This window comes from Yoonia sp. R2-816 (assembly GCF_046762905.1).
In the GTDB taxonomy this organism is placed as follows: domain Bacteria; phylum Pseudomonadota; class Alphaproteobacteria; order Rhodobacterales; family Rhodobacteraceae; genus Yoonia.
Genome location: NZ_JBKQXN010000182.1, coordinates 1 through 110,889, shown reverse-complemented (window position 1 = coordinate 110,889; position 110,889 = coordinate 1). Strand labels below are relative to the sequence as shown.

The 110,889-nt window shown below is 59.2% G+C and carries 118 protein-coding genes and 1 pseudogene (1 of these 119 only partly in view); 74 read left to right on the top strand and 45 right to left on the bottom strand.

The window, feature by feature from the left end; translation table 11 throughout:
- The 12 genes from ACFWW2_RS08595 to ACFWW2_RS08540 all read left to right on the top strand — a co-directional run.
- Positions 1–175: the 3' end of a hypothetical protein gene (locus ACFWW2_RS08595; protein WP_393927562.1), read on the top strand. It extends 404 nt beyond the left edge of the window; 175 of the gene's 579 nt are visible here — the last part of the coding sequence; its start codon lies off the left edge, out of view; its stop codon occupies positions 173–175.
- A 156-nt stretch (positions 176–331) separates the two neighbouring features.
- Positions 332–1,687: a xanthine dehydrogenase small subunit gene (gene xdhA / locus ACFWW2_RS08590; protein WP_393927561.1), complete on the top strand. Its 1,356-nt coding sequence runs from the start codon at positions 332–334 to the stop codon at positions 1,685–1,687.
- Entirely contained in the window at positions 1,684–4,113 is a 2,430-nt protein-coding gene (gene xdhB / locus ACFWW2_RS08585; protein ID WP_393927560.1) for a xanthine dehydrogenase molybdopterin binding subunit, read from the top strand. Before xdhA ends, xdhB begins: the two co-directional genes overlap by 4 nt.
- The gene (gene xdhC, locus ACFWW2_RS08580; RefSeq protein WP_393927559.1) at positions 4,110–4,850 is read left to right on the top strand and encodes a xanthine dehydrogenase accessory protein XdhC; all 741 of its coding nucleotides are present in this window, start codon (positions 4,110–4,112) and stop codon (positions 4,848–4,850) included. Before xdhB ends, xdhC begins: the two co-directional genes overlap by 4 nt.
- Positions 4,847–6,370, top strand: coding sequence for an ABC transporter ATP-binding protein (locus ACFWW2_RS08575; protein ID WP_393927558.1), 1,524 nt, complete (start codon positions 4,847–4,849; stop codon positions 6,368–6,370). Before xdhC ends, ACFWW2_RS08575 begins: the two co-directional genes overlap by 4 nt.
- A gap of 111 nt (positions 6,371–6,481) precedes the next feature.
- Positions 6,482–7,564, top strand: a complete 1,083-nt coding sequence (locus tag ACFWW2_RS08570; protein ID WP_393927557.1) for an ABC transporter permease — start codon at positions 6,482–6,484, stop codon at positions 7,562–7,564.
- On the top strand, positions 7,561–7,935 hold the full coding sequence (locus ACFWW2_RS08565) for a hypothetical protein (protein WP_393927556.1): 375 nt from the start codon (positions 7,561–7,563) through the stop codon (positions 7,933–7,935). Before ACFWW2_RS08570 ends, ACFWW2_RS08565 begins: the two co-directional genes overlap by 4 nt.
- An 82-nt stretch (positions 7,936–8,017) precedes the next feature.
- Positions 8,018–8,326: a hypothetical protein gene (locus ACFWW2_RS08560; protein WP_393927555.1), complete on the top strand. Its 309-nt coding sequence runs from the start codon at positions 8,018–8,020 to the stop codon at positions 8,324–8,326.
- On the top strand, positions 8,327–9,241 hold the full coding sequence (locus tag ACFWW2_RS08555; protein WP_393927554.1) for an ABC transporter permease: 915 nt from the start codon (positions 8,327–8,329) through the stop codon (positions 9,239–9,241).
- Positions 9,242–9,274: 33 nt separating this feature from the next.
- Positions 9,275–10,354, top strand: coding sequence for a BMP family ABC transporter substrate-binding protein (locus tag ACFWW2_RS08550; protein WP_393927553.1), 1,080 nt, complete (start codon positions 9,275–9,277; stop codon positions 10,352–10,354).
- 569 nt (positions 10,355–10,923) lie between these two features.
- Positions 10,924–12,516 (top strand): substrate-binding domain-containing protein, encoded by a 1,593-nt coding sequence (locus ACFWW2_RS08545; protein ID WP_393927552.1) that lies wholly within the window; start codon positions 10,924–10,926, stop codon positions 12,514–12,516.
- 147 nt (positions 12,517–12,663) lie between these two features.
- Positions 12,664–13,626, top strand: a complete 963-nt coding sequence (locus ACFWW2_RS08540; protein WP_393927551.1) for a type IV pili methyl-accepting chemotaxis transducer N-terminal domain-containing protein — start codon at positions 12,664–12,666, stop codon at positions 13,624–13,626.
- Between the two features lie 116 nt (positions 13,627–13,742).
- On the opposite strand, the gene ACFWW2_RS08535 is transcribed toward ACFWW2_RS08540, so the two are convergent.
- Complete coding sequence (locus ACFWW2_RS08535) at positions 13,743–15,257, bottom strand: alanine/glycine:cation symporter family protein (RefSeq protein WP_393927756.1); 1,515 nt, start codon at positions 15,255–15,257, stop codon at positions 13,743–13,745.
- A gap of 38 nt (positions 15,258–15,295) precedes the next feature.
- The gene (locus tag ACFWW2_RS08530; protein ID WP_393927550.1) at positions 15,296–15,736 is read right to left on the bottom strand and encodes a universal stress protein; all 441 of its coding nucleotides are present in this window, start codon (positions 15,734–15,736) and stop codon (positions 15,296–15,298) included.
- A gap of 413 nt (positions 15,737–16,149) precedes the next feature.
- Here ACFWW2_RS08530 and ACFWW2_RS08525 point away from each other — a divergent pair, with 413 nt between their 5' ends.
- Complete coding sequence (locus tag ACFWW2_RS08525) at positions 16,150–18,036, top strand: putative bifunctional diguanylate cyclase/phosphodiesterase (RefSeq protein ID WP_393927549.1); 1,887 nt, start codon at positions 16,150–16,152, stop codon at positions 18,034–18,036.
- Positions 18,037–18,057: 21 nt separating this feature from the next.
- Positions 18,058–19,713 carry an energy-dependent translational throttle protein EttA gene (gene ettA / locus ACFWW2_RS08520; RefSeq protein ID WP_393927548.1) on the top strand — a complete coding sequence of 552 codons (1,656 nt, stop codon included), beginning with the start codon at positions 18,058–18,060 and terminating at the stop codon, positions 19,711–19,713.
- A 42-nt stretch (positions 19,714–19,755) separates the two neighbouring features.
- Here ettA and ACFWW2_RS08515 read toward each other — a convergent pair.
- A pseudogene (locus tag ACFWW2_RS08515) lies at positions 19,756–20,010 on the bottom strand (REP-associated tyrosine transposase); the annotation flags it as partial.
- Between the two features lie 225 nt (positions 20,011–20,235).
- On the opposite strand from ACFWW2_RS08515, the gene ACFWW2_RS08510 reads away from it, so the two are divergent.
- Positions 20,236–20,430: a hypothetical protein gene (locus ACFWW2_RS08510; RefSeq protein WP_393927547.1), complete on the top strand. Its 195-nt coding sequence runs from the start codon at positions 20,236–20,238 to the stop codon at positions 20,428–20,430.
- A 3-nt stretch (positions 20,431–20,433) separates the two neighbouring features.
- Here ACFWW2_RS08510 and ACFWW2_RS08505 read toward each other — a convergent pair whose 3' ends face one another.
- From ACFWW2_RS08505 to ACFWW2_RS08490, 4 genes are all read right to left on the bottom strand, one after another.
- Positions 20,434–20,829: a BrnA antitoxin family protein gene (locus ACFWW2_RS08505; protein WP_393927546.1), complete on the bottom strand. Its 396-nt coding sequence runs from the start codon at positions 20,827–20,829 to the stop codon at positions 20,434–20,436.
- A gap of 117 nt (positions 20,830–20,946) precedes the next feature.
- Entirely contained in the window at positions 20,947–21,624 is a 678-nt protein-coding gene (locus ACFWW2_RS08500) for a GntR family transcriptional regulator (protein WP_393927545.1), read from the bottom strand.
- Positions 21,605–22,657, bottom strand: a complete 1,053-nt coding sequence (locus ACFWW2_RS08495) for a Gfo/Idh/MocA family protein (RefSeq protein ID WP_393927544.1) — start codon at positions 22,655–22,657, stop codon at positions 21,605–21,607. The genes ACFWW2_RS08500 and ACFWW2_RS08495 overlap by 20 nt, the downstream gene beginning before the upstream one ends.
- The gene (locus ACFWW2_RS08490; protein ID WP_393927543.1) at positions 22,636–23,724 is read right to left on the bottom strand and encodes an isocitrate/isopropylmalate dehydrogenase family protein; all 1,089 of its coding nucleotides are present in this window, start codon (positions 23,722–23,724) and stop codon (positions 22,636–22,638) included. Before ACFWW2_RS08490 ends, ACFWW2_RS08495 begins: the two co-directional genes overlap by 22 nt.
- Positions 23,725–23,821: 97 nt before the next feature.
- Here ACFWW2_RS08490 and ACFWW2_RS08485 point away from each other — a divergent pair, with 97 nt between their 5' ends.
- From ACFWW2_RS08485 to ACFWW2_RS08385, 21 genes are all read left to right on the top strand, one after another.
- A complete protein-coding gene (locus ACFWW2_RS08485) occupies positions 23,822–24,820 on the top strand; it encodes a Bug family tripartite tricarboxylate transporter substrate binding protein (RefSeq protein WP_393927542.1) in 999 nt (332 codons plus the stop codon).
- Between the two features lie 65 nt (positions 24,821–24,885).
- Positions 24,886–25,632, top strand: coding sequence for a hypothetical protein (locus ACFWW2_RS08480; RefSeq protein ID WP_393927541.1), 747 nt, complete (start codon positions 24,886–24,888; stop codon positions 25,630–25,632).
- A complete protein-coding gene (locus tag ACFWW2_RS08475) occupies positions 25,632–27,137 on the top strand; it encodes a tripartite tricarboxylate transporter permease (RefSeq protein WP_393927540.1) in 1,506 nt (501 codons plus the stop codon). The genes ACFWW2_RS08480 and ACFWW2_RS08475 overlap by 1 nt, the downstream gene beginning before the upstream one ends.
- Entirely contained in the window at positions 27,137–27,427 is a 291-nt protein-coding gene (locus ACFWW2_RS08470; protein ID WP_393927539.1) for a putative quinol monooxygenase, read from the top strand. Before ACFWW2_RS08475 ends, ACFWW2_RS08470 begins: the two co-directional genes overlap by 1 nt.
- The gene (locus ACFWW2_RS08465; protein ID WP_393927538.1) at positions 27,424–28,215 is read left to right on the top strand and encodes an N-acyl homoserine lactonase family protein; all 792 of its coding nucleotides are present in this window, start codon (positions 27,424–27,426) and stop codon (positions 28,213–28,215) included. Before ACFWW2_RS08470 ends, ACFWW2_RS08465 begins: the two co-directional genes overlap by 4 nt.
- 241 nt (positions 28,216–28,456) lie before the next feature.
- The gene (locus tag ACFWW2_RS08460) at positions 28,457–30,193 is read left to right on the top strand and encodes an ABC transporter substrate-binding protein (RefSeq protein WP_393927537.1); all 1,737 of its coding nucleotides are present in this window, start codon (positions 28,457–28,459) and stop codon (positions 30,191–30,193) included.
- An 81-nt stretch (positions 30,194–30,274) separates the two neighbouring features.
- Positions 30,275–31,348: an ABC transporter ATP-binding protein gene (locus ACFWW2_RS08455; RefSeq protein ID WP_393927536.1), complete on the top strand. Its 1,074-nt coding sequence runs from the start codon at positions 30,275–30,277 to the stop codon at positions 31,346–31,348.
- Positions 31,348–32,421: an ABC transporter ATP-binding protein gene (locus ACFWW2_RS08450; protein WP_393927535.1), complete on the top strand. Its 1,074-nt coding sequence runs from the start codon at positions 31,348–31,350 to the stop codon at positions 32,419–32,421. Before ACFWW2_RS08455 ends, ACFWW2_RS08450 begins: the two co-directional genes overlap by 1 nt.
- 55 nt (positions 32,422–32,476) lie before the next feature.
- Positions 32,477–33,340 carry a carbohydrate ABC transporter permease gene (locus tag ACFWW2_RS08445; RefSeq protein WP_393927534.1) on the top strand — a complete coding sequence of 288 codons (864 nt, stop codon included), beginning with the start codon at positions 32,477–32,479 and terminating at the stop codon, positions 33,338–33,340.
- The gene (locus ACFWW2_RS08440) at positions 33,337–34,134 is read left to right on the top strand and encodes a carbohydrate ABC transporter permease (protein ID WP_393927533.1); all 798 of its coding nucleotides are present in this window, start codon (positions 33,337–33,339) and stop codon (positions 34,132–34,134) included. The genes ACFWW2_RS08445 and ACFWW2_RS08440 overlap by 4 nt, the downstream gene beginning before the upstream one ends.
- A gap of 1 nt (position 34,135) precedes the next feature.
- Positions 34,136–34,414: a DUF2160 domain-containing protein gene (locus ACFWW2_RS08435; RefSeq protein WP_393927532.1), complete on the top strand. Its 279-nt coding sequence runs from the start codon at positions 34,136–34,138 to the stop codon at positions 34,412–34,414.
- A gap of 79 nt (positions 34,415–34,493) precedes the next feature.
- Entirely contained in the window at positions 34,494–34,889 is a 396-nt protein-coding gene (locus ACFWW2_RS08430) for a BlaI/MecI/CopY family transcriptional regulator (protein WP_393927531.1), read from the top strand.
- Complete coding sequence (locus ACFWW2_RS08425) at positions 34,876–35,964, top strand: M56 family metallopeptidase (RefSeq protein ID WP_393927530.1); 1,089 nt, start codon at positions 34,876–34,878, stop codon at positions 35,962–35,964. The genes ACFWW2_RS08430 and ACFWW2_RS08425 overlap by 14 nt, the downstream gene beginning before the upstream one ends.
- An 81-nt stretch (positions 35,965–36,045) precedes the next feature.
- Positions 36,046–36,453, top strand: coding sequence for a rhodanese-like domain-containing protein (locus tag ACFWW2_RS08420; RefSeq protein WP_393927529.1), 408 nt, complete (start codon positions 36,046–36,048; stop codon positions 36,451–36,453).
- Positions 36,450–37,175: a 5-oxoprolinase subunit B family protein gene (locus ACFWW2_RS08415; RefSeq protein WP_393927528.1), complete on the top strand. Its 726-nt coding sequence runs from the start codon at positions 36,450–36,452 to the stop codon at positions 37,173–37,175. The genes ACFWW2_RS08420 and ACFWW2_RS08415 overlap by 4 nt, the downstream gene beginning before the upstream one ends.
- Positions 37,175–38,194: a biotin-dependent carboxyltransferase family protein gene (locus tag ACFWW2_RS08410; RefSeq protein ID WP_393927527.1), complete on the top strand. Its 1,020-nt coding sequence runs from the start codon at positions 37,175–37,177 to the stop codon at positions 38,192–38,194. The genes ACFWW2_RS08415 and ACFWW2_RS08410 overlap by 1 nt, the downstream gene beginning before the upstream one ends.
- A 1-nt stretch (position 38,195) precedes the next feature.
- The gene (locus tag ACFWW2_RS08405) at positions 38,196–38,954 is read left to right on the top strand and encodes a LamB/YcsF family protein (protein WP_393927526.1); all 759 of its coding nucleotides are present in this window, start codon (positions 38,196–38,198) and stop codon (positions 38,952–38,954) included.
- A 9-nt stretch (positions 38,955–38,963) separates the two neighbouring features.
- A complete protein-coding gene (locus ACFWW2_RS08400) occupies positions 38,964–39,632 on the top strand; it encodes a cupin domain-containing protein (RefSeq protein WP_393927754.1) in 669 nt (222 codons plus the stop codon).
- A 95-nt stretch (positions 39,633–39,727) separates the two neighbouring features.
- Positions 39,728–40,546 carry a bifunctional allantoicase/(S)-ureidoglycine aminohydrolase gene (locus ACFWW2_RS08395; protein ID WP_393927525.1) on the top strand — a complete coding sequence of 273 codons (819 nt, stop codon included), beginning with the start codon at positions 39,728–39,730 and terminating at the stop codon, positions 40,544–40,546.
- Between the two features lie 257 nt (positions 40,547–40,803).
- Positions 40,804–41,196 (top strand): hypothetical protein, encoded by a 393-nt coding sequence (locus ACFWW2_RS08390; RefSeq protein WP_393927524.1) that lies wholly within the window; start codon positions 40,804–40,806, stop codon positions 41,194–41,196.
- Positions 41,197–41,200: 4 nt separating this feature from the next.
- Complete coding sequence (locus ACFWW2_RS08385) at positions 41,201–41,857, top strand: hypothetical protein (protein WP_393927523.1); 657 nt, start codon at positions 41,201–41,203, stop codon at positions 41,855–41,857.
- Between the two features lie 494 nt (positions 41,858–42,351).
- Here the strand turns inward: ACFWW2_RS08385 and ACFWW2_RS08380 are convergent, their stop codons facing one another.
- Entirely contained in the window at positions 42,352–43,926 is a 1,575-nt protein-coding gene (locus ACFWW2_RS08380) for a gamma-glutamyltransferase family protein (protein ID WP_393927522.1), read from the bottom strand.
- Between the two features lie 246 nt (positions 43,927–44,172).
- On the opposite strand from ACFWW2_RS08380, the gene ACFWW2_RS08375 reads away from it, so the two are divergent.
- From ACFWW2_RS08375 to ACFWW2_RS08335, 9 genes are all read left to right on the top strand, one after another.
- The gene (locus ACFWW2_RS08375) at positions 44,173–45,330 is read left to right on the top strand and encodes an acetyl-CoA C-acyltransferase (protein WP_393927521.1); all 1,158 of its coding nucleotides are present in this window, start codon (positions 44,173–44,175) and stop codon (positions 45,328–45,330) included.
- A gap of 307 nt (positions 45,331–45,637) precedes the next feature.
- Positions 45,638–47,218, top strand: coding sequence for a hypothetical protein (locus ACFWW2_RS08370; protein WP_393927520.1), 1,581 nt, complete (start codon positions 45,638–45,640; stop codon positions 47,216–47,218).
- A 104-nt stretch (positions 47,219–47,322) separates the two neighbouring features.
- Complete coding sequence (locus tag ACFWW2_RS08365) at positions 47,323–47,808, top strand: GAF domain-containing protein (protein WP_393927519.1); 486 nt, start codon at positions 47,323–47,325, stop codon at positions 47,806–47,808.
- A gap of 70 nt (positions 47,809–47,878) precedes the next feature.
- Positions 47,879–48,445 carry a helix-turn-helix domain-containing protein gene (locus ACFWW2_RS08360; RefSeq protein WP_393927518.1) on the top strand — a complete coding sequence of 189 codons (567 nt, stop codon included), beginning with the start codon at positions 47,879–47,881 and terminating at the stop codon, positions 48,443–48,445.
- 10 nt (positions 48,446–48,455) lie between these two features.
- Positions 48,456–48,836, top strand: coding sequence for a GFA family protein (locus tag ACFWW2_RS08355; protein ID WP_393927517.1), 381 nt, complete (start codon positions 48,456–48,458; stop codon positions 48,834–48,836).
- 15 nt (positions 48,837–48,851) lie between these two features.
- Complete coding sequence (locus ACFWW2_RS08350; protein WP_393927516.1) at positions 48,852–51,317, top strand: FAD-dependent oxidoreductase; 2,466 nt, start codon at positions 48,852–48,854, stop codon at positions 51,315–51,317.
- Positions 51,317–51,772 carry a pyridoxamine 5'-phosphate oxidase family protein gene (locus ACFWW2_RS08345; RefSeq protein ID WP_393927515.1) on the top strand — a complete coding sequence of 152 codons (456 nt, stop codon included), beginning with the start codon at positions 51,317–51,319 and terminating at the stop codon, positions 51,770–51,772. The genes ACFWW2_RS08350 and ACFWW2_RS08345 overlap by 1 nt, the downstream gene beginning before the upstream one ends.
- Positions 51,769–52,653: a homocysteine S-methyltransferase family protein gene (locus ACFWW2_RS08340; RefSeq protein ID WP_393927514.1), complete on the top strand. Its 885-nt coding sequence runs from the start codon at positions 51,769–51,771 to the stop codon at positions 52,651–52,653. The genes ACFWW2_RS08345 and ACFWW2_RS08340 overlap by 4 nt, the downstream gene beginning before the upstream one ends.
- A 103-nt stretch (positions 52,654–52,756) precedes the next feature.
- Complete coding sequence (locus tag ACFWW2_RS08335; protein WP_393927513.1) at positions 52,757–55,207, top strand: FAD-dependent oxidoreductase; 2,451 nt, start codon at positions 52,757–52,759, stop codon at positions 55,205–55,207.
- Here ACFWW2_RS08335 and ACFWW2_RS08330 read toward each other — a convergent pair.
- The 7 genes from ACFWW2_RS08330 to ACFWW2_RS08300 form a co-directional block, all read right to left on the bottom strand.
- Entirely contained in the window at positions 55,174–55,587 is a 414-nt protein-coding gene (locus ACFWW2_RS08330; protein ID WP_393927512.1) for a response regulator, read from the bottom strand. The genes ACFWW2_RS08335 and ACFWW2_RS08330 overlap by 34 nt on opposite strands.
- 178 nt (positions 55,588–55,765) lie before the next feature.
- Positions 55,766–57,115, bottom strand: coding sequence for a S41 family peptidase (locus ACFWW2_RS08325; protein WP_393927511.1), 1,350 nt, complete (start codon positions 57,113–57,115; stop codon positions 55,766–55,768).
- A gap of 14 nt (positions 57,116–57,129) precedes the next feature.
- Positions 57,130–58,209 (bottom strand): murein hydrolase activator EnvC family protein, encoded by a 1,080-nt coding sequence (locus ACFWW2_RS08320; RefSeq protein ID WP_393927510.1) that lies wholly within the window; start codon positions 58,207–58,209, stop codon positions 57,130–57,132.
- Positions 58,206–59,717: a 2,3-bisphosphoglycerate-independent phosphoglycerate mutase gene (gene gpmI / locus ACFWW2_RS08315; RefSeq protein WP_393927509.1), complete on the bottom strand. Its 1,512-nt coding sequence runs from the start codon at positions 59,715–59,717 to the stop codon at positions 58,206–58,208. Before gpmI ends, ACFWW2_RS08320 begins: the two co-directional genes overlap by 4 nt.
- Positions 59,718–59,774: 57 nt before the next feature.
- Positions 59,775–60,245 carry a 23S rRNA (pseudouridine(1915)-N(3))-methyltransferase RlmH gene (gene rlmH / locus ACFWW2_RS08310; protein WP_393927508.1) on the bottom strand — a complete coding sequence of 157 codons (471 nt, stop codon included), beginning with the start codon at positions 60,243–60,245 and terminating at the stop codon, positions 59,775–59,777.
- Positions 60,245–60,700, bottom strand: a complete 456-nt coding sequence (rsfS, locus tag ACFWW2_RS08305) for a ribosome silencing factor (RefSeq protein WP_393927507.1) — start codon at positions 60,698–60,700, stop codon at positions 60,245–60,247. The genes rlmH and rsfS overlap by 1 nt, the downstream gene beginning before the upstream one ends.
- Positions 60,701–60,743: 43 nt before the next feature.
- Positions 60,744–61,259 (bottom strand): hypothetical protein, encoded by a 516-nt coding sequence (locus ACFWW2_RS08300; protein ID WP_393927506.1) that lies wholly within the window; start codon positions 61,257–61,259, stop codon positions 60,744–60,746.
- A 130-nt stretch (positions 61,260–61,389) separates the two neighbouring features.
- Between ACFWW2_RS08300 and ACFWW2_RS08295 the strand changes: the two genes are divergently transcribed.
- From ACFWW2_RS08295 to ACFWW2_RS08285, 3 genes are read left to right on the top strand one after another with little or no spacing between them, the layout of a single operon-like run.
- On the top strand, positions 61,390–61,863 hold the full coding sequence (locus ACFWW2_RS08295) for a DUF2975 domain-containing protein (RefSeq protein WP_393927505.1): 474 nt from the start codon (positions 61,390–61,392) through the stop codon (positions 61,861–61,863).
- Positions 61,860–62,081 (top strand): helix-turn-helix domain-containing protein, encoded by a 222-nt coding sequence (locus tag ACFWW2_RS08290; protein WP_393927504.1) that lies wholly within the window; start codon positions 61,860–61,862, stop codon positions 62,079–62,081. The genes ACFWW2_RS08295 and ACFWW2_RS08290 overlap by 4 nt, the downstream gene beginning before the upstream one ends.
- Positions 62,082–62,134: 53 nt before the next feature.
- Entirely contained in the window at positions 62,135–62,500 is a 366-nt protein-coding gene (locus tag ACFWW2_RS08285) for a VOC family protein (protein ID WP_393927503.1), read from the top strand.
- Between the two features lie 33 nt (positions 62,501–62,533).
- Here ACFWW2_RS08285 and ACFWW2_RS08280 read toward each other — a convergent pair whose 3' ends face one another.
- The 5 genes from ACFWW2_RS08280 to ACFWW2_RS08260 form a co-directional block, all read right to left on the bottom strand.
- Positions 62,534–63,541 (bottom strand): alcohol dehydrogenase catalytic domain-containing protein, encoded by a 1,008-nt coding sequence (locus tag ACFWW2_RS08280; RefSeq protein ID WP_393927502.1) that lies wholly within the window; start codon positions 63,539–63,541, stop codon positions 62,534–62,536.
- A gap of 14 nt (positions 63,542–63,555) precedes the next feature.
- On the bottom strand, positions 63,556–64,689 hold the full coding sequence (locus ACFWW2_RS08275; protein WP_393927501.1) for a hypothetical protein: 1,134 nt from the start codon (positions 64,687–64,689) through the stop codon (positions 63,556–63,558).
- A gap of 15 nt (positions 64,690–64,704) precedes the next feature.
- Entirely contained in the window at positions 64,705–65,493 is a 789-nt protein-coding gene (gene xth / locus ACFWW2_RS08270) for an exodeoxyribonuclease III (protein WP_393927500.1), read from the bottom strand.
- Positions 65,494–65,569: 76 nt separating this feature from the next.
- Positions 65,570–66,286, bottom strand: a complete 717-nt coding sequence (ubiG, locus tag ACFWW2_RS08265; protein ID WP_393927499.1) for a bifunctional 2-polyprenyl-6-hydroxyphenol methylase/3-demethylubiquinol 3-O-methyltransferase UbiG — start codon at positions 66,284–66,286, stop codon at positions 65,570–65,572.
- Positions 66,264–67,097, bottom strand: a complete 834-nt coding sequence (locus ACFWW2_RS08260) for a methyltransferase family protein (protein ID WP_393927498.1) — start codon at positions 67,095–67,097, stop codon at positions 66,264–66,266. The genes ubiG and ACFWW2_RS08260 overlap by 23 nt, the downstream gene beginning before the upstream one ends.
- A 123-nt stretch (positions 67,098–67,220) precedes the next feature.
- Between ACFWW2_RS08260 and ACFWW2_RS08255 the strand changes: the two genes are divergently transcribed.
- A complete protein-coding gene (locus ACFWW2_RS08255) occupies positions 67,221–67,361 on the top strand; it encodes a hypothetical protein (protein WP_393927497.1) in 141 nt (46 codons plus the stop codon).
- A gap of 54 nt (positions 67,362–67,415) precedes the next feature.
- Complete coding sequence (locus ACFWW2_RS08250; RefSeq protein ID WP_393927496.1) at positions 67,416–68,339, top strand: endonuclease/exonuclease/phosphatase family protein; 924 nt, start codon at positions 67,416–67,418, stop codon at positions 68,337–68,339.
- A gap of 2 nt (positions 68,340–68,341) precedes the next feature.
- Here ACFWW2_RS08250 and ACFWW2_RS08245 read toward each other — a convergent pair whose 3' ends face one another.
- The gene (locus tag ACFWW2_RS08245) at positions 68,342–69,331 is read right to left on the bottom strand and encodes an asparaginase (protein WP_393927495.1); all 990 of its coding nucleotides are present in this window, start codon (positions 69,329–69,331) and stop codon (positions 68,342–68,344) included.
- A 195-nt stretch (positions 69,332–69,526) separates the two neighbouring features.
- Here ACFWW2_RS08245 and ACFWW2_RS08240 point away from each other — a divergent pair, with 195 nt between their 5' ends.
- The 3 genes from ACFWW2_RS08240 to ACFWW2_RS08230 all read left to right on the top strand — a co-directional run bounded on the left by ACFWW2_RS08240 (position 69,527) and on the right by ACFWW2_RS08230 (position 71,772).
- The gene (locus tag ACFWW2_RS08240; RefSeq protein WP_393927494.1) at positions 69,527–70,057 is read left to right on the top strand and encodes an invasion associated locus B family protein; all 531 of its coding nucleotides are present in this window, start codon (positions 69,527–69,529) and stop codon (positions 70,055–70,057) included.
- A 95-nt stretch (positions 70,058–70,152) separates the two neighbouring features.
- Entirely contained in the window at positions 70,153–71,328 is a 1,176-nt protein-coding gene (gene rlmN / locus ACFWW2_RS08235) for a 23S rRNA (adenine(2503)-C(2))-methyltransferase RlmN (protein WP_393927493.1), read from the top strand.
- 39 nt (positions 71,329–71,367) lie between these two features.
- The gene (locus ACFWW2_RS08230) at positions 71,368–71,772 is read left to right on the top strand and encodes a ribbon-helix-helix protein, CopG family (RefSeq protein WP_393927492.1); all 405 of its coding nucleotides are present in this window, start codon (positions 71,368–71,370) and stop codon (positions 71,770–71,772) included.
- 110 nt (positions 71,773–71,882) lie between these two features.
- Here the strand turns inward: ACFWW2_RS08230 and ACFWW2_RS08225 are convergent, their stop codons facing one another.
- The 7 genes from ACFWW2_RS08225 to ACFWW2_RS08195 form a co-directional block, all read right to left on the bottom strand.
- On the bottom strand, positions 71,883–73,004 hold the full coding sequence (locus ACFWW2_RS08225) for a Gfo/Idh/MocA family protein (RefSeq protein WP_393927491.1): 1,122 nt from the start codon (positions 73,002–73,004) through the stop codon (positions 71,883–71,885).
- A gap of 9 nt (positions 73,005–73,013) precedes the next feature.
- Entirely contained in the window at positions 73,014–73,760 is a 747-nt protein-coding gene (locus ACFWW2_RS08220) for a sugar phosphate isomerase/epimerase family protein (RefSeq protein WP_393927490.1), read from the bottom strand.
- Positions 73,761–73,776: 16 nt separating this feature from the next.
- Positions 73,777–76,161, bottom strand: a complete 2,385-nt coding sequence (locus tag ACFWW2_RS08215) for a beta-mannosidase (protein WP_393927489.1) — start codon at positions 76,159–76,161, stop codon at positions 73,777–73,779.
- On the bottom strand, positions 76,158–77,234 hold the full coding sequence (locus ACFWW2_RS08210) for an ABC transporter ATP-binding protein (protein WP_393927488.1): 1,077 nt from the start codon (positions 77,232–77,234) through the stop codon (positions 76,158–76,160). Before ACFWW2_RS08210 ends, ACFWW2_RS08215 begins: the two co-directional genes overlap by 4 nt.
- Positions 77,231–78,220: a carbohydrate ABC transporter permease gene (locus ACFWW2_RS08205; protein ID WP_393927487.1), complete on the bottom strand. Its 990-nt coding sequence runs from the start codon at positions 78,218–78,220 to the stop codon at positions 77,231–77,233. Before ACFWW2_RS08205 ends, ACFWW2_RS08210 begins: the two co-directional genes overlap by 4 nt.
- The gene (locus ACFWW2_RS08200) at positions 78,213–79,136 is read right to left on the bottom strand and encodes a carbohydrate ABC transporter permease (RefSeq protein WP_393927486.1); all 924 of its coding nucleotides are present in this window, start codon (positions 79,134–79,136) and stop codon (positions 78,213–78,215) included. The genes ACFWW2_RS08205 and ACFWW2_RS08200 overlap by 8 nt, the downstream gene beginning before the upstream one ends.
- A gap of 74 nt (positions 79,137–79,210) precedes the next feature.
- Positions 79,211–80,440 (bottom strand): ABC transporter substrate-binding protein, encoded by a 1,230-nt coding sequence (locus ACFWW2_RS08195; RefSeq protein WP_393927485.1) that lies wholly within the window; start codon positions 80,438–80,440, stop codon positions 79,211–79,213.
- 178 nt (positions 80,441–80,618) lie between these two features.
- Here ACFWW2_RS08195 and ACFWW2_RS08190 point away from each other — a divergent pair, with 178 nt between their 5' ends.
- Positions 80,619–81,659: a LacI family transcriptional regulator gene (locus ACFWW2_RS08190; protein ID WP_393927484.1), complete on the top strand. Its 1,041-nt coding sequence runs from the start codon at positions 80,619–80,621 to the stop codon at positions 81,657–81,659.
- A 38-nt stretch (positions 81,660–81,697) separates the two neighbouring features.
- Here ACFWW2_RS08190 and ACFWW2_RS08185 read toward each other — a convergent pair whose 3' ends face one another.
- Positions 81,698–82,543 carry a TIGR00730 family Rossman fold protein gene (locus ACFWW2_RS08185; RefSeq protein ID WP_393927483.1) on the bottom strand — a complete coding sequence of 282 codons (846 nt, stop codon included), beginning with the start codon at positions 82,541–82,543 and terminating at the stop codon, positions 81,698–81,700.
- A gap of 61 nt (positions 82,544–82,604) precedes the next feature.
- Positions 82,605–84,800, bottom strand: coding sequence for a fused MFS/spermidine synthase (locus tag ACFWW2_RS08180; protein WP_393927482.1), 2,196 nt, complete (start codon positions 84,798–84,800; stop codon positions 82,605–82,607).
- 370 nt (positions 84,801–85,170) lie between these two features.
- On the opposite strand from ACFWW2_RS08180, the gene dapD reads away from it, so the two are divergent.
- Together dapD and ACFWW2_RS08170 are read left to right on the top strand one after the other, a co-directional pair.
- Positions 85,171–85,998 (top strand): 2,3,4,5-tetrahydropyridine-2,6-dicarboxylate N-succinyltransferase, encoded by an 828-nt coding sequence (gene dapD, locus ACFWW2_RS08175; protein ID WP_393927481.1) that lies wholly within the window; start codon positions 85,171–85,173, stop codon positions 85,996–85,998.
- Complete coding sequence (locus tag ACFWW2_RS08170) at positions 85,999–86,274, top strand: hypothetical protein (RefSeq protein ID WP_393927480.1); 276 nt, start codon at positions 85,999–86,001, stop codon at positions 86,272–86,274.
- 5 nt (positions 86,275–86,279) lie between these two features.
- Here the strand turns inward: ACFWW2_RS08170 and ACFWW2_RS08165 are convergent, their stop codons facing one another.
- Positions 86,280–86,765, bottom strand: coding sequence for a pyridoxamine 5'-phosphate oxidase family protein (locus ACFWW2_RS08165; RefSeq protein ID WP_393927479.1), 486 nt, complete (start codon positions 86,763–86,765; stop codon positions 86,280–86,282).
- A gap of 138 nt (positions 86,766–86,903) precedes the next feature.
- On the opposite strand from ACFWW2_RS08165, the gene ACFWW2_RS08160 reads away from it, so the two are divergent.
- The gene (locus ACFWW2_RS08160) at positions 86,904–87,242 is read left to right on the top strand and encodes a hypothetical protein (protein ID WP_393927752.1); all 339 of its coding nucleotides are present in this window, start codon (positions 86,904–86,906) and stop codon (positions 87,240–87,242) included.
- A 44-nt stretch (positions 87,243–87,286) separates the two neighbouring features.
- Here ACFWW2_RS08160 and ACFWW2_RS08155 read toward each other — a convergent pair whose 3' ends face one another.
- Genes ACFWW2_RS08155 through ACFWW2_RS08145 form a run of 3 tightly spaced genes read right to left on the bottom strand, consistent with a single transcriptional unit; the run spans position 87,287 to position 88,447 of the window.
- A complete protein-coding gene (locus tag ACFWW2_RS08155) occupies positions 87,287–87,532 on the bottom strand; it encodes a hypothetical protein (protein ID WP_393927478.1) in 246 nt (81 codons plus the stop codon).
- Entirely contained in the window at positions 87,529–88,074 is a 546-nt protein-coding gene (locus ACFWW2_RS08150) for a DUF2953 domain-containing protein (RefSeq protein WP_393927477.1), read from the bottom strand. Before ACFWW2_RS08150 ends, ACFWW2_RS08155 begins: the two co-directional genes overlap by 4 nt.
- 13 nt (positions 88,075–88,087) lie before the next feature.
- Positions 88,088–88,447, bottom strand: a complete 360-nt coding sequence (locus ACFWW2_RS08145) for a GerW family sporulation protein (RefSeq protein WP_393927476.1) — start codon at positions 88,445–88,447, stop codon at positions 88,088–88,090.
- A gap of 312 nt (positions 88,448–88,759) precedes the next feature.
- Here ACFWW2_RS08145 and ihfB point away from each other — a divergent pair, with 312 nt between their 5' ends.
- The 8 genes from ihfB to ACFWW2_RS08105 all read left to right on the top strand — a co-directional run bounded on the left by ihfB (position 88,760) and on the right by ACFWW2_RS08105 (position 93,378).
- A complete protein-coding gene (ihfB, locus tag ACFWW2_RS08140; RefSeq protein ID WP_393927475.1) occupies positions 88,760–89,041 on the top strand; it encodes an integration host factor subunit beta in 282 nt (93 codons plus the stop codon).
- A gap of 9 nt (positions 89,042–89,050) precedes the next feature.
- Positions 89,051–89,407: a LapA family protein gene (locus ACFWW2_RS08135; RefSeq protein WP_393927474.1), complete on the top strand. Its 357-nt coding sequence runs from the start codon at positions 89,051–89,053 to the stop codon at positions 89,405–89,407.
- Between the two features lie 2 nt (positions 89,408–89,409).
- Positions 89,410–90,051, top strand: coding sequence for a phosphoribosylanthranilate isomerase (locus ACFWW2_RS08130; RefSeq protein ID WP_393927473.1), 642 nt, complete (start codon positions 89,410–89,412; stop codon positions 90,049–90,051).
- Between the two features lie 13 nt (positions 90,052–90,064).
- Positions 90,065–90,316 (top strand): N-(5'-phosphoribosyl)anthranilate isomerase, encoded by a 252-nt coding sequence (locus tag ACFWW2_RS08125; RefSeq protein WP_393927472.1) that lies wholly within the window; start codon positions 90,065–90,067, stop codon positions 90,314–90,316.
- Positions 90,317–90,444: 128 nt separating this feature from the next.
- Positions 90,445–91,674 carry a tryptophan synthase subunit beta gene (trpB, locus tag ACFWW2_RS08120; protein ID WP_393927471.1) on the top strand — a complete coding sequence of 410 codons (1,230 nt, stop codon included), beginning with the start codon at positions 90,445–90,447 and terminating at the stop codon, positions 91,672–91,674.
- 162 nt (positions 91,675–91,836) lie between these two features.
- On the top strand, positions 91,837–92,316 hold the full coding sequence (locus ACFWW2_RS08115) for a PepSY domain-containing protein (protein ID WP_393927469.1): 480 nt from the start codon (positions 91,837–91,839) through the stop codon (positions 92,314–92,316).
- A 44-nt stretch (positions 92,317–92,360) separates the two neighbouring features.
- Complete coding sequence (locus ACFWW2_RS08110) at positions 92,361–92,840, top strand: hypothetical protein (RefSeq protein ID WP_393927468.1); 480 nt, start codon at positions 92,361–92,363, stop codon at positions 92,838–92,840.
- A gap of 34 nt (positions 92,841–92,874) precedes the next feature.
- On the top strand, positions 92,875–93,378 hold the full coding sequence (locus tag ACFWW2_RS08105; RefSeq protein ID WP_393927467.1) for a helix-turn-helix domain-containing protein: 504 nt from the start codon (positions 92,875–92,877) through the stop codon (positions 93,376–93,378).
- On the opposite strand, the gene ACFWW2_RS08100 is transcribed toward ACFWW2_RS08105, so the two are convergent.
- The 4 genes from ACFWW2_RS08100 to pth are packed head-to-tail and all read right to left on the bottom strand — an operon-like array spanning position 93,375 to position 96,685.
- The gene (locus ACFWW2_RS08100) at positions 93,375–93,758 is read right to left on the bottom strand and encodes a DUF2237 family protein (protein WP_393927750.1); all 384 of its coding nucleotides are present in this window, start codon (positions 93,756–93,758) and stop codon (positions 93,375–93,377) included. The genes ACFWW2_RS08105 and ACFWW2_RS08100 overlap by 4 nt on opposite strands.
- A gap of 1 nt (position 93,759) precedes the next feature.
- Positions 93,760–94,926: a serine hydrolase domain-containing protein gene (locus tag ACFWW2_RS08095; RefSeq protein WP_393927465.1), complete on the bottom strand. Its 1,167-nt coding sequence runs from the start codon at positions 94,924–94,926 to the stop codon at positions 93,760–93,762.
- Positions 94,927–94,985: 59 nt separating this feature from the next.
- Positions 94,986–96,017 (bottom strand): DUF2332 domain-containing protein, encoded by a 1,032-nt coding sequence (locus ACFWW2_RS08090; RefSeq protein ID WP_393927464.1) that lies wholly within the window; start codon positions 96,015–96,017, stop codon positions 94,986–94,988.
- Positions 96,014–96,685 carry an aminoacyl-tRNA hydrolase gene (gene pth, locus ACFWW2_RS08085; RefSeq protein ID WP_393927463.1) on the bottom strand — a complete coding sequence of 224 codons (672 nt, stop codon included), beginning with the start codon at positions 96,683–96,685 and terminating at the stop codon, positions 96,014–96,016. The genes ACFWW2_RS08090 and pth overlap by 4 nt, the downstream gene beginning before the upstream one ends.
- 295 nt (positions 96,686–96,980) lie before the next feature.
- Between pth and ACFWW2_RS08080 the strand changes: the two genes are divergently transcribed.
- The gene (locus tag ACFWW2_RS08080) at positions 96,981–97,655 is read left to right on the top strand and encodes a DNA alkylation repair protein (RefSeq protein WP_393927462.1); all 675 of its coding nucleotides are present in this window, start codon (positions 96,981–96,983) and stop codon (positions 97,653–97,655) included.
- 55 nt (positions 97,656–97,710) lie between these two features.
- The gene (gene dapE, locus ACFWW2_RS08075) at positions 97,711–98,856 is read left to right on the top strand and encodes a succinyl-diaminopimelate desuccinylase (protein ID WP_393927461.1); all 1,146 of its coding nucleotides are present in this window, start codon (positions 97,711–97,713) and stop codon (positions 98,854–98,856) included.
- 60 nt (positions 98,857–98,916) lie between these two features.
- On the opposite strand, the gene ACFWW2_RS08070 is transcribed toward dapE, so the two are convergent.
- Positions 98,917–99,273: a DUF1428 domain-containing protein gene (locus ACFWW2_RS08070; protein ID WP_393927460.1), complete on the bottom strand. Its 357-nt coding sequence runs from the start codon at positions 99,271–99,273 to the stop codon at positions 98,917–98,919.
- Between the two features lie 88 nt (positions 99,274–99,361).
- Here ACFWW2_RS08070 and rnr point away from each other — a divergent pair, with 88 nt between their 5' ends.
- Both rnr and ACFWW2_RS08060 read left to right on the top strand, forming a co-directional pair.
- Positions 99,362–101,617, top strand: coding sequence for a ribonuclease R (gene rnr / locus ACFWW2_RS08065; protein WP_393927459.1), 2,256 nt, complete (start codon positions 99,362–99,364; stop codon positions 101,615–101,617).
- Positions 101,618–101,755: 138 nt separating this feature from the next.
- Positions 101,756–102,034, top strand: coding sequence for a hypothetical protein (locus ACFWW2_RS08060; protein ID WP_393927457.1), 279 nt, complete (start codon positions 101,756–101,758; stop codon positions 102,032–102,034).
- Here the strand turns inward: ACFWW2_RS08060 and ACFWW2_RS08055 are convergent, their stop codons facing one another.
- Positions 102,035–102,439, bottom strand: a complete 405-nt coding sequence (locus ACFWW2_RS08055; RefSeq protein ID WP_393927455.1) for a DUF1801 domain-containing protein — start codon at positions 102,437–102,439, stop codon at positions 102,035–102,037. It lies immediately after the preceding gene.
- Positions 102,436–103,128 carry a glutathione S-transferase family protein gene (locus tag ACFWW2_RS08050; RefSeq protein ID WP_393927453.1) on the bottom strand — a complete coding sequence of 231 codons (693 nt, stop codon included), beginning with the start codon at positions 103,126–103,128 and terminating at the stop codon, positions 102,436–102,438. The genes ACFWW2_RS08055 and ACFWW2_RS08050 overlap by 4 nt, the downstream gene beginning before the upstream one ends.
- A 76-nt stretch (positions 103,129–103,204) precedes the next feature.
- Between ACFWW2_RS08050 and ACFWW2_RS08045 the strand changes: the two genes are divergently transcribed.
- Together ACFWW2_RS08045 and ACFWW2_RS08040 are read left to right on the top strand one after the other, a co-directional pair.
- Positions 103,205–103,939, top strand: a complete 735-nt coding sequence (locus ACFWW2_RS08045) for a helix-turn-helix transcriptional regulator (protein WP_393927452.1) — start codon at positions 103,205–103,207, stop codon at positions 103,937–103,939.
- 59 nt (positions 103,940–103,998) lie between these two features.
- Positions 103,999–105,177 carry a lytic murein transglycosylase gene (locus ACFWW2_RS08040; protein ID WP_393927451.1) on the top strand — a complete coding sequence of 393 codons (1,179 nt, stop codon included), beginning with the start codon at positions 103,999–104,001 and terminating at the stop codon, positions 105,175–105,177.
- Here ACFWW2_RS08040 and ACFWW2_RS08035 read toward each other — a convergent pair.
- The 3 genes from ACFWW2_RS08035 to ACFWW2_RS08025 form a co-directional block, all read right to left on the bottom strand.
- Positions 105,157–105,642 carry a hypothetical protein gene (locus ACFWW2_RS08035; protein WP_393927450.1) on the bottom strand — a complete coding sequence of 162 codons (486 nt, stop codon included), beginning with the start codon at positions 105,640–105,642 and terminating at the stop codon, positions 105,157–105,159. The genes ACFWW2_RS08040 and ACFWW2_RS08035 overlap by 21 nt on opposite strands.
- A 240-nt stretch (positions 105,643–105,882) precedes the next feature.
- On the bottom strand, positions 105,883–106,365 hold the full coding sequence (locus ACFWW2_RS08030; protein ID WP_393927448.1) for an RNA pyrophosphohydrolase: 483 nt from the start codon (positions 106,363–106,365) through the stop codon (positions 105,883–105,885).
- Positions 106,366–106,436: 71 nt separating this feature from the next.
- A complete protein-coding gene (locus tag ACFWW2_RS08025; RefSeq protein WP_393927447.1) occupies positions 106,437–106,931 on the bottom strand; it encodes a L,D-transpeptidase in 495 nt (164 codons plus the stop codon).
- 145 nt (positions 106,932–107,076) lie between these two features.
- On the opposite strand from ACFWW2_RS08025, the gene ACFWW2_RS08020 reads away from it, so the two are divergent.
- Both ACFWW2_RS08020 and ACFWW2_RS08015 read left to right on the top strand, forming a co-directional pair.
- The gene (locus ACFWW2_RS08020; RefSeq protein ID WP_393927446.1) at positions 107,077–107,628 is read left to right on the top strand and encodes a pyridoxamine 5'-phosphate oxidase family protein; all 552 of its coding nucleotides are present in this window, start codon (positions 107,077–107,079) and stop codon (positions 107,626–107,628) included.
- A gap of 53 nt (positions 107,629–107,681) precedes the next feature.
- A complete protein-coding gene (locus ACFWW2_RS08015; protein WP_393927444.1) occupies positions 107,682–108,641 on the top strand; it encodes an NAD(P)-dependent alcohol dehydrogenase in 960 nt (319 codons plus the stop codon).
- Here ACFWW2_RS08015 and ribA read toward each other — a convergent pair.
- Positions 108,638–109,714 carry a GTP cyclohydrolase II gene (gene ribA / locus ACFWW2_RS08010; RefSeq protein WP_393927443.1) on the bottom strand — a complete coding sequence of 359 codons (1,077 nt, stop codon included), beginning with the start codon at positions 109,712–109,714 and terminating at the stop codon, positions 108,638–108,640. The two genes, ACFWW2_RS08015 and ribA, sit on opposite strands and share 4 nt — an antisense overlap.
- Before the next feature lie 157 nt (positions 109,715–109,871).
- Between ribA and ACFWW2_RS08005 the strand changes: the two genes are divergently transcribed.
- Entirely contained in the window at positions 109,872–110,558 is a 687-nt protein-coding gene (locus ACFWW2_RS08005) for a response regulator transcription factor (protein ID WP_393927441.1), read from the top strand.
- The last annotated feature ends 331 nt before the right edge of the window (positions 110,559–110,889 follow it).

Here is a 110,889-nt window from a genome sequence, read left to right as displayed (position 1 = left end):
GATCAAGGCGTCATATTGCCGGGTCGGGCGCAGCGAACCCTGCGGCAGGTCGATCAATCGGCTGGCAAGGACGACCAGTTTCGTCACCATCTACAACAGCTTTGCCGACAACGCGGCATGGATGGATATCCTGCTGCACAAGGGCGATGTCGCCGCCACTGACGTCAACCGCTAGCCGCGCTGCGCGCATAAATCCGGCCTCGGGGCGGCAAAACACTTGCAAATCCGGCCCCGTCCCGCTTTTCTTGGGCGAACAGAGGGGCAGATGTCTACGCCGCATCGACATCGTGCCGCGCACCTCGGGCAATCGGTAAGGCGGCAGGTTTACATCATGAATGTGACGTTTCTTCTGAACGGGGAAACTGTGCAGGTCGATACCGCCCCGACGCGGGCCCTGCTTGACTGGCTGCGCGAGGATCAGGGGCTGTGCGGCACAAAGGAAGGCTGCAACGAAGGCGATTGCGGCGCCTGCACCGTCGTCGTGAGCGATGACGATGGGGTAAGGGCGCTGAACGCCTGCATCCTGTTTCTGCCGCAGCTGCATGGCAAGGCTGTGCGAACGGTTGAGGGGATCAGCGGCCCGGATGGCGCATTGCACCCCGTGCAGCAGGCCATGGTGGACCATCACGGATCGCAATGCGGGTTCTGCACACCGGGGTTTGTCGCCTCCATGGTCGCGGGGCATATGAATGGACGCACCGATCATGATGATGTGCTCGCAGGCAACCTGTGCCGCTGCACCGGCTACGCGCCCATCATTCGCGCGGCACAGGCCGCCGCAGACGCGTCCGTGCCCGACTGGATCAATGACACCGCACCCGATGCAGCACCACAACCCTACGCCCCCGAAACCCTTGATGATCTTGCTACATGGTACGCGGCTCACCCGGACGCGACCCTGATCGCCGGGGCCACCGATGTCGGGCTTTGGGTGACGAAACAACTGCGCGAGTTGCCCCATGTCGCGTTCTTGAACCGCTGCGCTGACTTGCAGCCGATCATCGTCAGCGATGATACGATCCATATCGGGGCCGGGGCGACCATGACGACCGTCATGGCAACCATGGGTGAATATCACCCATCCTACGCCGAACTGATCCGCCGCTACGGGTCCGAACAGGTGCGTAATGCCGCAACCATCGGCGGCAACATCGCCAACGGCTCGCCCATCGGGGACAATCCGCCAGCGCTGATCGCCCTTGGGGCCACGCTGCACCTGCGCCATGCGGACAAAACGCGCGACATGCCAATCGAGGATTTCTTTCTCGACTACGGCAAACAGGACCGGGCCCCGGGGGAACTCGTCACCGGTGTCACGATCCCGAAATCCGCGCCTGCCTTGCGCTGCTACAAGATCTCCAAAAGGTTCGATCAGGATATCTCTGCCCTTTGCGGCTGTTTCAACGTCACCGTTGTGGACGGGGTCGTGTCAAACGCGCGGATCGCATTCGGCGGCATGGCCGGCACGCCACACCGGGCACACAACACCGAGGCGGCACTGATCGGCCAGCCCTGGACGGCAGAGACCCTGGCAACCGCCGCCACCCGGCTGGGCGATGACTACACGCCCATGACTGACATGCGCGCCTCTGCGAACTACCGGCTGACCACCGCGCAAAACCTGCTACACCGCTATTTTGCCGATCTCTCCGGCGACACCATCAACGTGCTGGAGGTGACATCATGAGCGTCGCCAAACCCCTGCCCCATGATGCGGCCAGACTGCATGTGACTGGCACCGCGCGCTATGTCGATGACCTGCCGACACCCGCCAATACGCTGCATCTGGCCTTTGGCACGTCCGAGATCGCACGGGGCACGATCACGGCGATGGACCTTGCAAAGGTCGCGAAAGCACCCGGCGTCGTCGCGGTCCTGACCGCCGCCGATCTGCCTTTTACCAATGATGTCTCACCCTCTGTCCATGATGAACCGCTGCTGGCCAAAGGTGATGTTCATTACCTTGGCCAGCCGATTTTCATCGTTGTCGCTGATACCCATCTGAACGCGCGCAAGGCCGCCCGGCTGGCCGAAATTGACTATGCCGAAGACACCCCGATCCTGACCATCGAAGACGCGCTCACCGCCAACAGCCGGTTCGAGGACGGACCGCGCATCTGGACCAAGGGCGACGTGGATCAGGCCCTCGCAGAGGCCCCGCATCGGGTGCGGGGCACAATCAATATGGGCGGACAGGAACATTTCTACCTCGAAGGGCAAGCTGCCCTCGCCCTGCCGCAGGAAGGCGGCGATATGGTGGTCCACAGCTCCACCCAGCATCCCACCGAAATCCAGCACAAGGTGGCCGAGGCGCTGGGGATGCCGATGCACGCGGTCCGCTGCGAAATCCGGCGTATGGGCGGCGGTTTCGGCGGCAAGGAAAGCCAAGGGAATGCGCTGGCCGTCGCCTGTGCCGTGGCTGCACGCACAACCGGCCGCCCCTGCAAGATGCGCTATGACCGCGACGATGACATGATGATCACCGGCAAGCGGCATGATTTCCGGATCGATTACGATGCGGGGTTCGATGAGAAGGGCAAGCTGCTTGGCGTCGATTTCACCCAAGTTACCCGCTGCGGTTGGGCGCAGGATCTGTCGCTGCCCGTCGCCGACCGGGCCATGCTGCATGCCGATAACGCCTACCACCTGCCAGCCGCGCGGATCACGTCGCACCGGCTGAAAACCAACACCCAATCCGCCACCGCATTTCGCGGTTTCGGCGGGCCGCAGGGGGTGCTGGGGATCGAACGGGTGATGGATCATATCGCGGCAGAACTGGGGCTGGACCCTGTCGCGGTCCGCCAGCGGAATTACTATGCCACGATGGAGGGAGGGGGGCCGTCTGCCCCCCGCGCTGCGCGCCCCCCCGAGGATATTTCCACTCCAAAGAAGCAAGGGCCAAACCCAGCATCCCGCGGCGCCACATCCAGCGCGGCTGACGAAACAGCGCGGGATCGTAAGATGGGTCTTGACCCATCCCCGGTGCAGACAACCCCCTACAGGATGCCGGTTACCGATTTCATCTTGCATGACATGACCGACGATCTGCTGGCCCGCGCCGATTACCACCGCCGCCGTGCGGCCATCGCCGACTGGAACGCAGGCCAGAGGATCCTGAAGAAAGGGATCGCCTTCAGCCCGGTCAAATTCGGGATTTCCTTTACCCTCAGCCATCTCAATCAGGCAGGTGCGTTGGTGCATGTGTATCAGGACGGATCGGTCCATATGAACCATGGCGGCACCGAAATGGGGCAAGGGCTGTTCCAGAAGGTGGCCCAGGTTGCCGCCCACCGGTTCGGTATCGATGTGAGCCATGTCAAGATCACCGCCACCGACACCGGAAAGGTGCCCAACACATCGGCTACCGCCGCATCGTCCGGGTCTGACCTCAACGGCATGGCCGTCGCCAACGCCTGCGACATCATCCGCGACCGGATTGCCGCCTGCCTGGCCGAACTGCACCAGACCAGCACCGAAAACATCCGGTTCGAGGATGGTCATGTCCATATCGGCACCGAACAGATCAGCTTTGCCGAGGCCGTGCAGACCGCCTATCTCAACCGCGTCAGCCTGTCGGCCACAGGTTTCTACAAGACCCCGGGCCTCAGCTGGGACCGGATCAAGGGTGAGGGTACGCCGTTTTTCTACTTCGCCCAGGGTGCCGCCGTGACCGAGGTGGTGATCGACACCCTGACCGGCGAAAACCGTATCCTGCGCACTGACATCCTGCATGATGCGGGTGCCTCGCTGAACCCCGCGCTGGATATCGGCCAGATCGAGGGCGGTTATGTGCAGGGGGCGGGCTGGCTGACGACCGAAGAACTGGTCTGGGATGACAAAGGCCGCCTGCGCACCCACGCGCCATCCACCTACAAGATCCCCGCCTGTTCCGACCGCCCCCGCGTTTTCAACGTGGCCTTATGGGACGCGCCGAACCCCGCGCAAACCATCTACCGGTCCAAGGCGGTCGGCGAACCGCCCTTCATGCTGGGCATTTCCGCGTTCCTCGCCTTGTCCGATGCGGTCAGCGCCTGTGGCCCCAACTACCCCGACCTGCAGGCCCCCGCGACCGCAGAGGAAGTCCTCAACGCTGTGCAAAGGGCGCGCGGATGACCGATTGCATCCGCATCACCATCACCAGAACCGCAGGGTCCGTGCCGCGTGAGGCGGGCACGCAGATGCTGGTCCACGCAGACCATATCGAAGGCACCATCGGCGGCGGCACACTGGAATGGGAGGCGATGGCGGAGGCGCGCCAGATGCTGGCCGACGGGCGCGAGACGCTGACGCGCACGATCCCCCTTGGCCCCGCGCTGGGGCAATGCTGCGGCGGGTCGGTGACGCTGACATGGGACAAAACGGACGCGATCACCGCAACACCCAAACGTCCCCTCTGGATTTACGGCGCGGGCCATGTGGGCCGCGCCATCGTGCATGTCATGGACCCCCTGCCCGATTTCGAGATCACCTGGGTCGATACCCATACCGACCGTTTCCCCGAAACCGAGGTCACAACACTGGTCGCCAAGGACCCGGCCCAGATCGTCAAACATGCCCCCACAGACGCCGATCACCTGATCCTGACCTACAGCCATGACATCGACCTCGCGCTTTGCCACGCGGTGCTCCGGCATGAATTCCATTCCGCCGGTCTGATCGGATCGGCCACCAAATGGGCGCGGTTCAAGACGCGGCTCGCCGCATTGGGGCATACGCCTGCACAGATCTCGCGCATCGCGTGTCCGATCGGCGATCCGCGCCTTGGCAAACACCCGCAAGCCATTGCACTTGGCGTCGCAACCAGCATGATTGCCGGTCAGAACAGCCGGACCAGGGACCGTACTGCATGAGTGATCTGTTATTGCGCCTGTCCGGCCTGACCAAAGCCTATCCCGGTGTTGTCGCCAACAAGGACGTGTCGTTCGACATCGCCCGGGGCGAGGTGCATGCGCTGCTGGGTGAAAACGGGGCCGGAAAATCGACGCTTGTCAAAACCATCTATGGCCTCGTCAAACCCGACAGCGGGACCATGACGCTGCAAGGCCAGCCATTCCAGCCGCCCGAACCGCGTGCGGCCCGTGCCGCCGGTGTCGCCATGGTGTTCCAGCATTTTTCGCTGTTCGACGCAATGAACGTCGCCGAAAACATCGCCCTTGGCATGGAAAACCCGCCGCCCCAGCGCGAAATTGCAGCACAGGTGCGCAAGGTGTCTGATCAATATGGCTTGCCGCTCGACCCCGACAGGATCGTGGGCGAGCTGTCCGCGGGGGAACGGCAACGGGTCGAGATTATCCGCTGCCTGCTGCAAGACCCCAAACTGCTGATCATGGACGAGCCGACATCGGTCCTGACCCCGCAAGAGGTGGCGATCCTGTTCGAAACGCTGCGCAAGCTTAGCAGCGAGGGGACCGCGATCCTTTATATCTCGCACAAGCTGGAAGAAATCCGGACCCTTTGTGACAATGCCACCGTGTTGCGGCTGGGTGAGGTGGTGGGTGAATGCGACCCAAAAACCACGTCGGCCCGCGACATGGCCGAACTGATGGTCGGCAGCAAACTGCATGTGCCGGAAAAGGCAGATAAACCGGCGGGCGATACTGTCCTGACCTTGCAAGACCTCAGCGCCAAGGCCCCGCATCGGTTTGGCACGGCGCTGAAGGATATCACGCTTGAGGTCCGCAAGGGCGAGGTGCTGGGCATCGGTGGCGTTGCGGGCAACGGGCAGGATGAACTGGTTGCGGCCCTGTCAGGCGAAATACGCGTGGCTCCGGCGATGATCAGCTATCAGGGTCGCGCAATCGGTCAGATGCCACCCAATGCGCGGCGTAAACTGGGCCTGCTCGCCGCTCCTGAAGAACGGATGGGCCATGCCGCCGCCCCGGATATGTCGCTGACCGAAAACGCGGTCATGACCGCGATGACCCGGCAGAGGCTGACCAGCAGGGGCTTTGTGCATTGGGGCAAGGCGCGCAGCTTTGCCGAAGGGGTGATCAAGACCTTCGATGTGCGCACCCCTGGCCCCGCCAACGCGGCCCGGTCACTGTCCGGCGGGAACCTGCAGAAATTCGTCATCGGGCGCGAGATCATGCAGGACCCTGACGTGCTGGTGGTGAACCAACCCACATGGGGCGTCGATGCCTCTGCCGCCGCCGCGATCCGGCAGGCGCTGCTGGATCTGGCGGCCAAAGGGGCGGCGGTGATCGTGATCAGCCAGGACCTCGACGAACTGATGGAAATCTCTGACCGGTTCGCCGCGCTGAACGAAGGGCGGCTGTCGGCACCACGCCCGGCGAAAGGCCTCACGGTCGAGGAAATCGGTTTGATGCTGGGCGGTGCGCATGACATGGAGGTGGCGCATGTGGATGCGTAGAACGGAGGGCAGCCCCCGAGCCTGGGTGGGGGTGAAGCCCCCTCCCGTGGGGAGGGTCGGGGGCTGCCCGGCCTATCAGCCGGGCGGAACAGTATTGCGAGGTCCCGCCCCATGATCGCCCTCGAAAAACGCCCGCAGCCATCGCGCGTCTGGACCTTTGCGACCCCGCTCCTCGCCGTCATTCTGACGATGATTTGCGGCGGGCTGCTGTTTGCGGCCCTTGGCAAGAACCCGTTCGAGACGATCCGCACGATCTTTCTTGATCCGCTGTTTTCGGAATTCGCGTGGTTCTACCGCCCGCAACTGCTGATCAAGGGCGCACCCCTTGTGCTGATCGCCATCGGCCTGTCATTCGGCTTCCGGGCGGGCATCTGGAACATCGGGGCAGAGGGGCAGTATATCGTCGGTGCCATTTGCGGGGCGGCGGTGGGGTTGGCCTTTTACCCTACCGAGTCCTTAATGATCTTCCCCCTGATGATCGTCGCGGGCGCTTTGGGTGGCCTGCTCTGGGCCATGATCCCAGGGTTTTTGCGGGTAAAATTCGGGACCAACGAAATCCTCGTTTCGCTCATGCTGGTCTATGTGGCTGAACAATTGCTGGCCTCCATGGCGCTTGGCGCGCTGCGCAACCCCGACGGCATGGGCTTTCCGGGCAGCCGGAACTTGTCGCAATACCCTTCGGCTGCGAACCTTGAAATCATCCAGGGGTCGGGCATGCATTGGGGCGTTGTCGCGGCCCTGATCGCCGTCATCTTCGCCTATATCGCGCTATCGCGCCATGTCTTTGGCTTTCACGTGCGGCTGGCGGGCCAAAGCCCCCGCGCCGCCAAGTTCGCAGGCGTAAACCCTGCGGCGCTGATCCTGATCTGCATGGGTCTATCAGGTGCGCTGGCAGGGCTTGCGGGCCTGTTCGAGGTCGCGGGCCCCGCAGGCCAGATCAGCATTGATTTCAATGTGGGCTACGGGTTCACAGCCATCATCGTGGCCTTCCTCGGTCGGCTGCACCCTGTGGGCATATTGCTGGCGGGCGGCCTGATGGCGCTGACCTATATCGGCGGCGAAATCGCGCAGTCGAACCTCGGCCTGCCACTGGCCGCGATCCAGTTGATGCAGGGGATGCTCTTGTTCTTCCTGCTGGCGGTGGATGTGCTGACGAATTACCGGGTGCGGTTTGGGCGGAGGCAAGTGGCATGAGCTATGACCGGGCAAGTTTTGAAGACTGGATGAATGCGATCACCAAACCGGTCATTGGGCTGCTGCTGGGTCTCGTTCTGGGCGGTCTGATCAAGCTTGCTGTCGGTGGATCACTCTGGCTCGCGGTCATCATGGTCGTGGTGGGTGTCATCTTCTGGTTTGGGGTCCTCTTACTCGACAAACTGGACACGACGTTCACCAACTGGCTGTTCGGGGGGGCGGGCGTGCGGGCCGCCGTCAATCGGCAGACGTCGCCCGGCCGATCCTGGCCCGCACTGGTCGGACGCTACGGGCTGATCGCGGGGATCGCCTTGGGATGTCTGGCCGAGCTTCTGTTGCCGCAGTCGGTCCTGAACATGGTGTTCTCATGACCTTCTCCGCAAGCAAGCCAACCCAGTTTTTCGCCGCAGGCATGTTGCCCGGATGCGGTGCAACCAGCAAAGGGCAAAGCGCATGATGACGGCAACAAAGCCACTGGCAATGGGTGCCCTGATGGGGCTGATGATGCTCTGGATGCTGCACGGGCAGTTGACAGGGGACAGTTCCCTGTCCGGGACTGCCTTGGCCGCATTTATCGGCATGCATGCGGCACTGGCCGCGGCACTCATCGCAGGCGCGCTGTTCGCGACCCGCCTGTCACCGCGCGCGCGGACATGGCTCGACCATTTGCATCGCCCCTCATTGCGCCATCTCGGACTGATGCTGATGAGTGCAACCGTTTCTGCGGGCCTCGTTCACTTCTGGATACATGGGCTGATCTGAATGGACCTTTCCGCCATCAACCCCATCCTCTTGCTCGCCTCGTTGATGGTGGCGGCGACCCCGATCCTGCTTGCCGCCATCGGCGAACTGGTCGTGGAACGCGCCGGTGTCCTGAACCTCGGGGTTGAGGGAATGATGATCACCGGCGCGGTTTGCGGGTTTATCGTGGCGGTCGGCACCGGGTCACCCTGGCTTGGCTTTATTGGGGCGGCCATTGGCGGCGCGATCCTGTCGCTTGTCTTTGGCGTGTTGACCCAGTTTCTGCTGTCCAATCAGGTCGCCACAGGGCTGGCCCTGACCCTGTTCGGGCTTGGGCTGTCGGCGCTCATGGGCCAAGGCTATATCGGGATCAAGGCACCGGAATTCCCCGACTGGCACATCCCCCTGCTGGGTGACATCCCGGTGATCGGGCCGATCATCTTTCAACATGACCCGATGGTCTATGTCGGGCTGATCCTTGTCGCGGCGACATGGGCGTTCCTCAAATACGCCCGCGCCGGGCTGATCCTGCGGGCAGTCGGCGAAAACCACGAGGCCGCGCATTCGCTTGGCTATCACGTGATCCGGGTGCGGCTTTTGGCGATCATGTTCGGCGGGGCCTGCGCGGGGCTGGGGGGCGCTTACCTGTCGCTCGTCCGCGTGCCGCAATGGACCGAAGGGATGACGGCCGGTGCAGGCTGGATCGCCCTTGCTATCGTCGTCTTTGCCAGCTGGCGGCCCGGCCGCCTTCTGATCGGTGCCTATTTGTTCGGCGGTGTCACGGTGTTGCAGCTTAATCTGCAAGCCGCCGGTGTCGCCGTCCCGGTCGAATATCTTTCCATGACGCCCTATCTGGCCACCATCGCCGTTCTTGTTATTATGCGCGCAGGACGGGCGCCGGGGTCACTGGGCCAATCTTTCCATGCCTCACGCTAGGGGCGCTGCCAAACCACCAACAAGGGGATGAGTATGACAATCACGAGACTTCTGGCCGGGGCCACATTGGCACTTGGCCTTGCTTCCGGGGCCATGGCCGACGGGCACGAACCGACCACGGTCGGGTTCGTTTATGTCGGGCCAGTGGGCGACGGCGGCTGGACCTATGAACACGATCAGGGGCGGCTTGCGGTCGAAGAACATTTTGGCGATGCGGTTGAAACCGTCTTTGTCGAAAGCGTGCCAGAGGGGGCCGATGCGGAACGGGTCATGACCCAGATGGCGCTGCAGGGGGCCGACCTGATCTTTACCACCTCCTTTGGGTATATGGACCAGACGATCAACGTCGCCGAAAAATTTCCCGATGTGAAGTTTGAACACGCCACTGGCTACAAACGCGCCGATAACGTGTCCACGTATTCCGCCCGGTTCTATGAAGGGCGCGCCGTGCAGGGCCACATCGCCGGGCACATGACCGAAAGCAACATCATCGGCTATATCGCCTCCTTCCCCATCCCAGAGGTGATCCGGGGCATCAACGCGGCCTATATCCACGCGAAAGAAGTGAACCCTGACGTCGAATTCAAGATCGTCTGGGCCTACACATGGTTCGACCCCGCGAAAGAGGCTGAAGCCGCCACCGTGCTGATCGAACAGGGCGCAGACGTGATCCTGCAGCACACGGATTCGACCGCGCCGCAGGCGGCTGCACAGCAAGCCGGCAATGTTGTCACCTTCGGGCAAGCCTCTGACATGGCTGAATTCGGGCCCTTCCCGCGCGTGTCGTCCATCATCGACAACTGGGCGCCTTACTATATCGCCCGCACGCAGGCCGTGATTGATGGCACCTGGGAAAGCACGGACACATGGGATGGCATCGCCCCCGGCATGGTAGAAATCGGTGAAATCACCGATGCCGTCCCCGCCGAAGTGAAAGCCAGCGCCGAAGCCATGATCGAGGCGATGCGGTCGGGTGAATATCACCCGTTCACCGGCCCGCTGAACAAGCAGGACGGATCGGCCTGGCTGGCCGAAGGCGAGGTTGCCGATGACGGCACCTTGGCGGGCATGAGCTTCTACGTCGAAGGGCTGACTGGCGAAATCCCGCAGTAAAACATGACGAAAGCCAACGGACAGGTCCCCAATATGCGGGGCCTGTTTGTGTTTCAGCCCCGTGAATGTTCGATTCGACGCAATGCCAATAATCTAATGCGCCGCCGGTTGACCTATGTTCACTTGGATGCAATTTTGACACAATTAAACTGATGTAACTTTTACCAGACAGTCAGCCTGTCAATCCTAATTCAGCCCATCGCGCCGGTATTCGCAAAAACCCGCCGTCAACGAATTTGAGCTCCATATTTGCATTTATTTCATACACTTACACAACATGGCACTAGGTAATTTTTATCGGACCATCTGCCGTTAGGTCAATCTGATTGCGGAAAACAAGGAAGTGACCAACGCTCAATCGGAAAATCAAGCAATTAACGCATGCCTATTAAGCATGTCCTTTAGTAGATACAATTTTCTACCCCTGCGCCTCATTTTGTGCACAAATCAACGACAGATTGTGACGCAGCACGCACGGTATTGGCGCAGACAAAACCAAAAGTGCTTACAGTGACGAGTAGTTAAGTGTCTGGCCTGTATGCAGAACGAGTGAGTAAATGGAGAAAAGTATGACTTTTAAAGTCCCTGGAAAAACGCGCAATATGGTGTCGGGGTTCGCGCTCTGCGCGGCCATGATGGCCCCCGCAGCAGTGAACGCGGCAGAAGTAACGTTGAAATCCGCCGACGGCACGGTGAACCTTGTGGGCGAGTTCATCGAATTTACCGACAACAACTATGTCATCCGCACCGGCCTTGGTGATCTGCGGATCTCGGCATCTCGCGTCCGCTGCGAAGGCGACGCCTGCCCTGATTTCAGCGCCGTCGAAGCCGATGTGATCATTGCCGGTTCGGACACTGTGGGTTTGGGTGTGATGCCGCTTCTGATGTCCGGCTATGCCGCCTTTCTTGAGGCCGAAGCAACGGTCACATCAACCGGAACAGAGGGTGAAATCATTGCCGAGCTAGTCGGTGATGAGGGCTTTGGTGACCCTCTTGGATCCTATTTGGTGAACTCCACTGGCTCAAGTGATGCGTTCCGCAAACTGCTTGATCAGTCTGCACAGATTGGCATGGCATCCCGCCGCATCCGCCCTGATGAGGCACGCGCCCTGCGCGATGATGGCGCTGGCAATATGATCAGCCCTGCCAATGAGCATATCATCGCGGTCGACAGCCTCGTCGTTATCACCCATCCCGACAACCCGGTTGATACGCTGAGCACCGATCAACTGCGCGGCATCTATGCAGGTGAAATCACCAATTGGTCAGAGGTCGGGGGCAATGATGGACCGATTTTGCTGATTGGCCGTAGCGAAGGCTCTGGTACGCGCGGGGTGTTCGAAGATCGGCTGTTCGGCGATGATGTCCCATCGACGCCGGGAAACAAATCTATCGCGACTGACAACAACGATATGGCGGCACAGGTCAACGCCGATCCGAATGCCATCGGCTATGTCGGGTATGCGTTCCAGCGCGGCGCAAAGGCCATGACGCTGATCAACGAATGCGGCTTGACGATGGAACCCACGCCCTTCTCGGCACGGACGGAAGAATACGCGCTGCAGCGTTTCCTGTATCTCTATAATCGCGAGGACACCACGGATCAGGCGACAGCCGATTTTCTGGACTACGTGATTTCGGAGGAGGCTGATGAGGTCATCGCCAAGGCCGGCTTTATCGATCTGGGCATTGACCGTCAGGCACAGCCGCTGGATGGCCAGCGGGCCGCCCAGTTGCTTGATCCGAATGTCGACGATTATGAAGGCGGGATCATGCGCGGGATGCTGTCCGAGATGGTGAATTATGATCGCCTGACGTCCACTTTCCGTTTCCGCACCGGGTCGTCCAAGCTTGACCCACGTGGCCTGCTGAACCTCGAACGTCTGGCCGACTATCTGGAAGACGAGCCCGAGGGAACAAAGGTATTGTTCGTGGGCTTTACCGACAGTGTCGGTGCCTTCGACAGCAACCGCGAACTGTCCATTGGCCGGGCAAATCAGGTGCTTGAGGCGATGCAGGACTTCGCCGGTGATCGCCTGACAGGCATCGAGATGGCAGCCACAGGTTATGGTGAAATTGCACCATCCGCCTGCAACACCTCCGAAACCGGACAGCGTATCAACCGGCGGGTTGAGGTTTGGATCCAGTCCGCCAACGGCTGACCAGGCACCGGGTGCCGCGTGCGGCACCCGGACCTCATTGCAGAGGATGCGAACCGCATCCGGACTTTCCGCCCAGCAGTGTTTTGGTCAGCGACGGCACCAGCCGCATCGCACAGCCCTCGCATTGCAAGCACCAAGGACATTGAGATGAAACAACATCGAAACAGAAAAACACCCGCACGGGCAAGATCAGTTGGCCGCAAGGCCATGGCCGTTACGCTGGCCATCGGCGTCGCCGTGATCACCCCCGGCACCGCCCAGGAACTGACCGCAGAACAGCTCCAGCAGGCGCAATTCCTCGAAGATATCGGGGCCAGCCAACGTATCGATTTTTCGGGCAAACTGCGCATGCTCAGCCAGCGCATCCCGGCTGCCGCCTGCAACTACGCTGAAGGGATCACCCCCGACAGCAGCGGCGCCATGCTGGATACGGCCTCCGCCGAATTCCAGCAGATCGTGAACGCCCTTGAATTCGGCGACGAAAGCCTCGGGATCGTCGGCGCCGAAGAGCGGCGCAAGACGCTTATTGGCCTGCGCAAACTGCGCGAAAACTGGGACCCGATGTTTGCGACCGCTGATGCGATCCACAACGGCGAGAACTCGGCAGAGGCCGTGACGACCATCGCCGATCAAAGCGTGCCGGTGCTCGACATCGCCAAGCTTCTGGTCAGCACGATATCGGAGGAATACTCCAACCCCGTCGCCCTCTTGCAGGCCGACGCGCTTGTCATCGACATCGCCGGCCGACAACGGATGCTGTCACAGCGCATGTCCAAGAATGTCTGCCTCATTGCTGCTGGCGTGAACGTTGACACCGCCATGTCAGAGCTGGCCAGCACGGCACAGCTTTTCGAAAACGCGCTGATTGCCTTGCAAAACGGCATGCCTGATGCAGGCGTCAAGGCCCCGCCGAATGCAGAAATCCAGGAAGGGCTGGATGTGGTGATGGATGACTGGAACGGGTTGAAACCCATCGTCACCCGGGTGCTCGCCGGTGAAACGCTCGACGACGAAACACGCGGCATCATGTTCAACGGCGCCAACCACATGACAGCGGATATGAACAAGGTGGTCGGCATGTATTCAGAGGCGTCCAAGCTCGGCCTATAGGCCGTCAGCCTCTGAGAAAGCCGTGCGGGTTCTCCATTCCCGTGCGGCTTTTTATGCATAGGGATTGAAAAAGGCGCGCCGTATCCTGGGCGCGCCTTTCTTGTCAGACAGCTTGCCTAATGCTTGTGCTTGACGATCTCGCCCGACTTCAGGCGACCGAAATAGCTGTTCATTTCGCGCTTCACGATCGGCATCAGGAAGTAGAGCGCGGTAATGTTCACCACAGCCATCGCAAAGATCATCGCGTCAGAGAAGTCGATGACCGCGCCCAACTTGGCCGCCGCACCGATCACGATGAACACGCAGAAGATCAGCTTGAACACCAGCTCCTTCGTCTTTCCTTCGCCGAACAGATAGGTCCAGGCCTTCAGGCCGTAATAGGACCAACTGATCATGGTCGAGAAGGCAAACAGGATCACCGCAATTGCAAGAACATAGGGGAACCAGCTGAACCCGGTGGCAAAGGCCGCGGATGTCAACTGCACGCCGGACGAACCATCAGCCGTCTGGATGGATGTGCCCGCCTCGTTCAGCACATAGATGCCCGCTGCTTCGTCAAAGACCAGCACACCGGAAATCGTGATGACCAGCGCGGTCATCGTACAGATCACCACAGTATCGATGAAAGGCTCCAACAGGGAAACGACGCCTTCGGTGATCGGCTCTTTGGTGCGCACGGCAGAGTGTGCGATGGCCGCAGAACCCACGCCAGCCTCGTTCGAAAACGCCGCCCGCTTGAAGCCCTGGATCAATGCGCCGACAAAGCCGCCAGCAACACCCAGCCCAGTAAAGGCCCCGGCAAAGATCTGGCCGAACGCCCAGCCGATCTTGTCATAGTTCACCAACAGGATGATCAGCGCCACGATGACATACATAATGCCCATGAACGGCACGACTTTTTCGGTGACGCGGGCAATGGATTTGATCCCGCCCACAATCACCAGAAACACGATCACTGCAAAGACAAGGCCGGTGATCCATCCCGGATAATCACCCGTGATCCCTGAAATCTGCGCATGCGCCTGATTGGCCTGGAACATGTTGCCCCCGCCCAGCGCACCCAGGATACAGAAGATCGAAAACAGAATGGCTAGGATACCACCGCCCGGCAGGCCACGTTCCTTGAATCCCTTGGTCATATAGTACATCGGGCCACCCGAAACGGTGCCATCAGGGTATTCGTTGCGGTATTTCACGCCCAGCGTACATTCGGTGAATTTCGACGCCATACCCAGCAGACCCGCCAGGATCATCCAGAACGTCGCACCCGGCCCGCCGATCCCGACAGCCACGGCAACACCAGCGATATTCCCCAAACCGACCGTTCCCGACAGCGCCGTCGCCAGCGCCTGAAAGTGGCTGACCTCACCCGCATCGTTCGGGTCGGAATAGTCGCCTTTGACCAGCGATATGGCATGGCCAAAGGCACGCAACTGGATCAGGCCGAAATAGATGGTGAACACTGATGCACCAATCACCAGCCACATCACGATCCAGGGGAAATCGGTTCCCGGCAGGTTCATGAAGATCAGATTGACAAACCAGCCGGTCGAACCAGCGAACACCTCGTTGATGCGGTCATCGATCGATGCCTCCTGCGCGGCAGCCGCGACAGGTGACAAGGCGGCCATCAGGGCCGCAAGCGTGAATCTTTTCATTGTCTTTCCCCTCACGGAATGATTGTCACAGGGATCGACGCCGAAGCGACCAACCGGCCTGTCACACCACCAAAAACCCGTTCTTTCAGGCCACGTGCACCGACACGACCCACGATGATCTGTGCGGCGCCATGCTCCTTGGCCAGATTGTCCAGTATTTCAGCCACGTCACCATGCTTGACCACGCCGATCACGGTGAACCCTTCGTCGGTTGTGGTCTTTACAGCCGGGTCCAAAACCCTGTTATGGGCCATGCTGATTTCTTCTTCACGACGCTTGTGGCGTTGTTCGTTTTCCTCCGGGGTCTGGAAAGAGAAGGGCGACCATTCGATCACGTAACACAGCACGATCGTGCAGTCCCCTGCGGCTTTCGCCCGTTCCTTGGCAAAGGCCAGCGCCCTTTCGCCCGCATCAGAGCCGTCGAGCCCGACGACATAAGTTGTCTTTGACATTGTTTAGTCCCTGTTGCTGTTTCGGGTCGTGTGTCGGACAAAGCCGACCAAAGCACCGGTTTCTGCCGACCGGTCTGGGGTCATCATACGCCAATGCAACAGGTATGGCGAAAAAACTTTCCAAACGGCGGTATTCCAGTCCAAGTTACAAGGCATTTATGGTTTTGCAGATCAGAACGCCTGCATTTTCATCACAGGCAGTCGTTTGATCTTACACTCCCAGACCGGAAACAGCGCTGTTATTCACCACTTTTGCAACTTTTAGACATGTCTTATTGCATGAAAAACTATCTTAAGTTGTTGATCCAAGACTGATTAGCGCTTCTGTCGCGCGGCGAAAGAAGCCACGGCTTAACGCTTTTTACATGCCCCGGATGCTAGCCATTGACCGCCTGAACGACAGAAAACCCCGAATGATCACCTGGATGTCCATCATTGCAGCCATTGGTATGGCAACTGGCTTCGTCGGTCTGGCTTGGCTGATCGGGACACGGGTAAAACGGCCTGTCGTGACCCCGCCGGTGACTGACGGCGGCCCGACTGATCTGGAACGGTTTTATCCGGTCATCGCAATCGACCATGCCAGCGACGGCATCCTGATCATGAGCATGAACGGGATCATCCTGTGGATGAACCCTGCCTATTGCCGGATCATGGGATACCAGGCGCATGAGATGCTTGGGCGCAACCCTCTCAGCTTTGCACTGCCGCCCGAAGAAACCCCGGACGCCGAATTCGTGCGCAACTTTCGTTTCGTGCCTGAAGCATATGAAAAAAGCGGCCTGCAACTCTACCGGAACGTTCGCAAAAATGGGCAACTGTTCTGGAACCAGATCAGCGTGTCCTTTCACACGACAGATCAGAACCAGCAATATGCCGTTCTGGTCTGCAGGGATGTCACCACTAATATCGAAAAGGAACAGGCGCTTGAAGCGGCAAGCCGGGAACTGGCCTATATCGCGGCACACGATGATCTGACGGGCGCTGCCAACCGGGCGGAGCTGTCCCGGTTCGTCGAAGCCGCTCTCATGACCGCGCAGGACACCGATAGCAAGATCGGGTTGCTGCATATCGACCTCGATAAATTCAAGCAGATCAACGACACCTATGGCCATCCTGCGGGCGATGCGGTTCTTGTCGCAACGGCGGAGCGGCTGCGGGCGGAAGTCCGTGACACTGATCTGGTTGCGCGCATGGGCGGGGATGAATTTGTGGTGGTGTGCACCGGCCTGCAGACCCTGACAGACCTTAGAAATGTCGGTAAGGCCCTGATCAAGGCGGTGACCAAACCAATCCCGTGGCAGAACAGCACGCTGAACTTCGGTGCCAGCATCGGCGCGGCCCTGTCAAATGACACGATCAAATCCGCCAATGACATGCTGATCCAATCCGACTTTGCACTTTATGATGTCAAACGAACCGGGCGCGGGCGTGTGGCAACCTATAATGCCGACCTTCACCGCCGCTATACACAAGCCGCCGCGCGCGAGACGGCACTGGTTCAGGCGATCCGCGACAAGGCGCTGACATTCCACTTTCACCCCGTTGTGGCCCCGCAGCCGGGTGTTGTGCGCGGGCTTGAAACCCTTGTCCGATGGGAGCATCCGACCGAAGGCTTGATGTCGCCGGACATATTGCTGCCACTGGCGCAGTCGCTTGGCCTGATGGCCGATCTCGACTTTCTGGCCATGAACGCCGCCCTTGATATGAAAACGCGCCTGAATGCTGCCGGTCATGCCGACGTGCTGGTCAGCTTCAACACCTCGCCCGAGGTCCTGTCGCATCCCGACTTCTGCCAGAAACTGCTGTCCGGTCTCGCCTTTCGGGACCTGACCCCCGATGATGTCATCGTCGAAGTGCTTGAAACCGTCGTGTTCGAAAACCAAGGCGGTGCCACACCATTCACCCAGATCGTGGCGGATCTGAATGACGCCGGCATCTTCACCGTGCTGGATGATTTCGGCAGCGGCAATGCGGGGATTGCCCAACTCGCCAAACTTGCCATCAAGGGCGTCAAGTTCGACAAATCCATCGGGATGAGCATCCTGACGGACCAGACCATGGAAGTCGTATATAAAACGCTGGTCGGGCTGTGCAACGAACTGGACCTGCGCATGGTCACCGAAGGGGTCGAAACCGAAGCACAGGCAGAGCGCCTGCGCGAACTGGGCTGCACCAATATTCAGGGCTTTCTGGTCACCAAACCCCTGCCCGCCGACGCCATCCTGCAGTGGCTTGACCACTACACCGCTTCTGCGATTGCCCCTGACGACGCCCCCCGCTATCTAAAGGCCAATTGAACCACTCGCGGAGCGTCCCCAATGGCCAGCAATCAATTCGTCTATTTCATGGATGGCGTGTCCAAAACCTATCCCGGTGGCAAAAAGGTGTTCGAAAACATCCGCCTGAACTTTTTGCCCGGGGTCAAGATCGGGGTCGTGGGCGTCAACGGCACCGGTAAATCCACCCTGATGCGGATCATGGCGGGGCAGGACAAGGATTTCCAGGGCGAGGCTTGGGCCGCCGAAGGCGCGCGCGTCGGTTACCTGCCACAGGAACCCGAACTCGACCCGAACCTGACCGTCCGCGAAAACGTCATGCTGGGCGTGGCCGACAAAAAGGCGATCCTTGATCGCTATAACGAAGTGGCGATGAATTATTCCGAAGAAACCGCCGACGAAATGGCCCAGCTGCAGGATGAGATCGACAGCCAGAACCTCTGGGATCTCGACGCCCAGATCGACATCAGCATGGAGGCGCTGCGCTGCCCCCCCGACGACGCCGATGTGACCACCCTCTCCGGTGGTGAAAAACGCCGCGTCGCGCTTTGCAAACTGCTGCTCGATGCGCCCGACATGCTGCTCTTGGACGAACCGACCAACCACCTTGACGCCGAAACCATCGCCTGGCTGCAGCAACACCTGATCGACTACAAGGGCACGATCCTGATCGTCACCCACGACCGGTATTTCCTTGACGCGATCACCGGCTGGATCCTCGAACTCGACCGCGGGTCGGGCATCCCCCACGAAGGCAACTATTCAAGCTGGCTCGAAGCCAAGGCAAAGCGGCTGGAACGCGAAGCCAAGGATGACAAATCCAAACAGCGGACCCTGCAGCGCGAACTGGAATGGATGCGGCAGGGCGCCAAGGCGCGGCAGGCCAAATCCAAGGCCCGGATCGCGTCCTACAACGAACTCGCCAACCAGTCCGAGCGTGAAAAGATGGGCCGCGCCCAGATCATCATCCCCAATGGCCCCCGGCTGGGCTCCAAGGTGATCGAAGTCAACGGGATGAAGAAACACATGGGCGACAAGCTCCTGATCGAAGACCTGTCCTTCGACCTGCCCCCCGGCGGCATCGTCGGTGTGATCGGGCCAAACGGGGCAGGTAAATCCACGCTCTTTTCCATGCTCACAGGTCAGGCCGAACCTGATGAGGGCACCGTGGAATACGGCGATACCGTCAAATTGTCCTATGTGGATCAGTCGCGCGATGCGCTGAACCCGGACGCCACCGTGTGGGAAGAAATCACCGGTGGCGCGGAAATCATCCCGCTTGGCGACGCGCAGATGAACTCGCGCGCCTACTGCTCCGCCTTCAACTTCAAAGGCGGCGACCAGCAAAAAAAGGTCGGGCTGCTGTCGGGCGGTGAACGCAACCGGGTGCACATGGCAAAACTGCTGAAATCCGGCGGCAACGTCCTGCTCCTTGACGAACCGACGAACGATCTGGACGTCGAAACGCTGCGCGCACTCGAAGACGCGCTGGTCAGTTTTGCCGGCTGCGCCGTAGTGATCAGCCACGACCGGTTTTTCCTCGACCGGATTTGCACCCATATCCTCGCCTTCGAAGGGGATGCCCATGTGGAATGGTTCCAAGGGGCATTCACCGACTACGAGGAAGACAAGAAACGCAGGCTTGGGGCCGATGCGCTGGAACCCAAACGGATGAAGCACAAGAAATTCGTGCGGTAGATGCGAGGTGGGGTTCCACCCCACCTGCGCTTTCAACGACCGCGAAAACCGGGACTTTATCGCGCCCCACCGCATGCCATACGCACGATCTCCTGCCGGCAGCGTCCAGATCGCATGCATATGATCCGGCAAAACCACCCAGGCATCGACGGTCACGGGGTGGTCCTGCAGCGTCCGTTTAACCGACTGACGCAAACGGCCCACCTCATCCACCAAAAGCGTGCTGCCCCTTCGGGCAAGGGCGACGGTAAAAAAGACGGTGGCACCCGTCACCTTGGGTCTGCGATAACACGACATGGGGCCATTGCGTCGGAAAATGGTTAAGGCACCGTCAACCGTGCAACAAGGCATGCCTGCTATCGCAATTGTTCACCAGCACAGGACAATCCTGCGATTCGTGGCATGACCCTACGTCAGATGAACAGCCGTTCATCATATCTGCGCGAAATCTGCGCAAATTCCCCTCATTTTTGCCACCTTCTGGCAGCTAGATGAAATCAAGCGAAGATGAAGGACGGACAAATGGCTGTAGTTGCAATGATGTTGGGAAGTATCGCGGCGCTGATGACGACGCTGATCTTTCACCTGCTCATCGGCCTGAACCTGGGTCAGGCGGTCACCGTCTATTTCGGCACCGGCTTCATGACGATCGCGCTTGCCATTGCAGTAGCCCGTATCTCGTTCAGTGCAGCCAAGCCTGCGCGCATCGCCGACTGACGACTACGCCACCCCAGATCCGAACCCAATCGCTGGTTTGCCCTCCGCGCGCCGTGCATCATCCTTGTCATTGAGCATTTTCATTCGCGCATAGACCGCCTCTTCCACCCGCAAAGCCTCACCGATTTTCATATTGGCCCATAGCGCCAATATGCGACTGATCCGCGCCTGATATCCCGGCCCCATCGCGCGATAGAATTTCGCGACGCTGTCATCCAGCCGCAAAGTGATCTTTGTCTTGGGTTCTTCCACATCCAGATCATGTTCCAGCGTGTGCCAGGCCAATGGCACCTTGTCGCGCAGCTCCAGCGACAGATCGCTGTTTTCCAGTGTTTCCTGCTGCAGGAATCGGATCATCCCCTGACGGGCAATACGGTCGGCTTTGGACATACGGGGCATGGGCGTCTCCTTTTGACGCCACCCTGCATCCTGCGGGTTAAGGGGGTCCCAAGCAACCGTCCGTTGGGGTCCGACGTTTTGCCGACGCAAATCCGACGCAACGCCGACCGCGTTTTTTCACAGCATATGAAGCCGGTTCTGTTTCAGAAGATTGATCAGCACATCCTTGGCGCCGGCCCGGTGTGTGGCGTGAATTTCGCGCGCCCGCACCGCATCTCCTGCCCGGATCGCGTCGACCACATCGCGGTGATCCTTGTTTGATTGCAGCGGCAGGGGCCGCATATGCAGCGTGACCGATTTGGCCCGCCGGACCTGATCGGCCATGCGCGCGACAATCGCCATAACCCGCGAATTGCCGCCCAGCCGGACCAGTTCGGTATGGAACCGGTCATCCGCTTCGGCCCAGGCGTCGCGGTCTTCGGCGGCAAGGGCCGTTTCCATATCTTCAATCGTTTTTTCCATCGTTTTCAGGTCTTTGACGCTATAGCCCTGCCCGGCCGCATCGGCGGCGGCCATGCTTTCCAGCTCGGTCAGCACGTCATAGATTTCTTCCATATCGCGCACGGAAATCGGCAGGATGCGCACCCCCTTGCGCGCCCGCACCTCTAACAGTCCCTGCCCTTCCAGCGTCAGCGCTGCCTCCCGTACCGGTGTGCGCGACATCCCCAGTCGCGTGGCCAGTTCGCTTTCCAGATGGTCGGACCCGGCGGGCAACTCTCCCGAAAAGATCAGTTTTCGCAGTTCTTCGACGGCGATGGCAGAATTGCTTTTGGATTTAGTCGGGTTCGGGGCCATGATCGTCGAGCTCCACTTTCCTGTGTGTCATGTCTGACCGATAAATTGCCTCCTCGATCTTGATGACACTCAGATACTCGGACGCGGTATTCTCAAACTCTTGCCTGTCCAGAAGGCCTGAAATCACGTGTAATTGCAAGGCATGCGTACAATCTCCGCCAAATCCGTCATGTGTGTCGGGCGCCAGAAGTATCTGTTCCTCCTGCGTCCCAAACCGGCGCAAGCTGACCGCGCCGTCACCCCCAAGGGTCAATGTGCCCTTTGTCCCCTCAAACAAGCCTTCACCCATTGTGCGCCGTGTGTTGTCGGCCCTGTGATCCAGACAGCGGTTACCATCCAAGAGGGCCCTTGCGCCCGTGGAGAAATCGAAGATGACATAGCCTGCGTCCTCTCCGGCGATGGACGGATTGATCTGGCGCAGGTCGGCATAGACGTGGCTGGGTTCGCCCAACAGATAGCTGAACGTGTCAATGTAGTGGACGCCGGTTTCGTGGATCAGGAATCGCTGCATCTCACGAAAGGACGGCTGACGATCCAGATAGGCGTCAGCCCCCTGCCCATCGCCGGAGCGCAGGCGGAAGGTCACTTGCAACACATCGCCGATTGTCCCGACCTCCAAAGCCTGTCGGATACAACGAAACCATGGTTGAAACCGGAAATTTTCATGGACAATCAACGGAATACCAGCCTTTTGCGCAAGACCTGCCATTGTCCGCGCCTCGTCCAAATCGCGGCAAAAAGGTTTCTGGCAGATAATCGCCCGGACCCCGGCCGCAAGTCCCGCGCGGATCGTATCCGCATGGCCCTTTGGCGGCAGGATGATGTCCAAAATGTCCGGTCTAACCTTTGCCAGCATGGTTTGCAGATCATCAAAGGCCGGGGCGCCCGTCGCCGCGGCCTTGGCCAGATCATGATCGCAGACGCCGACCAAGGTCGCGCGCGGCATCCGTTTCCAACTGCCAATATGGAACCGGCTGAAATAGCCCGCCCCGACACAGGCAACCCGCAAGGTCATGTATCCAGCATCGCGCACACGGCATCTGCTGCATCGGCCGTGCTGGCGGCCCCGCCAAAGTCCGGTGTCAGGCTTTCGCCCTTTCGCATCACAGACTCAACCGCGTCGCGCAGCCTGACACCATCATGGGTGAGCGCGGCCACGTCATGCCGCTCGCCCAGCCATTCCAGCATCATCCCGGCAGACAGAATCATGGCCATCGGGTTGGCCATGCCCTGACCCGCGATATCCGGGGCAGAGCCGTGGCACGGCTGGAACACCGCGTGGTCCAACCCGATATCGGCAGAGGGTGCCATGCCCAGCCCACCCATCAGGCCTGCCCCGAGATCGGACAAGATATCCCCAAACATGTTTTCGGTGACGAGCACATCGAAATCCCAGGGTTTCTGCACCATCCAGAGGGCGGTCGCATCCACATAGGCGTGATCGGCAATGAGTTCCGGAAAGTCCTTTGCCTGTTCATCGAAGATACCGCGAAAAAAGGCAAAGGCACGGAACACATTGGCCTTGTCCACACAAGTGACTCGGCCCCGCCCGCGACCTTGTGTCTTGCGACCGTGGGCCAGTTCGAATGCAAATCGGAACAACTTTTCCGAGGTCGCGCGCGTAATCCGCAATGTCTCGCGCGCATCGTCCTCTGTCACCTCGCCGGTACCCTGTGAATAGAACAATCCTTCGGTGCTTTCGCGGATCAGAACAAAATCAATCTCGCGCCCTTCCGGCAATTTCAACGGCGTATGCTGACCAGGCATGACCCGAACCGGGCGGACCCCGGCAAAAAGATCAAAGGCCTTGCGCAGATCAATCTGCGGCGAAATCTCGGTGCCGTCTTCGTATCGCACATCCGGCAATCCCATGGCCGACAGCAGGATTGCATCAGCCGCGCGGGCAGCCTCAAGCGATTTGACAGGCAGGCTTTCACCGGTTTGCGCATAATGGGCGGCCCCGGCAGGTAGCGTTTCAAACAGGAGATCATAGTCAGGCGATGCGGCAGATAAATGCTGCAATATCCCAACTGTCGGCTTCGTGATCTCGGGCCCGATCCCGTCGCCATCAAATACTGCGATGCGAAATGTCTGCGTCATGATCCACCCTGCTGGTTACTCAAATATTGACAATGCATACATTAGTGAATACGCAGAGATATGCAACGAGTAAAGCCTATCCATTGGGAGGATAAAAATGAAAGCGATTATTGCAAGCGCCGCTGCGGCGTTGACGTTTCTGTCAGCGACAGCGCAAGCACAGGAATACCCTTTTCGGGACATCACGACCGCCGTGGTTTGGGGCGCTGGCGGGGGGACTGACAGCATCAACCGGATGATCATGGCCGAGATGGAAAAGCATCTACCTGTCAGCATCAATGTGATCAACCAAACCGGCGGCGTAGCCGGGTCCAATGGCATGGTTTACGTGCAAAATCAGCGCGATGACGGCTATACGCTTGTGGGATTGTCGGAATCCAATGTGACCGCCGCGATTCAGGGCGGCTGGGATCAGAAATTTGATTTCTGGTATCCGTTTATTGTCGGTGGTTCGCCCGACCTCATCTCGGTCCCAGCTGACAGCCCTTACAACACATTGGAAGAACTGGTTGATGCCGCCAAGGCCGCGCCGGGGACGATCCCGGCTGCGGCGTCCGGGGCAGGCTCAATCCACCATTTGAACCTGCTGGCGATCGAAAACGGGGCCGGTGCCGCGTTCAAGTTTATCCCCTACGAAGGCTCTGCTGCGGGCCAAGAGGCCGCGATGGCGGGCGAGGTTGCATTGGTGGTGACCTCCCTTGCCGAACAGGCCCCGCTGATCGAAGGTGGCAAGTTGAAGCCATTGGCGATGCTGACCCCCGATGCGGCTGAATTCAACGGCAGCGCCATTCCGTCAGCCTTCGACATCTATGGCGGCCTGGACCAATACCTGCCGCTGAAACAGGCGATTGGCTTTGCTGTGCATGATTCCGCCAGTGACGAGGTGAAGGCAGTGCTGACCGACGCCTTTGACAAGGCCATCTCATCTGACACCGTTGCCGCATGGGCCGCTGCCAACAATTACGATGTGGGCGGCCAATCCGGTGAAGAAGCGCAGGCCCTGTTCAGCAAACTGGAATCGACATTCGCCTATACCTTGCAGGAACTTGGCGCGACCTCGGTCGATCCGATGTCGCTTGGCATTGAAAAACCCTGAGGCCACTCAGCAAGACCAAAGGGGTGTCAGGCAGGCGCCCCTTCACCTGTCTGGGGGAGAGGCAGATGACCGACGACGAAAAAGCAATTCTGCGCGCACGCGACTTCTGGGGCGGGCTTTGCCTGCTGGTGACCTCCCTTTTCTTTTTGTGGAAAACCAGTGCGATCCCACTGTTTGGCGAAAACCGCGCCGGGGTCAGCGGGGCGGATTGGTATAACTCTGCCGCCATTGTGCCTTTGGGTATCTGGGCCGCCATGCTGGTGCTGTCGCTGGTTCTGCTGGGGGTTGCAGTCCGCGATGGCGGGGCGAGGCGGGCGATGACCGCTGCAGGCATCGGATGGGACCGGGCTGAGGCGATCCGCATCACGACCATCGCTGTCATTCTGGTGTTTTACATCTTTGCCATGGTCCCGCGTGTCGATTTCATCATCTGTAGCGGCTGCCTGATCACTGCGTTGATCTTTGGCTATCATGGTGGCCATGTTGACCGTATGCTGACGGCGGCCGGAGCATTTGTGATTGGCGGGCTTTATCCGCTGATCATGCATTTCCCCCAATCCCAATGGAACAGCCCGCATGATGATGATTGGGTCGTGCTGGGCATATGGGTCGCTTTGACGCTTTGGGCGTTGATCAAGGGCCGGGGCCGCGTTGCCAGCGCCATCCCCTGGATCGCCGTGATTGTGCCGCTTGTGCTGGTTTGCGCGATGGCCTTTGGGTTTCGTCAGAACGTACCCAATCGCGGCGGCCTGATCTTTTCCCAGATCGAATATCACTACTACGTCAATATCAGACCACTGTGGCGCAATTGATGGAGTTCGCGCTGACGCAACTGGCCGGTTTCGGCGGGGCATTTTGGGGCCTGATCACGGACCCGGTCGCCTATGTCTACATTGTGGTGTCCGTGTTTCTGGGCATCGTCTTTGGTGCCTTGCCTGGTCTGACGGCGACGCTCGCTGTTACCATCCTGACCGGCTTTTTCGGCAACAAGATCCCGCTGGATTATTCGCTGATCGCGCTTTTGGGGGCGTATGTCGGGGCGATTTATGGCGGGTCTTATCCGTCTATCCTGCTGAATATCCCGGGCACGGCAGCCAGCGCTGCAACCGCAATGGACGGGCATCCACTGGCCAAGGCTGGACGCGGCGCCGAAGCGTTGGGTCTGACCACCACCGCCAGCTTTATCGGGACGCTGATCGGGACGTTCGCCTTGCTGATCTTTGTCTGGCTTTTGCTGCTGATCAGCCAGTCCATCGCCAGCCCGGAAAAGGCGTTGCTGGCGCTGTTTGGTATTCTGCTGTCGGGTACGTTGATGAGCGAAGATATCGTCGTCAAAGGCTGGATCGCGGGGCTAGCGGGTTTGGCCATGGCGATGGTCGGTCTTGATCCGCTATTGTCAGAGCCGCGTTATACCTTTGGCTGGTCTTACCTTTTTTCGGGGTTTCAGGTGGTGCCCGTGCTGATGGGTGCCTTTGCTGTGCCCCAGATCATCGAAGGTCTGCGACATATGGATATGGGCCAGATCATCAGCCTGAAGGGCCGCATTCTGCCGAACCTGCCGGTGATACGCCGACATATGCCGACGATCGCACGTTCGGGCGTCATCGGCACTGGTGTCGGCGCCTTGCCCGGTGTTGGCGAGGATGTGGCAGGCTGGGTCAGTTACGGGGTCGGTAAATCGGTCAGTCCAGATGGCAAGAATTTTGGCAAGGGGTCGATGGAAGGATTGCTGAGTTCGGAAACTGCCAACAACGCCTGCATCGGCGGTGCGCTGATCCCGCTTTTGGTTCTTGGCATCCCCGGCTCACCCCCGGCAGCGGCGCTGATGGGGGCGTTTAAACTTAACAACATCATCCCGGGGCCGACGATTGACCCGGCCATCATTCTGCGGGTGGTGGCAATCATGGTTCTGGCTTCTTTCACGATGTTCCTGATGGGGTTGTTCACGGCCAAGATATTCATCCAGATCCTGCGCATCCCGCGAACCGTGTTCTTGCCTGTCGTCATGGTGCTGACAACAATCGGATCGTTCAGCGTGGGCGGCGGGATCAATGATCTTTATCTGATGCTGGGTGTTGGGGCCGTCGCCTATTTCATGAACCTGATGAAATATCCGATTGCGCCGCTGGTCATCGGCGTCATTCTTGGCGGTTTGTTTGATGAAACCCTCCGCCGGTCGTTGCTCTTGTCAGATGGCGATCTTTCGGTTTTTGTCAGCAGACCAGGTGCTGCGATCCTGCTGACGTTGAATATAGCTTTGATTTTGAGCCAAGTACCCGTTATCAAAAGAGGATTTGCAAAAATAAGGGGGACGTAATGTATGCTGTCTGTGTGATGCTGCGGCTGAAACCCGGCAAGCAAGAGGAGTTCATGCCCATGATGCTGAAGAATGCAAAGACCTCGCTGCGGACAGAGCCGGATTGTCACCGTTTCGATGTCGCCACCGACAGCGCCGATCCCGATGCTGTCTTTCTTTACGAGCTTTATACCGACCGGGCCGGGTTTGACGCCCATCTGGCCAGCGAACATTTCCTGATTTTCGACGCCGCCAGCGCGCCGCTGCTTGCAGATAAAGCTGTGGTGACTTTTGATACGGTGATGTCATGAGCGATTGGGAGGTCCACGCGGTCAAATATGCCGACCGAAATGCGCGAACCCGGGCCGACAGTTTTATCTTTGACGACAATCACGATGCCCCCCATCCGATGGATTATTTCATGTGGGTGCTTCGGCGCGACAAACAGGTGATCCTTGTTGATACCGGCTATGACCATGCCGAGGCTGCTGATCGTGACCGCCCTATTCGCATGGACCCGGGCGTGGCACTGGCACCGCTGGGCCTGACGCCAGACGATATCACAACCGTGATCGTGACCCATCTGCATTATGATCATGCGGGCGGATTGCATCTGTTTCCCAATGCAACCCTGCATCTGCAAGCAGCTGAAATGGCCTATGCCACCGGCCCCTGCATGTGCCACGACACGCTGCGGATGCCGTTCACCGCAGGCCATGTCTGCGAGGCCGTCAAACGGCTTTATTCAGGCAAACTGATTTTTCATGATGGCGAGGCCGAGGTGGCTGATGGCGTCACAGTGCACTGCATCGGCGGTCATTCACGCGGCCTGCAATGCGTACGGATCAGGACAGTCGCAGGCTGGCTGGTGCTGGCGTCTGACGCCGCGCATTACTATGAAAACTTTGTCGCGCGAAAACCGTTTCCGATTGTCGTGGATCTGCAGGACATGCTGGACGGGTTTGACACGTTGCACCGCCTCGCCTCTGCCCCGACCCTGATTGTTCCGGGGCATGACCCGCTGGTGCGGCGGTATTTTCCGTCAGACATCGCAGACCATATCACCCGGTTGGATCATGGGCCGAAACAGGCGACCTGAACCCATCCGTTTCGGGTGAGTCTTCTCACGAAACCGTGATTTGAAGGGGCGGCGATCCCTTGACAGTGGGTCGCCGGGACCATCAAAGCCAAGTTCGGTCACGCATTTTTAATAATATATTCAATGATTTAATTCTACCTTCATTAATACTAAGATTTTAGTTTGACAAACCCGCTCAATCGGACCCAAGGTAAGGCAGTCGGCAAAAACCGGCTCACATAATCTCAAGGGAGGAGACAAGATGCGTAAGTATCTGCTCTCCGCAGTCGCGGTCTCTGCCGTGTTTGCGGGGTCCAATTTCGCTGTGGCCGACGAAGCCGCAGCACAGCGTTGGATTGATCAGGAATTCCAGCCATCCACATTATCGAAAGATGAACAGCTGGCTGAAATGCAGTGGTTCATTCAGGCCGCCGAGCCCTATGCCGGTATAGAAATCAACGTTCTGTCGGAAGGCATTCCAACCCATTCCTACGAAAGCGAAGTGCTGACGCGCGCCTTCGAGGAAATCACGGGTATCAAGGTCAACCACCAGATCCTGGGCGAAGGCGAGGTCGTTCAGGCGGTCCAGACCCAGATGCAAACCAACCGGAACCTTTATGATGGTTACGTCAATGACAGTGATCTGATCGGCACGCATTCGCGGCTGCAGCAGGCCTATAACCTGACCGAGATGATGGGCGGCGACTGGGCCGACACCACATCACCAACACTGGACCTTGACGATTTCATGGGCATCCAGTTCACCACCGGTCCGGATGGCAACCTCTATCAGTTGCCGGATCAGCAATTCGCGAACCTTTACTGGTTCCGCAAGGACTGGTTCGATCGCGAAGACCTCAAGGAACAGTTCCAGGCAAAGTACGGCTATGAGCTGGGCGTGCCGGTCAACTGGTCCGCTTACGAGGACATCGCCGAGTTCTTCAGCAACGACGTGCAAGAAATCGACGGTGTGCGCATCTATGGCCACATGGATTACGGTAAGCGCGCGCCCGACCTTGGTTGGCGGATGACCGATGCGTGGCTGTCCATGGCTGGTGCTGGGTCCGTGGGCGAACCCAACGGTATCCCGATCGACGAATGGGGCATCCGGATGGAAGCCGGGACCTGCAACCCGGTCGGCGCATCCGTATCGCGTGGTGGTGCGGCCAATGGGCCGGCAGCGGTTTATGCAATCCGCAAATGGGACGAATGGTTGCGCAACTACGCACCACCCGCCGCGGCAAGCTATGACTTCTACCAGTCACTGCCTGCGCTGGCGCAAGGCAACGTGGCCCAGCAGATTTTCTGGTACACCGCCTTTACCGCCGACATGGTCGCCCCGCAGTCCGCGGGCAACAACACGGTGGACGCGGATGGCAATCCGCTGTGGCGCATGGCCCCCTCCCCGCACGGTCCGTACTGGGAAGAAGGTCAGAAGGTCGGGTATCAGGATGTGGGGTCCTGGACCTTCCTGACATCCACACCGGCTGACCGGGCGCAGGCCGCCTGGCTTTATGCCCAGTTCGTGACGTCCAAAACTGTTGATGTGAAGAAGTCCCATGTGGGTCTGACCTTTATCCGCGACAGTTCGGTCAATCATGAATCCTTCACCGAACGCGCACCGCAACTGGGTGGTCTGGTAGAATTCTACCGTTCACCTGATCGGGTTGCTTGGTCGCCGACGGGCATCAACGTGCCTGATTATCCGAAGCTGGCCCAAATCTGGTGGCAGCAGATCGGTGACGTGAACTCTGGTGCGTTCACACCGCAGGAAGCCATGGATCGTCTGGCCGAGGAGATGGACATCACCATGGCCCGGATGCAGCAGGCCGATGAGGCAGCGAATGTCTATGGCGGCTGTGGCCCGCGCCTGAATGAAGAGCGTGACGCGGAATACTGGTTCGCCAATGGCGGCGCCAAGCCACCGCTGGAGAACGAGAAGCCGCAGGGCGAGACCGTCAACTATGACGAACTCGTCGCCCGCTGGGCTTCTGAATAAGCTCCCTGTCGAGTGCCGCCTTCGGGTGGCGCCGACACCGGTCGGGGCGTCCGCGCCCCGGCCATTACCAAAGGGCATGTCATGACCATCACACTCAATAAAATCACCAAAGTGGTCGCCGGGCAGACCCATATCAAACCCACATCGCTGACGTTTCAGACCGGGCATTTCAACGTGCTTCTGGGCGAAACCGGCGCGGGCAAGACTTCCCTGATCAAGCTGATGGCAGGCTTGGACCCCATCGCCGCTGGCACAATTGAGATGGATGGTCAGGACGTCACCAAGCTGAGCACGCAGAAGCGGAATATCAGCCTGGTCCACCAGTTTTTTGTCAACTACCCCCATATGACGGTTTTCGACAACATTGCCTCCCCCCTGAGGGTTGCAGGCATGGCGAAATCCGAAATTCAGGGCCGCGTGGAAGAGGCCGCGGATATCCTGCAACTGCGCCCCATGCTGCACCGTCGCCCGCATGAATTGTCTGGCGGACAGCAGCAGCGCACTGCATTAGCCCGCGCGATTGCCAAGGAAAGCCGGGCGGTGTTTCTGGATGAGCCGCTGGCAAATCTTGATTATAAATTGCGCGAGGAATTGCGCGAACAGCTGCCGGAACTTTTCGCGGGGCGTGGGGCCGTGGTGGTTTATGCCACGTCGGAACCGGAAGAGGCGTTGCTGCTGGGCGGGTCCACCGCGCTGATGGATGACGGGAATGTCGCACAATTCGGCCCCACCGCCGAGATTTATCGCAAGCCGCAGACGCTGACAGCGGCCAAGGTGTTTTCCGATCCGCCGATCAACGTCGCCAAGGTCACCAAAATGGGTAGCACGCTGATCATGGGCGATAGCGCGCGCTGGGATTCCGCCAAGATGAAAGATGCGCCTGACGGCGACTATCAAATCGCGGTCCGGCCGCATCATGTGACGCCCAAACCCAGCCCCGCGAACACTGTCAAACTGAACGGTCGCGTGCTGGTCACAGAGCTTAGTGGGTCGGAAAGCAGCGCCCATTTCGCCATGCCGGATGCTGATTGGGTGTCCTTGTCTCATGGTGTGCATCCATATCAGGTAGGCGAGGATCACCCTTTCTACCTCGACCCATCGGCCTGCATGCTGTTCGCCGAAGACGGACAGGTCGTCGCCGGAGGTGCCATCTGATGGCCAAGATCACGCTCTCTGACCTCAAGCATAGCTATTACGACAACCCCAAAGGGCCGGATGATTACGCGCTCAAGGAAATTGATCTGGAATGGTCTGATGGCGGCGCCTACGCCCTGCTAGGCCCGTCCGGCTGCGGCAAATCCACACTGTTGAACATAATTTCGGGGCTGCTGACGCCGTCGAACGGCAAGATCCTGTTTGATGACAAGGATGTTACCCACCTGCCCCCCAACCAGCGCAACATCGCGCAGGTGTTCCAGTTTCCGGTGATCTACGACACGATGACCGTGTTCGATAACCTCGCCTTTCCCTTGCGCAATCGCGGGGTGGACGAGACGACAGTGAACACCCGCGTCATGGCGATTGCCGAGATGCTGGAAGTCACCGACATGATGGGCAAAAAGGCCGCTGGCCTGTCCCCCGACAACAAGCAAAAGATCAGCATGGGCCGTGGTCTGGTCCGTGACGATGTGAACGTCGTCATGTTCGACGAACCGCTCACCGTCATTGACCCGCATCTGAAGTGGAAGCTGCGGTCCAAGCTGAAAGAGCTCCACCAGAAGGTGCGCGCGACGATGATCTACGTCACGCATGACCAGACCGAGGCTCTGACATTCGCCGATCAGGTCGTCGTCATGCAGGACGGTGAGATCGTGCAGATTGGCACGCCGGTGGAGCTCTTTGAACGTCCGGCGCATACGTTTGTGGGCCATTTCATCGGCTCACCGGGCATGAATGTTCTGCCTTGCGAGGTTCGCGAGGGTGGGGCGTTTTTCGAAAATACGCTGATCACGCTGGAAGGTGAGATCGAGCAGGGAACGGGCACGGCGCAAATTGGCGTGCGGCCGGAGTTCGTCACACTGGGCGATCATAGTTTGCCGGCAGTTGTGCACAAGGTGTCCGATGTCGGCCGGCACGCGGTGGTCGAGGCCAAGGTTGGCCATGAAACTGTGAAAGCGATTATAGAGGGCGAAGCACCGCTACAGGGAGCCGCCACACATCTGTCATTCGATCCCAGCAAGACGCGGCTTTATCGCGATGGCTGGATCGCGACGAGGGCAGCGGAATGACCGGCACGGCGCAGGGCACATGGGTGCAAGCACCCATCCTACGGGAGACGACATCATGAAAACACAAAATCAAAAGGCGTGGTTTTTCGTCCTGCCGGTCCTCTTGCTGGTCGCCTTCAATGCGCTGATCCCGATGATGACGGTGGTCAATTATTCGGTGCAGGAAACCTTTGGCAATAACGTATTCTTCTGGCACGGCGTTGGTTGGTTCGAGGATCTTTTGAACTCCGAACGGTTCCATGCCGCGCTCGGCCGCCAGATCCTGTTTACCACCATCATCCTGCTGATCGAAATTCCGCTGGGCATCGTCATCGCGCTCGCCATGCCGCGCAAGGGCATCTGGGTGCCGGTCTGTCTGGTGCTGATGGCCCTGCCCATGCTGATCCCGTGGAACGTGGTGGGGGCGATGTGGAACATCTTTACCCTGCCCGATATCGGCCTGCTGGGCTATCTGATGAACACCACGTTGGGCATCGATTACGACATGACCCAGGACCCGTTCGCGGCATGGGTCACCATCGTCACGATGGATGTCTGGCACTGGACCTCACTTGTGGTGCTGCTGTGTTATGCCGGGCTCGTCTCGATCCCTGATGCTTACTATCAGGCGGCGAAGATCGACGGGGCATCCAGCTGGTCGGTGTTCCGCTATATCCAGTTGCCCAAGATGAAGCAGGTGCTGACCATCGCGATACTTTTGCGGTTCATGGACAGCTTCAACATCTACACCGAAGTGTTCGTGATGACCGGCGGTGGCCCCGGCAATTCCACGACCTTCCTGTCGATTGATCTGGTCAAGATCGCGCTGGGGCAGTTCGACCTTGGGCCTGCAGCGGCAATGTCGCTGATCTATTTCGCGATCACGCTGTTGGTATCGTGGCTGTTCTACACATTGATGACGAAGGATGACGGGAAATGAGAAAACGCAGTCTGATCCCCATTCTCTATATCCTGTTCCTGATGCTGCCGATCTATTGGCTGATCGCGATGAGCTTCAAAACCACGAACGAGATTCTGTCGGGCTTTTCGCTGTTTCCGCAGACATTCACCTGGGACAATTACATCACCATCTTTACTGATCCGTCCTGGTATTGGGCCTATGTCAATTCGATCATCTACGTGTCACTGAACACCGTAATTTCGATCTGTGTTGCCCTGCCCGCTGCCTACGCGTTTTCGCGTTATCGGTTCCTGGGCGACAAGACCCTGTTTTTCTGGCTGCTGACCAACCGGATGGCCCCTGCCGCGGTCTTTGTCTTGCCGTTCTTCCAGCTCTATTCTGCCGTCGGCCTGTTCGACACCCATATCGCGGTGGCGCTGGCGCATTGCCTGTTCAACATCCCGCTGGCGGTCTGGATTTTGGAAGGGTTCATGAGCGGGGTGCCCAAGGAACTGGACGAAACTGCTTACGTCGACGGCTATTCCTTTCCGCGCTTTTTCATCACGATCTTTCTTCCCGCGATCAAGGCCGGCGTCGGGGTCGCGGCCTTCTTCTGCTTCATGTTTTCGTGGGTCGAGTTGCTGTTGGCCAAGAACCTGACGGCGGTGTATGCGAAACCGATTGCGGCTGAGATGACCAAGACCGCATCAAGTGCGGGCTATGAGTTGGGCCTGCTGGCCGCCGCCGGTACACTGACCATCATTCCCGGCGCCATCGTGATCTATTTCGTGCGCAACTACATTGCCAAGGGCTTTGCCCTGGGGAGGGTCTGAGATGCTGTCATGGATGGCCTGGACGTGGCAAACCGCCGCCTTTTTCATCGCGTTGTTCGCGGCAATAGGGGTGATCACCTTCATCGAAATCCGTTGGCCGGGTACAAGCGAACGCAAGGGCGTGCTGCGGCTGACCACGACGCGCGGTGACCGGCTGTTTCTTGGGTTGCTTGGGTCGGCTTACATCTCTCTCGCGTGGCTTGGGATCTTCGGCACACCGCTTTGGGTGCCACTCGGCCTCGCCATGGCTTGGCTGATCTTCTGCTTTTGGAAAGTGTGAAATGCTTGGAGATGCGACATCTTTCGTATTTAATGCCCCCGTGGGGGGACGAGCAGACCAACACGTGACGGGACAATAGATGCGGCAGAGAAAGCGTAACGAGTTTTTGACGGAAGTCGAACTGGAGTTCATGACAGAGCTGTGGGCGATGGGACAGGGCAGCGTACGCGATATGCTTGCCCGGCTGAACCCCGACCGCAACCTTGCCTATACATCTGCCGCGACGATCCTGCGGATCATGGAACAAAAAGGTTTCGTGACCAGCGAAAAGCAGGGCAAGACCTTCATCTATTCACCCGTGTTGGAAAAAGATGCCTATCAGGCCAAGACGCTGCGTGATCTGTCGAACAAGCTGTTTGATGGCACACCTGCGTCCATGGTCGCCCGTCTGGTCGATGACGATGGCATCTCCGAGGAGGCCCTCAAGGAAATACAGGCGCTACTCCAGCGGAGGTTAGACGATGATTTCACTTGAAGCCCTTCTGAACGCCTATATCGACGCCAATATCATTCTGGCACTCGGGGCCGTGATATGGGCCGCGGCACAGCTGATCATCAGACGCACATCGCTGAAACGCGCGCACGGGGCTCAGTTGAACCTGTTATATGGCGTATTGATCATTGTTGGGGTCGCCCCATTTGCAGCATTGGCATTGTGGCCGCAGGCGCATGCGCTGAACCTGAACCTGTCCGATATGATCGTGGCCGAATATCTTGACGGGCGCTTTGCCATGGCCCCCACGACGTTTGAGGCGCTGCTGGCCAGCCGCGACACGCTGATCCTTGAGGTCACGACGCTCGGCACGACAACCGGCACGATGATTGCCGCAATTCTGACGACCGGCATCACGTTTGCTGCTTTGCGCACTTTGGTGAACCTGACCCGCGTACGGCGTGTCATCGCCCAAAGCTACCTGTGGCGTCAATCCGGGCGGGTGCAAATCCGGCTGACTGACGTCTCTTCCATCCCGTTCTCAACCCGTGGGATGCGTCAGCACTACGTCGTGATCCCTTCGGAGATGCTGGCCGCGCCCACCGATCTGCGCATCGCGCTGTCCCATGAGTTCCAGCATTTGCGTCAGGGCGATCTGAGTTGGGAAACCATGTTGGAACTGCTACGCCCGCTTTTCGTCTTCAATCCCGCGATGCGTTACTGGAAGCTGCAGGTGGAACGGCAGCGCGAATTGGCCTGTGATCAACAGGTGATGCAACGCAAGAGTTTGAGCGCACAGGACTACGCCAACTGCCTGCTGCGGGTTTGCACCAATGCCGTTTACCGTCAAAGCCACGCGACGATCCCTGCGGTCGCCCTTGTCCAGGCCAGAGGTAGACGCAATGCGCAGTTTCTGCGCCACCGGGTCCTGCAAATGATCGAAGGCGGCGCCGGGCCTACCCGACGTTGGGTTGTGCCTGCACTGCTGGTGCCTCTGGCGCTGTCTGTGGCGCTGTCCGCTATTGCGATCCAACGGTCCGGCGACTGGTCACAGGACCGGCTGATGCTGTCGACAATTGTGAACCTTGAACGGCTGAACCAGCGTAACGGGTATTAGGCCCAGCGCACACGGCTGATCTGGACAATCGGGTGACGCCCGTGTTCAAAATCAGGCGCACCCCGATCAGGAAACATGCCGATGCCACCGCTGAAACATTCTGCCGCCGATATGGTCGCCGCTGCCCGTGCCCGGATTGATGAGGTCACAACGCCGGACGCGATTGCGATGTTGGATGATCCTGACGTAGTTTTCGTCGATCTGCGCGATGTGCGGGAACGGCAGCGCAGCGGGGCCATACCGGGCAGTTTTCACTGTCCGCGTGGGATGGCAGAGTTTTGGGTGGACCCGGACAGCCCTTATTTCAAAGAGATTTTCGGGCAAGATAAACGGTTCGTCTTTCACTGTGCGTCCGGCTGGCGTTCTGCCCTGACGGTGGCGACGCTGAATGATATGGGCTTTGACGCGGCCCATCTGCGGGACGGTTTTACTGATTGGGTCAAATCAGGCGGGCCAGTGGATGAAACGGTGATCAAGTCATCGCAATGACCGGTGATACGCCAGAATTTTGCCCATTGGGGATTGACGGGATACTGGTCCGCTTTGCCCGGGTTCTGACAGAAGAGGCGAATGCGCAGGCGCTTGCCTTTCGAGACGCCGTCGCTGTGGCGGCGTTGCCGGGCGTGGGCGAAATCGCCTCTTCCCTGACCTCGGTTCGGGTGTCGTTCGACCCGACCGTGACCAGCCGCATGAGCTTGATGGAGCAGCTGCGAGAGATTGCACAAACCCTTTCCGCACAGGCGTTGAGCCCCAAACGCCTGTGGCATATCCCGGTTGCCTTTGGCCCAGACCACGCCCCGCAACTGGCCGAAGCCGCCGCACTGGCCGGTGTTACCGAGGATCAGGCCGTTGCCGAGATCACCGGGCAGGACCTGCGGGTCATTGCGATCGGGTTCGCGCCGGGCCAGCCTTATCTGGGTATGCTACCGCCTCATTGGGACATCCCCCGACAAGGCAGCCTGACCGAAAGCCTGCCGCGCGGCGCGCTGATCGCGGCGGTGCGCCAGTTGATCATATGGGCCGCGGATGCCCCCACCGGCTGGCGGCATATCGGGCAGACCGCGTTCGAGGTTTATCGCCCTGATGCTGCCGAACCGTTCGCCTTTGCCCCTGGTGATGTGGTGCGGTTCGCCCGGGTTTCTGACCATGAATTCAGTGCCTTGCGCCAAGGTGATGGGAATGGCGGTGCCAGATGCGAGGTGCTGCGCTGATGCCCGCGCTGCAGGTACACAGCGCCGGTCCCGGTGTGACGGTTCAGGACCTTGGGCGCCCCGGCTGGACGGCGCAAGGATTACCACGCGGCGGTGCAGCAGACCGGCTGGCGTTGTTCGAAGCAGCGGCTCTGCTGGTCAGCGATCCCACAAATGCGCTGCTGGAGATGATGGGGTTTGGTGGCGTTTTTAGTGCAGACCACGACACGCGGTTTGCGCTGACCGGGGCGGACATGCAGGCCAGTATGGACGGCGCGCCCGTTGCGCCCAATACGACCCATTTGCTGCGGACCGGTCAGCGGCTGACCATCGGTGGTGCCCGGCGGGGCGTGTTCGGTTATCTGGCCTTTGCCGGTGGCATTCAAACCGCGCCTGTCATGGACAGCCGTGCCGCACATCTGACGGCTGGTATTGGCGGGCGGCTGCAGGAGGGTGATAGCCTGCCCTTGGGCCGTGACACTGATCCTTTGGCGGGGCCATGCCGGATTGCACCGCTGGACCGTCTGGCCGGTGGCAACATCCGGTTGATGCCTGGCCCGCAGACGGGTTTCTTTGCGTCCGAAACCCTCGACCGCTTTGCCAGCACCGCCTTTCAACGCAGCACGCGCGGCAACCGGCAGGGTGTCAGGCTGGACCATGACGGGGCAGGTTTCATGATGGACGGCCAGCCGAATATCGTGTCCGATCTGGTGCTGCCAGGCGATGTGCAAATGGCCGGTGATGGGGTGCCTTACGTGCTGCTGGCGGAATGCCAGACGATCGGGGGCTATCCCCGGATTGGTACGGTGATCCCTGCCGACCTACCCAAGGTGGCGCAGGCGATGCCGGGTGTGAGTTTGCAATTTCAATGGCTTACGGTGGATGAGGCTGACGCGACAGCACAAACCGATGCCACCCTGCTGCGCGATCTGAAGCAGAACCGTCAGCCGTTGGTCCGTGATCCGCATGACATTGCCGACCTGCTTGGCTATCAGTTGATTAGCGGGGCGACCCGTGGTGACGATCTGGAAAGGCCCTGAGATGACACGCAAAGTCGATCTGAATTCCGACATGGGCGAAGGGTTCGGCCCGTGGAAAATGGGCGATGATGCGGCCCTGCTGGATATCGTGACCTCGGCCAATATCGCCTGTGGCTTTCACGCGGGTGACCCGGATGTAATGGCGCAGACCATGGCGCTGGCCGTGGGCAAGGGTGTCGGGATCGGGGCGCATCCGGGTTTTGCCGATCTGAAGGGGTTTGGCCGCCGCCGGTTGCCGCTGGGGCAGGATGAGTTGGCCAATGCGGTTGCCTATCAACTGGGGGCCGCCCAGGCGATGGCCCGGCGGGCCGGTGGGCAGGTGCGCCACCTGAAACTGCACGGGGCGCTGGCGAATATGGCGTCCGAGGATGCCGGGTTGGCGCGGGTCTGCTACGAGGCCGCATTGGCCGTTGATCCTGACATCGTGATCATGGTTCTGGCGGCCACGGCGCAGGAAAAGGCTGCGCGCGATCTGGGCTGTAACTGGGCCGGCGAGATTTTCGCCGACCGCGCCTATGAGGATGACGCCACGCTGGTGGATCGCAGCAAGCCGGGGGCGGTGCTGCATGATGCTGCCACCGCCGCTCCGCGTATCCTGAAGATGCTCGAGGCAGGCGCGATTATTGCCGAAAGCGGCAAGCATATTCCCTGCCGCATTGACACCATTTGCCTGCATGGCGACACGCCGGATGCTGTGGCGATGGCGCGTGGCATCCGGCAGCATTTGGAACAGGCGGGCGTCACGCTCGCCCCGCTATAGGATAAGCCTCTGGAATTGAACGCAGATTTCACCAAGCGCATACTGATCCATTCCAACGATATCCCTTGGAAACCCTCGCCCATGCCCGGTGTCGACCGGCGGATGCTGGACCGGATCGGGGAGGAGGTCGCGCGCGCCACATCTATCGTGCGCTATGCGCCCGGCAGTAAATTCTCGGCACATACCCATGACGGTGGAGAAGAATTCATCGTGCTCGACGGCGTTTTTCAGGACGAGCACGGCGACCATCCCGCGGGGACTTATGTGCGCAATCCGCCGACCACATCGCACACGCCCGGCGCGACAAATGGCTGCACGATTTTCGTGAAGCTCTGGCAGTTTGACCCCGACGACCGGACACAATTCCGCATCGACATGGAGAGTGAGCTTGAGCCGGGGCCAGACGGTATCATGCTGAAAACACTGCATAAAGATGCGCGCGAGGTTGTGCGGTTCGTCAGGATGGCAGCTGGCAGCACGCTGGCCGAACCCCCGCAGGGCGGTGCCGAAATCCTGATGCTGCGCGGCGAGATGCTGGAAGATGGCGACAAGCTGCGCGCCGGTTCATGGTTGCGCCTGCCCGAGGCTGCACCGCTCCGCCTGGCGGCGGGCGATGACGGCGCGACGTTCTGGATCAAGACCGGTCATCTGCCCTTTGCCACAGCACCAAGGGTCTGAATTGTCAAAGAAAGCCGGAGGGTCCTATCAGCGCGCTGCATCTTTGCAGGGGAGGCCCGCTGCGGTCTAATGCACCAAGTCCCAGAGGAGTTTTCATGACCAAGCCGACCTACTACGCGCCCAAGGGCGGGCTGCCGCCGCAGACGCAGCTGTTGACAGATCGCGCCATGTTCACAACGGCTTACGCGGTTATCCCCAAAGGCACGATGACTGATATCGTGACCAGCAACCTGCCGTTCTGGGATGCGACCCGTGCCTGGGTTTTGGCCCGACCGCTGTCGGGCTTTGCCGAGACATTCAGCCAATACGTTGTGGAGGTTTCGCCCGGTGGCGGCAGCGCGCGGCCTGAAACGGACCCGACCGCCGAGGCGGTGTTGTTCGTGGTGGAGGGCGAGGTGGCGCTGACCGTTGACGGTGTGGTGCATCAGTTGGCGGTCGGCGGCTATGCCTTTTTGCCGCCAGCCTGCGATTGGCAGTTGCGGAATGATGGCGATGCGCCTGCCCGGTTTCACTGGATTAGGAAGCGATATCAGGAGGTTAGTGGGATCGAGATGCCCGTGGCATTTGTCACCGATGCCGACAGTGCGACCACCGTGGCGATGCCGGGAACGGATGGCAAATGGGCCACGACCCGGTTTGTGGACCCTGCCGATATGCGCCACGATATGCATGTGAATATCGTCACGTTTGAACCCGGCGCGGTGATCCCATTTGCCGAGACGCATGTGATGGAACACGGGCTTTATGTGCTTGAAGGGAAAGCGGTTTATCGGCTCAATCAGGATTGGGTGGAGGTCGAGGCGGGCGATTTTATGTGGCTGCGCGCGTTCTGCCCACAGGCCTGTTATGCGGGCGGGCCGGGGCCGTTCAGATACCTGCTTTACAAGGATGTGAACCGGCATATGCCGCTATAGCCCACGCAACGTTCGGTGGCCGATGCAACAGGGGCACCGAACGTTGCGCAGGCGAAATCCGCGAATCATGTGTTAACGCTGGGGTTTCGATCAAAATGGCCGGTCGGATTTGCGTCGGACAAGCGTCGGCAAAGCGTCGGACCCCTGCCCGCAAAATCCCGTGATGAATGATGCGTGCGGTGCGTTTGTTACCGTGATATTAAGGTTTGAGGCGCGTGGGTTGCACCCACCTTGCGAGCAAAAAGACGGAGCAAAGAATGGCCAGAGGCGCAGGCGGGACCGAGGGCGGAACAGGCAGTTTCCTGATCGGCATCATCATGATGATCGGCGGCGGATATCTGTTGCTGAACAGTATCGTGGTCCGCCCGAATTTCGGGCTGGGTGCGGTGGCATTCAGGCTGGGCGGCATCCCCATCACCAGCGGCATGATCCTGATCCCGTTCATGTTCGGGGTGGGGATGATTTTCTACAATTCGAAGAACTGGATCGGCTGGCTGCTGGCGGGCGGGTCAATGGTCGCCCTTGTGTTTGGCGTGATCGCCAACATGGAGTTGCAACTGGCACGAATGAGCGCGTTTGATCTGATTGTCATTCTGGTGCTGCTGGTCGGGGGGATCGGGTTGTTTCTGCGGAGTTTGAGGGCGGGGTGATGGTTTGAAGACCCAAGCCTTTGCATTGCTCGTCGGGTTTCTGTCGTCCATTTTCGGAACTCATGCTGCGATTGCCCAATCTTCACCCTCCGACGCAGCGACAGTTGAACGCGCATTTATTGACATCGGCTACTCAGAGGTCTCATTAGAGCATTGCAAATTGAGTTACGGCAACACTGTGACACCAACTGATGAAAACAACGGTTTTCACTTCTTTGTAACCGAGCTTCATCTTGACAGCCTAAAAGACTTTTCAGACGTGGAGCTTTGGCGGCAAGATAGTCGGGATCACCCAACATATTTCTTGCTCAATCTCAGGTTTCTTGAGTCATATACGTTCGGCCGAACTGAGTATGACCATTTTCGATATTGGGTGCGGCGCAACTTTCCTGAAGCTAACTGGCCATATCAGCATCCAAAATATGCAGACGAATTTGCCGCTGAGATTGAAGATGCCCTTCAAAATAGATTTCCGGAACTGGAAAGGTTCAACAGAACGGTTAGTCACACCGACAATGGAACACTCACTTTGATCCTGATGGGAGGTACAGTTATCGGTAGCCTGGAAGAGACTGCTCTGACGACTCTGAGAGATAGTCTTTGGGACTATTCACAGTCTCAAGGCTGTGTAATGCCTGATATAGCTTCGTCACAAGGTTAACTAAACTGGCAACGATTTGCCCCCGGCAACTGTCAAACTCTAGCCTACATCCCGTTCGTATGGCAGCCAAAACAAATGCTGATTGCGGGCAGCGCATCTGCCCTCGGTTGAAAGCGGCAGATTTGAAAAGATATGGGAATAAAAGGCCCAGATTCACGTCATTGTCAGCTAGCCCGTGATGGCGCTTCTGCAGTCGTGCACCAAATACAGCCACCATGTAAGCGTCGATAGTCCAATGGCGGCTCGCGCGATTTGGGTCGGCCGGTCCAGTTTCGTAGGCATTGCCCAGAAATGTTGTCGTGCCGTTTCCTTGAACCCAAGACCATTTCTAATCAACGCCCAAAAGAACAAGCCCGCAGACGCAATGAGGAACACAGCCATGGGCCACTGTCCTGTCGATCCTACACAACTCTCCAAATCATACCCCTTTATCCTCTACGCCGCCGCTGAACCGGCAAGTGCTATTTATTGTTAATTGCAGGGTTCGGCTTTGCTCAATACCCCAACGCACATCCATCCTTGCGCGGGTCGCTACCCGCTTCCAGCACGCCGTCTTCGTGTATCATGATGGCTTGCGCGCCGCCGATGGCTGTGGCGGGGGTTTGGATGGTGTGTCCGCGCTCTGCCAGGTCGGCGCGCACCGTTTCGCTGTAGCTGGTTTCGACGTTCAGCACGTCCCCTTCGGCGAAGCTGCGGGGGGCGTCGATGGCGGCTTGGGGTGACAACCCGAAATCGGTCACATTGGTGACGAAGCGGCCGTGTCCGGCTGACTGGTATTGCCCGCCCATCACGCCGAAGGGCATGTGGACCTTGCCGTTCTTTTTCAGCATCGCGGGGATGATCGTGTGCATGGGGCGTTTGCCCGGTCCAACCTCGTTCGCGTGCCCTTGTTCGAGCGTGAAGCCCGCACCGCGGTTCTGGAACAGGATGCCGAATTTGTCGGACGCGATGCCAGCGCCGAAGGAATGGAAGACCGAGTAGATGAGCGAGACGCACATCCGGTCCTTGTCGACCACGGTGATGTAGATGGTGTCCTTATGCACCGCCTCTGCCCCCGGCACCGCGCCCGGCATTGCCTTTTTCGGGTCGATCAGGGCGGCGAGTTTTTCGGCCGTTTCGGGGGATGTCATGTGGTCGAGTTTCGTCATATGCGCAGGATCGGCCACGAAACGGTTGCGGGCGTCATAGGCGAGTTTTGTCGCCTCGGCCTCGATATGGGCCCGTTCGGCCCCCCATGGGTCCATGCCGGCGATGTCGAAATGTTTGAGGATGTTCAGCAGCAGGATGGCGGTGGCGCCCTGCCCGTTGGGCGGATGCTCGTAAAGGTCGAGCCCGCCATAGCCGCCCGTGATCGGATCAGTATAGTCGCACGCGGTGTTCGCGAAATCATCAAGGCTGTGGGTGCCGCCGAGGGCGCGGAGGGAGTTCACCATGTCCTCGGCAATCTCGCCTTCGTAGAACGCGTCGCGCCCTTCCATGGCGATTTCACGCAGGACCTTGGCCTGACCGGGGGCGCGGAAGATTTGCCCCGGGCGGGGGGCCTGCCCATTCATCAGGAACAGATCGCGGGCGTGGCCGGAGAGGTTGTCGGTGGATTGCGCCCAGTCGAAGGCGACCCGTTCGGCGACGGGCACACCGGCTTCGGCATAGTGGATGGCCGGCGCGAGGGTGGCCTTGAGCCCGATCTTGCCCCAATCCTTTGACAGGCGGCAGAAGGCGTCAATGGCGCCGGGGATGCTGACCGCGTCTGCGGAGTAAGGGGCGATGACGTCACCCTTGGCGCGCAGCGCTTCGGCGTCGATAGCGGCGGGCGCGCGGCCGGAGCCGTTGAGTGCCTTGACCTCATCCGAGCCGGGGGGCGTGAAGAGCACGAAACAGTCACCGCCGATCCCGGTCATTTGCGGTTCGCAGATCCCGAGCAGGACAGCTCCGGCGATGGCCGCATCCACCGCGTTTCCCCCAGCTTCGAGCATTTGCACGGCCACTTTGGCGGCAAGCGGGTGCGATGTGGCACAGATACCATTGGTGGCGTAGACGGCTGAGCGGCCGGGTTTATGGAAGTCGCGCATGGAGGGTCCCCTTTTGAATTGGCCTGAAGTTAGGCCAATGGGCCGCGCGTGCAATCACAATGTTGGGGATTTGCCCCGGTGCCGCCCGCATGGGTGGGGGCTATGAACAGGCAGCACCGGGATCAGCCATTTGGCTATGGGTCGGTTTTGCCGGTTAAACGAGGCCGCAGAATGATCGAATTGGGGCAGTTTGAGGGCTTTTCGTTTTTGTGCGGCGGGCGTAGCCTTGGCCCAAAGGAGAGATGAATGGAACAGGTTGTCATAACAGGTGCCGCGCGCACGCCGATGGGCGGGTTTCAGGGTGTGTTTTCCGATGTTGATGCCCCTGCGTTGGGGGGGGCCGCGATCCGGGCCGCGCTGCATGGTGCCGATGTGTCGACTGTGGACGAGGTGCTGATGGGCTGTGTCCTGCCAGCGGGGCAAGGACAGGCCCCGGCCCGCCAGGCCGCGTTCCTGGCCGGTTTGGGCGAGGACGTGCCGGCCACGACCCTGAACAAGATGTGCGGGTCGGGGATGAAGGCGGCGATGATGGCCTTTGACCAGATTGCTGGGGGCGGGGCCGATGTGATGATTGCCGGCGGGATGGAGAGCATGACGAATGCCCCCTATCTGATGCCCAAGCTGCGTGGTGGTGCCCGGATTGGCCATCAGACGGTGCAGGATTCGATGTTTCTGGACGGGTTGGAAGACGCCTATGACAAGGGTCGCCTAATGGGCACCTTTGCCGAGGATTGCGCCGAAAAGTTCCAGTTCACCCGTGAGGCACAGGATCAATATGCGATTGCGTCCCTTTCCAATGCGCTGGATGCGGAACGGTCCGGCGCGTTCGATGCCGAGATTACCCCGGTGACGGTCCATGCCCGCACCGGGGAAGAGGTCATCACCCGTGATGAGCAACCCGGCAAGGCGCGGCCCGAGAAAATTCCGACGCTCAGACCGGCCTTTCGCAAGGATGGGACGGTGACGGCGGCGAACGCGTCGAGCATTTCGGATGGCGCCGCGGCATTGGTTCTGGCCAAGGCGGGTGCGCCGAATGCACGGGCCCGGATTTTGGGCCATGCCAGCCATGCGCAGGCGCCGGGTTGGTTCACCACTGCACCCGTGCCTGCCGCCCAGAAACTTCTGGCCAAGGTCGGCTGGTCGGTGGACGACGTGGATCTGTGGGAGGTGAACGAGGCGTTCGCTGTGGTTCCGATGGCCTTCATGCATGAATTGGGTATTGCGCGCGACAAGGTGAATGTGAATGGCGGAGCCTGCGCGCTGGGGCATCCGATTGGCGCATCGGGCACGCGGATCATGGTGACGCTGCTGAACGCGCTAGAAACGCGCGGGCTGAAGCGCGGAGTGGCCGCAATCTGCATTGGTGGAGGTGAAGGCACCGCGATTGCGATCGAACGGCTTTAGGTTGCATTTCCTGATTCTCGCCGAAGGCTAATTCCCTCTCTGTTGTCGCGTCCAAGCAGCGCCGGCATACCCCAGATCTTGTCCGTTAAACATGATGTTGCTCTGCGCCCGGAAAGGGCCGCATCATGCGGCGTGAGGGCAATCTGCAACATCTGAACAAAATAAGAACACGTCTACGCTTATTCCTTTAAAATATGGCAAATAGCTGCGATGTTCTTGTTATGTTCTAAGTGATTCCGTATCGGATGAACCGGTGTAAGGAACGTGGTTTCGCTTTGAGCTGATTTTACAAAGACAGAGAGACTTTATGACTGAAACAATCACAACAACGCTTACAAACGACAGCGACGAATACCGTTTCCTGAGCAACCCGCAGAGCATTTTCGCTTTGGATGGTGATGACGTTCTGGTTGCATCGGGGCGGACCCCTTTTGAAGATATTTTGATCGACGGTGGCGATGGTACCGACACGCTGACCCATCAGGGCCGTCTTAAGCTGGGCGATGGTGTTACCTTCAACGATATGGAGGTTCTGGCTGCCGATACCGTCAAGGTTACCGATGGTGCCACGGTTGATCTGTCCGATTTTGAGCGCAATGACAGCTGGGCCATTTACGGTTCGGCCGGGGATGAGACGATCATTGGCACGCAGGATGCCGATTTCATCCGCGCCGGGGCAGGCAATGACACGGTTTTTGCCAATGCCGGTGACATCGTGCACATGGGCAAAGGTGACGACACGCTGCAATTCGTGCAGGACGGCACCGCCGTGGTTGATGTCAATGACAAGGGCAACGGCACGATCCGTTACGCGAATGGCGATGTCATCAAATTCCGCGGTGTCGAGAATTTCGAGGAGATCGCGCCGCCGGTAGAAACTGCCGAATATGTGCTGGATTTCAACGACGGCGCAGCAATTTCCAATGGTGACACGATCCTGCAGGACCAGTTTGTCGTTGATCTGAGCACCGGGCTTTCCAATCGTGAGGGCGAAATTCGCCCGATTGATTATGATCGTGGTGAGGTCGACAGTGATCAAGAAGCCTTTAACGCGTTTTTGCCCAAGACGATGGGATTTGAGCGGACCGATGGCAGCGATTTCGACTTCAAGAGCGTGTCATTGGGCAAAGGCTTGCGCGATGGCGGCAACCCGGATGCGTCCAACCTTGCCCAGACGGTCGAGATCATTGGGTATCGTGATGGTGAGGTTGCGCTTTCCCAGACGGTGACGCTGGAATTCGGACAGACGGTGACCGAGTTGAATTTCGCTGCGATTGACCGGCTGGAATTCGTGGCATCCGGCGGATCGGAAGGCGGCACCGGCGTCTATTCCTTTGACGATCTTGTTTTTGTGGCCGACGCCCTGCCCCCGGTTGACACACCTGATGGTCCAACCGAACAGGTGGTCGATTTCGATAACGATGTGACGCTGGTGACCGGGACGGAGGTGCTGGATGGTCAGTTCATCGCGGAGGTCAGCCGGGGCGAAAGCAATATTGCCGGTTCGTTGCGGTCGCTGGATTATGACGCTGGCGACGTCGATGACGACCTTGAGGCCTTCAATAGCTGGGGTGCGACGGTGGGTTTTCGCAGTGCCGATGGTGATACGTTTGATTTCAAGAGCGTTTCGCTGGCCAATGGGTCCCGCGCTGACAAGACGAATGCGAACCTTGATGGCCTGGCCAATACCGTTGAGATTACCGGGTTTGATGATGGTGTCGCGCTGTTTACCCAGACTGTCGACCTGACTGATACCCATACTGTGCAGGAGTTGAACTGGACGGGTATCGACCAGATTGAATTCCGCGCCACGGGCGGCGGTTATGATGGGGCTGATATCACCAATGGTGGTGTCTTTTCGATGGATGACCTGGTGTTCATTGCCTGATCGGATGATGATCTGAACGGAAAAGGGGCCGCATCCGTGGCCCCTTTTTTGTTGCAAGGGGACCGGATAGAACCGGCCTTGTTTGATCAATGGAAAACCCGCCAATGCCTGTAGACTATGCCACCCTGTCCAAGACGATTGCATCCCTGACCGAGGGTGAAGATGATCAGGTGGCCCTGATGGCCACGGTCGCATGTGAGGTCCATCACAGTGATGACCGGTTCGACTGGACCGGGTTTTATCGGGTTGTGGCCCCGGAGCTTTTGAAGATCGGGCCTTATCAGGGCGGGCATGGTTGCCTTGTCATTCCGTTTTCCCGTGGCGTCTGTGGTGCTGCCGCCCGCACGGGTGAGGTGCAGTTGGTTCCGGATGTTGATGCGTTTCCCGGTCATATCGCTTGCGCCAGCAGCACGCGGTCAGAGCTGGTCTTGCCGGTTTTTGACGGGAATGGTGATGTGATTGCCGTGTTTGATATCGACAGCGATCAGCCAGATGCGTTTGATCAGGCGGACGCTGATGCGTTGGCCACTATACTGAGGGATGTCTTTTCCACCTGGCCCCAACCCATGGTTTTCATGCACAGATCGTGACAAACTATTGTTGCTATCAAATGGAGATTATGCATCATGAAATTCAATGTCCATTTTTCACGGATCAGTCATGGCGGATGATCGTCAGCCCTTCAGGACGCTGGGGGCGGACCTGCGCGCCTTGCGTAAGGCGCGGGGTATGACCCTGACCGAACTGGCCGAGGCGATGGACCGGTCGGTGGGCTGGTTGAGCCAGGTGGAGCGCAATATCTCGAACCCGGCCATTATCGATCTGAACCGCATGGCCGAGATACTGGATGTTTCGGTGTCCAGCCTTTTGCAGATCGGCACGGCCCCGGGCGAGGAAGGGATCATCGTGCGCGCGCAGGCCCGTCGCCCCATCGGATGCCGTACCCCCGGACTGACCGAAGGCTTGCTGTCCCCGGACCTGACCGACAGTTTTGAGGTGGTCCATTCGTCCTTTGCCCCGGGTGCCGAGCTTGTGGTGCCGTTGACCCGCCCGACGCAGGAAATCGGCTATATCGTTCGTGGTCGTTTCGACATCTGGGTGGATGACAAGATGTTCAAGCTGAACGCTGGTGACAGTTTCCGTTTGCGCGGTGAACAGTTTCGCTGGGCCAACCCGTATGAAGAGACCTGCGATGTGATCTGGGTCATCTCACCACCGGTCTACTAGGGAGAGGGCGATGACAAAGGGGCGTTGCGAATGCGGAGAGGTGGCGTTTGAGGTCACCGGCGCGCGCGATACCATCACCTTTTGTCATTGCGGCCAGTGCCGCCGCACCAGTGGCCATTACTGGGCCTCCACCCGGGCAGAGACGGCCAATGTCGTGTTCAGCAAGGAGGCCGGGCTGACATGGTATCAATCGTCCGATCATGCCCGCCGGGGATTTTGCAAGTTCTGCGGATCCAGCCTGTTTTACCAGCCCAATGGCGCCGATCATTTGGGTATCGCTGCTGGCTGTCTGGACCTGCCTACGGGCATGACGCCGGGCAAGCATATCTTTACCGCTGATGCGGGCGATTATTACACCATCCCGGCAGATGCACCGCATATCCCTGACTGAATGAAAGAGTGATCCATGGCTGATTTTCCAAGCTCTGCCCGCGTTGTTATTATTGGCGGCGGCGTGGTTGGCGTGTCCACACTGTACCATCTGGCCAAAAAAGGCTGGACCGATTGTGTGTTGCTGGAAAAGAACGAATTGACCGCCGGCTCGACCTGGCATGCCGCTGGCAATTGCCCGTCTTTCAGCACCTCATGGGCGGTGATGAACATGCAGCGCTATTCCCTGAGCCTTTATAAGGGGCTGGCGGATGAGGTGGATTATCCGATGAACTATCACGTCACCGGGTCGATCCGGCTGGCGCATAGTAAGGAGCGGATGCAGGAATTTGCCCGGGCCATGGGCATGGCGAATTATCAGGGGTTGAACCTGAAGATCATGACGCCGGATGAAGCGCAGGACATGTATCCGTTTCTGGAAACCCATGATCTGGAAGGCACGCTTTATGATCCAGATGATGGCGATATCGACCCCGCCCAGTTGACGCAGGCGCTGGCCAAGGGAGCCCGCCAGATGGGGGCACGCATCGAGCGGTTCTGCCCCGCCACAGGTGTGACCCAGACGAAGGATGGCTGGATCGTGCATACCGACAAGGGCGATATCGCCTGTGAGAAGGTGGTCAACGCCGCTGGCTATTATGCCCAGCGGGTCGGCGAATGGTTCAAGCCTTATGGTGGCCGCACGGTTCCGATGGTGACCATGTCGCACCAGTATTTTCTTACCGAGGAAATCCCAGAGTTGAAAGCCTGGACGGAGGCGAACGGGCGCAAGGTGCCGCTGCTGCGCGATGTCGACAGTTCCTATTACCTGCGCCAGGATAAGAACGGTCTGAACCTTGGCCCTTATGAGCGTAACTGCAAGGCCCATTGGGTGACCCCGGACGATCCGCAGCCGGATGATTTTTCGTTTCAGCTGTACCCGGACGATCTGGAGCGTTTGGAGTGGTATATTGAGGACGCGATGGCCCGGGTTCCGATCCTTGGCACCGCTGGCGTGGGCCGTGTGATCAATGGTCCAATCCCCTATGCCCCGGATGGTCTGCCCCTGATTGGCCCGATGCCGGGGGTGAAGAACGCCTATGAGGCCTGTGTCTTTACCTTTGGCATCACCCAGGGTGGTGGCGCAGGCAAGGTTGCTGCTGAATGGATCGTCGATGGTCATACCGAGTGGGATATGTGGGCTGTCGATCCCCGCCGCTACACCGACTATACCGATTTTGACTATTGCCACGCCAAGGCGGTGGAGGTCTATGGCCACGAATACGCCATGCACTTCCCGCATCACGAATGGCCTGCGGGCCGTGACAAGAAACTGTCGCCGGTGGATGCGAAGGTGCGTGAAATGGGCGGCCAGATGGGTGCCTATAATGGGTGGGAGCGCGCGAACTGGTACGCCAAGGATGGCGACGATACCTCTCTGGCGGCGACCGAGACATGGGCTCGGACCGGACCGTGGGAGCCGCGGGTGCGCGAAGAATGCGAGGCGGTGCGCGATGCGGCCGGTATCCTCGATCTGCCGGGGTTTTCGCGCTATCGGTTGAAGGGTGAGGGTGCGGCGGAATTCCTGCGGGGTCTTTGTACCGGTGGCATTCCAAAGGTGGGTCGGATCGGTCTGCTTTACTTTGCCGATGACCGGGGCCGGATCGTGACCGAGATGTCAGCGATGCGGCTGGATGAGGATTTCTTTTTCCTGATTACCGCTGCCCCTGCCCAATGGCATGATTTCGAATGGCTGCAGGATCATCTGCCCGAGAATGCTGCATTTGAATTGGAAGATGTGACAACCGCGTTTTCCTGCCAGATCCTGACCGGACCAAAGTCGCGGGATATCCTGGCCGATTGCTCCGATGCGGACCTGACCCAAGGCTGGCTGTCCCATCAATCGGCACAGATTGATGGGACATGGGTGCAATTGGTGCGAGTGTCGTTTGCCGGAGAGTTGGGGTGGGAGATTCATTCTCAGGTCGCTGACACGGACAAGGTCTTCGATGCTGTGTTGAAGGCAGGCGCGCCGCATGGGCTGAAGCCGTTTGGGATGTTTGCCCTCAACTCACTGCGCATCGAAAAGGGGTATCGCGCCTGGAAAGGCGACCTTTCGACGGATTATTCGATGCTGCAGGGTGGACTGGACCGGTTTGTCAAACTGGACAAGCCACAGGATTTCCCCGGCAAGGCCGCCATTCAGTCCGAGAAGCAGCAAGGTGTGGCCAAACGCTTTGTCACGCTGACGCTCGACGCGCCGGGGGACTGTGATGCACCTTACATGTCGCCGATCTGGGTAGGCGATGAGGTGGTCGGTGAGACGACATCAGGCGCGTGGGGCTATCGCGTGGGCAAATCTGTGGCGCTGGGCATGTTGCGCGCCGATCTGGTAGAGCCGGGCACCAAGGTCGAGGTGGATATCTATGGTGAGCGTTTTGCGGCGACGGTCCAGCCCGACCAGCCGCTTTGGGATCCTGAGAATGCCCGGATCCGGGCCTGATGCTGACGACAGAAATGACGGGTCTGATCGCCACTTTCCCTTTGGGGTTTGTGGCGACGGTTACCCCGGATGGCACCCCGGCGGTGTCCCCCAAAGGTACGTTTCTGGTGCTGGATGAGGCCACGATTGCCTATAGCGACATCCGTTCCCCCGGAACCCGGCGGAACTTGACCGCGCATCCGGCCGTCGAGGTGAATTTCATCGACCCGTTTCGGCGTATTGCCGTCCGCGCGGGCGGTAGGGCAGCACTGCACCGCAAGGGATCGGATTGGTTTGCCGAACGGCATCCGATGTGGCTGGATGCATTTGGCGATCTCGCCCAGCGCATTACCTGTCTGGTCGAGATCAGTCTGACCCATGCCAGTATGATCTGGACCCCGCCCTATGATGATGGGGTGACTGAGAATGACATGATCGCCCTCTACAAGGCGAAGTTCGCGGAGATTTATCCATGACCGGGATTACGTTGATGGATGGCGGGATGGGCCAGGAGTTGATCCATCGTGCCGGAGACGCGCCGACCCCGCTGTGGTCGACGCAGGTGATGGTTGATCACCCCGGCATGGTGGCCGATGTGCATCGCGATTATGTGGCCGCCGGTGCGTCGGTGCATGTGACCAATACCTATGCCATTCATCGTGATCGGCTGGCCGGAACCGAGCTGGAGGATCAGTTCGAAGCGTTGCATATGGCGGCGGTTGCTGAAACCCGGACCGCTTGCGCCGGGCATGGCCGCATTGCCGGGTCCATCGGGCCGCTGATCGCCAGCTATCGCCCGGATATTCATCCGGCACATGATGTGGCCGTACCGCTTTATGCCGAGGTGGCGCAGATCCTCGGGCCTGAGGTGGATTTACTGATTTGCGAAACGATTGCGTCGGTCGATCATGCCCGCGCGGTGCTGCAAGGGGCGCTGACCGCTGGCAAGCCGGTCTGGCTGTCCATGACTGTGGATGATGAGGATGGCACGCGCCTGCGGTCGGGCGAGAAGCTGGCGGATGTTTTGCCAATTGCAGAGGGCGCATCGGCGCTGTTGGCCAATTGTGCCGCACCCGAGGCGATGGCTGCGGCTGTCGCTGTTCTGGCGGAGGGTGATCTGCCCTTCGGGGCCTATGCCAACGGGTTTCAGCAGATCACCAAGGATTTCATGAAAGACAAGCCTACAGTTGATAGTCTGTCCGCCCGCCGTGATCTGGGACCGGAGGCCTATGCGCAATTCGCGCTGGGCTGGATCGCGCAAGGCGCCACGATTGTGGGCGGATGCTGCGAGGTGGGGCCGGCCCATATCAGGCGGCTGGCAGAGGCCATTCGTGAGGCCGGGCATGAGATTGTTTAGGCGCTTTCGCCGAAAAACGCCGATGGTGTAGCGGATTGCGCGTGACCTATGACATGTTTCGTGAAATTATCCGGTAAATATTCATTTTAGGATTGCTGGACCGATGGCTACCCCCCCTTCTTCCGCGCGCGTTGTCATCATTGGTGGTGGCGTTATCGGCTGTTCTGTCGCCTATCATCTGGCCAAGCTGGGCTGGACAGATGTGATGCTGCTGGAGCGCAAGCAACTGACATCGGGGACGACCTGGCATGCGGCCGGGCTGATCGCCCAGTTGCGGGCCACGGCGAACATGACGAAGCTCGCCAAGTATTCTCAGGAGCTTTATGGCAATCTGGAAGCGGAAACCGGGGTGGCGACGGGTTTCAAGCGCTGCGGGTCGATCACAGTTGCCCTGACCGATGAGCGCAAGGAAGAGATTTACCGCCAGGCCGCGATGGCCCGGGCGTTTGGTGTGGATGTGGAGGAGATTTCGCCCGCTGAGGTTAAGGAGCGTTATGAGCATCTGAACATTGATGGTGTTACTGCGGGGGTCTATCTGCCGCTTGATGGTCAGGGTGATCCGGCGAATATCGCGCTGGCGCTGGCCAAGGGCGCCCGCCAGAATGGAGCGAAGGTGATTGAGCGGACGCTCGTGACCGGTGTCCGCCGTGAAGGTCGCCAGATCACCGGTGTGGATTGGGCGCAGGGTGATGAGACTGGTCATGTCGCCTGCGACATGGTGGTTAATTGTGGGGGCATGTGGGGGCATCAGGTGGGCCGGATGCTGGGCGTCAATGTGCCCCTGCACGCCTGTGAACATTTCTATATCGTCACCGAAGCGATTGCGGGCCTGACCCAAATGCCGGTGCTGCGGGTGCCGGATGAATGCGCCTATTACAAGGAAGACGCGGGCAAGATGTTGTTGGGCGCGTTTGAGCCCAATGCCAAGCCCTGGGCAATGGACGGTATTCCGGCAGATTTCGAGTTTGATCAACTGCCCGAGGATTTCGACCATTTCGAGCCCATTCTGGAGGCGGCTGTGGAACGCATGCCGATGCTGGCCGATGCGGGCATCCATACGTTCTTTAACGGGCCAGAGAGTTTTACCCCTGACGACGCCTATCATCTGGGGCTGGCACCGGAGATGGACAATGTCTGGGTGGCTGCTGGTTTCAACTCCATCGGGATCCAGTCGGCCGGTGGTGCAGGCATGGCGCTGAGTCAGTGGATGGATAGCGGCGAGAAACCGTTTGATCTGGGCGATGTGGATATTGCCCGCATGCAGCCGTTTCAGGGCAACAAGACCTATCTGTTTGAGCGGTCAAAGGAGACGCTTGGCCTGCTTTATGCCGATCATTTCCCGTTCCGGCAAAAGGCGACCGCGCGGGGGATCAGGCGGACGCCGTTCCACCAGCATCTGCTGGACCGGGGTGCGGTGATGGGTGAGTTGGCCGGGTGGGAGCGGGCCAACTGGTTCGCCCGCGAGGCGCAGGAGGCCAAGTACGAATACAGTTGGTCGCGCCAGAACTTTTTCGACAATGTCCGGGAGGAGCATATGGCCGTGCGCCAGAATGTGGGCATGTATGACATGTCTTCATTCGGCAAAATCCGGGTCGAGGGGCGCGATGCAACGGCATTCATGAACCATATTGGCGGCGGCCAATATGACGTGCCTGTGGGCAAGATCGTCTATACCCAGTTTCTAAACAACCGTGCCGGGATTGAGGCCGATGTGACGGCGACGCGGATCGAGGAGGATTGCTATCTGGTGGTCACCCCCGCCGCTACCCGGCTTGCGGACCAAACCTGGATGCGCCGCAACAAGGGTGATTTCAATGTTGTGATCACGGATGTGACCGCTGGCGAGGGTGTGCTGGCGATCATGGGGCCGCGTTCACGCGAATTGCTGCAGGCTGTGTCACCCAATGATTTTTCGAATGACGTCAACCCGTTTGGCACCGCGCAAGAGATCGAGATCGGCATGGCGCTCGCCCGTGTTCACCGCGTGACTTATGTGGGTGAGCTGGGGTGGGAGGTGTATATCCCGTCCGACATGTGCGGGCATGTGTTTGAAACGCTGGCGACGGCGAGATTTGATTTTGGCATGCGCCTGTGCGGCATGCATATGATGGACACCTGCCGGATGGAAAAAGGGTTCCGCCATTTCGGCCATGATATCACGTCTGAAGACCATGTGCTGGAGGCGGGACTGGGCTTTGCCGTCAAGACGGACAAACCCGATTTCATTGGCCGCGATGCAGTGCTGCGCAAGCGCGAGGAAGGGCTGGCGCGCCGTCTGGTGCAGTTCAAGCTCACGGACCCGGAGCCGCTTTTATATCACAACGAGCCGATCCTGCGGGATGGTGAGTTTGTCGGCTACCTGTCATCCGGTGGTTATGGCCATCATCTGGGGGCGGCCGTAGGCATGGGATATGTGCCTTGCGCCCAGCCGGGTGAAAAACCGGAAGAGATGTTGGCGAGTACTTATGAGATCGACGTGATGGGGACCCGTGTCAGGGCAGAGGCACAGTTGATGCCGTTTTATGACCCGGCAGGCGAACGGGCCAAGGCCTGAGGTGCGCCGGACCCCGGTTCTTCCCCAAGTTGTCTGCCTGACGCCAGGGCCTGCTTGTGAACCGATGCCACAAGCTGATTTTCACTGGCTGGTTTGATCAGGATGACGGCATCGGGAAACTGCGGGAAGATGGCAGGATTATCGGTGCTGCCGGAGTGGAAGATGAGCGGCGTATGGCGGATGTGCAGCCGTTCGGCTACAGGCTGAACCGTTCCGTCCGGCAGATCAATGTCCAGAATGGCCGCATGATAGTCTGCTTCGCACAGCGGCAAACACTCTTTAACTGACCCGGCAGTTGTGACAGTCGCACCCGCCTCTTCCAGGATCAGTTTTGTTTCGTAAAGGATCAGGAAATTGTCCTCGACCAGGAGAATTTCCATCCCTTGAAGTGATCGTGTCACGATGCCCTCGTCAATCGCCCCACCCATAACTTCGCAAGAATAGCATGAGTGAAAACAGATATGCAACCTATGGTTGAATATCTTTCGAAAAGAGAAACGGTTGCCCAGAATCCGGGCAACCGTTGTTGTTTGAGCTTATGACTTGTCGCGAAACGATTCAGGGATCAAGCAGCGCAGTCGGCCCCAGCGCGTTCAACCCTTTGAGGATGTCGATCGCATAGGCCAGCTGATAATCATCCTCGCGCAGTTGCGCTGCGGCCTCTGCACGTGCCCGGTCTTCCTCGATCTGGCGGATTTCATCCTCGGTCAGGCTGTCATTGTCGAGCGATCCGCGCAGGTCAGCCTCTGACCGCTGTTGACGCGGCTGATCCTCTTCATCCTCTTCCGAGGTGGGGCGTGGGCGGGGCTGTTCGACGATGATATCGGGGGAAATGCCCAGCGCCTGGATCGACCGGCCTGACGGGGTGTAATAGCGCGCGGTGGTCAGACGCATGGCCCCATCACCCCGCAAGGGAACAACTGTTTGCACAGACCCCTTACCGAAAGACTTGGTGCCTACAACAATCGCCCGGCGGTGATCCTGCAAGGCCCCCGCCACGATTTCTGAGGCAGAGGCGGAGCCGCCATTGATCAGCACGACGATGGGTTTGCCCTGGGCCAGATCGCCCGGTTCGGCATTGAAACGCTCGCCATCCGCTGCATCGCGTCCACGGGTGGACACGATTTCGCCAGCGTCAAGGAATGCGTCCGACACATAGATCGCCTGATTCAGCAGACCGCCTGGGTTGTTGCGCAGATCGAGCACGAACCCATCGACATTTTCGATGCCCCCGGCATCCTCAACCTGTTTGGCGAGGCCTTCGCGCAGGTTGGGAAAGGTCTGATCGTTGAAGGTTGTCACACGTAGGACAACGGCGTTGCCTTCGGTCCGGCTGCGCACGGCGGTCAGTTTGATGGTGTCGCGGATGATGGACACGTCGAACGGTTCAACCTCGCCCTCGCGCACGATGGTGATGATGATCTCTGAGCCGACCGGGCCGCGCATCATGTTGACCGCGTCGTCCAATGTCAGCCCCAGCACGCTTTCGCCATCCACGGCGGTGATGAAATCACCTGCGATGACCCCGGCGGCGTCGGCGGGGGTGCCATCCATGGGTGAGACGACCTTGACCCAGCCTTCTTCCTGCGTGACTTCGATGCCCAGCCCGCCGAATTCACCGGATGTCTGCACCCGCATACGGGCGGCATCGTCAGCGGACAGATAGCTGGAATGTGGATCAAGCGAGGTCAGCATGCCGTTGATTGCCGCCTCGATCAGTTCCTTGTCATCCACGTCCTCGACGTAACCGGCGCGGATCCGTTCGAAGATGTCGCCGAAAAGGTCCAGCTGTTCGTAGACGCTTGCGTTGTTTTTGGATTCCTGCGCCAGTAGCGGCCCGGCAATCTGGCTGGTGGCCACAAGCCCCAGAGCAGCGCCGCCGACTGCGGCCAATATCAGCTTTTTCATTATCGTATCCTATCCTACTCGAGCGCGAACCAGGTGTCCGGATTCACGGGACTTTGCCCGGACCTGACCTCAAGATAAAGGGTTTGCTGCGTCTGATCGTCCTCAAAGACAGCATTTTCGCTCAAAATACCGTCATCTGCCTGCCCGTTGCCACCCATCAGACCGATGGCTTCGCCTGCGGGCAAGATCTGGCCTGCTGTTCCAAAGGTTTGTTCCATGCCTGCGATAATAAATAGCACGTCTGCGGCGGGTTCAAGGATGACCACGCTGCCGTAATCCAGAACCGCGCCGTGAAACAACAGCGTTGCGGCGACCGGTGTGGTGACCAGCGCCTGCGGCTGGGCGGCGATCCGCACGCCGGGGCGCCCCTGACCATTGTCCGGCAGAACGTAACCTGCGACGGGGAGTGGCAGGTTCCCCTCTGCCGTCAGCCCGGTGTCGGATGACGGCAGCGATCCAGCCAGCCCCCGCGCGAACCCGTCCAGCGTTTCGGCACTGGCGACAAGTAGCGCGGTTTGTACCGAGTCTTCGCTGAAGCGCTGCGGCAGGTCGGTCCGTTCGGAGATCGCGATGCCCAGGGCCGTGCGGGCGGTTTGTGCCGCCTCGCGCCCCTCTGTCAGCGTTTCGGCCGCTTTGATCCGAAGGGCGCGCAAGCGGTCCAGTTCCGACAATTGCTTTTGCAAGGCTGACACTTGGGTTTCCAGCGCCGGTGTCAGATCGGCCACGATCCCGCCCGCGCGCGCGGCGGCAAGTGGGCCTTGCGGATGGCTTTGCAGAACGGGGGTCGGTGTCCGCCCGATGACCTGCAGCGCGCCGATCAGATCGCTGAGTTCATCGCGCCGCGCGCTGAGTTCGGCCGTGAGCACCGCCTCGCGCGTGGCGACCTGCCGCAACCCGTCACGCATCGCCGCCAGCCCGTCTTCGTAGGCCTGCACCGTTTCTGTTAGCGCCTTGACCCGGTCGCGTCTGGTTTGCGCCTGTTCCAGCTGCGCCCGTGCGGCCAGCAGGCGGTCCATTGCCGCCCCTGCCGCAGCCTCTGGGCTTTGGGCTTGGACCGGCAGTGCCAGACAGATCAGAAATGCGGCGAGCCTCATTTGATCAGGCTTTGCCCTGTCATTTCGGGTGGCAGGTCGAGCCCCATGAGATCAAGAAGTGTTGGCGCCAGATCGGCAAGCCGTCCGTCCTGCAATCTCGCTCCATCCGGCCCGCCGACAAGGATGACCGGCACCGGGTTGGTCGTGTGTGCGGTGTGTGGCCCGCCGGTTTCGGGATCGACCATGGTTTCGCAATTGCCGTGATCGGCGGTGACGATCATCGCACCGCCCGCGGCTTTGAGCGCCTTCAGCACCTCACCCAGCCCCTGATCGACCGCTTCGCAGGCCTTGATCGCCGCGCCCAGATCGCCGGTATGCCCGACCATATCGGGGTTGGCGTAGTTGGTCACGATCAGATCGTAGCCGTCTTCGATTGCCTTGACGAAATGTTCAGTCACCTCACCCGCCGACATTTCGGGCTGCATGTCGTAGGTAGCGACCTTGGGGGATTGGGCCATATACCGGTCTTCGCCCTTTTCGGGCGTTTCGATGCCCCCGTTGAGGAAGAAGGTCACATGCGGGTATTTTTCGGTTTCGGCGAGCCGGAACTGCCGCAGCCCTTGTTTGGCGACCCAGGCGCCCAGCGTGTTCTGGATGTCCCGCTTGGGGAAGACGATGTCGAACCATTGGTCGTGCTTGTCGGAATAGCTGACCATGCCAAGTTGGGCCGCGAGGTCGGGCTTGTCCCGGTCGAATCCGCCGAAATCCGGGTCGGCGATGGCGGCCAGGATTTCGCGAGCCCGGTCCGAGCGGAAGTTGAGGCAGAAGAAACCATCGCCTTCGGCCAGCCCTGAATAGTCACCGATGACTGTTGCCGGGATAAATTCATCGGTCTTGTCAGCGTCGTAGGCCGCCTCGACCGCGGCGCTGGGGGTATCTGCGGCATTCCCCTGCCCTTTGATCATGGCGTCATAGGCGGTCTCAACCCGTTCCCAGCGGTTGTCCCGGTCCATGGCATAGTAGCGCCCGATGACCGTCACGATTTTGGCGGTGTCGGGCAGGTTGTCCTGCAGTTCTGTGACGAAATCGGCGGCTGATTTCGGGGCCACGTCACGCCCGTCGGTGATGGCGTGGATCGCAACGGGCACACCTGCATCTGTGATCACCTTGCTGGCGGCAATAATGTGGTCGATATGCCCGTGCACCCCACCGTCAGAGACGACGCCCATCAGATGCGCCACACCGCTGCTGTCCTTCATCTTTGCGATGAAATTCTGTAGCGCGTCAGCTTTGAAGAACGATCCATCCTCAATCGCCAGCTCAATCTGGCCGAGATCCATGGCGACGACACGTCCTGCGCCGATATTGGTGTGCCCGACCTCTGAATTGCCCATCTGGCCGGATGGCAGACCCGCATCGTTGCCGTGCGTGATCAGCTGGGCATGTGGCCCCTGCATGATCGCATCGAAATTGGGGGTATTGGCGAGTTTGGGGGCGTTTGCGGTGCCGTCATCGCGCAGGCCCCAGCCGTCGAGAATACATAGAACAACGGGTTTGGGGGCTGGCATGGGGAACTCCTTTGATTTGATCAGAGGTTTAGCGCATCGCAGGGGGCGCGCAAACCGCTAAGCGCGGTGGTAGGGTCCGCCGGCAAGAATGGACGCGGCCCGGTACAGCTGTTCGGCCAGCATGACACGCACCAGCATATGCGGCCAGACCATCTTGCCAAAGCTGAGCGACGCATCGGCCTGCGCCCGCAGGTCAGGATCGATCCCATCAGCCCCGCCGATCACAAAGGTCAGATCCTGGCGCCCCTGGTCGCGCCATTGCCCGATTTGTGCGGCAAAGTCAGGCGACGACAGCAGCTTACCACGCTCGTCCAGCGTGCAGATCAGTGCGCTGTCGGGAATAGCGCGACGCAAAAGCATGGCTTCGGCGGCCATGCCGCCGCCCTTTTTATCTTCCACTTCGATCGGCTGCGCGGGGCCAAGGGCCAAGGGCCGCCCGGTCCGGTCGAACCGGGTGAGATAGTCGTCATACAGCTCGCGCTCGGGCCCTTTGCGCAATCGGCCCACAGCGCAGATCTGGACGCGCATCAGGCGGTCGAGGCCGCCCCGGTCTGCCACATCTTTTCGAGCTGGTAGAACTCGCGCACTTCGGGGCGGAAGATGTGGACGATGACATCGCCCGTGTCGATCAGGACCCAGTCACCTGCATCCTTGCCCTCGATCTTGGAAATGACGCCGTATTCCTGCTTGAGCCGATCGGTCAGCTTTTCCGCCATGGCGGTGACCTGCCGGGTCGAACGACCAGAGGCGATGACCATGTAATCACCCATCTCAGAGCGCCCGCGCAGATTGATCTGCACGATGTCTTCGCCTTTGTCATCATCGAGGGATTTGAGAACAGCGGCCAAAAGGCTTTCGCTGGTCGCAGTTTTCGGAGCGCTCATTGCTGGGGCTCCGGTGTTGGCCGCCGACGCGGCCGAGGTGGAAAGAGACAGTGCATTGTCCTCCTTAAAGCGCGCCGTCACGGCCCCGGCGCAGGGCATAACCTGAAATTAGCAATGCCCCGGCGCTTTTTCAACAATTCGCTTAAGGACAGTCGGGCATATCGCGCAATTGTTCCTCTGACGTGACGGCAGACAGCGGCCCATTGCGGACGAGTGGCAGGAACGCACCGTCCGGTGCCATGCGGACCGCAACACTGACGCGCGCATCATCTTCTGGGCCTGCATCCAAGCGGCACGGTGAAAGGGTGATCGAGAGAGAGCCCTTGGTTGCGTCGGCATTTTCCGCGTACCAGGCGCGCGCGGTGGCCTGCAAGCTGCGCAGTTCGGCGTAGTCGGCTGGGTTCACCTTAAAGACGGACCCGTCGCGTTGCAGCGCGAAAGTACCCGCCGCAGTCTCATCCGTATCACTGCGTGTTGTTGAGAACAGCATCAACGCCGAACCGGGGCTGACATCAATGCCTGCTGGCAGGGTCAGGTCAACCGCGAGGTCTGCCGGATCGGCAGTCGTGGGTGAAAGGCCGCTCAACTGCATCGCCGTGCTCGGGACGATGCTGGTACAGGCCGACAAGGCCAGGGCAGAAAAAAGTGCAAATCGCATGTGAATCTCCTTTGACAAGTATTTTTTATTGTTTTACATTAAATTTTAGAAACGGAAAGGCCAAACTATGTCGTCGATAGATAAAGTAAAAAGATGGAGCCGAACGCTCCAATGGCTGACAGTTTTTGCAATGATTGCGACGCCCGTCGCCTTCTGGATCGGTGCCCTGAACATGCCATTGGATCAGGCGATCGTGGACGGTCTGGTGCATGGTATCACCGTCACCCGAAACGTCACGGCAGGTCAGCTATACGGCGCAATCGCCCTATCGGTGATCAGCCCCATCATATTTCTTTTTGTTCTCAACGATATGCGCAGGCTGTTCGCGTCATATCGCACGGGCGACGTCCTGACCAAGGCATGCGCCAATCTGATCAAACGTATCGGCCAGGGATTTCTGGGCCTAGCGTTGATGCAGTTCATATTGCAGCCGGTCATGACGGCACTGCTGACCATGCATAACCCACCCGGCAAGCGCAGCATCGCTATTAGCCTGAACAGCGAAATGATCTTTTTCGCATTGTCAGGTGGTCTAATCATCGTGATCGGCTGGGCCATGCGCGAAGCGTCTAACGTTGCGTCCGAAAACCGGTCATTCGTATGAAAGACATGCAGATCATCGTCCGCCTCGACGTGATGTTGGCCCTGCGCAAGATGAAGTCCCGCGATCTTGCGCAGGCGATCGGCATCACGGAGCAGAACCTGAGCCTGCTCAAATCAGGTAAGGTCAAGGGGATCCGGTTCGAAACACTGGCCAAGATTTGTGCAGTTTTGGAGTGTCAGCCTGGCGATTTGCTGGAGGCGGAGCAGCAGACGACATGAGCGCTTTGCTGTGATCCTGCCTGAGGCTAAGATCATGGCAGGGGGTCAGCACCATGGCACAGTTCCGCTACATCGTAGATGACGTCGACGCGGCTATCGCGTTTTACCAGGGCAAGTTTGGGTTCACCTTGGAAGAGCAATACGGGCCAGCAATGGCCATTCTGAGCAAGGATGATCTACAGCTTTGGGTGGCCGGGCCACCGGCTTCGGCCTCCAAGCCGATGCCTGATGGCAGAAAACCGGAACCGGGCGGCTGGGGCCGCATTGTGATCCTGGTTGACGATCTGGATGCTATGGTCGCCTCAATGACCGAAAGCGGTGTCACCTTCCGCAATCAAATTGTCGAAGGGCCGGGTGGGCGCCAAATCCTTTGCGATGATCCCTCTGGAAATGCGGTGGAGTTATTTGAACCAAGCTGACACCGCTTGGCAACGCGACGACCGCCGCCCATCCTAAACCCTGGGGTCAATGAAAGCTTTCCCGTCGGGCTTGGCCAGCGCCTCTGGCAGTTTTTTCATCGCTTCGGACAGTGGCACGATGCCAGCAACATCGGTGGTCCATTTGCCTGTCACGAACCGTTTCTGGATTTCGCTGAACGCCTCGGGGATGCGAGCCGGATCAACCTGTTTCATCCAGCGCGTCAGCCAGAAACCTTCGATTTGCTTGCCCATGAAAATCATCTGCCCAAGCTGGGTTAGCTTTGGTTCCTCGGTCGAGAGTTTGCCGTAGTTCACCCAGCGCGCATGGGATGGCATGGCGAAGAACAGATCGGACGTGAATTGGTCCCCAACCGCGTCCAGCAGGATGCGTGGCTTCAGCGTTTTGAAGATGGATTGCGCTTGCCCCAGCGGGTCATCGGCGCCGGTCACGATCACCTCTGCGGCGCCGAGGTCTTTCAACGCCTGCGCCTGTTCGGCCCGCCGAATGATGGCGATGGGTTCGATCCCATGATCCCGACCCAGCGCGATCAGCAGTTTGCCGAGTTGCGAGCCTGCGGCATTGAGGATGAAGCTGTCCGCCCCACTTTCCTTGACGATATCGAACATGGCGATGGCGGTGAGCGGGTTGACCAACTGACCCGCCGCGTCGGGTTCCGCCAGATCGGGACGACAGGGCACGAGGCGGCTGGCGTCAGTCATGGCGTATTCGGCCCATGTGCCCGAGGCATCGGCGAAGAAGCTGACGCGCTGGCCCTTGAGCGGTGTGTCGCCCGCGACAACCTCGCCCACTGCCTCAAACCCGGCAGGCATCCCCTTGACGCGGGGCTGGCCATATTCGCCCTTGATGAAATGGATGTCAGAAGGGTTCACAGCAGCCAGATGCACCTTGATCAGCGCCTGCACGTCGCCGGGCGTGGGGACCGGCACATCCTTCAAGGCCAGAAAGGGCGACAGGTCGTCGATATTCGGGCCGGTTTGGGTATCGGCGTAGCCGTCATGCAGTTGGATCAGAGCTTTCATCGGCAGGCTTTCCTTTATGCAAAGACGCAGGCCGCGGCCTGCGTTGGTATCAGCAGTTTCGCGATCCGCTTGCGATCCTTCTTGCGTGCCACAAACAGGCAATGCGTGTCGGATTGGGTATCAAGGCTCCACAGATCAAAACCGGCATCCTGCAGGCTTTTCGCGTATACCGCGAAAACGCCATCTTCGGCAACGGACCTGTTTTCGACGACAGGTAATGGCACAGCCTCGTCACCCAGCGCGCATGTGATCCGATTTGCCAGATCCGACGGTTCCGCTGTCCAGTCTAACGGGACCATGAAAACTGTCTCACGTTCCTCATTATACATCTCGGACAGACGCAAGGCCACGTCGTCGGGTGCTTCGTGGTTTTCAAATACGGTTTTGATTCTGGCCTTTGTCGCCGCGATACCCGCATTGTACACTATGATATCAGCCAGCTTCAGATAGGCTTTTTGCGCCTCTTTTGACGAATACAGCCCCTGCAACAAAAGCTTGATCGGGTCGCCGCCACCCCGGTTTGGCCCGGGCTGTAATGGCTGCCGGGCCTGCCCGCGATGCTTCTTGACCAGTTTCACGCCGCCGGCGGTATCAATGTCATCCGTAGGCCGGATCCGCTGACCCGAGACGAAAAACCGCGTCTCGGACAGGACACATGTTCGCCAAACATCCGCGCCTGCCTTGCGCAGATCGCCCGTCCAATCGGCCGGCGGCAAGAACATGTGACGCGCCGTATAGGCAGCACCATGTTCGCGCATTCCACCCATCACAACGATCTTTGATCCATCCACCCAGAAATCGGCAGAGTCCATGTGATCATCGCGGAAATCGCCCAACACAGTTTCATCGATGCGGTATTTCCCCAGGATAAGAGCCTGCCGATTATGCGCCGAGACGGAAAAGGCATAACCGCTGTCGCCGTCTTTGGCGATGCATAGCACCGGTTCAGTCTGATCGGCGTCGAACAGTGCAAAACCATCTGTCGTGCCCCTGTTGTAGTCCAGTATCGTCGCAAGGCTGACTGTGAGATGCGGAAATGCCAGTTGAATGGCATTTTCCGAGTAGGGTAGCCAGCCAACAGCGTATCCGGCGATGGCATCATAATTCAGGTTCAGATCACCCTTGGGTGCCCGTGAGAAAAGTCCCATTTCTCGGTTCCTGTTTTACAGATCGAATGTTGCAAAAACGGGTGCATGATCGCTGGGTTTTTCCCAGCCGCGCGCGTCGCGCAGTACCCGACTGGAATGGGCGGCATTCTTGATGTCGGGCGTGGCCCAGATGTGATCGAGCCTGCGCCCCTTGTCGGCGGCGTCCCAGTCTTTCGCCCGGTAGGACCACCAGCTGTAAAGCTGTCCTTCGGGGATGTCGTTGCGGGTCACATCGGACCAGCCGCCTGCATCCATGACCTGCCCGAAATGGTCGACTTCAATGGGCGTGTGGCTAACGACCTTGAGCAGTTGCTTGTGGCTCCACACGTCATCTTCGCGGGGGGCAATGTTCAGGTCGCCCACAAGGATGGATTTCTGCGGTTTGTCCGTATGAAAGGCGTCGCGCATTTCGGTCAGGTAGTCGAGTTTCTGACCGAATTTCTCGTTCACGTCGCGATCAGGGACATCGCCCCCCGCTGGCACGTAGAAATTGTGGATCGTGACCCCGTTTTCCAGCTTTCCCGCAATGTGGCGGGCATGGCCGAGGGCCGCGTAATCCTCTGCCCCGGCTTCCTCCATCGGGATTTTGGAGAAAATGGCGACGCCATTGTACCCCTTCTGCCCGCGCGCGACCATGTGGGTGTAGCCAAGTGCTGTGAACTGCTCCACCGGGATCTTGTCGACCGGGCTTTTGCATTCCTGAAGGCAGAGCACGTCCGGGGCTTCCTCGCGCATCAGTTTGGCGACGATATCCTCGCGCAGGCGGACAGAGTTGATGTTCCAGGTGGCAAGGGTGAAGGGCATGGCGGTTCGGGCTTTCAATGGGGCGGCGGCGCCGCGCTGCATTATTGAACCTGTTTGCCTCGCCCTGACCGATTGTTCAACCTTGGGCGGGTTTCGTTGCCAGACCGATATATATAACCGTGCGCAGCGGCAGGGGGCCGAAGGTCAGGTCACCGCGCCGGTTGATGCCTCTGGGACCCAAACCGGTGGTTGGACCGAGGATCAACCCCGCCATTTCAAGCGCTGCCTGCAATTCGCCCGGCTTGATGAACATTGCCGGATCATGGGTGCCTTTTGGCAATATGCGCAGGATATCTTCGGCCACTGTGATCGCGGCAAGTCGTGCGATGATGTTTCGGTTGATGGTGTCGAACAGGAACACACCGCCGGGTTTGAGGACACGCGCGACCTCTGACAAGACTTTTGGCAGATCCGCAACATGCTCCAGCACGTCGACGCAAACCACGTAGTCAAAATGCGCATCGGGGTAAGGCAGGTCCTCTCCAAGCCCCACATCATAGCGGATGTCGCCGCCCGTTTCCGCCGCATGTGCCTGCGCCGCCGCTATGGCATCTTTCGCCGGATCAATACCGGTGACCTCTGCGCCCTTTTCGTCCAAGGCTTCGGCCATGAACCCACCCGCGCAGCCCAGATCCAGCACCGCCTTGCCCGCCCAGTCCACATGCCTGTCGAACCATTTCAATCGCCCGGGGACCAGGTTTTTCAGCGTGCGCACCCAGCGGATATCATCAGACCACCAATTCTGGGCATATTGATCATAGATCGTCAGATCATTCCGTTCGGGGCTGGCCATCGGGGACATTCCTTTTGAAGGTGGGGATGATGTAGGGCACGCGCGCCTGATAGGCCCGAAACCGGTCGCCATAGATTTTCCGGAAACGTCGTTCTTTCAGTCGCGGGGCCAGCAGGCAGTAGGCTGTGTAGCTGATTGCCAGGAACAGTTGATCAGGCGTCCAGACTGGCACGGTCCAAAGGGTGAGTGCAAACGCCACATAGATCGGTTGCCGGATGAAACGGAAGAGGCCGGTTGTTGGCATGTCGGGAAAGACCGGTTTGATCTTTTGCATCAGAGACATCCAGCCCAGCGCGCCAGACTGCACTTCGGCACCTGCATCATAGCTGGCCTTGATCAGCAGGAGCCACGAGGCGGCGTAAAGCGTACAGATGGCGGCAAATGCCGCGCCCTCTGCCTGCCACCAGATGATCCCGCTGGGCGTCCAAAAGGTGAAGAGCAGGAACAACTGCATTGATGCGATAATTGCATAGGTCGTGGTGCCCAGCGTTTTACCATGAGGTGCCGGCGCCAGCTTTGACAGAATTGCGCGGCCCCGCCCCGACAACAAGAACGAATGCACAAGCGGGAATTGCAGGATCAGTGCCGCATTCGCAAGCCACAGCCAGGGGTCAGGAACCCGGCCGAAACTTTCGCTCATCCCGAAGAACATGGCGATCATCATCGCTAGCACGGACAGGGTGAAGATGCTGTGGCAAATTACCCCGTAAATCAGTGCGATCAGAATGCGGCGTCGTCCCGGTGGTGGGCGAAACGCGCCGAAGACCAGCTGCAGCAGTCGGGTGAATTGCGTTTTGTTATCTTGTCGCATCGCGAGCCAGATAGACCCGCTGCACCCAATGGCAAGCATGTCAGACGAAGGGTCGCAGTATGATTGTGATTTATCAGTTTACCCGGACAGTCGGACGCTATTTTTACGTAGAGAGGCATGGTGATGACCGACGATGACAAACCGCCGAAACGACACGATCCGGTTTCGCTGGTAAGACCTTTCGCGCGCGTTCGCATCATGGCGGCAATCGTCATCTTTCTGATTGGATTGGTTGTACTGGCTTTCCGGGTGTTCTCGGGCTGATCTGCCGATCTTGATGCTTTGTAAAACCGGGTAGCCGTGCGACCTTGACGCAGCATGCGTATTGCCACACTCAACGTTCAAAGCCTCAGGCTGTTTCCTGACGCTGACGGTAACCCGCTGCGCGGTGCGCGGGATTCGGATGTGTCTGAGGATGCTGGTCTTGACCAGATCGACCGCAAGCTGACGGCCGAATTGTTGCTGCAGGTGGATGCGGACGTTGTTGCGCTGCAAGAGGTATTTGACCAGCAAACCCTTGATTACTTTCACGATGTTTATCTGGTTCCTGCGGGTGTCCGCCCTTATCCGCATCGGGTTTGCCTGCCCGGGAACGATGGGCGCGGGCTGGATGTGGCGATGCTTTCGCGACGCCCGCTTGATCGGGTGCAAAGCCACGCATCGCTGAAACTGGCGGATGTAGGGATGTACGCCCCTGCAGGGGTAGATCCGGAATTGCCGGTCTTTCGGCGTGATTGCCTGATGGTCGATATCGGTCCGATGACGCTCTTTGTGTGCCATTTCAAATCGCCCTATCCGGATCCCGACAAGGCGTGGATCACCCGCAATCTGGAGGCGCGCGCCACGCGCTGCCTGATCGAACGCCGCTTTGAGGACCCGGCTAAGGGTCTTTGGCTGATCATAGGTGATCTGAACGAGGCGAATGACGGCGATGCCGGTCATCCCAGAGCCATCGCGCCGCTGGAAGGGGATGTCAGTGTTGATCTGATGCAGCGTTTGCCGGTCGACAGGCGTTGGACCTATTTCGATCCGCATTCGGGGCTTTATCATTGCCCGGACGCGCTTTTGGCCTCACCGGCCTTAGCCGCAAGGTGGCCGGACGCGGTGCCGCGCGTTATGCGCATGGGGTTGGGTGCGGAATCCTCCCGGTTTCGCGGCCAGCGCCTTGCTGGTGTTGGTTGGCACAGGCCGCATGCCAGCGATCATGCCGCCGTGGTCATTGACCTTGACGGGTTGCCCTGATCTTAGCGCAGTGCCGCGACCGGGCGGATCTGACCGGTGACGATATCTCGCCTGTTGTGGATCGGCGGCTGCATGCGCGCCACGGTGGCTGGGTGGGCGGGGTCAAGCACACCGAGCCGCACCAGGATTGCAGCGATGGCGCATTCGCTAGCGCGCGTGGCCCCGTCCGCGATCTTGAGCGCGACGCCAAGACGCTTTTCCGGGATGATCGCGATAAAGACACCTTCGGCCCCGGTCTTGATCGCCACATTGCCGTCGATCGCCCGCATCAGTTCGGTACAGGCACGGGTTTCGCCCGCCACCAGTTCAGGAAAGGCACTCATTGCGCGGGCAAGCCGGACCGCCGCCTGACTGCGCGCATCAGACCGGTCATGGGCGCTGGCAAAGAACGCCATGGCCCGCGCCAGACCGTGGAGAGTGCAGGCATGGTTCGGGGCTGAACAGCCATCAATGCCGAACATCGGGCTGGTTTCTTGTGTGACCTCTTCAAAGGCGGCCTTGCAGGCCTGTTGCACCGGATGGTCGATCTGATCGTAATCCGGACCGGCCCCCAGATGTTTGCTCAGTGTCAGAAAGCCTGCGTGTTTCCCGGAGCAGTTATTATGGACTTGGCAGGGTTCCTCAAACGCGCGGATCAGGCCATAGCGCGCATCCTTGTCATTCGGCATTTGCGGACCGCAGCGAAAATCATCATCGGTCAGGCCCAGATCGCCAAGCCATGCCTGGACCCGATCCGTATGAATGGCTGCCCCGTTATGCGAGGCACAGGCCAGTGCCAGTTGTTCATCGCTCAGATGCGCCCCTGCCCCGCTTTCAAGAAGCGGCAAGGCCTGCACCATCTTGCAGGATGACCGCGGATAGATCAGCGCGGTCGGATCGCCCCACGCTTCGACAATCTGGCCGGTATCGTCGCAGACCACCGCATGCCCCTGATGGAGGCATTCCAGCAGATCACCGCGCCAGACTTCGACCAAATCAACCGAATGTGCCATTTTTTCGCCTTTTTGGATTGTATATGTCTTTCAGATAGCCGCCGTCGCGTTTGGGGCTTTCCCCGGCGGGCGGTTTTTTGCTACGCTTATGGCTATCGAGTTGAAACAGTTCCTGCCAGTCGAAAAGGTGTACGCCAGATGCACCGCGACGAAAACAGGAGCATCCAGAGGCAAGGACAGCTTGGAGGCTGTGACATGATTTTTAAAATTTCTCGCGCAATTGGCGTGGCTGCGGCTGTGTTCTGGGCTGGTGCCGGTTTGGCACAAGAGGTCAGTGACAACCGGATTGCCGCGAACACCGATTGGAGCGTGTTTGTTGAGAGTGACCCCACCGAATGCTGGGCTGTGTCTGCCCCGACCGAAACCGTGAACACCCGCGACGGCAATACCGTGTCGGTGAACCGCGGTGATATTCGTCTGATCGTGTTCTACCGTCCGTCCGAAAGCGTGAATGGGCAGGTTATGTTTGCGGGCGGCTACCCCTTTGCCGACGGATCAACCGTCAGCCTTGAGGTTGGTGGCACCACATTCCAGATGTTCACTGATGACGAAACCGCCTGGCCCGCCACGCCAGAAGATGACGCAAGGTTCGTTGCCGCCATGAAACGCGGTGCAAATGCCGTTGTCGTGGGCCGTTCGAGCCGTGGCACGACCACCACGGACACGTTCAGCCTGCTGGGCTTTACTGCCGCCGTGGAAGAGGCCGAGAACCGCTGTTCCAGCTGACGCCCGGTTTCATTGATCATGCGGGGCCGGTTTTCTTGTGGAAACCGGCCCTTTCTCTTATATGGCAGGCTTGACCCCCGATCCGGAGCATTCCCATGAACGCCAAGGCCCCGATTACCCAGGACGTGCTGACCATTCCGCGCAAGCTGCCGGAAGGGCCGGTAAACCTTGTGGGCATGACGCGCGATGCCATGCGCGATGCCCTGATGGTGGCTGGTACGCCTGAAAAGCAGGCCAAGATGCGGGTCGGCCAGATCTGGCAGTGGATCTATCACTGGGGTGTCCGCGATTTTGCCGATATGACCAATCTGGCGAAAGACTATCGCGCGATGCTGGCCGAGAAATTCGTGGTTTCCCTGCCGGAGGTCGTCACCCGGCAGGTGTCCGACGATGGTACGCGAAAGTATCTGGTGCGGATCGCTGGCGGTCACGAGGTTGAGGTGGTTTACATCCCTGAGACGGATCGCGGCACGCTCTGCATTTCATCCCAGGTCGGCTGCACGCTGACCTGTTCGTTCTGTCACACGGGCACCCAAAAGCTGGTCCGCAACCTGACCGCAGGAGAGATTATCGGGCAGGTCATGCTGGCTCGCGACGATCTGGGCGAATGGCCTGTGCCCGGCGCCCGCAAGGACGAAACCCGCCTGCTGTCGAACATCGTGCTAATGGGCATGGGTGAGCCGCTTTACAATTTCGAGAACGTCCGCGATGCGATGACGATCGCGATGGACCCGCATGGTATTCAGCTGTCGCGGCGCCGGATCACCCTTTCGACATCGGGTGTCGTGCCGGAAATCGCGCGCACTGCGGAAGAGATTGGGTGCCAGCTTGCCGTGTCATTTCACGCAACAACCGATGAGGTCCGCGACAAGCTGGTCCCGATCAACAAACGCTGGCCGATTGCCGATCTGCTGGACGCGCTGCGGACTTATCCAAAAGTCTCCAATTCAGAGCGGATCACCTTTGAATATGTGATGCTGGACGGGGTGAACGACAGCGACGCCGATGCCCGTCGTCTGATCAAGCTGATCGATGGAATTCCCGCCAAGATCAACCTGATCCCGTTCAACGAATGGCCGGGCGCGCCCTATAAGCGGTCGTCAAACAACCGCATCCGCGCCTTTGCCGATATCATCTACAAAGCGGGCTATGCGTCCCCCATCCGCACCCCGCGGGGCGAGGATATCATGGCCGCCTGCGGACAGTTGAAATCGGCCACGGAACGGGCCCGAAAATCGCGTGCGCAAATAGCTGCAGAAAACGGTTTGTAGTTAACGACATCTTCACCAAGAACCGGCGATATTTCGCCTATGAAACAGATTGTACTTGGTTTACCCCCCGAACTCGCCGACGCCCTCGACCATCTTTGCGGGCGCAATGAAGCAGCCATAGGTGATATCCTGCGTGAGGCGCTGCGGAACGATTTGAAACGCCGGACCCGCGCACGCGCGGATCGGGCTGCGCGCCAGCATGGCCCCTTGCGGGCAAGGCTGACAGAAGATTTTGAAGACGCTGTTGATTGGTATGATCTGCAAAGCCGCTTGCGCAAGAAAGGCTATCAGTTTGTTCGCCATGGTGGTGGGCTGAGCCTGAGGGATGCCGAGGATCAGCATATCTGCAACGGGGCTGATCTGGGCTATAGCCACGCACAATTGACCCGTCGCTTCGGGCGACAGATCCCCCGTACCGTGTCCACCTTTGCGCTGGCCAGTTAAAGCGAAATCCAAAAAACCTGAATCAGGTTTTTGGATTTCAAGACAGACGTGACCCGTGGTTCCTCGGCCAACCACGAAAAATCTGCACTGCAGATTTTACGGACGCCGCTTTAGGCCAGCAGCGCGCCTGCCTCGTCCGGTGAAAGGGCGGCGGGGCGATCACATGTCGTTGTCAGATTTATGAATTGCCGGTTTTCGCCGGCCTTCAGGATGCTGGTCATGACATCCACGGCGTGTACGGCCAGATCGACACTACAGCGGTGCGCGCGGTTTTCGGCGATGGCCGTCACCATATCGGCCAACCCGGCACAACGGTAATTGGCGCGGCCCTGTTCATCATTGGGGATACCGAAAGGGTGATCCCATGTCGGCAGCGGTGTGATGTCCTGATCCTGACCGCCGATTTCGACGGTTCCCCCAAAGAAATTGGGGTCCGGCACGAATAGCGATGCACCCTCGCCATAAAGCTCCATCGGGGCATGGCGATTGGCCCAGACGTCCCAACTGGCACCAAGTGTGACGGTCGCACCGTTCGCAAATTCCAGCAGCGCGTGAATGTTAGTGGGTGTATCAACAGGGATCGTTTCGCCCTTCCGGTCGCCATCGCCGATCGTGCGGGTGGCAAAAGTGGTATTGGCGATAGCGGCGACCGATTTCACGGGGCCGATCAGTTGAAGCAGGTTGGTCACATAATAGGGTCCGATATCCAGAACCGGACCGGCACCAGGCTGATAAAAGAAATCGGGATTGGGGTGCCAGCTTTCCATGCCGTGGCTCATCACGTGACATGTGCCGCCGATGACCTTGCCAATATCGCCCGCATCAATGGCCGCCCGCGCCTGCTGATGCGCGCCGCCCAGAAAGGTGTCGGGTGCCGAACCCACACGCAGGTTCTTTGACGCGGCCAGTTCGCGCAGGGTTTCAGCCTGATCCAGCGTCAACACCAGCGGCTTTTCGGAATAGGCGTGCTTGCCCGCTTCCAGAATCTGCCTTGTGACCTCGAAATGCACCGCGGGGATCGTGAGGTTCACCACCACGTCGATATCCGGGGCCTTCAGCAGGTCATCTACCGTATCAGCACGCAAATCAAACTCCGCCGCTCGCGCCCGCGCTGCGTCCATATTGATGTCCGCCACGGCCCGAACTGACAGGGATTTGAACATCGGGGCCAGCCTGCAATAGGCGGTCGAGATATTGCCGCATCCGATGATGCCAACGCCGAGTTGTGTCATGATGTGTCCTCAGAAATTATTGATGGCAGTCAGGCTGCGTGTAGCAAATCGGACGTGATCGTTGGGATTGTCGTGTTCGACAACGTAGTGATCGACACCAGCATTCTGCAGGGCGGCATGGATCGCGGGCCAGTCCATGATGCCGTGGCCCACATCGGCCCACCCATCTTCGTCCGTGCAGTCACCGTCGGGTGCGATATCCTTGATATGTACCGCGCTGATCCGGCCTGCATATTTTGTGATCCGCTCCACCGGGTCGTAACCTGCGACACGGACCCAGCCCAGATCCAATTCCAGCATCAAATCGTCCGACGCTTGCGCGATCAGGTCCAGCGGCATGTCCCCGCTGTCCAGCGGATCAAGTTCAAAAGCATGGTTGTGCCAGCCAAAGGTGACACCGGCATCCTGCAGTGGTTTGCCCGCCTCGGCCAATCGTTGTCCGAAAGATGCCCAACCCGCGGCATCAGCCGGTCGGTCTTCTGGCGCGATGAAGGGGGCAAAGACCTTTTGGACTCCCAGCGTCTTGATCAGGGCAAGTGTGCCAGCGACATCGCCTTCGATCTGGTCAAGGCCGATATGGCTGCTGGTCATCGCCAGACCATGGGCCTGGAGCGCGACCTTGAGCCCGTTCACATCGCTGAACAGACCGCCATAGCCTTCGACCTCCTGATAGCCGGCCTTTGAGAGCATTTGCAGCGTATCCCCCAATGGCGGGAAGTTGCGGGAGCAGTAGAGTTGATAGGAAATGCGGGGCATGGCACGGTCCTTTTGTTCAGGCGTGAGTGGCGCTGTGCAGATCGCGCAGCGTGAAGTTGGGTTGGACGTTCGACGAGGCCGGCGTGAAGCGCAGGGTGTTGGGTTGGTCCGGCAGTTGAGTGAACGCGTTGGTGCTGAACTGACCGGGCACGTCAGCTTCAAGCGCAACGAACAAAGCAAGCCTTTCCGCATCAACCGTGATCAGCCAGTCGGCGCCATCAGGCTCAGCGTTCATCTTGAGCTTGGGCGGCAGCAGATTGTAGTGTTTGTAAGGATGCCGCGCATAAAGATCGCTGCCCTTTGCGCCATCCGGACCGGTCCATGTGAAATACAGCATCTCCTGATCCGACAATGTGTCGGCATCAATCTGCAGAGTGTCGGTCACCCGATCCTGCACGGTGACCTCAATGGCACCCAAAGGTCGGGTCGTCCCGTCCATCGCCAGCGCCGCCGCAGCAATCTGTAGTGTGACAGGTGCCGGGGCGTCGTTCATGGCGCGCAATATGATTTTCTTTTCATTTGGTACGGCGGTGACGTTGATGGGGGCGTAAAAGGCCCGTGCCATATGGTGCAACAGCTTCCATTCGCCATCATCGTTGAGCGATGACCAGCTGCAAACGGGCCATGTGTCGTTGAGCTGCCAGATCAACGTGCCCATGCAGTGCGGTTTCAGACTGCGCCAGTGGCTGACGGCTGTCTTGATCGCAAGCCCCTGTTGGACCTGAGACAGGTAGACGAAATCGTCGAACTGCGTGGGCCAGCGGAAATAACGGAACATGGTTTCGGCGATGCGGGCGTTGCCGCCTGTGTTCTTCTGGTGGCTTTCCAGAACCGGGGCGGCAATGTTGTGGTCGGCCGGTGCCGCAAACCGGTTGATTGCGCGCATCGACGGGTAGCTTTGGAACCCGAATTCCGAACAGAAACGCGGGCTGACATCCCGGTAATGGTCAAAGTCGCGGCCTTCGTGCCAGACCGACCAGAAATGCATGTCGCCCGATCCGTCATCATGCCACGCATCCCCGAAATTCAGCGGCCCGGGCGACGGTGACGATGGCCACCAGTTGGCTTTCGGATCTGTTTCCTTGAGGGCGGTTTCGATGCAGCGGTTCAGCCTGTCATAATTCACCAGATAGCGGTCGCGATCCTTGCGCGAACACTCATACCAGCCCAGTGCCCCGATGAGTTCGTTGTCGCCGCACCAGAGCGCGAGACAGGCGTGATGGTGGAGTCTGGACACGTTATCAATGACTTCGGCGCGCACTTCGGTAAGAAACGCGTCGTCGGAGGGGTAGAGGTTGCAGGCGAACATGAAGTCCTGCCAGACCATCAGCCCGAGTTCGTCGCATAGATCGTAGAACCAAGTGTCTTCGTACCGGCCACCGCCCCAGACGCGGATCATGTTCATGTTGGCGTCAACGGCGGATTGCAGCAGGGCACGGGTCTTGGCAGGGGTGATCCGACCGGCGAGCGCATCGGCGGGGATCCAGTTTGCACCTTTGGCAAAGACATCACGCCCGTTGATGCGGAACTTGAAACCAAGGCCCGCCGCATCCGTTTCGGTCACCAGTTCCGCAGAGCGCAGACCGACCCGCCGCGTGGCCTTTGCCTTGGCGAAGGTCACTTCGAGATCGTAGAGATACTGACCCCCCTGCCCGGCGGGCCACCACAATTGCGGGTCAGGAATGCGCAAGGACAAGGTGCAGATATTCCCGATGCATGGTGCCGTGGCTGTCTGACCGGCAATGGTCGCTGCGACCTCTCCTGTCCCACCCGAAACATGGGCGGTGATCTGCAATTCCACCCCTTCACCGGAATGATCCTGCGCGATCATGATCCGGTCGATCCGGGGCGAATTTGTGTCCTCGATCCGCATTTCCCCATAAATTCCAAACGGGGCCAGCGCGATGTTCCAGTCCCAGCCGAAATCGCAGGCGGGTTTGCGTAGAAAGTTCCCGTTGGGGATCGGACAGTTTGCGCTGTTGGGCAGCAGAAACGGATGGGCCGCCTGTTTGGCGGCACCGGCGGCCACGACGGAATGGAATGTCACACTGATCGTATTGCGCCCCAGGCGCGCTGCGTCGGTCAGCGGGACGCGGTATTCACGAAACCCATTTTCGGCCTTAAGGACGATCTGATCGTTGACCCGGATGGTCACCACCGTATCGACACTGGACAGAACCAGATCAACCTCCGTTTCCGTGAGATCGAAATCGCGCATGGCGGTCCAATCGCGTTCGCAGATCCAGCGCAGATCATATTCGTTGCGCCCCCAATAAGGATCGGGGATCAGCCCGGCCGCGTGCAGCGCCGTGATCCCGTCGGTGGGCAGATGCATGGCGCAGGTATGGTCGCCGCTGTCATCGGACAGCGCCCATTCGCCTGCCAAATCAAGCGGTGTCACAAACGGTCCTCGGTCGCTTTGTCGAACAGTGATGCACGGGCGGGGTCAATGCCGATGGGCAGCGTATCGCCCGACCTGACCCGCGCCTGTCCGTCCATCCGAATACGGAAAATATGCTGGCCCAACTTGGCGTAGACCAGCGTGTCGGACCCCATGGGTTCGACCAGATCAACGTTGACCTGATATTGCAGCGGCGCATTGGCAACCAGTTCGCCGGTGATCACATGTTCGGGCCGGATACCTATTGTGGCGGGCCGATCCGTGGTCTGGGTGATGAAGTCATAGCCGGTCATGGGCATCGCCATGTCGTCCACCTTGAATGTGTCACCTTGCAGATAACCTTCGAGGAAATTCATCGACGGGCTGCCGATGAAATCCGCCACATAGAGGTTGCGGGGCCGGTTATAGATTTCGTCGGGCGAACCGAGTTGCATGATGTTGCCGCCTTTCATGACGGCGATCCTGTCGGCCAGTGTCATCGCCTCGACCTGATCATGGGTCACGTAGATCATCGTGTTCTGCAACTGGTTGTGCAGCCGCTTGAGCTCGACCCGCAGATCGACCCGCAGTTTGGCATCAAGGTTGGATAGCGGTTCGTCGAACAGGAACACATCGACGTCCCGCACCAGCGCCCGCCCGATGGCAACCCGTTGTCGCTGGCCACCGGACAGCGCGCCCGGTTTGCGCCCCAAAAGCGGTTCGATCTGGAGAATTTCGGCGGCGCGGGCGACGCGCCGTTCGATTTCCTCCTTGGGCAGCCGCGCATTTTTCAGACCGAATGACAGGTTTCCCCGGACGGTCATCTGCGGATAAAGCGCATAGCTTTGGAACACCATCCCGATCCCCCGTTCGGATGGTTCGGCCCAGGTCACGTTTTCACCCTTGATGAAAATCTGCCCATCCGTGACCTCCAGCAGCCCGGCGATGCAGTTCAGCAAGGTGGATTTGCCGCAGCCGGACGACCCCAGAAGGACGATAAATTCACCCTCCTCGATATCGAGGTTCAGGTTTTTCAGAACTTTGACCGCGCCGAATGCGAGGTCGAGATCCTTGATTTCTACGGAGTAGCTCATCCCTTGACGGCCCCTGCTGCAATGCCCCGGACGAAGAGTTTACCGGAGGCGAAATAGATGAAGAGAGGCACCAACCCGGTGAGGAGCGTGGCGGCCATATTGACATTGTATTCCTTGATCCCCTGCACCGAGTTGACAATGTTATTGAGCTGCACTGTCATCGGATAGGTGTCGGGTTTGGTGTAGATCACCCCGAACAGGAAATCGTTCCAGATGCCGGTCACCTGCAGGATCATGGCGACCACAAAGATCGGCAGCGACATGGGCAGCATGATCCGGAAATAAATGCCCCAGAACCCGGCCCCGTCCACGCGGGCCGCTTTGAACAGCTCTTCCGGGACAGACGTGAAGTAGTTGCGGAACAAGAGCGTCAGGATCGGCATGCCAAAGATCGTGTGCACGATCACAAGCCCGGACAGTGACCCCATCAGCCGGATCGTGGGTGCGTCAGCGTAGAAGAACCGCACGAAACTGGTGATCCCTTCACCGCTTTCACGTAGGATGATCACGATGGGATAGATCATCACCTGATATGGGATAAACGCCCCAAAGATCAGGATGGTGAAAAAGACTTCGGACCCTTTGAACCGCCAGTTGGCCAGCGCGTAACCATTGACCGACGCGATGGCGATGGACAGGAAAACCGACGGGACCAGGATCCAGACCGAATTCCAGAAACCACGGCTGAGCCCGTCGCAATTGACGCCCGTACAGGCCTCGGCCCAGGCCTTGATCCATGGTTCATAGGTGACCTCGACAGGGGGCGAAAAGATATTGCCAAGCCGGATTTCCGGCATCCCCTTGAGCGATGTCACGATCATCACGTAAAGCGGCAGAAGGTAGTATATGCAGACCACGAAGAGCGTGCTGTAAAGGATGATATTGGCGGGCGTGATCCGCCGTTTGGGTTTTGGCCCGCGCGGACCCGACAGTGCGTCCTCTGCGGGCTTCAGCGCCACCCCTGATGCAAGTGCGGTATCAGACACGGCGTTTCCCCCCGAATTCAAGATAGGCCCACGGGATCAGGATGATCAGGACCGACACCAGCATCATGGTCGAGGCGGCGAAGCCCTGCCCGAGGTTCTGGGACGAGAACATTTTTTCGATGACGTATTTGGCGGGAACTTCGGACGCGATCCCCGGCCCGCCGGATGTCTGGGCGACCACAAGGTCATAGACCTTGATGATTCCGCTGGCGATCAGCACTAGCGCGGTCACGAAAACGGGCCGCATCATGGGGATGATGATGAAAATATAGGTTTTCCATGTGGGAATGCCTTCAACGCGCGAGGCCTTCCAGATGTCCTCATCGATCCCGCGCAGCCCGGCCAGCATCACCACCATGATGAACCCCGACCCTTGCCAGATGCCCGCGATCAGGATGCCGAAGATCACGATTTCGGGGTTGTTGAGAGGGTCGAACGTGAAGCTTTCCCAGCCCCAGTCCCGCACCACGTTTTGCAGCCCCAGGCTGGGGTTGAGGATCCACTGCCAGACCAGCCCGGTCACGATGAAGCTGAGGGCGAATGGGTAGAGGATGATCGTGCGGATCGTGTTTTCGAACCGGATTTTCCGATCGAGCAGCGCTGCGAGGGTGAAACCGATCACCAGCGACAGGATCATCGAACAAGCGCCATAGATGGCCAGGTTTTCGATGGAGGTGATCCAGCGGTTCGTCGACCAAAGCCGTTCGTATTGATCGAGCCCCACCCATTTGTCAGGGGCTGGCAGCAGCCGCGATCCGGTGAACGAATGATAGACCGTCCACAATGTGCAGCCGATGAAGATGACAAGGGCTGTCGCCACCATCGGGATTGCTGCGATTTTCGCGGTCTTGTTGCGGAATAATCGGTTCGGGCGTTTTGCGCGCGTCCGCCCCTGTCCGGCGTCGATGGCCGACATGGCTTCCCCCTCCCTTGCGGGTGATTGGTGACCGTTGGGGCCCCGCATGAATGCGGGGCCCCTGAGTGGTGGCCTTAGTCGGCGTCGGCGATGATCGCGGCGTAACGCGCCTGCGCGTCAGCTGCGGTGATCGACGGATCGTTCCAGAACTCGACCATCAGGTCTTCGACCTGGCCTTGAGTATCGGGAGAAAGAAGGATGTCGCCGGAGGGCAGTACATTGCCGCCCGCCAGGATTTCGAGACCCTTTTTCATGCAGTCATTGGCGGCACTCAGGTCTACATCACCCCGGATCGGCAACGACCCCTTGGCGAGATTGAAGGCAACCTGTACGTCGGGAGAGAGCAGCATCGCCGCCATCTCTTTCTGTGCGGCCTCAATCTCAGGGTCATCCTGTTTGGGGAAGTAGAAGGCGTCACCGGCGGTATCGAGGATTTCGTTCACCCCCAGACCAGGTAGACAGGTGTAGTCTTCACCGGCGACCTGTTCGGCGACCTGAAATTCACCTTGCGCCCAGTCACCCATGATCTGTCCACCGGCCTGACCGGTGATCACGAGGTTGGTGGCAAGGTTCCAGTCCTGCACATTTGATTCAGCCGCCATTTCGCGGGCGGTCACTGCGGCTTCAAACACTTTCGTGTATTCAGGTCCCGCCGCGACATCCGCATCCTTGTCACGGTTCACTTGCAACCAGGCTTCGGTGCCCGCAATAGCAATGGTCATCACGCCAAACGCGCCAGACGACTGCCAGGGCTGTTGCCCCATAGCCAGCGGAACCTTCCCGGCAGCCTCAAGTGCTGGGGCGGCAGCGACGAATTCATCCCAGTTGGACGGGACATCGACGCCTGCATCTTCAAACGCTTGATGGCTGAGCCACATCCACTGCCAGGAATGGATGTTCACCGGGGCGCAGTAAATACGCCCATCCAGTGTGCAGGCATCCAACAATGTGGGCGGGTTCACGATATCTTTCCACCCTTCTGCCTCGGCCACATCTGTGAGATCGAGAAGCATACCTGCTTCAATCAGTTCTTCGGCCTGCCTGCCATGGTTCAACTGCGTCGCCCCCATCGGGTCGCCGCCCAGGATGCGGCTGATGATGATTGGGCGTGCGGTGCCGCCGGACCCTGCAATGGCCCCGTCGACCCAAGTATTGCCGGTGGCATTCCAGGCCTCGGCGAATTTGGAAACAGCGGCGGCTTCGCCACCGGATGTCCACCAATGGGTGACTTCGAGTTCCACCGCAGACGCCGCAGAGGCGCTGATCATCGCGGTGGCCGCGAGCAGTTTTGTTGTCAGTTTCACGATTCTCTCTCCCTGGTTCTAAATCGTTGTAGATGAGCCTATATCGATTTAGATTGACCTCGCAAGGAAAATTCCGCCAAGGTGCGGGCAGCGACCAGAGTGCCCGCAAGGCACTGGCGATTTTGAGATTTTGGCCCTACCAAGCCGAAAGTCATGCGGAAACAGAGGACTAGGCCATATGCATGAGAACAAAGTTCCGGGGGATCGCAACGCGCCACCGGAACGCAAGGCAAAGCCGACACTCAAGACCATCGCCAAGCTCAGCGGGCTGGCGGTGCCGACGGTCTCGCGCGCCCTGAATGACGCCCCGGACATCGGCAGCGAAACCAAAAAGCTGATTCGCAAAATCGCCGATGAGATCGGTTACGTGCCCAATCGCGCCGGGGTCCGCCTGCGCACGGGCCGCACCAATGTGATCAGTCTGGTGATGTCGACCGAACATGACAACCACACCGCGCGGCTGATTTCATCCGTAGCGGGCGGGTTGCAGGGCACGCGCTTTCATCTGAATGTGACCCCCTATGCCCCGGCAGATGATATCATGAAGCCGATCCGATACATCGTCGAAACGGAATCGGCCGATGCGATCATCCTCAACCAGATCGAGCCCGAGGACCCGCGCATCGCCTATCTGATGGAGCGCGGTTTTCCCTTTGCCACTCATGGCCGCAGCAATTGGTCTGATCAGCACCCATATTACGATTTTGATAATGAAACCTATGGCCGTCACGCCATCGACCTGTTGCATGCAAGGGGTCGCAAAAATGTCGCCGTCGTCGCCCCGCCTTTGCGTCAATCCTATGCGCTGCATCTGGTTGCCGGACTACAGGCACGCGCCAAGGCAAACGGTCAGACCTTGTTCATTCTTGATCAGGTGAACAGCGACAATCCCAGCGAGGATATCATTGCTGCCACTACCGAGCACCTGACCGGGCACCCGGAAACGGATGCTTTCGTGACGGCGTCGACCACTGCGGCGCTGGCGGTTCTGGCAGGGGTGGAGGGTCGCGGGCTCACCGTCGGCCAGCAGATAGACCTGTTCGCCAAGGAGGCGGTTCCATTCCTGAAGATGGTTCGCGCCGATATCCTGACGATGGCCGAGTCCGTGGGTTCAGCGGGCGATTTTCTGGCCAAGGCTGCGATACAGGCGATCAAGGAACCCGACCTGCCGCCAATGCAGTATCTGGAAGTCCCAGTCGCCACGATATCCGACGGCTGAAAAGCAGCCTTGTCGACACGGGACCTCCCGCGCAACACCTAACGCCCTGGGATAACACCACGCTTTTCGCCTTTGCCTTCCCAGCCGTCCAGGGCGGCGACAGCCTCGTCCGCTGTTTCGACAAAGCGGAAAAGCTCCAGATCATCAGTTGAAATCGTGCCAGCATCGGCCAGCGCATCCCAGTTGATGATCTTTTCCCAGAACGCCTGCCCGAACAGCAGGAAGGGCACCCGTGCCATGCGACCGGTCTGGATCAGGGTGAGTGCCTCGAACAATTCGTCGAGCGTCCCGAAACCGCCCGGGAAGACGCAAATCGCCGAGGCCCGCATCAGGAAATGCATCTTGCGAATGCCGAAATAGTGGAAGTTGAAGCAGAGTTCTGGCGTAACGTATTCGTTGGGCGCCTGTTCGTGCGGCAAAACGATATTCAGCCCGATGGATTTGCCCCCCGCTTCAAACGCCCCGCGGTTACCAGCCTCCATCACCCCCGGCCCACCGCCGGTGACGATCACATCATCTTTGCCACCTTTTGCCAGTGATTTGGCCGTCATGATCTGGGCGAATTTGCGGGCCTCATCATAATATTTGGTCAGCTCTACCAGCGTTTGCGTGCGCGCCTTGTCCTTATTCACCGGATCGGGAATGCGCGCGCCGCCGAACAGAACGATGGTCGAATTGATCCCTGCCTCGTTCATCAGAAGATCAGGTTTGAGCAGTTCCAATTGCAGCCGCACAGGACGCAGGTCTTCACGGCACATGAAGTCTTCGTCAGCGAAGGCCAGCTTGTAGGAGGGCGCGCGCGTTTGCGGCGTGTCAGGCGTATGTGTCGCCGCCTCTCGGTCTTGCGAGCTGTCGCGGAACGGGTGTTTGCGGTGGTCTTGCATCAAATACGGCCTCTGGCATTGTTTGGCTTACCGTCGCCGCTGGGCGGCCAAGATGCAATGGCTAGCGCATCACAGACAGGATGTTGGCGTATTCGTCTGTCCATGCAGGTTCACCATCGCTTTCGAGGACGCGCCACCGATCGTCGGCATCGAATTCAGCCAGGCTTTGGGGGTCAACAGACATCAGCACAACTCTGGAGGACGCCGCGCCAGGTAAGTTATCCGCATTTGCAAATTCCTGGAACCGAATATGCATTCCGATTTCGTCGGCCACACGCGCCATCGGTACTGACATATTGTAGTAGCGGTTCGAGATGTGCAGCAGAAGCAGTCCTCCGGGTTTCAGCCGGTCCCGGAATAGCGCAATGGCCTCATTCGTGCTGAGATGCACCGGGATCGCATCGGAGGAAAACGCATCAATGACAATGATATCGTAGCGGACATCCTTCTGTTGTTCCAATACGATCCGCGCGTCGCCAAGGTGGGTGGGGGCATCCGGCGTGCAGTTGTTCACGAAGGTGAAGAGTGAGCTGTCGCGGGCAACCTCATCGACGAGCGCATCAATTTCATAGAATTGCCAATTCTGACCCGGTTGGGCGAAGCAAGCCAGTGATCCGACGCCAAGCCCGACGATACCGATATCTTTCGCGTTTTGGGCAAAGTCCGACATCATCACCTGCCCCATCGGTGCAGCGGCGTGATAATAGTTCATTGGCCTGGGCCGTGATTTTTCAAGATCTTCTATCGACTGAGCGCCATGCAGTGTGCTGCCGTTCACATAGAGACGCATTCCGTCCACTTCGATAACCTGATGAGTGCCAAAGAAGCTGCGATCTTTAAAAATGACGTCGCCATGGTTGTAAGTCGCCCCAAGCACCAGAGCGACGATCGCGGCCCCGATCACGGGCAAACGGATCATGTGTGTTACCAAGATCGCGAATGCGATCAGCCCGGCGCTGATCCGATAAGCGAATGAGATATCTGCGCCCCACAAGCCAAGCGCAACCGCTACGAACGGGGTGACCACTACAACAGCAAATATGCCATCAATAGCGATGTCCCGAACGCTCCATTTACGTCCGCCAACCAAAAACAGGGCTAGCGCCAGAAAAACAATGATCCGCGTCTCGTAGAGATCATCAAAGATGGTTGGTGCAATGATAGAATTGAACAACCCACCCAACGCGCCACCAATCGACATCATCATGTAAAAATAGGTCAGTTGGCTTTTGTCCGGTCGAGCGGCGTAAAGGGCGGAATGCGCCACCATGGTAATCCCGAAGAATGACGCAACCAGAAGACCGACCGAAACCCACGTCAGTGTATTCACCGTTGTCGTCAGGAAATAGCAGAAAAAGGCCATGCCACCGACCAGCATCCAGCGCAAGGCATCCTTGCCGAACAGTGGGCGATTGGTGAAGGTCAGAACGAAAGTCAACAGGTAGATCGCCAGCGGCACCACCCAAATCAAGGGGAACGACCCGATATCGCGGCTGATCTTGGCCGTCACCGAAAGCATCAGCGAGGACGGAATGAATGCCAGAAACAGCCAATAAGCCGTGGTCCGCAGACCTGGTCGGGCGGCCCGCTGTTCTCTTTCGGCCGGTTGGTTTGCACCGCCTCGTCGCGCCACCATACCGCTGCTAAAAAGGAACCCGCCCAGCAGCACAAATCCCACTGCCCAAACCACACCGATCTGGCTAACGCCTAGCAAAGGTTCTGCAACCAGCGGAAAGGCCAGAAGCGCACCAAGTGAGCCGAGGTTGGATGCGCCATAAAGAAAATAGGGGTCATGGGCGGATGGGCCGCCGGTTTTGGAGTACCACGACTGGATCAGCGGCGCATTGGCCGAGAGCACTGCGAAGGGCACTCCGACGCCGGCGGCAAACAATAGCAGGGTCTGCAAAGCCACGGGTGTGTCTGCGTCAAATGATACACCGGTCCGGATCGACAGCGGCAGAAAGAACAGCGCCACCGCCCACAATGCGATATGCAACCCCATCTGGCCAACCACAGGAAGATAGCGGGTCGAAAAATGCGCATAGGCATAGCCTGCGATCAGCACGGTCTGGAAAAACAGCATCGCCGTGGTCCAGACGGCCGGGGCGCCACCAATCTGCGGCAAGGCGATTTTGGCAAAAAGCGGCTGAACAAAAAACAAAAGAGACGCGGAGAGAAAAATCGTCAGCGTAAACAGCACTGGAATGGCGCGACCCGAGAGTATCCCGTCCAACGACTTGTTTCTTATCTGGTCCATGTAAGCCCCATATCGCCTGATTGTTTACGCCCTTAGACAAACCAACTATGTCAAAGATGCGGCGGATCTGGACCATTGCCGGGTCATTCTTGGTGAATTCCAAGGCGTTTTTTCGTGTTGTTGCGCGTCCCGCTAGTGATTAACTGGGCAACCAAGACAGGAGGCAAAAATGCTGCTGGACACCTCAATCTGTGACTTTGGCTGGAAGCCACCGGGCGCCGGATTTGCTAAACGCCATGCACATGGTCGCCGACACCGGAAATGGCCCGAAGGAGCAGACGCCATCCATGGGTTGTTCGATCAAGCAGCGTTGATTGATTGCGCCTGCCCGGCTAGAAGCCCCCAAAATCAATTCTGATCGGAGACCCCCATGTCGAACGCTGCCCTTGAGACCGCCATCGAAGCCGCCTGGGAGGCTCGCGATACGATTACACCAGCGACGACAGGCGAAACCCGCGAAGCGATTGAGGATACGCTGGATGCGCTTGATGGCGGCAAACTGCGTGTAGCCGAAAAGCAGGACGATGGCAGTTGGCATGTGAACCAGTGGGCCAAGAAGGCCGTTTTGCTGGGTTTTCGCATCAAGGATATGGAAAAGCAGGATGGCGGCCCGCAAGCCGGTGGCTGGTGGGACAAAGTCGACAGCAAGTTCAAAGGCTGGGGTGATAACCAGTGGAAGGCCGCAGGTTTCCGCGCCGTACCGAACTGTGTAGTCCGCAAGTCTGCTTTTATCGCGCCCGGCGTGGTGCTGATGCCGTCATTTGTGAACCTTGGCGCCTATGTGGATGAGGGCACGATGGTCGATACTTGGGCGACTGTCGGGTCCTGTGCCCAGATCGGCAAGAACGTACACCTGTCCGGCGGAGTTGGGATTGGCGGCGTGCTGGAGCCGATGCAGGCCGGGCCGACCATTATAGAAGACAACTGCTTCATCGGCGCCCGGTCCGAGGTGGTCGAAGGGTGCATCGTGCGCGAAGGATCTGTGCTGGGCATGGGCGTGTTCATCGGCCAATCCACCAAGATCGTGGATCGCGAAACGGGTGAGGTCATGTATGGTGAAGTGCCGCCCTATTCCGTTGTCGTCGCCGGGTCTATGCCGTCGAAGAACAATGTGAATTTGTATTGCGCCGTTATCGTCAAGCGCGTGGACGAGCGGACCCGGTCCAAGACCGGCATCAATGAACTGCTGCGGGACTAAGTGCTGATCAGTCGGACGCTGGCGCGCAAGCGCATCGCAGCGGGGAACCGCCCGTCATTCAAGGCGGCGTGGTTGCCGGTGGCGTTGGATGTCGTTATCGTCTCATTGCTGGTGGCATTGCTCTGGCAGCCCGCGCTGACCCTCATCTATGTCATGCAGTTTCCGTTGGTCACCACGATTATGTTCCTGTTCGTGGTGATTTATGCCCCTGTCCAGATCGTCATCATCGTGTCAACGATCTGGGCGGTGCGGTCGCGGTGGGAAGATAAAGAGTAACGGGATTATCCGGCCAGGTTCAGTTTTTCATTCTCGCCCAGATTTGGGCCGTCATCTGAAAAGTAGGCGCGTGTCATTTCAATCGCCGTGCTCAGTTTCCCTTTGTCGTTGTCCCAATACTCGGCCTGTGTGGCATTCACTTCGATGATGGCCACGTCAGCACTGTCGGGATCGTCGCCAAAAAAGACCTGACAATAAGGGCCCCACATTTCCCGGATACGGGCGCGATCGCGGTTCACACGCCCTTTGCCGGATACAGAGACAAAGACCATGCTGTCAGCGTCAACAAAGCTGAGAGCGATATCCTGATCCTGACGCAGCTCGTAAATCTTGGCGCTTTCACTGTCGGTGACGAACTGGATCGTCCTGTCCGGCTTTGAGACATAGGGCGCCATCGGACGGGACCGCATCACCTCACCATCCTGCGTGGTGACCATGCAAACCCGCATGCTTTCGAGAATATCCCAAAATCGCTGTGTTGTGTCTGTCATTGGTTCGATCCTTGTTTTGCTTGGCGTCGTGAACACAACGACAGAGATTGGATGCCGTTCCATGGCCATCGCCTGGCGCCTAAAGTGGATTGACACGCGAAACCATTGATCCCATCCAAAGGCGTCGCAATTGGGGGCATGGCTTTGGCACAAAAAACATCGAAGCAGAAGGTTTTTACCCTTCTGGTGGAAGTCGGGCGCAATACGGATGATGGCCTGCCCGAAGGTGCCACCGGCGGCGCGCTGATGTGTTATGCCAGCGGCGTGGACGAGGCCGAGGCGGTGCGCGAAACGGTGGCGATCCTGAAACAGGCTGACCTCGCCCCGCTGGATGTATCGGGCTACGGTACGTTGGAGGAACGACTGGCGGAAGGGCATGATATCTCTGACGACGAAAAGGCGCTGATGCAGCGTGCGCTAGATGAAAACAGCGTCATCGTGGCGCAGATGACCCCGTTTTTCGACAAACCCGCCTGATCTGGAACGGTGGCTTGGCAGCACCCTGTCAATGCCTTGTTCCCTTAGGCGCGGCGCAAGGTTTCGATGGCCTGCGGACAGATATTGGTGATCTTGTCGGCGGGCACCTTGCTGCCGCTCATGTCAAGCGCGACGACGTCTGCGCCCCGGCGCACCAGCACGAAAAGCGGCTGTTTCTGACAGAGCACAAAGATATTGCCAGCCGCATCCTGCGCCCGCGCGGTATGGCGCGACACCACCGCGATCCAATGATCGCCGATATGTTGTGGTTTGCTGTGGCTGTAGGTCATTCGAAGGGCCCAAACATGCGCCAGAGAAATCCCGCAATCGGCCAAAGGAATACAATGGGGATAACCCGAAGCTGCATATCTGCGGCACCTCGCAGGCAGGCCATGTCAAAGTTGGGCCGCAGATTGACCTGGGCCCCAGAGCCATAAATCAGCGGCGTCAACTGGCCATAAAGCTGCCCGGTATCCGCCGGATCACCCAGACCGAATTCGCCGTCGATTCGCAGGTCTTCGATATGTACGGCCCTGATCATCCGGCCCAATGTGGCAGGCAGGGTCAGAATGGTATCTGCCCGCGCCTTGAGACGGCTACGCTTTGTCCTGGGTTTCCTTTTTGGCGTCTTCTGCGCCTCCTCGGGCGCCCTGCGCCGACTGTCATGCACCCTGATGCCAGTCAGTCGCATACCAAACGGGCAGACCGTCACGTGATACCGCGTTTGCGGGTCACTTCGGAACGACAGGTGCAATCGCAAAGGCAGCACCAGCGCCAGAACGAGCAGCAGCAGGATCAGCCCTATCAGCCACAGAAAAATCTGGAGCGCCAAAACCATGGAACGATCAGTCGGATTTTTCCGAGCCGTTGCCCCGCTTGGATGGTTTATCAAGCGCGTGGGCCGCAGCATCACCCAGCACCTCGGTCAGGCCAGACATGACGCCCTTGATGCCTTCAACCCGGGCTCCTTTCTGATCCAGAATGATCGCGCCGATAGGTTTGATACCACCGCCGCCACCGGTCCCGCCGCCATCGCCGGTTTTGCCGCCCGTGGTGCCGCCGGCCCCAAAGCCAAAGCCGTAGCTGACGATAGGAATGACGGTCGAGCCGTCCTTTTCGATCGGGTCGCCGAGGACATTCTTGGCATTCAGCAGCCGGTCAAGTTCTTCAACCGTGTTTTTCAGTAGTTGTTCGACATTGGTCATGAATGGCTCCGTCAGAAATTGGGGGTTCATGATGGCAGCATATCGGTCCGACGGGGTTCGCGATTGATTTGCCTCAACGGCGTGACGGCACCCGAATCGTGGGTCACGGGTGGCGGCACATATGAGGCTGGCAGAGCGGCAATGCCCCGGCCTATGCGACAAACCCGACCATTCGTATGAAAATCATGGCGTTTTTGATGTGAATTGCAGCAAGGCTGCTATTTCGCGGCGGCTATAAAATGCCTATAGTCATTTGAAAAGCGGGGACAAACTCGCCATATCTGATAGACTGCTGCTTGGGAGGCCGCCGCCATGATCCGTTCGGAACTGATCCAGAAACTCGCTGATGAAAATCCGCATCTTTATCAGCGTGATGTGGAAAAGATCGTTAATACAGTGTTCGAAGAGATCACGGGTGCGATGTCGCGCGGGGATCGGGTTGAATTGCGCGGTTTTGGCGCGTTCTCGGTCAAAAAGCGCGATCAGCGGATCGGACGGAACCCAAGGACCGGTGAATCCGTTGAAGTGGAAGAGAAACACGTCCCGTTCTTCAAGACCGGCAAATTGTTGCGGGACCGTCTGAACGGCAACTAAGAGGGTGCCATGAAAACCATTCGCTATGCCTTTTGGGCCATTGTCGGCCTGTGTCTGATCCTTGTGGGTCTTGCCAACCGTGGCATGGTGACATTGCGCGCGATGCCGGAACCGATGGCCAAACTGCTGGGGATATCGCCCGACATCTCGCTGCCGCTATACGCGGTGATCTTTCTGGGCGTCGCTGCCGGTTTGCTGATTGGATTTCTGTGGGAATGGGTGCGCGAATACCGCATTCGCGCCGAGGCGCGGGTCAAATCGCGTGAGGTGGAAAAACTGCGCCGCGAAGTCGACCAGTTGCGTGGCGCGGCAGCCGGAGCCAAAAGCGAAGACGACGTTCTGGCGCTACTGGAAAAAACCGGCTGATCATGTCTGACATTCGGGTCAAGATTTGCGGGCTGCGCGATGCGGCCACGATCAAGGCTGCGGCGGATGCGGGCGCTGTTTATATCGGTCTGAACTTTTTCCCCAAGTCACCACGATCTGTGACCATCGCCGAGGCGGCAGCGCTGGCAATTGACGCGCCTGCAGGTCTGGCCAAGGTTGGCCTTGTGGTGAATGCCGATGATGCAATGCTGGACGCGATCATGGCGGATGTGCCGCTGGACATGCTGCAATTACACGGCGCGGAAAGCCCTGAACGCGTGGCCGCGGTCAAGGCCCGTTATGGTCTGCCCGTGATGAAGGTTGTGGGTGTGGCGGGTCCGGATGACCTGGCTGCGATTGATCGCTATATCAAGGTGGCCGATCAGATCCTTGTGGATGCCAAACCACCCAAAGGTGCCGATCTGCCGGGCGGCAACGGGGTGACCTTTGACTGGGATTTGCTCGCTGGGCGTCGCTGGCCGCTGCCATGGATGCTGGCAGGCGGACTGACGGCGGAGAATGTGAAGGACGCCATCACGCGCACCGGGGCGCGGCAGGTCGATACCGCATCGGGTGTGGAGACAGAGCCAGGGATGAAAGATGCCGGAATGATCGCCCGGTTCGTCGAAGCGGCCCGCGGTTAACCCGACCTTTACCATGATAAATGACAAAGGCTGGATGAATGCGTTGTCGCCATACATCTCTTCTGATCGCTGGATGCGGCAGATATTCTCATCGCAGGCGGCAAGCGACGGCGGTGTTGTGCGCCGTCAGGTGCGCGATGTTGAGCGTTTGATTGGTCGCAGCGTTTTCGAGGCAGAGTTGCGCAGGCGCGGTTTCCGCGCTGTGGAGAATGCCGGACAATATGTGATCTTCTGCAATTCCGCACCTCTGCGGCTGGTTGAATAGGCAAATTCCTTCAAAGGAATTTGACAAGGCTTTTCGAAAAGACTTGTAGCGGCTAATGCGACCCCCTGACGCTTTACCATCACCGCACATGGCGATACTGCTGTCTGGCGCAACAGAGAAGGTGTCCCATGCCCAACGATCTTTTCAACAGTTTCATGACCGGCCCCGACGAAAAAGGCCGGTTCGGCGATTTCGGCGGTCGCTTCGTGTCGGAAACGCTGATGCCCTTGATCCTGGAACTGGAAGAGCAATACGAACATGCCAAGACCGATGACAGTTTCTGGGCCGAGATGCATGACCTGTGGACCCACTATGTCGGCCGCCCCAGCCCGCTTTATTATGCTGAACGGCTTACCCAGCATCTGGGCGGAGCCAAGATTTACCTCAAGCGGGACGAGTTGAACCACACCGGCGCGCATAAGATCAACAATGTTTTGGGCCAGATTATCCTCGCCCGCCGCATGGGCAAAACCCGCATCATCGCGGAAACCGGTGCAGGCCAGCATGGTGTCGCCACGGCGACGGTCTGCGCCAAGTTCGGGTTGAAATGCGTCGTGTATATGGGTGCCCATGACGTCGAACGGCAGGCCCCCAACGTCTTCCGCATGCGCCTGTTGGGCGCAGAGGTGGTGCCCGTCACCAGCGGTCGGGGCACGTTGAAAGACGCGATGAACGATGCCCTGCGCGACTGGGTCACCAATGTGCGTGATACGTTTTATTGCATCGGCACGGTGGCCGGTCCCCACCCCTATCCTGCGATGGTCCGCGATTTTCAGGCTATTATCGGCAAGGAAACCAAGGAACAGATGATGGCCGCAGAGGGTCGTCTACCCGATACCCTGATCGCCGCGATCGGTGGCGGGTCCAACGCGATGGGCCTGTTCTACCCCTTCCTTGACGACAAGGAGGTCAACATCATCGGTGTCGAGGCCGGCGGCAAGGGCGTCAATGCCAAGATGGAACATTGCGCGTCATTGACCGGCGGTCGCCCCGGCGTGCTGCATGGTAACCGCACCTATCTGTTGCAGGACGATGACGGACAGATCCTGGAAGGGTTTTCGATCTCAGCCGGTCTGGATTATCCGGGAATCGGCCCTGAACACGCCTGGCTGCACGAGATCGGCCGCGCGCAATATGTGGCGATCACGGATGTCGAGGCGCTTGAGGCATTCCAGCTTTGCTGCGCGCAGGAAGGGATCATTCCGGCCCTCGAGCCGTCGCATGCACTGGCCCATGTCATGAAGATCGCGCCTGATCTGCCATCAGATCACCTGTTGGTCATGAATATGTGTGGCCGTGGGGACAAAGATATCTTCACGGTGGCCAAACATCTTGGCTTTGATATCCAAACTGGGTGAAAATAGGCCTAAACTTTGGTTTAGGCACCTATTTCGTCGGTTTACCGGGCTGAAAATCAACCGATTATTAATTCTCGATTAAGCTTCGGGCTGCGATGACAGCGTTGGCTGGTCTGCACAATGCAGGCCTGTAAAACGAAAATGCTTGAAAGGAGCCGACCCATGAAGACCCTTTTGCTGTCAACCACTGCTGCCCTTGCTCTCTCGGCCAGTGCTGGTTTCGCCCAATCTATCGCCGAACAAGTTGTCACGCAGCTGCAGGCCCAAGGCTATGAGCGCATCGAAGTGAAGAACGGACCGACCCAGGTCAAAGTCGAAGCGATCCGCGATGGACGCAAGCTTGAGGTCGTTTATGATGCAGCAACCGGTGAGGTCCTGAAAGAAGAGGTTGAGCCGGTCGACGCGGATGATGAAACGACCCCCGGCGTCGAGATCGACAATGAAGACGAAGATTTCCTCGATGACGAAGATGATGATGAGGACGACGAAGACGATGAGGATGATGAGGACGACGACGAAGATGACGATGAGGACGACGACGAGGACGATGATGATGATGATGATGAAGACGATGACGAGGATGATGATGAGGATGACGACGAGGATGACGACGAAGACGATGATGAAGACGACGACGAATAGTCGTCTGTCACTGTCCTGACCGCCTGTCGCGGTGGAGTAGAACTATGAACCCGAAGAGACTGATCCTTTGTCTCGCTTTGGTTGGGGCGCCGTTATCGGCGGCGGCCCAATCGGTGGAAGAGCAGGTCGTAACCCAGTTGCGCGCCCAAGGCTTTTCAGAGATTACTGTCACCAGAACATGGTTGGGCCGTCTGCGTTTCGTAGCCGAACGCGATACCCTTTTTCGTGAGTTGGTCATCAATCCTCAGACCGGGGAAATTCTGCGCGACTATTGGCGTGCGGACGGCGACGATGAAGACGATGAACCCCGTGTCTTCGTTCCCGGAAACAGCGAAGCCGGATCCGGGAACTCCGGGTCCGGTGGGAACGACGATGACGAGGATGACGACGAAGATGATGACGACGATGACGAGGACGATGACGACGAGGATGATGACGACGACGATGACGACGAGGATGATGACGAGGATGATGACGACGACGATGAGGACGACGACGACGACGACGACGAGGATGACGACTGAGAATTGTTTGCCATCCTAGGGGGGGTTTCATTCGGTGACACGCCGTTGGTACATTCTGGCCATCGTGATTATTCAGGTGCTTTGCGCCTTTTTTTTCGTTTTACAGATCCTCGCATCCATATTCGGTTTCGCACCAATCAGTTGGCAAATCTATGAACTGATCGAGGTCGGTGCGGCCCTCGGACTGCTTTTGGGGATTGTCCTGGGTCTAATGGTGCTGCGCAAAACCATGGCCCGGAATGTGCTGGTCGAAGACCAGCTACGCCTCGCCTCTGGTGCCTTCATGGAAGTGATCGAAGAACGGTTTTCCGCCTGGGCCCTGACCCCCGCCGAACGTGACGTGGCCCTGTTTGCGATCAAGGGCATGTCGACCCAGGAAATCGCCGCATTGCGCGATGTCAGCGAAGGCACGATCAAGGCCCAGACCAACGCGATCTATCGCAAAGCAGGCGTCGCCGGGCGCACCCAGCTTCTGAGCCTGTTTATCGATGATCTGATGGGCGAGGCGCTGCCCGGCACCAAGGCCGACGCGGCCTAATCGATGTCCTGCGGGTCCGCGTATTTGCGCAACACGTCAATTGGCACGATTTCCAGCGCCCGCACATGGGTGGCATGCAGGTTGACCTGCGGTGCCGCCCCTTCGTCATGCGCCTGCAGGAACCTGCTGGCGCAGAGACACCAGCTATCCCCGGCCTTGAGCCCGGCAAAATTGAACTCTGGCCGTGGGGTACTCAGATCATTGCCCAGATATTTCGACAGGGCCAGAAATTCATCTGTCATGACCGCGCAGACCGTGTGGCTGCCGTGATCGGCGGCACAGGTATCACAGGCCCCGTTGCGGAAGAACCCGGTCATCGGGTCCGTCGAACAGGGTTGCAGCGCACTGCCAAGCACGTTGAAGGACGGGTCTTTTTCCATATCACTCAAAACTTTCTGCAATCAGGCGGAACATGTTTTCATTCTGGGCGTGGGCTCCGGGTTCGCGGAATTGCCGGTCTGCCGCGTGGACCGCGATCACCACATCATTGATACTATCAATGTAGATGTATTGCCCGTAAATGCCACGGGCCATGAACTGGCCCGGTTCCGATCCCGCCGGGATCCACCATTGGTAGCCATACCCGATAGCCCCCGGCGCCGTCTTTGCGCTGACCACGGTCGACGCATCGATCCAATCGGCGGGCACGATCTGCTGTCCGTTCCAACGCCCGCCATTGGCGATCATCTGACCAAAACGCGCATTGTCGCGCGTTGTGGTGTTCAATCCGCCCAGCACAAAAGCGACACCATAGCCGTCGGTCAGGTAGTAGGGGTCGGCCTCCAGCCCCAATGGTGTGATGATCTTTTCCGTCAGCAGATCGGGAATATCCCGCCCGGTCGCACCCCGGATCACCATCCCGATCACATGCGTGTCGATTGAGACGTATTTCCAGCCATCGCCCGGTGCGGCAAAGCCTTCATCCTGTTGCAGCGCGAATCCGTCCATCGACCCGCCCAGCGCCAGCACGCGCCCCATTTTGTTGATGTCGGAAAAGAAGGCCAGATAATCCTCGTCAAAGGTCACGCCGGACGACATCTGCAGCACGTCCTTGATGCTGGCCTGCGCATAGGCCGTGTCGGCCAGTTCTGGCGCGTATTTCGTGACAGGATCTTCGATACTGTCGAACACCCCTTCGTCCAGCAGGACGCCGAACAGGGCTGACAGATAGCTTTTCGAGATCGACCAGTTGATCCGCAGATCGTCGGCATCGGTGCTTTGGTAGTATTCTTCGAACACCATCGCGCCGTCGTGCAGGATGACCAGTGCCGTCACGTGCCGTTCGGCGATCCAGTCCGTCACCTCCGGCGGTAAAGTGGCTGGCGTGCCAGCAGCCAGCGCGCTGGGCGTACCACCACTGCCGGGCAAGGGCCGGTTAAGGAAAATCGTGTCCATGGATGAGAAGTTGTCAACGATCTTTTCTTCCGAAAACAGTGACAGCACGGCCATCAGCCGCCCGACCTCTTCCCGTTTCCACAGCGCCAGACCGCCGATCACGACCGCCAGGATCACGACGATCCGCAGCACCCATTTCAGAAATGATTTCATTGGCTTCCCCTTGTTGGGGCTAACATGGCGCGAGGCCGTGACAGGCGCAAGCGCCTGCGTTATCCGCCGGTCCAGTCGACCCAGCGCCCGTGGAAATCAGCGCGCCCCAGATCGATCACCAGATCGCCAGGCCAAAGCCGTAGCGTTAGTGCAGCACCCCGCTCCCCACCGTCATTTTCCATGCCGAACCAGGCAAGCGGGCTGTCATCTGTTGCTGCCGCGCCGGCCTTTTCGATCAGGCGTGTGCCTTCGGCCTGTTTTTCATCGGGAAAATACTGCCAGGCCACGGTGCTGTAGATCAGGTGCAATTGCCCAGGTTGATGGGCCAGACGTGGGGCGAGCCAGTCAATCGCGTCGCCCTTGTCGACCCTTGTGGTGGTGGCGGCGATGGCCGCGCGGGTCAGTTGCAGACGCTCTGGCTGGTCAGGCCACAGATAGGCTTGCAGGCGCAGCGCATCCGCCGGATCAGACGGATCAAGCGGGTTCAGGTCGACCCCGGCGCGCTGTGCGACATGGGGGCGCGTTGCTGGCGGCATGGGTCCTGCCCAGTCGGGGACCAGCACCATCGCGGGGCCGCGCGGGCCGAAAACGCTGTTGCCGATCTGCAGCGCGTAGCCGTCCCAATGCAGGTTCAGCCCGCCGCTGGCGCCCAGCTCCGATGTCCGCATCGGCAGGCCGAACCGGTCGGCCAGCCAATGGCCGACAGCGATCAGGGCAACAGACCGCCGCACCTCGTTCGTTTGTGGTGCGCTGTCGATCCAGTCGTCGATGAACGCTGCGTCGGATACCAGCGTATCGCTGACGGCCGCCCAAAGTGCTGCATCATCAACGGCTTGCGGCGGATAGACCTCGCCCAATGTTTTGTGCCCGCGCAGGTGTAGCGCGTGCAGCGCACCCGCCAACCGCAATGGCACCGATTGGCCGCGCGGGCTGATATCGCCGGTCCAGCCGAAGATGCGGTCGGTGATCGGGCTGTCCGGCCATTTCTGTGTCGCGCAAAGCTGCATCAGCTGCCCCATGAAAGGCGAGCCGAGGCTGGCGCAGGCCTTTGACTGGAAAGCGAAGGCGTCGGCGATGGCAGCGGGCGTCAACGGAAACGGTCCACCAGTTTTTGCATGGCAGAGCGCGTGTCGGGTTCGGGTTCTGGCGGCGGCGATGGCTTTGCATCGGGTTTGGTGGTGGATGACCGTGGCGGAGCTGTCCGCAGTGCGATGGCATTGAGAAACTTGTCTCCTTGCCCAGCGACAAGATGGGCGATGCCGTCGCTAATGCCGCGCAATTCATCGTCCAGCCATTCGGCGTCAGCCTTGGGAAAATCGCGCAGCACATAGCCGGGTACCGCGTCCTTGTGGCCAGGATGACCGACGCCAAGGCGGACCCGATCATAGTCCGGTCCGATATGGCCGTGGATCGATCGCAAGCCGTTATGACCGGCATGGCCGCCGCCGGTTTTCAGGCGTACCTTACCGGGGGCAAGGTCAATTTCATCATGAAAAACAATGACATCGTCTGGGGCGAGCTTCAGATACCGCATCGCCTCACCCACCGATTGGCCAGACAGGTTCATGAAGGTTTCAGGCTTGAGCAGGACGACCTTGTCCGATCCAAAACGGCCCTCGGCCATTTGGCCCTGAAATTTCGACCGCCATGCGCTGAACCCGTGATCGGACGCGATCCGGTCCATCGCCATAAAGCCGATATTATGACGGTTATGCGCGTATTTCGCGCCGGGATTACCAAGACCAACAAGCAATTTCATGGGCGTAACCTAACCTATGCCGCGGTGCAGCGCCAGTGTATGCGAAGCGCATGGCGACGCAACGTTCGGTGGGGGGACCGCGCGGACGCAACAGCCCGGAAATGCATTTGCAGGCGAATCACCCTTAATGCTGAGGTTTTTCGCCAAAATGGCCGGTCGGCATCGCGTCGGCAAAACGTCGGACTTGCGTCGGACCCTTTTGGGCGATTTTGCCGGATGAACACAGCGCACGGTGCAAGTGTGAATGCAGCGTTAAGGTTTCGACACCGGCCACATGACGGGATAGTTTCACCACATGACGGCGAATAAGATTATCAATTGGCTGAAACAGACGGGCACGCCGGATCATGTGGCGGATATGGCCCGCTACGGCATCCCCAACGACCGTGCCTTTGGCGTGCCGATGGGGGTGATGAAGAAACAGGCCAAGCAGTTGGGCAAGGACCATGCCGTTGCCCGCGCGCTTTGGGCCGATGGCCGGTATGAAGCCCGGACCATGGCCGTGTTTATCGCCGAGGCTGACAAGATACCGTCTGAAGAAGCGGATCAGTGGGCGGCGGATTTCGACAATTGGGCGATTTGCGATACCGCCTGTTTCAGCCTGCTGGATCAAACGCCCTATCGCTGGGACAAGGTGCATCTGTGGGCACCGGACCGCCGCGAGTTTGTGCGCCGTGCCGGGTTCGCCTTGATCTGGGCGCTGTCGGTGCATGACAAGGCAGCGGCTGATCAGGCGTTTATTGATACCTTCCCGTTGATACGTGAGGCGGCGAGGGACCCGCGCCCATTGGTCAAGAAGGCTGTCGATATGGCCCTGCGGGCGACTGGCAAGCGGAATGCAGCGTTGAACCGGGCGGCCCGAGACTTTGCCCGTGACTTGTCCGACCATGATCACAAGACAGCCGCATGGATTGGTCGTCATGCGTTGAAAGAGCTGGAAAGCGACAAGGTGCTGGCAAAACTGGGCTGAAGCAAATTGCATCCCGCCTCCGCACCGGCTAGCCATAGCGCAAAGGAGCCTTGCCATGACCCCTGTTGATCCCGTTGCCCTGACCGCTGATCTGGTCCGCTGCCCCTCTGTCACGCCAGCCGAAGGCGGTGCACTTGTGCTGCTGGAAAAGCTGCTGACGGCTGGCGGGTTTGAATGCACACGGGTGGATCGCGGCGGGATTGCCAATCTTTATGCCCGCTGGGGGCGCAAGGGGGCCAATCGCACGTTTGGTTTTAACGGCCATACGGATGTGGTGCCGCTGGGCAATGAGAACGATTGGTCGGTGCTGCCCTTCGGGGGCGAAATCAAGAACGGCTACCTTTATGGCCGGGGTGCGACTGACATGAAATCGGGGGTGGCCGCCTTTGCCGCTGCTGCGATTGATTTTGTCCATGAAACGCCCCCCGATGGTGCCGTTGTGCTGGCCATCACCGGGGATGAGGAGGCGGATGCGCTGCATGGCACCACCGCGCTGCTGGACTGGATGGCTGCGGAGGGTGAGGCGATGTCGGTCTGTCTGGTGGGTGAACCCACCTGCCCGGATGTGATGGGCGAGGCAATGAAGATCGGGCGGCGCGGGTCGCTGACCGCGTGGCTGACCGTGCGCGGTGTGCAAGGCCATGCCGCCTATCCGCACCGGGCCAAGAACCCCCTGCCCGCCATGGCGCGTCTGGTGGACCGGTTGTCATCCCATGTGCTGGATGAAGGGACCGAGCATTTCGACCCGTCAACGCTGGCGGTCGTGACGATTGATACCAGCAATGCCGCGACCAACGTGATCCCGGCGGCGACGCGGGCGACGGTGAATGTGCGCTTCAACGATGCCCATTCCAGCCAGTCGATTGTCGATTGGATCGGAGAAGAGGCGGGCCACGTGACCGAGGAATTCGACGTGGATGTGGATATCAATGTGAAAGTGTCTGGTGAAAGCTTTCTGACGCCACCCGGCGATCTGTCCGATCTGGTGGCGGCGGCGGTCGAGGCCGAGACCGGGGTGAAACCTGTCCTGTCCACCTCTGGCGGGACATCGGATGCCCGTTTCGTCAAGGATCATTGCCCGGTGGTGGAGTTCGGGCTGGTGGGCAAGACCATGCATCAGGTGGATGAACGGGTTTCGGTTGAGCAGATCAGCCAGTTGAAGACGATCTACAAGCGGATTTTGACGGAGTATTTCGCCTGATCGCGCGGGACCAAGGCTTTTCGAAAAGCCTTGGCAAAATCCTTTGAAGGATTTTGGGCGTCAGCCGCGGCCGATGACCAGAAGCGGATCGAAACTGCCGAAGATCAGGCGTTTGGGGTCGAATGGAATGTCGTCCGGCAGGTCAAAGCGCGGGTCGCTGCGCATTGTGGCCTCTGCCGCGCCGACGGTCGCTTTGTCGGGCCAGATCTGCCAGCTGAACACGATTTTTTCGTCGGGCTGTGCGGCGACGGCCCGGCGGAAATCGGTCTGCTGGCCATCGGGGACGTTATCCTCCCAGGCTTCGACGACTTCCAGACAGCCAAGTTCTTTCATCAGGCTGGCGCTTTTTTCTGCCCAGCCCTGATAACGCACGCGATTTTCTGCCGGGACAGGGATAATGAAACCTGCAACATACATCGGCGTTCCTCCTTTTGCGACTGTTGGAGTATAGCATGGTGCAGCCTATTGGGATGACGCCCGGCGCGCGCCATGTTAGGCGGTTCTCATGACACGTATTCCCTCCAAGTCCGAAATTCTGCAGTGGATTTCAGAGAACCCCACAAAGGCCGCCAAACGCGATATCGCCAAGGCGTTCGGGATCAAGGGCGCGGCCCGCATTGACCTGAAACGTTTGCTGAAAGAGCTGCAGGACGAAGGCAAGCTGGCCAAGCGCCGGTCATCCTATCGCGATGCCGAGGATCTGCCCCCGGTGGCCGTGCTGGAGGTGCTGGCCCCCGATACAGATGGCGATCTGTTTGCCCGCCCGCTGGAATGGACAGGGCAAGGGCCAGAGCCGCGGGTGCTGATGATGTTGCGGTCCTCTGATCCCGCGCTAGGGGCCGGTGACCGTATTCTGGGTCGTCTGACGGTCGACAAGACCGAAGATCATACCCACACCGCCCGCATGATCCGCCGGATCGGCACCAACCCGCTGCGTATCTTAGGCGTGTTTCGTGCCGGGTCTGAAGGCGGCCGTGTCATGCCCATCGACAAGGGGGCCGACAGGCAATGGGTGGTGGCCGCCGGTGCCACGGGTGGTGCCAAGGATGGTGAGCTGGTCGAAGCGGAACAGGCCGGGCCGAAGGGCCGCTTGGGTCTGCCCAAGGCGCGGATCGTGGCCCGGTTGGGTGACCCGACAGAACCGCGCGCGGTGTCCCTGATTGCGATCCATCAGCACGGTATTCCCGACCATTTCCCTGATGAGGTTGTGGCTGAGGCGGATGCGGCCAAGCCTGCCGGGTTGAAGGGCCGCAAGGATCTGCGCGACATGCCCCTGATCACCATTGATCCGTGGGATGCGCGCGATCATGATGATGCGTGCTTTGTCGAGGCTGACACCGATCCGAAGAACGATGGCGGGTTCATCATCTGGGTCGCCATTGCCGATGTCGCCCATTATGTGACGCCGGGGTCTGAACTGGACCGTGAGGCACGCAAGCGGGGCAATTCGACCTATTTTCCGGATCGCGTGGTGCCGATGCTGCCGGACCGTTTGTCGGGCGATCTGTGTTCGCTGCATGAAGGGGTGGAGCGCGCCTGTCTGGCTGTCGCCATGCGGATCGACAGCAAGGGCCAGAAGATCGGCCATGAATTTCATCGTGGACTGATGAAGTCTGTCGCCTCGCTGAATTATCAAGAAGTGCAGGCGGGGATGGACGGGCGCCCCAATGACAAGGTGGCACCCCTGATGGGTGATATCATCCGTCCGCTTTTTGCCGCCTATGACGCGTTGACCAAGGCCCGCGCCGCCCGCCAGCCGCTTGATCTGGACCTGCCGGAGCGCGAGATTGTGCTGGATGACAAGGGCAAGGTGACCTCGGTTCAATACAAGGAACGGCTGGATGCGCATCGTTTGATCGAGGAATTCATGGTGCTGGCCAATGTGGCCGCGGCCGAGACACTGATTGCCAAGAAATCGCCGCTGCTGTTCCGGGTGCATGAAGAACCGAGCCCCGAAAAGCTGGATGCATTGCGCGAGGTGGCGCAGGCCTCTGGCCTTGTGCTGGCGAAGGGGCAGGTTTTGAAGACCGCGCATCTGAACAAGCTTCTGGCCGGGGCAGAAGGCACGGAGCATGATGAGCTGATCAACATGGCCACGTTGCGGTCGATGACCCAGGCCTATTACAACCCGGAAAACTTTGGCCATTTCGGGCTGGCGCTGCGGGCCTATGCGCATTTCACATCGCCGATCCGACGGTATTCCGATCTGATCGCACATCGTGCGCTGATCGCCGCCCATGGCTGGGGCAAGGACGGGCTGAGCCCATGGGATATCGAACATCTGGCCGACACCGCCAAGCAGATCAGCGATACCGAACGCCGGTCGATGACCGCGGAACGGGACACGACGGACCGCTATCTGGCGGCGTTTCTATCAGACCGGATCGGGGCGGAACTGACCGGCCGGATCAGCGGGATTGCGAAATTCGGTGTCTTCGTGAAGCTGGACGAAACCGGGGCTGACGCGATGATCCCGATCCGCACGCTTGGGGCGGAATATTTTCATTATGACCCCGAAAGCCAGACATTGATGGGGTCTGACAGCGGGATGGTCATCGGGCTGGGACAACGGGTCACGGTCAAACTGACCGAGGCCGCGCCGGTTACCGGCGGATTGATCGTGGAATTGATCAAGCTGGACGAAAAGATCATGCCGCGCGGCCCGTCCAAAGGACGCGGCAAGCCGCCCCGGCGCAAGGTGGGATCAGCGAAAAAGAAAGCCGCCAAGACCGCGCGAAAGGTCAAACGCACGCGCAAATAGGGCTGACCCGGCAGAGATCGCAACAATCATCACTCACAAAAGCCATTGTAATCGTTTCTTAACTTTGCGGCACCAAACCGATCCCAGCATCGCAATAAATGTCCAATTTCGCGCCATGTCTGACACGATCTGGCCGCAATGCAGGGGAAAACTGCCGATGACGACAGGATCGGAGTTGCTGCCATGAACGCCCATATCGGTTTCAAGACCCAAGACCAGGCCACCCAGCGCAAGATGGTGGTCCGCCACATGCTGAACCGGCAGGCTGATCTGTCCTGGATGGATGCGGTGGGCGGCTGCGACGATTGCAGCACTGTGCCCTTTGATGCCACCGCCGCCGGACGCACCCGTCGTCTGGAGTTGGAGGGTGATCGTCTGGTGATGCGTGATACCAGCTATGGCTCCATCCTGGGCTGATCACCGGTTCAGGTGATAGGTCAGCCCGTGATAGATCAAAAGCCGTAGCCTGTCGGGCACGATATCGTCGGCCTGCTGAAAGATGACTGCCCTGTTCCCTTCGATCCGGTCGCTGCCCGGAAAGGTGGCCGCATAGGTGCTGATGATATCCGTTGCGCAATGGGCGTAGAGTGCGCAGCCCCCTTGTTTGGGCATTCCGATCCGCAGGGTGGACCCTGATTGCGTCTCTGACGTCAGGTAGGATGGCTGTCCCCATTTCAGCGTTTCTTCGATCTGGCCGACCTGTGGCGCGTCCCAGGCCACGCTGAAAATCAGGTCGCGCAGTTGCAGTGCTGTTTCCCGCGGCGCGGGCGGGAACGCGTCAAAGGCGGCCGCAACCGCCGGGTCATCGAAGGGACGTATCATGTGACGGCCATCTTTTCGCTAACACGGGTCGCATAATCGGCCAGAACCGGATCATTCACCACCCGTTGGTTCAGTTTGGTCGGAAGTGGTGTGGCCATGGCCGCACCCAGCATCGCTGCGACGGTATAGTCCGGCAGGCTGATCTGGTCGCCCATCAGGTAGGGACGGCCATCGAGTTGGGCGGCGATTGCTGTCAGATCGCCTTCGATCCGGTCCAGCCGTTCATCCGGGCTGAACCGCCCGAGCCCTTGGGCATGCATCCCTTTCAGCGTCGCCTTGCGGATGCTGTTTGTGATCGGGCGACGCAGCAGCGCGGGGATATCGGCGAAATAGTTTTCGCGGATGATCGGCCAGACCTCTTCATTCCCCCAGCGGTCGAGGACGATGTGGAAATACATATGCTCCTCGGCCATGCGGATCAGGGCGTGGCCCGTGACCCGGTCAACGGCTTTGCCCCAGAAATCCGCCCCCTGTTTCTCTAGATAGGTTTGGATGTTGTGGCTGTCGGCGATCAGCCCGTGCGGTGTGCGGATGGCTGGCAGTTTGGCGTAGGGCATCTTGCGCGGGTCGTTGCTGTCTTCGCGCTGCCATGCGACGCCGGCAGCTTGCAAGAGCCACATCGCCTTGACGCAAAAGGGGCTGAAGCTGGGTTGGCCGAAGCCGGACCTGTAGGTGATGAGGGTGATCATTGTACTCTCCTGTGCGTTTGAGAGGTTTATGCCGGAAGGTGCTGACAGTTTCTGGCAGCAATGTTATGATGGCTGCATGTCTCGCACCGCCCGCCTGTTTCAGTTGATGCAATCACTGCGCCGCCATGCCCCACCGGTCACAGCCCGGCAGTTGGCGGATGATACGGGCGTGTCGCTGCGCACGCTGTACCGTGATATCGAGGCATTGCGCGGGTTGGGGGCGATCATCGACGGCACCGCCGGATATGGCTATGCCCTGACCGAAGATGCCGCCCTGCCCCCGATGATGTTCGACGATGAAGAGATCGAGGCGATCGTGCTGGGACTGCGCGAGGTGCAGGCGGTGGCCGACCCTGATCTGGCGCAGGCTGCCCAGAACGCGGTGGCAAAGCTGCAGGCGCGTCTGCCCAGCGCTCAGGCGCATCGGCTGCAATATGCCGTGCTGCATGCCGACCGGATTGTGCGCCCGCCGTTGCCCACCGTTGATGTGCGCGCCTTGCGGCGGGCCACATGGGATGAGCGGACGATCGAGATTGACTATATTGACGCCATGGGTGCGGCGACGAAGCGCCGGGTCGATCCGCTGAGCATCGTGTTTCTGAAAGAGACCCACAATCTGATCGCCTGGTGTCATTTGCGGCAGGCCTATCGCAATTTCAGGCTGGACCGGATGCAGAACCTGACCGTGACCGACGCCAGTTTCCGCCCTCGCCGGGTGCCGATGCTGCGCGAGGCGATTGAGGTTTTGTCAAACTGCTGGCCGGAACCCAGCGTGATGGTTCCGAAAAAACATGTGATGGCGGAGAGTTGATTTCGCTTGGTCCGCCTTTGCGCTAAGTAGGTGCAAAAATAACAGGTGGAGGTTCGGATATGGATCGCAGGCAGTTCATCGCAACAGGTATTTCAGCGGCAGCACTGGGCAGCACTGCGCAGGCGCAGGCGAGCGGTTTTGGCAACTGGATCGCCGGGTTCCGGTCCCGCGCGCGGGCGGCGGGTATTTCGGACCGCACGTTCGATGCGGCCTTTGCCGGGGTGCAGTATCTGCCGGACAGTATCCGCCGCGACCGCAATCAGGCCGAATTCGTCAAACCGCTGGGCGAGTATATGGCCACGGCCGCATCCGATGCGCGGGTGACGAACGGGCGGGCGATGGTGCGCCAATATGCCAATGTGCTGGCCCGGATCGAGGCGACCTATCAGGTTGAACCCCATGTCGTTGTCGCCGTCTGGGGGATGGAGACGAATTACGGCCAGCGGCGCGGTGATGTGCCCCTGATCTCGACCTTGGCGACGCTGGCTTATGACGGGCGGCGGGGCCGGTTTTTTGAGGAGCAACTGATTGCGGCGCTGCGCATCCTGCAGCGTGGTGATGTGGCCCCGCGTAACATGACCGGATCATGGGCGGGGGCGATGGGCCATACCCAGTTCATCCCCACATCCTATCAGGCTTATGCCGTGGATTTCACCGGTGATGGTCGCCGCGATATCTGGGCGGACGATCCCAGTGACGCGCTGGCCTCCACCGCTGCCTATTTCCGCCGGTTCAACTGGCGCCGTGGCCAGCCCTGGGGGGTCGAAGTGCTGTTGCCGCGAGGCTTTGACTTTGGCCAGACATCGCGCCGATCACCTGCTGCGTGGGCGCAGCTTGGCGTTCGCGGTGTCGATGGCAATGCGGTGCCCAATTATGGTGAGGCGTCGCTGATCATGCCCACGGGTGCGGGTGGTCCTGCCTTTCTGATCTTCGCAAATTACACCACGATTTCGCGCTATAACAACGCGCAGGCCTATATCATTGGCGTCGGGCATTTGGGCGACCGTATTCGCGGCATGGGGCCGCTACGTACCCAATGGCCAGCGGGTGAGCGCGGTTTGACCCGCGCGGAGCGGCGCGAATTGCAGCAACGGTTAACCAATGCGGGCTTTTCCACCGGGGGTGTTGACGGGCGGATCGGGCCAAATTCCATGGCCGCGATCCGGGCCTATCAGCGTAGTCAGGGCCTGCCTGCGGATGGATATGCTTCGCTGCGCCTATTGCAGCGGTTGCGGTGAACAGGCCCCGCCCTGCATGCAGGATGTGAGCATATCGAGCGTCGCCTGATCAGGTTCTTCAAAGATCATGCCACCGCAGGGCCCGGCCTGCATGGTCACGGGCGGATCGTCGGCGCGCACAAAGTAGATGGCATCGACCCCGCTACGGGCAGAGCCACACCATGGCCCCGCGCAACCAACCTGAAGGGTCACGGGGCTGACATAGTCGGAGGTAAAGCCCTGCATCGTCAGCCCCTTGCCCGTGAACTGGGCCGGGATCGGGTCAGGGTCGCGGATGTTGTCGTTGGACACGCCGGCGGGCAGCGCGCTTTCGTCGAATGTCATCTGCCCATAAAGGACAAAATAGCCTTCGGGGGCTGCTGCGACACGCTGGAACGTCTCGATCGGATCGGGGCGCAGACAGCTGAGGGCGGTGGCTTGGGTGGCAAGCGCGGTTAGGCCGAGGGCCAGAAAGACGGATTTCATCGATATTGCTCCTGTCTGGTGCATTGAGTGGCATCTTATAGGGATAAGACGTTTCTGCAGCACCGAACCTTTGAATAGACCGTCATTTTTGTCGAATATTTCAACGGTTGGCAGGTTTGGCCCCGCGCGCAGGATGTGATGATGTCAAATGTGACGGCGACGGATTATGAAATGCGCCGCCATCACATCGGTAAGTTTGGATCAGTGCGTAGGGCCGCAGGTTAGGGCCAGAGACACCTGTCAGAGCTTATCGTCGAACTCTGCCAGTACCTGTTCATAAACTGCCCGCTTGAAGGGGACGATTGCGTCGGGCAGTTCGGTCTTGGGCAGCCATTTCCACGCCGAGAACTCCGGATGTTTGGTCTGCAGGTTGATCTGATCATCTGCCCCATGGAAGCGCATCAGGAACCATTTCTGTTCCTGCCCCCGATACCGCCCCTTCCAGATGTTCGGCACCAGCTCATGCGGGACATCATACCGGATCAGTCCTGCGGTTTCGCTTTCAATGGTAACAAGGTTGGGTGTGATGCCCGTTTCTTCTTCCAATTCGCGCAGTGCTGCATCAAGCGTCTTTTCCCCTTTGTCGACGCCGCCTTGTGGCATCTGCCAAGCCGCCTGTTCGCGGTCGATCCGCTGCCCGACAAAGACATGCCCGCGGGTATTGGCGAGCATGACGCCCACGCAGGGGCGATAGGGAAGCTGTTCGATTTCTTCGGGTGTCATAAATGGACCTTGGTGTTTCATCTTTGAATGCCTCTGCGTTGACTGAGGCAAGAATATCCGCGCGCGAATGGTTATCGGATAACAAGCCGCGTTTCGTATCTGATGCGGGCGGCGATCCACAAAAGATCGGTGCGCGATACGGCCACGCAGCCTGCGGTTGGCCGCCCCGGACCGCGCCATTGATGCATAAAAATCGCAGAGCCGCGCCCCTTAACCGCGTAAGGCCAGTTCCAGTCCGTCAGAATGATCACGTCATACATCGGATCGGCGCGCCGCAGCGTTTCCGCCCTGTATTTGTGGGGTTTTTTCACCATCAGGTTGTAGTCTGGGTCGCGGATATCGTCGGACCAAAGGTCGCCGGGGCGGATCGGCAAGGCCCAGTCGCTGGGTTTTTTCAGCCGGTCGGGCCGGTAGAGCATCCCCACGATCCGGTGGGTGCCTTGGGGGGTTGCACCATCCCCTTCGGCCTTGCGGTTCGTGACCCCGCCCCACCCGATGGTCCGGGCAAAGGTCCGGTTCAGGAACCGCAGGTGCGTTGGGGTGACGACAAGATCGGTGGATTTCATGGGGTCAAATAAACCATAGTTTATAACGTATACGCGAATCGTTTGTGGGTTTCCAAAGGGTTATCGCGGATGCCCCTTTGGTGACAGCAGCATTGTGAACATGTATTTGTTCATGTTACGTTCCAGTAAATGAATGGAGGCGCGCATGGCGATTGGCAAGAAACTGAATGGTACACTGACAGACTTTATCAAGCGCCAGCATCTGTTCTTTGTGGCCACGGCCGCAGCCGGTGGCCAGGTGAATGTGTCACCCAAGGGTATGGATTCGCTGCGTGTGATGGGAGACACCCGCATCGTCTGGCTGAACCTGACCGGCAGTGGCAATGAAACCGCCGCCCATCTGCGCGATACCAACCGGATGACCCTGATGTTTTGTGCATTTGAAGGCGATGCGCTGATCCTGCGTGTTTATGGGACAGCCACGGTGTTGCATCCGCATGATACCGGCTGGGATGAGGCTGTCGCACAGTTTCCGCCCATGGCGGGCAGCCGCCAGATTTTTGATATGACCATTGATATGGTCCAGACATCCTGCGGGACCGGCGTGCCGCTGATGGCTTTTGAAAAACAGCGCGGGCCAGAGGAATTGCTGCCCTATTACGCCGATATGGGCGAGGATGGCGTGCGCGATTACTGGCGGCGCAAGAATGTCGAGAGCATTGATGGTGCCGAAACCGGGATTTTTGGCGATAGCTGATGGGCTTTTGTCGCCCGCTGTGACCCTCTATGTCATTGAAGAGGGGGCATCAGATGCGCGCAGTGACATATCATGAATATGGGGGTCCGGACCGGTTGAGCCTTGTGGACTTGCCGGTGCCGGAGCCGAAAAAGGCCGAGGTTCGGGTGAAGGTGCTGGCCTGTGGCATCAACCTGTCGGACTGGGAAAACCTGACCGGTTCACCGCTTTATGCCCGATTGGGAGGCTTGTTTCGCCCCGGTCGTCCGGTTCTGGGGTCTGACATTGTGGGCGAGATTGTTGCGCTGGGCGATGGGGTTACCGATTGGGCCGTCGGCGACAGGGTATGGGCCGAGGTGGTAATGCGCGGGGGTGGGTTTGCACAGGAATGTACGCTGCCCGTAAACCGTCTGGCCCGTGTGCCGGAAGATTTGGACAATGTGACCGCCGCCGCCCTGCCCCAGCCGGGCAGTATCGCTTTAGCTGGAACAAAAGGCGTGAAAGCGGGGCAGAAGGTGCTGATCAACGGGGCCGGTGGCGCATCCGGCCCACTGGCTATTCAACTGGCCAAGGAAGCTGGCGCCCATGTCACGGGTGTTGATCATGCGGGCAAGGCCGCGTTCATGCAGGCGCGCGGCGCGGACAGGGTGATTGACTATCGCAGCACCGATTTTGCGGATGAAGATGTGCACTATGACCTGATCCTTGATCTGGTAGGGACCCGCCCGATGCGTCGGATTGCCCCGATACTGGCCCACGGTGGCCGTTACCGGCTGATCGGCGGGACGATGCGGGCGCTGTTTTCGGCATTGTTCGTGGGCTTTGCGCGCGGAGTGGTGAGCGGCAAAAAGATCGGTGTGGGCGCTGCCGAAGGCGACCCCGCAACATTGGATCGCATCGGTGCGCTGGCCATGGAAGGCAAGCTGACACCGGAGATTGCGGGAACGTTGGGATTGGACGGTGTGCCAGAGGCGCTGGCGCAGGTTGGCGCGGGTGCGGCAGCAGGCAAGCTGGTGGTTTTGCCGAATGGCTAAAGCAAATGCCCCGATTTGGTGGCCTTCGTCGCAAGATAGTGCGCGTTATGGCGGTTTTCCCCGACCTTGAGCGGCACCCGTTCGGTCACGGTAATCCCGCAATGTTCCATCCGCGTGACCTTGCGCGGATTGTTGGTCAGCAGGCGGACGGATGAAAACCCCATGCGTTTGAGGATCTCGGCCCCGATCCGGAAATCGCGTTCATCATCCTCGAACCCCAGCCGGTGATTGGCCTCGACCGTGTCAAACCCTTGGTCCTGCAAGGAATAGGCGCGCATTTTGTTGGCGAGGCCAATCCCCCGGCCCTCTTGATTGAGATATAGCAGAACGCCTGCCCCTTCCGCGCCCATCTGGGCCAGTGCGGCGTGCAGTTGCGGGCCACAGTCGCATTTCAGTGACCCCAGCAAGTCGCCGGTGAAACAGGCCGAATGCAGGCGGGACAGGACAGGTTTGGACCGATCCGGTTGGCCAATTTCGACGGCGTAATGTTCCTCTGCCCCGTCATCGGGGCGGAAAATGTGCAAGCGCCCGGCTTCTGAAACCGATAGCGGGACGCGGGCGCTGATGATCGGATGCAACGGGCTGAGGGCGGTATCGACCACCGCGTCGGCGGGGATCAGTGTCAGATTGTGAGTAGCCGCGAAGGTTTTGACGTTGTCCATCGGCAGAACCAGCGCGGCAGGCAGCAACCGGGCCGCCTTGCACAAGGCGATGGCCGCCCGGTGCAGATGGGCGGACCCGTCGCGCGCACTGCGCAGGGGCCCTTTCATCGGGACGCGCAGATCATCGGCAGGATCGGCAATGGACTGCACCCATGAGAGCGAGGCATCGCCGGGCAGGACGATCCGGGCGATATCGCCGTCATAGGCGCGGGCCTTGAGCGTTTCGGCCCGCCAGCTTGTCACCGCCAATACCGGATCACCGCCTAGGGCGCGCAGATCAGCCAGCCGGGCGGCATTCAGCGTCTCGACCGCCAGGATCAGCGCGCCGCCTTGCAGCACAACAGGCACGCCCATGCGCAGATCAGCCCGGGCGCGGGCCAGCCGTTCTGTAATATCGGGGGACAATCCCATCGCTTACCGCCTGTGTTTGTTTCATCAGATAGACCGTTTTACGGCAGAAGTGAAACATTTGCCCATGAACGGACACGACCCTGTGAGTGTTTGGAATAGCGGCTTGCCTGAAACGTAATCCAAACACATTTCTAGTAACGAACCGAAGGAGGCCATCATGGCACAAGCCAAGAGAATTTTGCTCGTCGATGACGATGACGATCTGCGCGAGGCGCTGGGTGAACAGCTGCTGATGACGGATGAATTTGATGTGTTTGAAGCCGATGATGGCGCGAGCGCATTGGTCAAATCTAAAGAGGGTCTTTATGATTTGATGATCCTTGATGTGGGCTTGCCCGATACCGATGGGCGCGAGCTGTGCCGCGTGATGCGCAAGCAGGGCATCAAATGCCCGATTGTCATGCTGACCGCACAGGACAGCGATGCCGACACCATCCTGGGTCTGGATGCCGGTGCGAACGATTATGTCAGCAAACCATTCAAGTTTCCGGTGCTGCTGGCACGGATTCGCAGCCAGTTGCGCACGCATGAGCAGTCAGAGGATGCTGTGTTCCAATTGGGGCCATATACATTCAAGCCTGCCCAGAAAATGCTGGTCACCGAGGACGACAAGAAAGTCCGCCTGACCGAGAAAGAGACCAATATCCTCAAGTTTCTTTACCGTTCGAGCGAAGGTGTTGTGGCCCGCGACGTCCTGCTCCACGAAGTGTGGGGGTATAATGCGGGCGTGACGACGCACACATTGGAGACACATATTTACCGTCTTCGCCAAAAAATAGAACCAGATCCGTCCAATGCGCGCCTTCTTGTGACCGAATCTGGTGGCTATAGATTAGTGGCGTAGTGAGAGTATTGGCGGTTGGGGTCACCTCCCTATCCTGACCGTCAATCGCAAGAATCCCGCCGGAGATCGGGTTATATCTCCACCTCCCTGTTGGACTTGCCCGGGCCTTGTGCCCGGGTTTTTTTTTTGGCCAATCGCGCTTTCGGGTGAATGAATCTATCATTGAAGGTTTATGATTTGTGAGACGGCTGTGCGGGATGGGGTGGATGGCCCCTGCTTCAACGGGCGTCGCAATGCGCCATAGTGCAGTTGTCGTTAACCGCTTATGAGAGGAGCCACCCAATGCAAGTTACCACAATCGGCCTTGATTTGGCCAAGAACACCTTTCAGG

What these genes read in the sequence shown, in the direction of transcription:
- xdhA (WP_393927561.1), top strand. Translation starts at nt 332, where the DNA reads ATGAATGTGACGTTTCTTCTGAACGGGGAAACTGTGCAGGTCGATACC.
- xdhB (WP_393927560.1), top strand. Translation starts at nt 1,684, where the DNA reads ATGAGCGTCGCCAAACCCCTGCCCCATGATGCGGCCAGACTGCATGTG.
- xdhC (WP_393927559.1), top strand. Translation starts at nt 4,110, where the DNA reads ATGACCGATTGCATCCGCATCACCATCACCAGAACCGCAGGGTCCGTG.
- ACFWW2_RS08575 (WP_393927558.1), top strand. Translation starts at nt 4,847, where the DNA reads ATGAGTGATCTGTTATTGCGCCTGTCCGGCCTGACCAAAGCCTATCCC.
- ACFWW2_RS08570 (WP_393927557.1), top strand. Translation starts at nt 6,482, where the DNA reads ATGATCGCCCTCGAAAAACGCCCGCAGCCATCGCGCGTCTGGACCTTT.
- ACFWW2_RS08565 (WP_393927556.1), top strand. Translation starts at nt 7,561, where the DNA reads ATGAGCTATGACCGGGCAAGTTTTGAAGACTGGATGAATGCGATCACC.
- ACFWW2_RS08560 (WP_393927555.1), top strand. Translation starts at nt 8,018, where the DNA reads ATGATGACGGCAACAAAGCCACTGGCAATGGGTGCCCTGATGGGGCTG.
- ACFWW2_RS08555 (WP_393927554.1), top strand. Translation starts at nt 8,327, where the DNA reads ATGGACCTTTCCGCCATCAACCCCATCCTCTTGCTCGCCTCGTTGATG.
- ACFWW2_RS08550 (WP_393927553.1), top strand. Translation starts at nt 9,275, where the DNA reads ATGACAATCACGAGACTTCTGGCCGGGGCCACATTGGCACTTGGCCTT.
- ACFWW2_RS08545 (WP_393927552.1), top strand. Translation starts at nt 10,924, where the DNA reads ATGACTTTTAAAGTCCCTGGAAAAACGCGCAATATGGTGTCGGGGTTC.
- ACFWW2_RS08540 (WP_393927551.1), top strand. Translation starts at nt 12,664, where the DNA reads ATGAAACAACATCGAAACAGAAAAACACCCGCACGGGCAAGATCAGTT.
- ACFWW2_RS08535 (WP_393927756.1), bottom strand. Translation starts at nt 15,257, where the DNA reads ATGGCCGCCTTGTCACCTGTCGCGGCTGCCGCGCAGGAGGCATCGATC.
- ACFWW2_RS08530 (WP_393927550.1), bottom strand. Translation starts at nt 15,736, where the DNA reads ATGTCAAAGACAACTTATGTCGTCGGGCTCGACGGCTCTGATGCGGGC.
- ACFWW2_RS08525 (WP_393927549.1), top strand. Translation starts at nt 16,150, where the DNA reads ATGATCACCTGGATGTCCATCATTGCAGCCATTGGTATGGCAACTGGC.
- ettA (WP_393927548.1), top strand. Translation starts at nt 18,058, where the DNA reads ATGGCCAGCAATCAATTCGTCTATTTCATGGATGGCGTGTCCAAAACC.
- ACFWW2_RS08510 (WP_393927547.1), top strand. Translation starts at nt 20,236, where the DNA reads ATGGCTGTAGTTGCAATGATGTTGGGAAGTATCGCGGCGCTGATGACG.
- ACFWW2_RS08505 (WP_393927546.1), bottom strand. Translation starts at nt 20,829, where the DNA reads ATGCCCCGTATGTCCAAAGCCGACCGTATTGCCCGTCAGGGGATGATC.
- ACFWW2_RS08500 (WP_393927545.1), bottom strand. Translation starts at nt 21,624, where the DNA reads ATGGCCCCGAACCCGACTAAATCCAAAAGCAATTCTGCCATCGCCGTC.
- ACFWW2_RS08490 (WP_393927543.1), bottom strand. Translation starts at nt 23,724, where the DNA reads ATGACGCAGACATTTCGCATCGCAGTATTTGATGGCGACGGGATCGGG.
- ACFWW2_RS08485 (WP_393927542.1), top strand. Translation starts at nt 23,822, where the DNA reads ATGAAAGCGATTATTGCAAGCGCCGCTGCGGCGTTGACGTTTCTGTCA.
- ACFWW2_RS08480 (WP_393927541.1), top strand. Translation starts at nt 24,886, where the DNA reads ATGACCGACGACGAAAAAGCAATTCTGCGCGCACGCGACTTCTGGGGC.
- ACFWW2_RS08475 (WP_393927540.1), top strand. Translation starts at nt 25,632, where the DNA reads ATGGAGTTCGCGCTGACGCAACTGGCCGGTTTCGGCGGGGCATTTTGG.
- ACFWW2_RS08470 (WP_393927539.1), top strand. Translation starts at nt 27,137, where the DNA reads ATGTATGCTGTCTGTGTGATGCTGCGGCTGAAACCCGGCAAGCAAGAG.
- ACFWW2_RS08465 (WP_393927538.1), top strand. Translation starts at nt 27,424, where the DNA reads ATGAGCGATTGGGAGGTCCACGCGGTCAAATATGCCGACCGAAATGCG.
- ACFWW2_RS08460 (WP_393927537.1), top strand. Translation starts at nt 28,457, where the DNA reads ATGCGTAAGTATCTGCTCTCCGCAGTCGCGGTCTCTGCCGTGTTTGCG.
- ACFWW2_RS08455 (WP_393927536.1), top strand. Translation starts at nt 30,275, where the DNA reads ATGACCATCACACTCAATAAAATCACCAAAGTGGTCGCCGGGCAGACC.
- ACFWW2_RS08450 (WP_393927535.1), top strand. Translation starts at nt 31,348, where the DNA reads ATGGCCAAGATCACGCTCTCTGACCTCAAGCATAGCTATTACGACAAC.
- ACFWW2_RS08445 (WP_393927534.1), top strand. Translation starts at nt 32,477, where the DNA reads ATGAAAACACAAAATCAAAAGGCGTGGTTTTTCGTCCTGCCGGTCCTC.
- ACFWW2_RS08440 (WP_393927533.1), top strand. Translation starts at nt 33,337, where the DNA reads ATGAGAAAACGCAGTCTGATCCCCATTCTCTATATCCTGTTCCTGATG.
- ACFWW2_RS08435 (WP_393927532.1), top strand. Translation starts at nt 34,136, where the DNA reads ATGCTGTCATGGATGGCCTGGACGTGGCAAACCGCCGCCTTTTTCATC.
- ACFWW2_RS08430 (WP_393927531.1), top strand. Translation starts at nt 34,494, where the DNA reads ATGCGGCAGAGAAAGCGTAACGAGTTTTTGACGGAAGTCGAACTGGAG.
- ACFWW2_RS08425 (WP_393927530.1), top strand. Translation starts at nt 34,876, where the DNA reads ATGATTTCACTTGAAGCCCTTCTGAACGCCTATATCGACGCCAATATC.
- ACFWW2_RS08420 (WP_393927529.1), top strand. Translation starts at nt 36,046, where the DNA reads ATGCCACCGCTGAAACATTCTGCCGCCGATATGGTCGCCGCTGCCCGT.
- ACFWW2_RS08415 (WP_393927528.1), top strand. Translation starts at nt 36,450, where the DNA reads ATGACCGGTGATACGCCAGAATTTTGCCCATTGGGGATTGACGGGATA.
- ACFWW2_RS08410 (WP_393927527.1), top strand. Translation starts at nt 37,175, where the DNA reads ATGCCCGCGCTGCAGGTACACAGCGCCGGTCCCGGTGTGACGGTTCAG.
- ACFWW2_RS08405 (WP_393927526.1), top strand. Translation starts at nt 38,196, where the DNA reads ATGACACGCAAAGTCGATCTGAATTCCGACATGGGCGAAGGGTTCGGC.
- ACFWW2_RS08395 (WP_393927525.1), top strand. Translation starts at nt 39,728, where the DNA reads ATGACCAAGCCGACCTACTACGCGCCCAAGGGCGGGCTGCCGCCGCAG.
- ACFWW2_RS08390 (WP_393927524.1), top strand. Translation starts at nt 40,804, where the DNA reads ATGGCCAGAGGCGCAGGCGGGACCGAGGGCGGAACAGGCAGTTTCCTG.
- ACFWW2_RS08380 (WP_393927522.1), bottom strand. Translation starts at nt 43,926, where the DNA reads ATGCGCGACTTCCATAAACCCGGCCGCTCAGCCGTCTACGCCACCAAT.
- ACFWW2_RS08375 (WP_393927521.1), top strand. Translation starts at nt 44,173, where the DNA reads ATGGAACAGGTTGTCATAACAGGTGCCGCGCGCACGCCGATGGGCGGG.
- ACFWW2_RS08370 (WP_393927520.1), top strand. Translation starts at nt 45,638, where the DNA reads ATGACTGAAACAATCACAACAACGCTTACAAACGACAGCGACGAATAC.
- ACFWW2_RS08365 (WP_393927519.1), top strand. Translation starts at nt 47,323, where the DNA reads ATGCCTGTAGACTATGCCACCCTGTCCAAGACGATTGCATCCCTGACC.
- ACFWW2_RS08360 (WP_393927518.1), top strand. Translation starts at nt 47,879, where the DNA reads ATGGCGGATGATCGTCAGCCCTTCAGGACGCTGGGGGCGGACCTGCGC.
- ACFWW2_RS08355 (WP_393927517.1), top strand. Translation starts at nt 48,456, where the DNA reads ATGACAAAGGGGCGTTGCGAATGCGGAGAGGTGGCGTTTGAGGTCACC.
- ACFWW2_RS08350 (WP_393927516.1), top strand. Translation starts at nt 48,852, where the DNA reads ATGGCTGATTTTCCAAGCTCTGCCCGCGTTGTTATTATTGGCGGCGGC.
- ACFWW2_RS08345 (WP_393927515.1), top strand. Translation starts at nt 51,317, where the DNA reads ATGCTGACGACAGAAATGACGGGTCTGATCGCCACTTTCCCTTTGGGG.
- ACFWW2_RS08340 (WP_393927514.1), top strand. Translation starts at nt 51,769, where the DNA reads ATGACCGGGATTACGTTGATGGATGGCGGGATGGGCCAGGAGTTGATC.
- ACFWW2_RS08335 (WP_393927513.1), top strand. Translation starts at nt 52,757, where the DNA reads ATGGCTACCCCCCCTTCTTCCGCGCGCGTTGTCATCATTGGTGGTGGC.
- ACFWW2_RS08330 (WP_393927512.1), bottom strand. Translation starts at nt 55,587, where the DNA reads ATGGAAATTCTCCTGGTCGAGGACAATTTCCTGATCCTTTACGAAACA.
- ACFWW2_RS08325 (WP_393927511.1), bottom strand. Translation starts at nt 57,115, where the DNA reads ATGAAAAAGCTGATATTGGCCGCAGTCGGCGGCGCTGCTCTGGGGCTT.
- ACFWW2_RS08320 (WP_393927510.1), bottom strand. Translation starts at nt 58,209, where the DNA reads ATGAGGCTCGCCGCATTTCTGATCTGTCTGGCACTGCCGGTCCAAGCC.
- gpmI (WP_393927509.1), bottom strand. Translation starts at nt 59,717, where the DNA reads ATGCCAGCCCCCAAACCCGTTGTTCTATGTATTCTCGACGGCTGGGGC.
- rlmH (WP_393927508.1), bottom strand. Translation starts at nt 60,245, where the DNA reads ATGCGCGTCCAGATCTGCGCTGTGGGCCGATTGCGCAAAGGGCCCGAG.
- rsfS (WP_393927507.1), bottom strand. Translation starts at nt 60,700, where the DNA reads ATGCCCTGCGCCGGGGCCGTGACGGCGCGCTTTAAGGAGGACAATGCA.
- ACFWW2_RS08300 (WP_393927506.1), bottom strand. Translation starts at nt 61,259, where the DNA reads ATGCGATTTGCACTTTTTTCTGCCCTGGCCTTGTCGGCCTGTACCAGC.
- ACFWW2_RS08295 (WP_393927505.1), top strand. Translation starts at nt 61,390, where the DNA reads ATGATTGCGACGCCCGTCGCCTTCTGGATCGGTGCCCTGAACATGCCA.
- ACFWW2_RS08290 (WP_393927504.1), top strand. Translation starts at nt 61,860, where the DNA reads ATGAAAGACATGCAGATCATCGTCCGCCTCGACGTGATGTTGGCCCTG.
- ACFWW2_RS08285 (WP_393927503.1), top strand. Translation starts at nt 62,135, where the DNA reads ATGGCACAGTTCCGCTACATCGTAGATGACGTCGACGCGGCTATCGCG.
- ACFWW2_RS08280 (WP_393927502.1), bottom strand. Translation starts at nt 63,541, where the DNA reads ATGAAAGCTCTGATCCAACTGCATGACGGCTACGCCGATACCCAAACC.
- ACFWW2_RS08275 (WP_393927501.1), bottom strand. Translation starts at nt 64,689, where the DNA reads ATGGGACTTTTCTCACGGGCACCCAAGGGTGATCTGAACCTGAATTAT.
- xth (WP_393927500.1), bottom strand. Translation starts at nt 65,493, where the DNA reads ATGCCCTTCACCCTTGCCACCTGGAACATCAACTCTGTCCGCCTGCGC.
- ubiG (WP_393927499.1), bottom strand. Translation starts at nt 66,286, where the DNA reads ATGGCCAGCCCCGAACGGAATGATCTGACGATCTATGATCAATATGCC.
- ACFWW2_RS08260 (WP_393927498.1), bottom strand. Translation starts at nt 67,097, where the DNA reads ATGCGACAAGATAACAAAACGCAATTCACCCGACTGCTGCAGCTGGTC.
- ACFWW2_RS08255 (WP_393927497.1), top strand. Translation starts at nt 67,221, where the DNA reads ATGACCGACGATGACAAACCGCCGAAACGACACGATCCGGTTTCGCTG.
- ACFWW2_RS08250 (WP_393927496.1), top strand. Translation starts at nt 67,416, where the DNA reads ATGCGTATTGCCACACTCAACGTTCAAAGCCTCAGGCTGTTTCCTGAC.
- ACFWW2_RS08245 (WP_393927495.1), bottom strand. Translation starts at nt 69,331, where the DNA reads ATGGCACATTCGGTTGATTTGGTCGAAGTCTGGCGCGGTGATCTGCTG.
- ACFWW2_RS08240 (WP_393927494.1), top strand. Translation starts at nt 69,527, where the DNA reads ATGATTTTTAAAATTTCTCGCGCAATTGGCGTGGCTGCGGCTGTGTTC.
- rlmN (WP_393927493.1), top strand. Translation starts at nt 70,153, where the DNA reads ATGAACGCCAAGGCCCCGATTACCCAGGACGTGCTGACCATTCCGCGC.
- ACFWW2_RS08230 (WP_393927492.1), top strand. Translation starts at nt 71,368, where the DNA reads ATGAAACAGATTGTACTTGGTTTACCCCCCGAACTCGCCGACGCCCTC.
- ACFWW2_RS08225 (WP_393927491.1), bottom strand. Translation starts at nt 73,004, where the DNA reads ATGACACAACTCGGCGTTGGCATCATCGGATGCGGCAATATCTCGACC.
- ACFWW2_RS08220 (WP_393927490.1), bottom strand. Translation starts at nt 73,760, where the DNA reads ATGCCCCGCATTTCCTATCAACTCTACTGCTCCCGCAACTTCCCGCCA.
- ACFWW2_RS08210 (WP_393927488.1), bottom strand. Translation starts at nt 77,234, where the DNA reads ATGAGCTACTCCGTAGAAATCAAGGATCTCGACCTCGCATTCGGCGCG.
- ACFWW2_RS08200 (WP_393927486.1), bottom strand. Translation starts at nt 79,136, where the DNA reads ATGTCGGCCATCGACGCCGGACAGGGGCGGACGCGCGCAAAACGCCCG.
- ACFWW2_RS08190 (WP_393927484.1), top strand. Translation starts at nt 80,619, where the DNA reads ATGCATGAGAACAAAGTTCCGGGGGATCGCAACGCGCCACCGGAACGC.
- ACFWW2_RS08185 (WP_393927483.1), bottom strand. Translation starts at nt 82,543, where the DNA reads ATGCAAGACCACCGCAAACACCCGTTCCGCGACAGCTCGCAAGACCGA.
- ACFWW2_RS08180 (WP_393927482.1), bottom strand. Translation starts at nt 84,800, where the DNA reads ATGGACCAGATAAGAAACAAGTCGTTGGACGGGATACTCTCGGGTCGC.
- dapD (WP_393927481.1), top strand. Translation starts at nt 85,171, where the DNA reads ATGTCGAACGCTGCCCTTGAGACCGCCATCGAAGCCGCCTGGGAGGCT.
- ACFWW2_RS08165 (WP_393927479.1), bottom strand. Translation starts at nt 86,765, where the DNA reads ATGACAGACACAACACAGCGATTTTGGGATATTCTCGAAAGCATGCGG.
- ACFWW2_RS08160 (WP_393927752.1), top strand. Translation starts at nt 86,904, where the DNA reads ATGGCTTTGGCACAAAAAACATCGAAGCAGAAGGTTTTTACCCTTCTG.
- ACFWW2_RS08155 (WP_393927478.1), bottom strand. Translation starts at nt 87,532, where the DNA reads ATGACCTACAGCCACAGCAAACCACAACATATCGGCGATCATTGGATC.
- ACFWW2_RS08145 (WP_393927476.1), bottom strand. Translation starts at nt 88,447, where the DNA reads ATGACCAATGTCGAACAACTACTGAAAAACACGGTTGAAGAACTTGAC.
- ihfB (WP_393927475.1), top strand. Translation starts at nt 88,760, where the DNA reads ATGATCCGTTCGGAACTGATCCAGAAACTCGCTGATGAAAATCCGCAT.
- ACFWW2_RS08135 (WP_393927474.1), top strand. Translation starts at nt 89,051, where the DNA reads ATGAAAACCATTCGCTATGCCTTTTGGGCCATTGTCGGCCTGTGTCTG.
- ACFWW2_RS08130 (WP_393927473.1), top strand. Translation starts at nt 89,410, where the DNA reads ATGTCTGACATTCGGGTCAAGATTTGCGGGCTGCGCGATGCGGCCACG.
- ACFWW2_RS08125 (WP_393927472.1), top strand. Translation starts at nt 90,065, where the DNA reads ATGATAAATGACAAAGGCTGGATGAATGCGTTGTCGCCATACATCTCT.
- trpB (WP_393927471.1), top strand. Translation starts at nt 90,445, where the DNA reads ATGCCCAACGATCTTTTCAACAGTTTCATGACCGGCCCCGACGAAAAA.
- ACFWW2_RS08115 (WP_393927469.1), top strand. Translation starts at nt 91,837, where the DNA reads ATGAAGACCCTTTTGCTGTCAACCACTGCTGCCCTTGCTCTCTCGGCC.
- ACFWW2_RS08110 (WP_393927468.1), top strand. Translation starts at nt 92,361, where the DNA reads ATGAACCCGAAGAGACTGATCCTTTGTCTCGCTTTGGTTGGGGCGCCG.
- ACFWW2_RS08100 (WP_393927750.1), bottom strand. Translation starts at nt 93,758, where the DNA reads ATGGAAAAAGACCCGTCCTTCAACGTGCTTGGCAGTGCGCTGCAACCC.
- ACFWW2_RS08095 (WP_393927465.1), bottom strand. Translation starts at nt 94,926, where the DNA reads ATGAAATCATTTCTGAAATGGGTGCTGCGGATCGTCGTGATCCTGGCG.
- pth (WP_393927463.1), bottom strand. Translation starts at nt 96,685, where the DNA reads ATGAAATTGCTTGTTGGTCTTGGTAATCCCGGCGCGAAATACGCGCAT.
- ACFWW2_RS08080 (WP_393927462.1), top strand. Translation starts at nt 96,981, where the DNA reads ATGACGGCGAATAAGATTATCAATTGGCTGAAACAGACGGGCACGCCG.
- dapE (WP_393927461.1), top strand. Translation starts at nt 97,711, where the DNA reads ATGACCCCTGTTGATCCCGTTGCCCTGACCGCTGATCTGGTCCGCTGC.
- ACFWW2_RS08070 (WP_393927460.1), bottom strand. Translation starts at nt 99,273, where the DNA reads ATGTATGTTGCAGGTTTCATTATCCCTGTCCCGGCAGAAAATCGCGTG.
- rnr (WP_393927459.1), top strand. Translation starts at nt 99,362, where the DNA reads ATGACACGTATTCCCTCCAAGTCCGAAATTCTGCAGTGGATTTCAGAG.
- ACFWW2_RS08060 (WP_393927457.1), top strand. Translation starts at nt 101,756, where the DNA reads ATGCAGGGGAAAACTGCCGATGACGACAGGATCGGAGTTGCTGCCATG.
- ACFWW2_RS08055 (WP_393927455.1), bottom strand. Translation starts at nt 102,439, where the DNA reads ATGATACGTCCCTTCGATGACCCGGCGGTTGCGGCCGCCTTTGACGCG.
- ACFWW2_RS08050 (WP_393927453.1), bottom strand. Translation starts at nt 103,128, where the DNA reads ATGATCACCCTCATCACCTACAGGTCCGGCTTCGGCCAACCCAGCTTC.
- ACFWW2_RS08045 (WP_393927452.1), top strand. Translation starts at nt 103,205, where the DNA reads ATGTCTCGCACCGCCCGCCTGTTTCAGTTGATGCAATCACTGCGCCGC.
- ACFWW2_RS08040 (WP_393927451.1), top strand. Translation starts at nt 103,999, where the DNA reads ATGGATCGCAGGCAGTTCATCGCAACAGGTATTTCAGCGGCAGCACTG.
- ACFWW2_RS08035 (WP_393927450.1), bottom strand. Translation starts at nt 105,642, where the DNA reads ATGAAATCCGTCTTTCTGGCCCTCGGCCTAACCGCGCTTGCCACCCAA.
- ACFWW2_RS08030 (WP_393927448.1), bottom strand. Translation starts at nt 106,365, where the DNA reads ATGACACCCGAAGAAATCGAACAGCTTCCCTATCGCCCCTGCGTGGGC.
- ACFWW2_RS08025 (WP_393927447.1), bottom strand. Translation starts at nt 106,931, where the DNA reads ATGAAATCCACCGATCTTGTCGTCACCCCAACGCACCTGCGGTTCCTG.
- ACFWW2_RS08020 (WP_393927446.1), top strand. Translation starts at nt 107,077, where the DNA reads ATGGCGATTGGCAAGAAACTGAATGGTACACTGACAGACTTTATCAAG.
- ACFWW2_RS08015 (WP_393927444.1), top strand. Translation starts at nt 107,682, where the DNA reads ATGCGCGCAGTGACATATCATGAATATGGGGGTCCGGACCGGTTGAGC.
- ribA (WP_393927443.1), bottom strand. Translation starts at nt 109,714, where the DNA reads ATGGGATTGTCCCCCGATATTACAGAACGGCTGGCCCGCGCCCGGGCT.
- ACFWW2_RS08005 (WP_393927441.1), top strand. Translation starts at nt 109,872, where the DNA reads ATGGCACAAGCCAAGAGAATTTTGCTCGTCGATGACGATGACGATCTG.